This is a genomic window from Ferrovibrio terrae, assembly GCF_007197755.1.
Classification (GTDB): domain Bacteria; phylum Pseudomonadota; class Alphaproteobacteria; order Ferrovibrionales; family Ferrovibrionaceae; genus Ferrovibrio; species Ferrovibrio terrae.
On record NZ_CP041636.1, the window covers coordinates 2,355,260 to 2,466,318 of the forward strand.

The following is a 111,059-nucleotide window of genomic DNA, read 5'->3' on the forward strand; positions in this document are numbered from 1 at the left end:
AAACGGCGCTTTTTTGCCCAGGCAGAACGGTGGAAAGCTGAATGGCCCGGGCGAGGGAATGTGCCCAGCAGGCATAGCCGAGATCGTTCATGTGCAGGCCGTCGGGGGTGACCATATCGCCCATCTGCAGGCCGCCGCGCAGCCAGTACCGCATGATGGCAAAACGGCGGAACAGCGCGACGCGCTGCTCGACCGCCAGATCGGCGAGGATTTTCTGCATGGCGATATGATCACGATCCTGCAGCACTTTCGGCGCATATTGCAGGTCGATCAGCACGACGTCGATGCCGGCCGCCTGCAGCAGGGCGATGCCACGCTGGATATGGGCGCGATAGACCTCGACGCCCTGCGAGCGCAGTACATCGTTGGTGCCGAGCTGCCACAGCACCAGATCAGGCCTGATCTCCACCGCATCGGCTTGCAGCCGTTCGTTCATCTGCAGGATGTCCTGCCCGTTTATGCCGCGGTTGTGCACTTCGACCTGGCCGCCGACCAGCTGTGGCCAGAGCGTGGCAAGCTGCGACGGATAGCTGAATTCCGGCGCGCTGGCGCCGGCCCCGCCGGTCGAGGACGAACCGATGGCAACAACACTGACGGTTTCGTTGCGCGCCAGTCGCGCCGCCACACGTGGCAGCGGTTGACCCAGATCGAGCAGGCCCATCGGGGCGGCACACCGCTCGGCCATCATGGCTCCGGCGGCCTGCGGCAGGGTCGCCAGCAGGGCCAGCAGCAGCGAAGTGGCCGCGAAAACGCGCGTCATGGTTTGGCTTTTTTCACGGCGGCGGCGATCATGTCGGCCATCTGGCTCGCCAGGCAGCGGTTCTGCGCCTCGGCCTCGCGCATCTGCATCGCAAGATCGGTGGTGCGGACATCGAAGCGGTCTTGCTCTGACCAGTGGCGCATGATCTCGAACCGCGGGAACAGCACGATATCCAGCGCCGAGGCGATCCGTTCCATCACGTCGTTATAGGGCTCGACATCCACCATCATCGACAGCCGCATGCGGTATTGCGGCGCCACCAGCAGAATGTCGGCACCATAGCTCTGCAGGTGCTCCAGCCCGGCCTTCAGCGCGTCCGAGAAGCTGTTGATGTCGGCCTTCTGGGCGGCATCGACATTACCGGTCTGCCAGATCACCAGGTCGGGTTGCAGGGCCGGCAGGCGCTGGGCAATGGCGGCGGCCATCTGTGTCGCCGTCATCGTGCGCTCCGACAGATTCTCGATCTGCAGGTTGGCGCCGTTCAGGCGGCTGGCCAGCGCGTCGGGCAAGCCGGCCGCATAGGAGCGCGGCAAGCCCTTGGAGGTCTGCAGCGACGACGAACTGCCGAGCACGACGATGCGCAGCGGCTGGCTGGCGGCAAGTTTGCGCGCCACGCGCGGCATCGCCTGTTCGGTATACAGCATGTCGTCGGGCACCGCGCAGCGCGGCTCGTCTGCGGCCCGGGCGGCATGACTGCAGGCCGCCCAGAGCAGGAGTGCGGCAATGATGGACAGACTCCGGCGGGACATCATGCTTTCACCTCGCCGGTTCGACGGCCGTTTTCGACCGCCTTGTACCACGTCATCAAAGCCGCCAGCCCAACCAGCAAGACGATTCCGGCCATGCTGACCGCAAGCTGCGCCACCAGTCCGGGCGCGACTTCGCTGAGCACGAAATGGCCGGCGAACGACAGGAAGATGCCGGCGCAGAAAACATGCAGGGAATGCTGGCCACACAGGATTAGCAGGCCGCTGAGGGGCCAGCGCAGGAATTTCGCATCGGGCGATACCAGCAGCACGACCAGCCAGGCCAGCGCCAGGAAATGCAGCAGCCGCCAGGTGTCCATCTCGGTCTTGTCGATCGGATAAAGCAGACGCTCGATCACATCCGGCACGCGACTGGCCCATTCGGGCCGCAGCCAGCTCAGCACGATGACGGCGGAGAAGATCACGTAGAGGACTGCTGCGGCGGTGACCGCTTTCGCCGGCAGTCGGCGCCATGGCGCGTGCTGGCGATGCATGGCGCACCAGGCGCCCAGCACAAACAGGAACTGCCAGGCCAGAGGATTGAAATACCAGCGCCCATCCGGATAGGCCGGCAGGTTCCAGTGCGTGAACTGCACGACAAACCACAGCGCGAAGGAGGCGGCCAGCACCATATGCGGGCGGCGCTGCATCAGCCACATCACCGGCGGGAAAGCGCCCATCAGCGCGATATACATCGGCAGTACGTCCATGTTGACCGGCCGGAATTTCAGCAGCAGGGCCTGCAGCATCAGGATATGCGGCTCTTCGAACAGCGAGCCGATATTCATTTCCTCGGCGAGGTCGAGATTGTAGCGCGCGGCGAGCCAGGCGATCTGGGCGATGAAGATGATGAACAGGAAAACATGCGCGGTGTAGATCTGCCAGACGCGGCGCCAGATCCGCGCCGTGCCGATCACGAAACCCTGGCTGCGCATGGCGGCGCCATAGGCCAGCAGCACCGAATAGCCCGAGATGAAGACGAAGGTCTCGGTGGCGTCGGAAAAGCCGTAATTCCGGTTGGACAGCCAGCTAACCGCGTTGTTGGGGATGTGGTTCAGGAAGATGAACAGCAGTGCCAGCCCGCGAAAGAAATCCAGCCGCAGGTCGCGCGCCTTGGCGGCCGGCTTGCTGGCAGCTGAAATCTGGTCCGACGCAGTCATCTCTGGGGCTATCCTCCTGTTCCCCATTATCGGGAGCCGCTAGGATCTGGGCAATCCCTCCAACGCCGCCAGAGCGATCATGTCCCGTTTCCGACGCCTCTTTCCTGTTGCCGGCCTTGTCTTCGGACTCTTGGCCGGCCCGGCCCTGGCCCAGGATGCCCGATCGCTCTCGGGCGCCAGCATCCTGATGTACCACCGCTTCGGCGAGAATACGGTGCCGAGCACGAATATCCGGCTCGAGCAGTTCGATGCCCATATCGCCGAGCTGAAGTCCGGGCCCTATCATGTGATGAGCCTGCCTGAGATCGTGGCGAAGCTGAAATCCGGCGAGAAGCTGCCTGATCGCGCCGTGGCCATCACCGCTGACGACGCCTATATCTCGGCCTTCACCGAAGGCTGGCCGCGGCTGAAAAAGGCCGGCATCCCTTTCACGCTGTTTGTCGCCACCGAGCCGGTCACCAGCAAGCTGAAGGGCTATCTGACCTGGGACCAGATTCGCCAGATGAAGGCGGAGGGCGTCACCATCGGCGCGCACAGCCATCGTCATCCCTCACTGCCCGCGCTCGGTCCTGACAAGGCGCGTGAGGATCTCGAAACCTCAATGGCGCTATTCGAGAAGGAGCTGGGCGAGAAGCCCTCTCTGTTCGCCTGGCCCTTCGGTGAGTGGGATGCGCATACACTCAAGCTGGTGAAGCAGATCGGCTACAGCGTGGCGTTTGGCCAGCATTCCGGCGTGGCGCACAGCCAGCATGACATGTTCTGGCTGCCGCGCTTTCCGATGAATGAGCATTTCGGCTCGGTCGAGCGCGTGCGCCAGGCGCTCAACTCCCTGCCGCTGCCGGTGACCGATGTCGAACCGGCCGATGTGCTGGTGAAGCTGGGTCAGACACAGAACCCACCAATCCTGCGCTTCACGGTTGCGCCGGGCATCGAGCGGCTGAACCAGATGGTCTGCTATACCGGGGAGGGCAAGCAACTGACGCCGAAGCTGATCGGCGAGCGCCGCTATGAGATGCACGCGCCAGACGCGCTGAAGCCGCCGCGCGACCGCATTTCCTGCTCGGTGCCCTCCAGCCAGCAGAGCCGCTTCCGTTGGTTCGGCATCCAGTTCACGGTGATGAAGTAGGGCTGCATGACGCCGCGTCAACGCAGCTTCCGCATCAACGGTTACGATCTCTCCTGTCTCGAAGCCGGCGAAGCCAGCGCCATTCCGCTGCTGCTGGTGCATGGCTCGCTCTGCGACCAGCGCATCTGGACCGCGCAGATGGCGGCCTTTGCCGGGCATTACCGCGTGCTGGCGCTCAGTCTGCGCCATTTCTGGCCCGAGCAGTGGGACGGCAGCGGCGACGGCTATGAAATCCGGCAACATGCGGAGGATATCGCGGCGCTGATCCGGTATCTCGATGTCGGCCCGGTGCATCTGCTCGGCCATTCGCGCGGCGGCCATGTCTGCTTCCGCGTCGCGCAGCATCATCCGGAAACAATCCGTGCGCTCATTTTGGCCGAACCGGGCGGCCAGCTCGATCCGGCGCTGGCCGATCTCGGCGCGCCGGTGCCGGGTGCCGATCTCGGCCAGATGTTCGAAGATTCTGCCAATCTGATCGCGCGCGGCGAGACCGAAGCCGGGCTCGAGCTGTTCGTGACCGCGGTCGGCGGTCCGAAGGCCTGGAAATATGCCGGCGAAGGCTTCAAGGCGATGGCGCGCGACAATGCCGCCACCATTATCGGTCAGGCGCGCGAGGCACGACTCACCTTCATGAAGGCGGAGATCGAAAGCATCGATCTGCCGGTGCTGCTGATCGGCGGCGCGCTCACCCGCGGCCATTTTCCCAAGGTGATGGATGCGATGCAGCGCCTGATGCCCGATGCCGAGCGCGTCACCATCGAAGGCGCAGGCCATCCGATGTACGAACAGCGCCCAGCGCCGTTCAACGACGCGGTGCTGGGGTTTCTCGCGCTGCGCTAGCTGCGCGTGACATGCGCAGCGACGCAGAGCCAGCGGCCGCTCGGCTGCCTCATCCAGATATCGGTATAGCGGCCCCCGCCGCGCTGGCCGTCGGCTTTGGTATAGGCCGTGCGGGCATGGATCAGCGCAGTGTCGTTGAGGATGCGGATCTGCACATCCTCGCAGGCGAGGTCCGGTACCGTGGTCGGTCTGGCGATCTGCGCCAGAAAGCCGGCGCGGTCGACCAGCGAGCCGTCCGGGTTACTGTTCAGGAAATCGGCCGAGAGATTTCCGTCGAACCAGCCTGTATCCGACTCCCGGACGGCGCGGATGTAATTCTCGTTCAGGGTTTCGAGTGCGGCATGGTCAGGCGTTGTCATGGCGTGCTCTCTGGTGTCCTACAGGTAATCTCCGCAGGGTTTCGCAAGATTTATCAAATCGGCCCATGCTAGCTTTCTCTGTGTCAGAAACAGACAGTATCGCGACCCGAAATGACCGATATCAGCAGCACCGATTCCGCCAGCCAGGCGAGTTACCTGCGCCGTTTCACGCGCGTGATTGAATATATCTATGCCCATCTGGACGAGTCACCTGATCTTAACACGCTGGCCGAGGTGGCCGCATTGTCGCCGTATCATTGGCACCGCACCTGGCAGGCGGTCTACGGCGAGTCTGTCGTCAACACCGTCAAGCGCCTGCGGCTGCAGCGTGCCGCTGCCGATCTGGCGCACAGCGAGATGCCGCTGGAGGCGATCGGCTCGCGCGCCGGCTATGGCAGCCTCGCCGCCTTCAGCCGCGGCTTCAAGGACTCCTATGGCATGACGCCGAGCGACTATCGCAAGGCCGGCAGCCACGCGCATTTCAAATCGACGCAAAATGCAAAGGAGGGCGCCGCCATGCCCGAAGTGACCATCCGCCATGTTCCGGCTGCGAAAATGGCCGTGGTGCCGCATCGCGGCTCGTATATGGAGATCGGCAAGGCCTTCGAGACGCTGTTCGGCACGCTCGGTGCGCGCGGGCTGCTGCGGCCGGGCCTGTGCATGAAGGGCATCTATTATTCCGATCCGACGTCGGTGCCTGAAGCCGAGTTGCGGTCTGCCGCCGGCATCCTGCTGCCTGACGATGATTTTCCCGTGGCGCCGCCGCTGGAGCGCGCCGAGCTGCGCGGCGGCGACTATGCCGTGCTGCGCCACAAGGGGCCGTATACCGACATGCGGCCGGCCTATGACTGGCTCTATGGCGAATGGCTGGTGCAGTCGGGCCGCGAAGCTGCCGATGCGCCCTGTTTCGAGGATTACCTGAACAATCCGCGTGAAGTCGCGCCCAGCGAATTGCTCACCGATATCTGTTTGCCCCTGAAGTAATTTAAGCTGGCCGCTCCGGGCTTGACCCGGGGTCCCATTTAAAATGGGATGCCGCACTGCTCGTCAGCACGAGGATGCATCCATGTCTGCTGAATTCCGCACTGCTACAGAGCTGGTCGCCGCCTTGCGGTCCCGGCAGGTTTCCTCGGTCGAGCTGACGGACGCCGCGATTGCCGCCATCGAGGCCGGCGACGGCGCGCTGAATGCCGTGGTCGTGCGTGATTTTGAACGTGGGCGCGCAGCGGCGAAAGCTGCCGATGCGGCGCTGGCGAAGGGTCAGGAGACGGCGGCGCTGCTCGGCCTGCCGGTCACGGTGAAGGAAAGCTTCAACGTCGCCGGCCTGCCCACCACTTGGGGTATTCCGAAAACCGAAAAGATTCCTGTGACACAGGATGCCGTGACCGTGGCGCGGCTGAAGGCGGCCGGCGCGGTTGTGCTCGGCAAGACGAATATTTCCTACCTGCTGGCCGACTGGCAGTCCTTCAACGATGTCTATGGCACCAGCAACAATCCGTGGAGCGCGGCGCATACGCCCGGCGGGTCGTCGGGCGGATCGGCAGCGGCGTTGGCCGCCGGTTTCGTCTCGCTCGAACTGGGCTCTGATCTGGCGGGCTCCCTGCGAGTGCCGGCTCATTTCTGCGGTATCTATGCGCATAAGCCCAGCAGCGACATTATTCCCCGGCGCGGCCAGACCCCTCCGGGCGTGCCGGTGCTGTCGCTGGCGCCACGGCTCGATCTCGCCACCTGCGGTCCGATGGCGCGTTCGGCGCAGGACCTGATGCTCGGGCTCGATGTTCTGGCCGGACCTGATGACCACGAGGGCACGGCCTGGCAGCTGCAATTGCCGGTACCGCGTCATGCCTCGCTGAAGGACTACCGCGTCCTGGTGATCGACCAGCATCCGCTGACCCCGACAGACGCCTCGGTGCGCGCGCCGCTGAACGATCTGGCCGAGCGACTGGCTGCTGCGGGCTGCAAGGTCGGGCGCAGCAGCGATGTTGTGCCCGATCTCGCGCTGATCGGTCGCATGTATCTGCAGGCGTTGATGGCCTTTATCGGCAGCAACATGCCGTCCGCCGATTACGATGCGGCCACCGGCCGTGCAGCCGCCCTGCCGGCGGAGACTGACGATCTGCGCAGTCTGGTGCAGCGCGGGCTGGTCATGAGCCATCGCGACTGGGTGCAGGCCGATTTCATCCGCACCGGCGTCCTTGATCGCTGGCGCCGCTTTTTCCGCGACTGGGACATTCTGGTCTGCCCGGTGATGCCGACGCCGGCATTGGCGCATGATCATCGCCCTGTGGCGGAACGCACCGTGATGGTCGATGGCCGCGCCATGCCCTATGGCGACCTGCCGCTGTGGTCCAGCCTCGCCACCCTGTCTGGCTTGCCATCGACGGCGTTTCCAGTCGGGATCAGCGCGCAGGGCCTGCCGGTCGGTGCGCAGGCCATAGGGCCTTTCCTGGAGGACCGCACGACCATCGCCTTCGCCGATCTGGTTGCCCAGGCTTTCGGCGGCTTCAAACCGCCACCGCTATGAAAGCCGGCACCAGCTGGGCTGACAAGCTGCGTGACGGCAAGCAGCATCAGGTGAAGGTCGTGCCGATCAATATCGCCGGCATGAAGAAGGGCCAGATGATGCTGGTGCCCTCGGCGCGGATCGTGGACGCTTTCATCCGCCGCCTGCCGGAGGGGCGGCTGCTGGATACGCGGGAATTGCGGGCGCGGCTGGCGCGCAAATACCACACCGAGGTGACCTGCCCGATCACCATGGGTTTCATCCTGCGCATCGTGGCCGAAGCCGCCTGGGAAGCGCGGCAGGCTGGCGCCGCAAAGGGCGATATCACGCCGGTCTGGCGCGTGCTGGACGAAGACAGTCTGACGCTGAAGAAACTGCCGAAAGCCGCGGCGGCGTTCTTCCACACGCGAAGGGCGGAAGAGGCGGCATAAAAATTCCGGTTGACCGATGGACGATCTGCCCTTACCGTCCGCGTCACCATGCAGAGCATTATTCTCACCGTAGCTACCATTAAGGTTACCGCCGTCGGCGGTGCCCTGGGTCGTTGCGCGTGATCGGATAAACGCAAAGCAGAACACCCAGAGGCCCCGCCGGCGACGGACGGGGCCTTGGTGTTTCCGGGGCTTCGTTCATCGCCGGTCGCTTCGCAGACCGGAGAGCGACATGAACAGTTTCAGTCCCAGATTCAACATGGATACGGATGTTTACGACCATCGCGTGCTGGGCACGCGGCTGGATCTCTTCCACCAGCAGGAGGAAGGGCCGGGCATGGTCTTCTGGCATCCGCGCGGCTTTGCACTGTACCGCGTGATCGAGGATTACGTGCGCCGTCGCATGCGCGAGGTCGGCTTCGCGGAAATCCGCACGCCGCAGCTGCTGTCCTACAGCCTGTGGGAACAGAGCGGCCATGCCGACAAGTTCGCCAACGAGATGTACCGGCTCGACAGCCGCTCGTCGGGCGGCAACCGCAGCTTTGCGCTCAAGCCGATGAGCTGCCCCTGCCATGTGCAGGTCTATTCGAAGTCGCTGCGCTCGGTGCATGACCTGCCGCTGCGCTACTGCGAATTCGGTGCCTGCCATCGCGACGAACCTTCGGGCGCGCTGCAGGGCCTGATGCGTACCAAGAGCTTCACGCAGGATGATGCGCACATCTTCTGCACGGAGGCCCAGGTCGAAGGAGAGGTGCAGCGCTTCTGTGAGCTGCTGCGCAGCATCTACAGCGATTTCGGCTTCGGCGCACCGCTGGTGTTCTTCTCCACGCGGCCGGCGAAGCGCGCTGGCGACGATGCGACCTGGGATCGCGCGGAGGCGGCGCTGGCGATGGCGGCGCGCCGCGCCGGGATCGATTTCGGCATCAAGAGCGGCGATGGTGCCTTCTACGGCCCGAAGCTGGAATTCCATCTGCGCGACAGCCATGGCCGGGCCTGGCAATGCGGCACGATTCAGCTGGATTTCGTGCTGCCCGAACGGCTGGGCGCCGATTACGTGGCCAGCGACGGCAGCCGCCAGCGGCCGGTGATGATCCATCATGCCGTGCTGGGCAGCATGGAGCGCTTCATCGGCATGCTGCTGGAGCATCACAAGGGCCAGCTGCCGCTCTGGCTGGCACCGGAACAGATCACGGTGGCGAGCGTGACCAGCGCGCAGGAGGCCTATGCCCGCAAGGCGGCGGCCGCGTTGGGCCGTGAAGGCTACCGCGTTGCCGTCGACGGCCGGCCCGAGCGGATCGGTCGCAAGATCGCCGAGGCGCATGAACAGGGCCTGCCGCTGCTGGGGATTGCCGGCGAGCGCGAGATGGAGCGCGGCACGCTCACCTTCCGCCGCCGCGATGGCCGGCAGGAGGAGCTGACGCTGGCCGATGCGGCGCGGCGCTACCGCGAGGAGGCGTTTCGGTGATCGAGCCGACCCTTCATCTCGTCTGCGGCAAGATCGCGGCCGGCAAATCCACGCTCTCAGCCGAGCTGGGTGCCGCGCCGGGTACCGTCACGCTCGCCGAGGATGCCTGGCTGGCGCAGCTCTATCCCGGCGAGATCCTGACCGTGGCGGATTATGTGCGCTGTGCTGCCCGGCTGCGCGAGGCCGTCACGCCGCATGTCGAAAGCCTGCTGCGGGCCGGCCTGTCGGTGGTGCTGGATTTTCCGGCCAATACGCGGGCCAATCGCGCCTGGATGCGCGGCATCATCGACCGGACCGGGGCGAAACACCGGCTCTACTGGCTCGACGTCCCCGACGAGGTCTGCCGCGCGCGCCTGCGACAACGCAATGCGGCCGGTATGCATGACTTCGCCGCCAGCGATGCCGAATACGATGCGATCACCGCGTATTTCACGGCGCCGCAGGTCGATGAGAACTTCGAGGTTGTGCATCGCCGCATGGCATGAGCGGGGCTCGGTTCCGATGTTCCGCGATGTTCTCCCGGAATCGCAGAAGATCGCCATAAATGCATCTGCGTTCAGTTGCGTCGCTGGACGTCGCGCCCTATTTATCGAGGATACGATAATTTTATTCTAGGGGAGACCCCGCCGGGATGCCGCATCACACGCCGCTGATTGCCATGATTGTCATGGGGCTCGTGCTCGCTTTCGCCTTTGGTGCCATTGCCAATCGTCTGCGAATCTCGCCTCTGGTGGGCTATCTGCTGGCGGGCGTGCTGGTCGGTCCGTTCACGCCGGGCTTTGTCGGCGACCAGAATCTGGCCAATGAACTGGCTGAAATCGGCGTCATCCTGCTGATGTTTGGCGTCGGCTTGCATTTCTCACTGAAAGACCTGATGTCGGTGAAGGCCATCGCCATCCCCGGCGCCGTGGCGCAGATCGCGCTCGCCACCATTCTGGGCATGGGTCTGTCCTGGTGGTTGGGCTGGTCGATCGCTGCCGGCCTGGTCTTCGGTCTCGCGCTGTCTGTTGCATCGACCGTTGTGCTGCTGCGCGCCATGCAGGAGCGGCGGCTCATCGAGACTGAACGCGGTCGCATCGCGGTCGGCTGGCTGATCGTCGAGGATCTGGCCATGGTGCTGGCGCTGGTGCTGTTGCCGGCCCTGGCCGGTATCATGGGGGATGGCGCCAGCGAATCCGGCAAGGCCAGCATGCCGACCCAGGACATTCTCATGGCGCTGGGCCTGACGCTCGGTAAGGTGGTTGCCTTCGTGGTGCTGATGCTGGTGGTCGGCCGCCGGCTGATTCCCTGGATTCTGCATTACGTCGTTCATACCGGCTCCCGCGAACTCTTCCGTCTTGCGGTGCTGGCGATTGCACTGGGCGTTGCCTTTGGCGCGGCCAAGCTGTTCGGCGTTTCCTTCGCGCTCGGTGCCTTCTTTGCCGGCATGATCATGAGCGAGTCAGCGCTGAGCCATGAAGCTGCCAACGAGACTCTTCCGTTGCGAGATGCTTTTGCCGTGCTGTTCTTCGTTTCGGTCGGCATGCTGGTCGATCCGCGAATCATCATCGAAAATCCGCTGCCGGTTTTTGCCACTCTCTTCATCATCGTGATCGGCAAGTCGCTCGCCGCCTTCGTGATCGTATTGCTGTTCCGCCATCCGGTGGGCACTGCGCTGCTGATTTCGGCATCGCTGGCGCAGATTGGCGAGTTCTCTTTCATTCTGGTGGCGCTCGGCACAGACCTGAAACTGTTGCCGGCCGAGGGCCGCGACCTGGTCCTGGCCGGCGCAATCCTGTCGATCATGCTCAATCCACTCGTATTCATCGGCGCCGACCGGGCCAGGCCCTGGTTCGAACGGCACTTCGACAAGAGGCGAGGCATCTCATCGGGGCCGACGATCCCGACACCCGAGGCTTCGGTCAGCGCTGCAGTGCCCGACAATGAAGTCATTCCGCAGCCCACGACGCTGACAGGCCATGTCGTGCTGGTCGGCTATGGCAGGGTCGGCAGCCTGGTCGGCGCGGCTCTGCGCGAGCGCGGCATGCCATTCCTGGTCATCGAGGATGTCGACAAGCGTGTTGCCGAATTGCGCAGCCAGGGTATCGAGGTGATTGCCGGCAACGCGACCCATGGCGGCGTGCTGGCTGCGGCGAAGCCGGGCGAGGCGCGTCAGCTGATCATCGCGATACCAAATGTGTTCGAGGCCGGTGTTATTCTTGATCTCGCACGCAAGGCCAATCTAGGACTTGAGATCATTGCCCGTGCTCATGCCGATGCCGAGGTCGACCATCTGATGACTCACGGGGCCACGACGGTGATCATGGGCGAGCGCGAAATCGCCCGCGCGATGATCGAGCGATTCCCGCAGGCGCCAGCCGCGTCGGTCGCCTGATCAGTAGCTGTAGCTGAAGACCATCTGGCCGAGCCAGGTGGTTTTGTCGGTGGCGTCATCCGTGCCAAGCGACTGGCGCAGGCCACGACCGGCGCGCGCCGCCCCCAGCACGGCGGCAATCTCCAGCCCCGGTAGCGGCGTGGCCCACACGGCATAGACGTTCACTTCGTCCTGCAGGCGATCCGAGGTCACGCCATTGGCGGTATCAGGCTTGTCGTAGCTGTGGCGATAGAAAACGGCACCCAGGGTGAGGTCTGCCTCAGGCTGCAGCTTCAGATGCACCATATGGCTGTTCAGGTTTGAATTGCTGCCAACGTAGCGGGCATAGATTTCCCCGAGATCCCAGCTGCCGTAGCCGCGCGGCCCGCCTGCCGTGAACAGCGGGTCCCAGCCGCGGCTGATGCTGTCGCCGGTGTTGCTGTCGCCGCTGAAATGCATGTAGCGGTAGGAGAGGCGCGGCTGCCAGGGCAGGGCAGAGAAGGTGTATTGCGGCTCGACATACCAGGCTTCGGCGCGCAGCTGCCGGCCGGCCGTGTCGTTGCGCTGGCGGGCAAACTCGCTGTAGAGCGCGGCATCCTGCCACCCGTCGCCCCACGCGCTGAGCAAAGCACCACCGCTGCGGACTGCATAGACATTCATGCCGTCACGCGCCGGGCTGATGTCTTCGTCGGCGTCGGTGATGGTCAGTACGGTGGCGCCGAGATACCACTGGCGCGCCTCATATTCACGGCGGCCTTCATCCTGCGAGGCAGAGGTAAACCATTCGACATTGGCGCCATGCAGTGCGGTGGCGGCGCTGTCCTTGCCACGCATGAAATGCTGGTCGGTATTGCTTTCAAGGCGGAACAGGTCGGCGCGCACCGGCGCGGTATTCAGGCGCAGGATGGCGGTGCGGTCGAAGGCTTCGCGCGGGCCGACCACATAATTGTTGCGGCGGAAGCTGTCCAGCGTGCCGTCGGCGATCAGGAATCCGTCGCCGATCAGGAAACCCTGCCGGCCGACAGAGGCGTCGATGGCGTCTTCGCCGAATGCTGCAAAACTCTGTCCGGATTTCCAGCCGAGATAGGCCTCGCTCAGGGAGAGCGACTCGGGACGCATGTCGGTGACGGCATTGCGCTGCGCCTCGCCATCGCCGCGGGTGATGCTGGCGGCTGCGCGCAGGCCGCCATACAGCGTGCTGTTGTTCAGTTGATACTCGGCCTCCAGGCCGGGCGCGACGTAACCCTCGGCCCAACGGCGGCCGCCCTGGCGCACGCCATGGGAGGAAAGACTGCCCAAACCATTCTGTGCATTGGTCACGCCGAACAGGCCAAGTCCGGCATCCAGCGTCAGGCCAAGCTCCAGGTCGCCGAAGTTCAGGCGTTGTCCGGGCTTTTCGCGCTCGTCCTCGCCGGCAAACGCAGCTGGCGTGGCAAGACAAAGGGCAGTGAGAAGGCGAAGCGGACGGCGCATGGGACCCCCACCCGCAGGCGGCCGGTTGCTGGTCCGGTCATTCACCTTGGGGTATCCTGCCGGTGTATTCCATCGCCGGTGCCAGTCAAGCGCGTGTCTTGTGGGGTATCCGGTTTTCAACTAGAAAAGCCGCTGCTTTTCAGACTTATTCGCGAGGATTAGCCATGCGCCCGAGTGGCCGCAAACCCGACCAGTTGCGCCCGATCCGTCTTGAGCCGGGTTTTGCCAAATATGCCGAGGGCTCCTGCCTGATCAAGTTCGGCGAGACCCATGTGCTCTGCGCCGCAACCGTCGAGGAAAAGGTGCCGCCCTTCCTGCGCAACACCGGCCGCGGCTGGGTGACAGCGGAATACGGCATGCTGCCGCGCTCGACTCATACCCGCACCGATCGCGAAGCCTCGCGTGGCAAGCAGTCGGGCCGCACCCAGGAAATCCAGCGCCTGGTCGGCCGTTCCCTGCGCGCCGTCACGGACCTCACCGGTTTTGGCGAGCGCCAGATCCGCCTCGACTGCGATGTGCTGCAGGCCGACGGCGGCACGCGCACTGCCGCCATCACCGGCAGCTGGGTGGCGCTGCATCTCGCCTTTGCCAAACTGCTGAAGGATGGTGCCATTGCCAAGATTCCGCTGATCGGCCAGGTCGGCGCGGTCAGCTGCGGCCTGTGCGATGGCGTTGCCGTGCTCGATCTCGATTATCCGGAAGACAGTACGGCGCAGGCCGATGCCAATTTCGTGCTGACCGATACCGGCGCCATCGTCGAAGTGCAGGGCACTGCCGAGAAAGAGCCGTTCTCGGAAGCACAGTTCGCCGCCATGCTAGGCCTCGCCAAGCTGGGCGTGAAGGAACTGATGATCGAGCAGCGCAAGGCGGTAGGGCTGTAACGATGGTGCGGCGTCGCTTCACCGGCGACACGCTGGTCATTGCCAGCCACAATGCCGGCAAGGTGCGCGAGATCGGCGACCTGATCGCGCCATTCAAGGTGCGCGCGATTTCGGCTGGCGAACTCGACCTGCCCGAACCGGAAGAAACCGGGATGACCTTTATCGCCAATGCCGAACTGAAGGCGCTGGCGGCGGCGCAGACCGCCAATCTGCCTGCTCTGGCGGATGACTCCGGCATGAGCGTCGATGCGCTCGATGGCGCGCCGGGAATATACTCCGCGCGCTGGGCCGGTCCGTCGAAGGACTTCGGCAAGGCGATGCAGAAGGTCTGGACCGCCGTGGAAGAGAAGGGAGCCGAACCGCCCTTTGGCGCGCAGTTCGTCTGCGCACTCAGCCTCGCCTGGCCCGATGGCCATGTCGAAAGCTTCGAGGGCATCATCCAGGGCAAACTGGTCTGGCCGCCGCGTGGTTTGCACGGTTTTGGCTACGATCCGATGTTCCAGCCGGTGGAAAATAACGAGATGCGCACGTTCGGCGAGATGCCGGCCGCCGAGAAGCATGCGATCAGCCATCGTGCGCTGGCCTTCCGGCAACTGATCGATGCCTGCTTTGGCTGACAGCGAAGCGGTTCCGCGACGCGGCTTCGGCCTCTATGTGCACTGGCCCTTCTGCGTCTCGAAATGCCCTTACTGCGACTTCAACAGCCACGTGCGCGAGCGCGTCGATGCCGCGCGTTGGCAGCGCGCTTATCTGCGTGAGATGAAGCAGTATGCCGAGGCCGGTGTGGGACGGGGTGAAACCGTCACCTCGGTCTTCTTCGGCGGCGGCACACCCTCGCTGATGCCGCCCGATACGGCCGCTGCGATTCTGGAGGCGGCGCGGACATACTGGCGTTTCAGCGACGATGTCGAGATCACGCTGGAAGCCAATCCTAATTCGGCTGAAGCCGGCAAGTTTGCCGCCTTCGCGCAGGCCGGCATCAACCGGCTGTCGATCGGCGTGCAGAGCTTCGAGGCCGATGTGCTGAAATTCCTCGGCCGTGCCCATGATGCTGGCGAGGCGCGCGCCGCCATCGCGGCTGCCGCCAAGGCTGTGCCGCGCTACAGCTTCGACCTGATCTATGCCCGACCGGAGCAGAGCGCCGAGCAATGGCGTGCCGAACTGCGCGAGGCGCTGGCGCTCGCCGGCGATCATCTGTCGCTCTACACGCTGACCATCGAGCCGAACACCGGCTTTGCCGGCGCCGTCACCCGGGGCGCGCTGCATCCGATGCCGTCCGACGACCAGGCCGCGCTCTATGATCTGACGCAGGAGATTCTCGATCAGGCCGGGCTACCGGCTTACGAAATCTCGAACCATGCGAGGCCGGGCGGTGAAAGCCGGCACAATCTGATTTACTGGCGCAGCGGAGGGTATCTCGGTCTCGGCCCCGGCGCGCATGGCCGCATCCTGCGGGGCGATGCCTGGCAGGCGACGCAGAACCGGCGCAAGCCGGAAGTCTGGCTAGAACAGGTCGAAGCCCAAGGTCCATTGGGGGGCCACGGCCGCGAGAGCGAGACGCCGGTGGCGTCGACCGAGCGCGCCGAGGAAGCCCTGATGATGGGCCTGCGGCTGGCCGAGGGTGTCTATGCCGCGAATTTCCGCGCCACCACCGGCATCGACCTCGATGTTTTCGTGCCGCGCGCGCGCAGCGCGCCGCTGGAGGGCGCCGGCCTATTGTATCGGGACAATGTGCGGATCGCCGCCACCCGCGACGGTCGCGCTGTGCTGGACGGGTTGCTCGCTCGCCTGCTGGCATAGCACTTTTCCCTCGTGACCGGCCCCGGTATGCTGGGCAAAATCTTTTGAGGAAATCCGAGAAAATCCGATGTCTGAATCCGTTTTCCCCGGCCTGTCCCTTGGCGTGCAGGAACTGCGCGCCTCTGAAATCCGCGAACTGCTGAAGCTGATCGCCCGGCCGGAAATCATTTCCTTCGCCGGCGGCATTCCCGACCCCGCGATTTTCCCGCTGGAGGCCATCGGCGCATCGTATCAGCGCGTGTTGGCCGATCCGGCGCAGGCAAAAGAGGCCTTCCAGTATTCGATCAGCGAGGGCTATGTGCCGTTGCGCGAATGGATCGCCGGCTATCTGAAGACGCATGGCATCGAGACTGGCATCGAGCGCATCCTGATCACCTCGGGTGCGCAGCAGGCCATCGACTTCCTCGGTCGCGCGCTGATCAATCCTGGCGACAGCGTCGTGGTGACCTCACCGAGCTATCTCGGCGCCATCCAGGTCTTCAACACCTACCAGCCGAAATTCCTCTCGGTGCCGATGGACAATGAAGGCGTGCTGCTCGACCAGCTGGAAGCTGCCTTCAAGCAGAAGCCGAAATTCTTCTATCTCACGCCCGACTTCTGCAATCCGGCCGGCATCACCACGTCGCTGGCGCGCCGCGAGGCGATCCTCGAGCTGGCGCATCAGTATGGCGTCGCCATCCTGGAGGATTCGCCCTACGAAGAGCTGCGCTACGAGAATCAACGCATCCCGAGCTTCGCCGCGCTCGAGCAGCGGTATCTCGCCGGGCCGGATAGCGATGGCAGGCGGCTGGTGGTCTATATCGGCAGCCTGTCGAAGGTACTGACGCCGGCGTTGCGCATCGGCTGGATCAACGCCGATCCGTCGTTGATCAACAAGCTGGTACTGCTTAAGCAGGCGTCCGACCTGCATTGCAGCACGATCAACCAGATGGTCGCCTGCGACATTGCCAAGGCGTCGCATGCCGGTCAGGTGCAGAAGCTGCGCAAGGCCTACAAGGAACGCCGCGATGTGATGCTGGAGGCACTGGAGCGCTGCCTGCCCAAGGAAGTGAGCTTCACGCGCCCCGATGGCGGCATGTTCATCTGGCTGGAATTTCCCGAGGGCATCGATGGCGCCGAACTGCTGGCCGAAGCGGTGAAGGATACGCATGTGGCCTTCGTGCCCGGTTCGGCCTTCTATGCCACCGATGCGAAGCGCAACACGGCGCGGCTCAGTTTCTCGCTGGGCGAACCGGCGCGCATCCGCGAAGGCATCGAGCGGCTGGCTGCCCTGCTGCAGAACAAGCTGCGCTCTAACCGCGCGGCTTAGTCGACAGCGCGCGTAGCACCAGCGTCAGCAGCCCGGCGACTGGCAGCAGCCAGAAAGTCGGCGTCTTCATGGTCCATAGCGTGGCGCCATCAATGGCGCACCATATCAGCGGCAGCACCAGCAGCAGCCAGTGCGCGCGCAAGGCCAGAAGAAGCCCGAGTGTGGCCACCACGGTTGGCCCCGGCATCAGGGCAAAGACCTCGCCCTGCTGCCACGGCCTGTCGAGCATCCAGGGCAGCAGTGGCTGCAGGAACAGCGCGCAGACCACCAGCATGAAACCCGCGGCGCGGCTGCGTCCCTCGGCGGGCCGCAACTCGCGGTCGAAGGCGAAAAACCACAACAGCAGGCCCTGCAGGGCAAAGCCGTAGGCGAGCCATTCTGCTGACCAGTTGATCGTGAAATAACGCTCGTATTGCCAGAGCCACGCCGTCAGCAGCCAGGCGGCGCCGGCGAACAGCAGCGCCAGCGGCTGGCCGGTCAGCGCCAGCATGGCAATCCCGGCGATCACGGCGGCGACCTGCCAGGGCCAGAGTGTCTCGTTATGCAGTTCGAACAGCCGGAAATAGGTTGCGGGCGAGAACAGCAGGAAATCCGACAGGCGATAGCTCCACCATTCTGACATCACAGGCCCTCAACGTGGCTGACGATGCGTCGGCGCAAATTTGCATCCGGCAGCGTGCCATGGCCAGCGCCCATATTCTCGGCCAGATGCTGCGTGCGTGTGGTAGCCGGGATCACGCAGGTCACTTCGGGCTGCGCGATGATGAATTTCAGCAGCAGCTGGGCCCAGTTTTGAGCGCCGATCTCGGCGGCCCAGCCGGGCAGGGGATGACGCTCGACAGCCTGGATCAGGTCGCCCTGGCGGAATGGCCGGTTGACGATCACGCCGATCTTTCGTTCGCGCGCCAGCGGCAGGATGCGCTGTTCGATCTCGCGGTCGAGCACATTGTAGCTGACCTGGATGAAATCGATCGGCTGGCTGCGCATGATGCGCTCGATCTCCTCATGGCGGCGGCCTTCGGAAGTCGTGATCCCGATATAGCGCACGCGGCCCTCGGCCTTCATCACACGCAATGTGTCGAGATGCGCCTCCCAGCCCAGCAGGTTATGCACCTGCAGCAGATCAAACTTCTCCACGCCCCAGTGCTGGCGCGTGGCCTCGATCTGCGGCGGGCCGCCGCGGCCCGACGAGGTCCAGACCTTTTCCGCCGAGAAGACTTGTTGCTTCGCGTCCAGCGACTTGAGGCCTTCTCCGATCACGCCCTGCGACGAGCCGTACATCGGCGAGGAATCCACCATGCGTCCGCCGGCGCGGAAGAACTCGCGCATCACGGCAATGCTGGCGGCACGGCCGCGCGGATCGTTGCCGACATTGAAGGTGATCCAGCTGCCCAATCCTATGACAGGCAGCTTTTCCCCGCTGGAGGGGATTTCGCGCGTGACGCCGGCTGTCTGGCAAAAAGCCGGCAGGGTTGCCATCGCCGCCGTGCCGGTCAATCCGGCCAGCACGGTGCGTCGCGAAACCGGATTGCCGTACAGGTCTAGTCCCACAGGCTCAGGACATGGCCTTCATTGGGGGCCACGCCGCCGGACAGCAAGGCGCGATAGGCCGCTTCGGTGGCGCTGCGGCCATTGCCGCGGATCACCTTGATCCAGCCCTGCAGCACTGGCACGAAGTCGGTCCAGGCAGAATTCAGACGCGTTTCCACGCCACCGCGGCCCCAGTCTTTGCTGCGCTTCACGATGCGGTCCGGGGCGAAGAAGAAGATCGGCTTCGGCCCCGGCAGGCCCTTGCCCGGCGGGCTCATCTCGCCATGCGCCAGGCCGACGGCGCAGCTGTATTTCAGGCTGTCACCGTAGTGCGTGTGGATCGCGCGCCGCACCTCAGTGCTGCCGGCGAAATCGACATAGACGGCATCTTCCACCGGCTGCTTGCCGATCTCGTCATAGGTCACCACGCGGTCGTAGCAGCCCAGACCTTCGACGAAGGCGCGATTGGAAGGCGAGGTGAGGCCCACCACCGTGGCCACTTTATGCTGGTGCAGCAGACGTGCCAGCCCGAAGGCAGTTTTCGACGAGGCGCTGGACAGGATCACAGTCTGCGCGCCGAAGAACTTCTCATCCACCAGGAAGTCGTCGAGCAGAAATGACGTGATGAATAGCGGGCGCAGCAGCGCCTGGTAAGCCTCGAAGTCTTCCGAGAAGGCCGGGTCGGTGGTGATGCGCAGGTAGCTGTTATAGGCCGGCGGCAGTTTGGCGCGATGCGGTGCGGCCTCGATGAAGTTGCTGTCGGTGAGTTTGCCAGGCGTCATCACCAGATGGGTCGCCATCGGGAAATAGCCGAAAATGCGTTCGTCCACTGCAATGGTCGGATGGCGCGAGGCAATCACATCGGCAAAGCCCCAGACCGGGATGATGCCCCATTTGTCGGCATCGGTTGGAAAGAAGCCCCAGTAGGACATCATGTCACCCAGCTGGGCATAGGTGATGTTGTTGGCGGTCAACGCGAAGCTGTCGACCTTGACCAGAATTTGGTCCGCCTGCAGGTCGTCGGCATGCAGGGTGACGTCTGCGAAGCGGGTCTTGTTCAGGTCGTTCTTGTGTACCTGGAACTGCGCGCCGGCCAGATCGGATTTGGCGGTGGCGGTGAGTATCTGCGACATTGAAACCTCCAGGTGCGGCGGCTGTGCTGTTCGTCAGTCTTATATAGCGCTCAATCTAGAACGCAGATCATAGCTGCAATGTGACAAGGATCAGACAAAAACTGCGGAAAATTGCCGTGAATGGCGGAACTATTCGCCCGGCTGACGAAGCGTGGGCTCACCATGGGGCGTCGGCTCAGCATGGGCTTGGGCCGACGCACCGCGCAGTTTGCGGCTGGCCCAGACGCCCAGATCATCCAGATAGGTGAAGATCACCGGTGTAACGATCAGCGTCAGCAGGGTAGACGAAATCAGGCCGCCGATCACCGCATGGGCCATGCCCGCGGTCTGCTTGGCGCCTTCGCCGACTGCCATGGCCAGCGGCAGCATGCCGAAGATCATGGCGAGCGTGGTCATCAAGATCGGGCGCAGGCGGATCTCGCCGGCTTCCAGAATGGCCTCGCTGCGCGACATGCCGTCGCGCCGGGCATGGTTGACGAAGTCGATCAGCAGGATGGCGTTCTTGGTCACCAGGCCCATCAGCATGATGAAGCCGATCACGGCAAACATGCTGAAGGTGGATCCCCAGGCCCAGAGCCCGACCACGACGCCGAACAGCGACAGCGGCAGGGAGGCCATGATGGCGATGGGCTGCAGGAAGCTGGCGAATTGCGAGGCCAGGATCAGGTAAATCAGGATCACTGCCAGCAGCAAAGCTGCGGCAGCGTAACCCGCGGATTCCTTCATGTCCTTCGAGGCGCCACCGAACCAGAAGCGGTAACCTGGCGGCAGTTTCATCTGTTCCAGCCTGGCTTGGATGGCGCGGCTGACTTCACCGACGGGACGCCCGTCGGTGGTGGCGGTCAGCAGTACTTCGCGGGCGAGATCACGGCGGTTGATCTGGGTCGAGCCGGTGGAGGGCTGAATCTTCACCACCTGCGCCAGCGCCACCATTTTCGGATTGCCCTCGGCATTCATCTGGTTGGACGCCACATAAATGCGTTCCAGGTCGGGCATGCCAGTGCGATCGTCGCGCGGCAGGCGCACGAACACATCGTAATCCTCGGAATCCGGCGCCTTCCAGGTGCCGGCCTCTTCGCCGGCCAGCAGCGGCCGCAGCGTGTTGGCAATGGCGGTGGTGCTGACGCCGAGATCGGCGGCGAGCTGGCGGTCGACCTCCAGTGCCACGGTCGGCTTGTTGGCCTTCAGGCTCGATTCCAGATCGACCACGCCGGGCACGGTGCGCATGATCTCCATGGCGTCCTGCGACAGCTTGTCGAGCTGGGCGATGTCCTGACCTTTCAACGCAATCATGATCGGCTTGTTCAGGCCGCCGCCCAGGTTGGCCTGGCCGATATTGATATTGTCGATGCCGGCGATATGACCGATGCGGTCACGGAAGAACACCGCCATCTGCTGCGGCGAATACTTGCGCTCGCCAATCGGCACGAACCGCACATACAGCGTGCCGACATTGCGACGCGAAAAACCGCCGGCATTGATCGAAGCGAAGGAATAATCGACTTCGGGGAATTCCTTCAGGGCGTCCTGCACCTGACGGATCTTGGCCTCGGTATAGTCGATCGAGGAGCCGGACGGCGTGGTGACCTCAACCAGGATTTCCGACAGGTCCGGTTCAGGCAGGAATTCGGAGCCGATCTTGCCCGATGCCAGGATGCCGATGGTGCCGACGAAGCTCAGCACCGCCATCAGCAGCACCAGCCAGCGGAACCGCAGGCTCCAGGCCAGGACGCGGCGATAGACGCGGCCGAGCCATTCCATGCCCTTGTCGACCAGACCGACCGTGCGGCCGACGGGCCCGCGTTTGGCGTTGGGCAGGCTGTCCGGATCATGCCAGACGCTGGACAGCATCGGGTCGAGCGTGAACGACACGAACAGTGAGATCAGCACGGCCACCGTGACGGTGATGCCGAACTGCAGGAAGAAGCGCCCGATGATGCCGTCCATGAAGGCGACCGGCAGGAAGACGGCGACAATGCAGAAAGTGGTGGCCAGCACGGCCAGACCGATCTCGTTGGTGCCGTCCAGCGAGGCCTGGCGATGGCTTTTGCCCATCGCGACGTGGCGCGTGATATTTTCCCGGACAACAATCGCGTCGTCGATCAGGATGCCGATGGCCAGCGACAGCGCCATCAGGGTCAGCTTGTTCAGTGTGAATCCGGCCGCGTGAACTGCTGCCAGCGTGCCGATCACGGCAATCGGCAATGTTAAGCCCGTGATCACCGTGCTGCGCCAGGAATTCAGGAACAGGAAGACGATGATCACGGTGAGGATCGCACCCTCGATCAGGGTGCGTTGCACGCCATTCACCGAGGACAGGATCGCACGGCTGTCGTCGCGCATGAACTGCAGCGAGACGTCGGAGGGCAGGTCGGGCTGCAGTTCCTTCACCGCCTGCTTCAAGCCGGTGATCACTTCAAGCGTATTCGAGCCCTGCACCTTGACGAAGCTGATCGCCAGCTGGCGGTCGCCATTGAACAGCGCGACGGCTTCCTTTTCCTCCGAGCCATCCTCCACGGTGGCGATGTCGCCGACCGTGACCGAGGTGTTGCCGCGACGCGCCACCACCAGTTCGCCCAGACGACGGGGATCGATCACCCGGCCCTCGATCTGGACGACGAACTCGGTCTGCGGCCGGGTCAGGGTGCCGAGCGGGATCTGCTGGTTCTCGGCTTTCAAGATGTTGACCAGCTGGTCCATGCCCACGCCATAGGCCTGCATCTTCTCAGGATTGGGCAGCACGTTGATGCGGCGTTTCAGGCCGCCGACGATATAGGCCTGGCCGACGCCCCGCACGGTCTGCAGACGTTTCAGGATCACCTGATCGGCCATGGTGGTCAGCTCGCGCAGATCGCGGCGCTCGCTGCGTACGGTGATCGAGGCGACTGGCTGGTTGTCAGGCGAGAAGCGGCTGATTTCCGGCTGTTTGACCTCGTCGCGGAAGCGCGGCGTCACCTGGGCGATCTTTTCACGCACGTCCTGCACGGCGGCGATGGCATTCACCGTCAGTTCGAATTCGATGATGACGGTGGAGCGGCCTTCCAGTGAGCGCGAGGTGAGGGTCCGCACGCCGCTGATCGTGTTGACGGCATCTTCCACCGGACGGGTGACTTCGCTCTCCACGCTTTCCGGCGTGGCGCCCGGATAGGCGGTGCTGACCACCACGATCGGGAACTCGACATCGGGGAACTGCTCGACGCTCAGCTTGAAGTAGGCGAACAGGCCGACCACCAGCAGCGATGCCATCATCATGGTGGCGAAGACCGGATTGTTGACGCTGATGCGGGTCAGCCACATGGCGCAGGCTCCCCTTGCTGATCAGCGGCCGGCGATGCGCGCGGCCAGCCCGTCGCTGAGCCGCAGGCCGGGCGTGGCGATAACAGTTTCACCGTCATTCACGCCGATGGCGATGCCGACGCGGCCATCGACGCTGCCTTCCAGTGCCACTTGCACGGCGCGGCGTTCCAGTCTGCCGTTGTTCAGCACATAGACGGCACGACTGCCGGTTTCGTTGCGCAGCGCTTCAGCCGGGATGGCAACCACGCCGCGCTGTTCAGCCAGGATGGCTTCGCCAGTGCCGAACATGCCGCCGCGCAGCAGGTGTTCCGGATTCTGCAGCAGGATATACACCGGAATCGAGCGCGACCCGCTCTGCGCCGTCGGGTTGATGCGTTCAATGGTGCCGTCGAAGCTGCGTTCGGCAAAGCCTTCCACATGCAGCAGCACCTTCTGACCCACACGCAGCTGCGGCACGTCGCGCGCCGGCACCAGCGTTTCCACTTCGATCGTGTCGAGATCGGCGATGGTGAACAGACGCGCATCGATCGCGACGCGTTCGCCCGGATTGATGAAGCGTTCGGCCACCAGGCCGTCGATGGGCGCATAGATGGCGGCATCGTTTACGGCCTTGCGCGCCATGGTGATCTGCTGCTCCATGGCCGAGACATTGGCGCGGGCCGTGCGCCAGGCATTCTCGGCCTCATCCAGTGCAGTCTGCGATTTGACGCCGCGCTGGGTCAGCGTGACGGCTTTCTCGCGATTGATTTCGGCAAGTTTCAGCGCCGAGCGCGCGCTGTCGAGATTGCTCTGACGCTCGCGCAGGCGTGCGGAAACATCGGCAGTATCGAGACGGGCCAGCAACTGGCCTTTCCTGACGCGCTCACCGCGTCGCACGGAAATCTCGGTGACGACGGCGGCGACATCGGAGCGCACCTGGCTCTGGTTCAGCGGCTGCAGCGTGCCGCTCAGCCGTACCACCTGGCGCAGATCGGCGCGTACGGCCTTGATCAGGTCGGCGGGCGAGAATTCAATGCCGTCGAATTTCGCGGTCTCGGCCGTGGCGACCGCCTTGGCGGGCTGGCGGCCCTTTAGGGCATAGAGTCCGCCGCCGGCCAGTACGACCAGCACCGCAACGGACAGACCGATCTTCACCACACGCTTCATGACAGTCCCCCACCGGCGGCCGCGGCCTGCCGGGTCGCGCCGTATATATAAGGACGCACGAAACCCGTCCATCCTGCGAGTGTTACCCCTAGGTAACTGTGATTTTCGTCACAAGGCCTGCGCGGACAGCTGTCTGCACCAGTGGAGCAGGCGGTCTTTCAGCAGCCGCTCGCGCACATAGCTCAGCTCTTCCTCCTCGATCCGCTCCAGCTCCTCGAACTGGAAAGCCTCCGGGCCGTGGGTATTCCACGCCGTCTGCAGATCGCGATGGGTGTGACCGTTCTGGCGCAGGCTGAACCAGACCCGATTCTGGATTTTGCTCAGGTCCGGCGCGCGGCCGGCCCAGCGCTGGCCGGTCGGGCGACAGAGCAGGGCGTAGATGCCAGCTGCGGTCTTGCGTTCCTTGTAGGCGGCCAGCGCGGCCTTGCGGTCTTCGGTTTTCATGGATTTATCCTTGGTGGTGGAGCTAATATCATCCGGGTGATATTGACGCAAGTATTTTATCCGGGTAAATATAGGGTATGGCCGACCAGATCCTCTATACTGCCTTTGCAGGCGTGGACCGCCTCGCTGCCGGCGCGCTACCCGATGTGGCCGTGGCGGTCAGGGGCGCGCTGACTGCCGCCCCGACCTTGCCGGTGCTGGTTTTCAATGACGCCACAGGTGCGGTGATCGACCTCGATCTGCGTGGCAGCGATACGGAGATTCGCGCACGTCTGGAGCCGGCGGCCGAGATTGATCAGCCGGTGCGCGGCCGTGGCCGGCCCAGGCTTGGCGTGGTGGCGCGCGAGGTGACGCTGTTGCCCCGTCACTGGGACTGGCTGGCGGCGCAGCCGGGCGGGGCGAGCCAGGCGCTGCGCCGGCTGATCGACCAGGCACGCCGGGCGGATGAGGGACGAACGGAAGCCCGGTTGCGGCAGGAAGCAGCCTATCGCTTCCTCTCCGTGCTGGCTGGCAATCTTCCCGGCTTCGAGGAGGCGGCGCGCGCGCTGTTCGCCAATGACCAGGTACGCTTTGCCGAACAGACTGCCGCCTGGCCGCTCGATGTCTGCGCCCATGCGCAGAAACTGGCCTGGGCCGCAGCATGATGGCGATATTCACCATCGGGCATTCCAACCAGACGGCAGAGCAGTTCGTTGGCCTGCTGCAGACGTATGGCGTGCGCCTGCTGGCTGATGTGCGGTCTTCGCCGGCCTCGCGGTTCGCACCGCAATTCAACCGCGACGCATTGGCACGCAGTCTTCAGGATGCCGGGATCGGTTATCGCTGGTTCGGCCGGGCGCTCGGCGGTAAACCGCGCGCGCCCGAGCCGGTTTTCAGCGCTGGCATTGCCGACCTGCTGCAGGCGGCGGAGACGCAATCCACGGCGGTCATGTGTGCAGAGCGAGATCCTCGCATGTGCCATCGCACACATCTGGTGACGCCGGCGCTGCTGAAAAACGGTGCAATCGTCAAGCATATCCTTGGTGACGGGACACTGCTAGCTCATGACGCGCTGCAGCAACCGCTGAAACAACCCGACCTGTTCGGTTGATCTTTGCTTGACCTGACGGCGGCGTATACGCAGACTTTCCTCCCATAAAAACCTAACGGGAGGAACGTCATGCGCTATCGCGCCATTGCCAGTATCGGAATTCTCGCCGCCAGCGTCGCGGCTTTTGCAGGCGCGGATGCGCAGGCGCAAACCTACAAGCTGATGACCGGCCCGCAGGGCGGCGTCTGGGTGCCGCTGGGCGGCACGCTGAAGGCCATGTTCGAGAAAACCCTGGCGGGCGCCAATGTGCAGACCCTGCCGGGCGCCGGCATCGCCAATGTGAAGGGTGTCGAGGAAGGCAAGGCCGATTTCGGCTTCGGCAATTCCACCTCCACCGTCGATGCCATCGAAGGCCGCGCGCCCTTCGACAAGAAGGCGACCAACGTCTGCCAGATCGCCAATCTCTATCCGCAGTATTTCCAGATCGTCGCACTGGCCGATGCCAAGGTCGGTAAGGTTGCGGATATGAAAGGCAAGACAATCGCGGTGCAGACCCGTGGCAATACCGCCGAGGCGATCTCCGCCGATATCCTGAAGGCTAACAGCCTGGCCTATACCGACATGGGCAAGGTCAACTTCATGGCGTCGTACAACGATGCCGCCGCCCTGCTGCAGGACGGCCATGCCCAGGTCTTCACGCTCGGCACCACCATCCCGGCCTCGTCGGTGATGGATCTGGCCTCCTCGCGCGGCATCACGATGGTGCCGGTCTCGGATGCCGAAGTGGCGGCGATGAAGAAGATCAATGCTGGCTACGTGAAGGGCACCATCCCGGCTGGCACTTATCCGAAGCAGGACAAGGATGTGCCGGCGATCGCCTATTCGGCGCATTTCATCGCCAGCTGCAAGCTGCCGGAAGACAAGGTCTATGCCGTGACCAAGGCCATGGCGACGCAGATCGCCGATATGGCGGCGATCAACAAGGCGATGGCCAAGATGACACCGAAGGATATGGCCGAAGATATCGGCGTGCCCTTCCATCCGGGTGCGGCGAAGTATTACCGCGAAGTCGGCGCTCTGAAGTAAGCGCCAGCGTGATCAGTTGAGGCGACTGGCCGGCGTCGTCTGCCGCAGAAGCGGGCGACGCCGGTGTTTTTTAGAGTACGGGGGAGCGTGACATGGACGGCAGGACCCTGATCGGGCGGATCGCAATGCCCATCGGCGTGGCAATGGCGTTGTACCATATGTGGGTCATCGCCGTGGGCCCGCCGCAGGCGTTGATCTTCCGTGGTACGCATCTGGCGTTTGCCCTGGCGCTGATCTACCTGCTGTATCCCTTTGCGACGACCGGCGATGGCCGTCGCCGCTTCATCTGGCTGGATGCTCTGTTCGTTGCCGGTGCGGCGCTTGCGCTCGGCCATATGTTCATCGACTACGACTACTTCATCAACCGCATCATCTATATCGACGATCTGAAACCGCTGGATATCGTGGCCAGCGTCGCGATCATTGTGGTGGTTCTGGATGCCACGCGGCGCGTGATTGGCTGGGCGCTGCCGATCACGGCACTACTCTTCATGGGCTGGGCATTGGCAGTGACCCGGGTCGATCCGATGACCCTGCTTGACCAGCTCTACATGACCACCGAGGGCATCTTCGGCTCGACGCTGGGCGTCTCGGCGGCCTATGTCACCATCTTCGTCGTGTTCGGCAGCGTGATGGAGCGCACCGGCACCGGCAAGCTGTTCATGGATTTCGCGCTTGCCCTGACCGGCCGCCAGGCCGGCGGCCCAGGCAAGGTTTCGGTAGTGTCATCGTCGCTGTTCGGCACGATCTCGGGCTCTGCCGTCGCCAATGTGATGGTGGATGGCCCGATCACCATTCCGCTGATGAAGCGCACGGGCTTCACCAAGCATTTTGCCGCCGGCGTGGAAGCTGTTGCTTCCACCGGTGGCCAGATCATGCCGCCGATCATGGGCGCAGCCGCCTTTGTCATGGCGGAGTTCCTGGCTGTGCCCTATCTGCAGGTTGTCGCCTGGGCCCTGATCCCCAGCGTCCTGTATTACGTCGCCTGCTTTGGTGCCGTGCATTTCGAGGCCAAGCGGATGGGGCTGGTCGGCCTGCCCGCGCATGAAGTGCCGCGCCTGCTGACTGTGCTGAAGGAGCGCGGGCACCTGTTCATTCCTGTCGCCATCATTCTCGGCGGCATGATGATGGGGTACTCGGCGCCCTATTGCGCGCTGGCCGGCACGCTGGCCTGCTTCCCGGTGGCGTTGCTGCGCGCCAGCACGCGGGAAGGTCTGCATTGGGGCCTGGTTCCGGAAGCACTGGAAGACGGTGCGCGCAACACGCTGGCGGTGGCGCTCGCCTGCGCCTGTGCCGGCCTGGTGATCGGTTCGATCACCCTGACCGGCCTGGGCATCAGCTTCACAAACTGGATCATCGGTCTCTCACAGAGCAGCCTCATACTGGCCCTGGTGCTGACCGCGGTGGCTGGCATCATTCTCGGCATGGGCATGCCGACCACGCCGGCCTATATCGTCATGGTGTCGCTGATGGTGCCGGCGATCATGAAGCTGGGCGTGATCGAACCCGCCGCGCATATGTTCGCCTTCTATTTCGCCATCCTGTCGGCGATCACGCCGCCGGTGGCATTGGCGGTCTACGCTGCGGCCAGTCTGGCCAAGGCCGATCTATGGAAATCGGGCTGGGCGGCGGTGAAGATCGGCGCCGCCGGCTTCATCGTGCCCTTCATGTTCGTGTTCCAGCCGGCACTGCTGATGATCGGCGACTGGCCTGAAATTGCACATGCCACCGTTTCGGCCTGCATCGGCATCGGCATGCTGGCCGCCGGCCTGCACGGCTTCCTGCGCTTCCACCTGCGCAGTTACGAGCGCGCCATGCTGATCGGCGGTGCGCTGGCGATGACGCTGGTGCCGGGCTGGATCGGCGACGGCGTCGGCATCCTGTTGCTGATTCTGGTGCTGCTCGGGCAGAAGCTGATGCCGAACCAGGCCAGTCAGGTATCAGGTCAGACCACGTTGTAGACCAGCTTCATCACGCCACGGGTCAGCGTCTCGCTCTCATGCAGGGCGAGACGCACGTCCTGCGATTTGGGCAGCAGCGGCATGCCCTGGCCGAGCAGGGTCGGGATGACATAAAGCTCGAAGCGGTCGACAGCGCCGGCCGACAGGAAACCGGCCCAGAGCTGCGCGCCGCCGAACAGCCAGACATCGCCTTGCGTGGTCTGGCGCAGGTCCTGCGCCAGGGCGGCGAAGTCGGCCGGATGCGTGCGCACGCCGGCGGGCAAATCTGATAATGCCTGCGAAGTGACCACCGTGCAGGGCTTGCCGGCATAGTGCCAGTCAGGGCCGAAGCCGCGCGCCTGCTCGTAGCTGGCGCGCCCCATCACGATATGGCCAAGCCCGGCATAGAAATCGTTATAGCCGAAGTCTACCGGATCGTAGTCGTGCAGCCAGTCGACGCTGCCGTCAGTTCGCGCGATGTAACCATCGGCACTGACTGCCATATACGCACGGAACAGCGGCATGGCGTTTACGGCCAGACTACTTTGCCCGGATTGAGAATATTGTCGGGGTCGAAGGCGCGCTTGATCTTGCGCATCATCTCGATCTCGACCGGCGACTTGTAATGCACGATCTCGTCGATCTTCATGCGGCCGACGCCATGCTCGGCCGAAATCGAACCCTGCATGTCATAGGTGATGTCATGCACGATCTGGTGCACGGCATCCCAGTGTTTGAGGAAGTCGAGGCGGTCCCAGCCGACCGGCTGCGAGCAGTTGAAATGCACGTTGCCGTCGCCGATATGGCCGAATGCCACGACGCGGATGCCGGGCAGGTAGGCCTCCACCGCCTTGCTGGCCTGCTCGATGAAGTCCGGCATCTTCGACACCGGCACCGAGATATCACATTTGATCGAGCCACCCTCGGGCTTCTGCGAACTGGACAGCAACTCGCGGATCTTCCAGAAAGCGGCGCGCTGGGTGTCGGATTGCGCGATAGCGGCGTCCAGCACGAGACCCTTCTCGAAGCCCTCGGCCAGCACGGCTTCCATCGTCTCGCCGATATTGCCGTCGTCGCGACCCGAGCTGAATTCCATCAGCACATACCAGGGGTGCGGCTCGGCCACGGGGTCGTTGGTGCCGGGATTGTGCTTGAGCGCGAATTCGAGTGATAGGCGCGAGATGATTTCAAAGCCGGTCACCTGTCCGCCGGTCGCCGCCTTGGCGGTGGCCAACAGCTCAATGGCGGCGGACGGATTCGGGATTGCGGTGAATGCCGTCGCCATCGCGCGCGGCATCGGGTGAAGTTTCATCACGGCCGCCGTAATGATGCCCAGCGTGCCTTCGCCGCCGATGAACAGGTCGCGCAGGTCGTAGCCGGTATTGTCCTTGCGCAGGCCGCGCAGGCCATTCCAGACCTGGCCATCGGGCAGCACGACTTCGAGACCCAGTGCCAGGTCGCGGGTATTGCCATAGCGCAGCACGGCATTGCCGCCGGCATTGGTGGAAAGGTTGCCGCCGATGGTGCAACTGCCTTCCGACCCGATGGAGAGCGGGAAGAGGCGATCGGCTTCACGGGCCGCCTGCTGCACCTGCTGCAGGATGCAGCCGGCTTCCACCGTGATCGTGTCGTTCAGCGGGTCGATCGCGCGGATCTTGTTCATGCGCTGCAGCGACAGGATGATCTCGTCGTTGCCCATGAAGGGGATGTTGCCGCCGACCAGACCCGTGTTGCCGCCCTGCGGTACCAGCTTGGTCCGGGTTTCGCGGGCCAGCTTGATGATGGCGACCACTTCCTCGGTATTGGCGGGGCGCAGCAACATCGGCGAGGCGCCGACATAAAGATCGCGCTGTTCGCGCAGATGCGGCGCCAGCACGTCAGGATCGGTGACCCAGCCCTTGGGGCCGACCAGATCCTTGAAGCGGTCGAGCAGGGCGGTGGGAAGCGGGGTGGCGAGCGGTGCGTTCATGGCGGTGATTGTAGCTCTCTGGTCGCGAACGTCCACGCTTAGCGATCGCCAAGTCAGCGACCGCGGGCGGCGCGGGTCAAACGGTCGTTGATCGCAACACCGAGGCCCTGCTGTGGAATCGGCATCACGGCAATGCCATCAAGCCCGGGCATCTGGTCCAGCGCGTGCAGGCCGGCGTAAAGGCGTGCCGCCGCCTCGGCGAGATCACCGCTTTCGCTCAAGGGATAAACCGTGGCGAAACCTGACAGCGGCCTGCCAAAGCTGAGCAGGCCCTCGCGTCCCTGCGGTGCCGCAGCATCGAGCCGCACCGGCAGGCGTGGGGCGTAATGCTTCAGCAGCATGCCCGGTGATTGCAGTTTCCGGTCGGTAGGCTGCACGAGCGCTTCGCCGAGCACGGCCTCGATACCTTCAGCGGCGATGCCGCCTGGCCGCAGCAGAGCAGGTCGTTCGCCGGTCAGCCCGATCACGGTGGATTCCAGCCCCACCTTGCAGGCGCCGCCATCCAGCACCGCAATCTCAGGCCCCAGGCTGTCACGCACATGCTGCGCGGTGCTGGGCGAGACATGGCCCGACCGGTTGGCCGAGGGCGCCGCCACCGGCCGGCCGACGCGGGCCAGCAATTCGCGGGCAATGGGATGTGCGGGCATGCGCAGCGCCAGCGAGGGCAGCCCGGCCGAGACCGCCGGCGCCACCGGACAGCCGGGCAGGCGCGGCAGCACCAGGGTCAGTGCGCCCGGCCAGAAGGCCTCGGCCAGCCGGCGCGCACGTGCGTCCAGGGTCACCAGCGCTTCGAGCTGGGCGAAATCGGCGACATGGCTGATCAGCGGGTTGAAATCCGGCCGGCCCTTGGCGGCGAAAATCTTTGCCACTGCCGACGCATTGGTGGCATCGGCGGCCAGGCCATAGACCGTCTCGGTCGGGATGGCCACCACTTCGCCGCGCAGCAGGCGATCAGCCGCTTCTGAAATCGTTACGTCAACCATAGCGTTCTGAGTCTTAGCCTGCGGGCCTTGGCCTTGCTAGGCGTCCCGGACCATAATATCCCTGCGCCCAAGAAGAGCTTTCAGGTCAGGGAGACCGAGATGGAATACGTCGCCCCCGTCAAGGATATGCGTTTCACGCTGGAGCATGTTGCCGGCCTGGCCGACCTGGCCCGGCTGCCCGGCCTGGAGAATGCGGAAGCGGAAACCGTCGCTGCTGTTCTCGAAGAGGCGGCCAAATTTGCCGCCGGCGTGCTTTCGCCGCTGAATCGTGGTGGCGACCAGCATGGCGCCAAGGCCGAAAACGGCGTGGTGCGTACCGCGCCGGGCTTTGCCGATGCCTACAAGAAATTCGTCGAAGGTGGTTGGAACGGCATGCCGTTTCCGGAAGTGCTCGGCGGCGGGTCGATGCCCTGGGCAGTCACGATGGCGGCACAGGAGATGGTGCAGTCCGCCAATCTGTCATTTTCGCTCTGCCCGCTGCTGACCCAGGGCGCCATCGACGCGATCATCGCGCATGGCACCGACGAGCAGAAGGCGATGTATCTGCCCAAGATGGTGTCGGGCGAATGGACCGGTTCGATGAATCTGACGGAACCACAGGCGGGATCTGACGTGGGCGCGCTGAAGTCGAAGGCCGTGCCGGTGGGCGATGGCACCTACAGGATCAGCGGCAGCAAGATTTTCATCACCTACGGCGAACACGACATGGCGGAGAATATCATCCACCTCGTGCTCGCCCGCCTGCCCGATGCGCCGCCAGGCACCAAAGGCATTTCGCTGTTCATCGTGCCGAAGGTGCTGGTCAACAAGGACGGCTCACCCGGCAAGCGCAACGACCTGCGCGTGGTGTCGCTGGAGCACAAGCTCGGCATCCATGCCAGCCCGACCTGCGTGATGAGCTACGGCGACAATGGCGACTGCATCGGCTATCTGCTCGGTGCGGAAAACCAGGGTATGCGCTGCATGTTCACCATGATGAACAATGCACGGCTCTCGGTCGGTTGCCAGGGCCTGGCGATTGCCGAACGCGCCTACCAGCAGGCGCTGGACTATGCCGAGCAGCGCAGGCAGGGCCGCCATCCCGGCATGAATGCCGAACAGCATGTGTCGATCATCGAACATGCCGATGTGCGCCGCACCCTGATGCTGATGCGCAGCCTGACCGAAGCCTGCCGCGGCCTGATCTATCTGAATGCCGCCGCGATCGACCGCTCGCATCATCATCCTGATGAGGCCGAGCGCAAGGCGTCGAAGGCGCTGGTCGAGCTGCTGACGCCGCTGTCGAAATCCTGGTCTACCGATATTGGCTGCGAAGTGGCTTCCATGGGCGTGCAGATCCATGGCGGCATGGGCTTCATCGAGGAAACCGGCGCGGCCCAGCATTACCGCGATGCCCGCATCCTGCCGATCTATGAAGGCACCAACGGCATCCAGGCCATCGACCTGGTCACGCGCAAACTGCCGCTGAATGGTGGCGAGACGGTTAAGGCGCTGTTCGCGCAGATCGCCGGTGTCGTGGCCGAAACCGCGACGGCGGACGAGGGCTTCACCACTATTCATGCCAATCTGGATGCGGCGCTGAAAAGCTTGAGCAAGGCAAGTCAGTGGATCGGTGGCCAGCTCGCCAGGAACCCTGAAACCGCCCTTGCCGGCGCCACGCCTTACTTGCGCGCCTTCGCCACCACGGTCGGCGGCTGGTTGCTGGCCAAACAGGCGCTGGCGGCGAAGGCGGAAATCACCAAGGGGGGCACCGATCCGTATTTCACCGCGAAAATCGTGTCGGCGCGGCTGTTTGCCGATCAGGTGCTGACCAGCGTGGACGGCCTGTGCCGCTCCGCCACCGATGGCAGCGCCAGCCTGGCCGACGTCACGCCCGAACTGCTGCGCGCATAAGTCGCAGTCGAGCAGCGATCTGTCCGGCATTGACGTAACGTCAGTGCTGGACTTCGCTTGTTTGTGGCTTAGCTAAGCGTCAGACTGTGACGAAATAGCCCCCGACAACATAATCAGGACCAGACCAGTGTCCGATGCGCCCGCATCACAGGATTTAGCTGCCCAGACCAAAGACGTGCCCGGCATCGATGGCACGCCGGTGTCTGATCAGGGCAGCCTGACCTATCCTTTTGACGGTCGACCCGGCGATGGCGAAGTGATGCAGATGCGGCCCGGCGTGCTGTGGCTGCGCATGCCGCTGCCGATCCCGGGGCTGGATTTCATTAATCTCTGGCTCATCGAAGAGGCCGGGGGCTGGACCTTGGTGGATACCGGCGTCAAATCCTCGAAGCTGCAGAAGATCTGGGACGAGGTGGTTGCGCGCCATCTCAAGGGTAAGCCGATCACCCGCATTCTCTGCACGCATTTCCATCCTGATCACATTGGTCTGGCCGGCTGGCTGCAGCAGAAGTTCGATGCGCCGCTGTGGATGACGCTGGGCGAGTGGACCTTCGGCCGCATGCTGGCGCTCGAGGAAACACCCGATGTGCCGGACGAGGTGATCAGCTTTTATCAGCGGATCGGCTTCAATGAAGACCTGATCGCCGCCCTCAAGGCGCGCGGCTATGGCAATTTCTCCAAAGCCGTGACGCCGATCCCGCGGCATTTTCATCGCATCAGCGAAGGCGATGTGATCCGCATCGGCGGCCATGACTGGCGTGTGATTGTCGGCAACGGCCATTCGCCCGAGCATGCCTGCCTGTTCAATGCCGAGCTCAATCTGCTGATCTCAGGCGATCAGGTGCTGCCGCGTATCTCGCCGCATATCGGTGTCTATCCGGGCGAACCGGAAGCCAGGCCGCTGACGCAGTATCTCGACTCCTTTGCCAAATTCGCCGACCTGCCGGCCGATGTGCTGGTGCTGCCGGCGCATGGCGATCCGTTCATCGGCCTGCATGTGCGCGTCGCCATGCTGCAGCGCCATCACGAGACGCGGCTGGATGCGATCGTGGCCGCGCTTCAGCAGCGGCCGCACACGGTGATCGAAACGCTGCCATTGCTGTTCCGCCGTGACATCAAGGATCATATGACGCTCGCCGCCGGCGAGGCGCTGGCGCATCTGCACCACCTGATGCATCAGGGGCGCGTGGTCCGGCACCGCAACGCGGCCGGCGTCTTCGAGTTCAGCCACGGCAACGCTGAGGCCCAGGCAGCGCAGTAACCGGCAGCGCAGTAATCTCTGCGGGCGCCTCACAATAACCGCAATCCCTCTGCAGGTTGATCGTGGTCACGGCGCGTTGTGCCGGGGCGATGCTTTTTCCAGACGACGGGATATTTCATGAAATCCGTTTTCATCCTGGCCGCTTTCGGGCTGGGCTTTGCCGTATGGGGTATGCCCTCCACCGGTACTGCACAGGCCTGCAAGCAGACGCTGGATATGACATCTGCGGGCGGGCCGAAGGTGGTGCAGTGCCACGAAGTGACCGATATGCCGCAGAGTACGATCAACGCCATGTGTCGGCCGGCCGGCGCGCAGACCCGCACGGTCCCTGAGCGGCTGGAGAAATGCCCGGCAACCTATGTCGGGCTCTGCACGACGCCGCTGCGCACCATCCAGTCCAATCTGCGTCGCCTGCAGGGGTTACCGGACGAGCCGGACCCGAATGTGCCGGAAACGGCGACGATCAAAGCCTACTTCTATGAAGGCATGCCGCCCAACGCACCCGAGACCTGCGCGCGCAGCGGCGGCAAGTGGGCGACAGCGCAGAAGGCGCCGGCGAAAAAGCGCCAGTAGCCCCCCATCCTTCCCCTTGGTGCTTTTTCTTCGCCAGCGCTAAACTGGCGCAAAGCGAAGGGGAGGATACCAAATGGCCGAAGTCATCAAGACGGGCTCGCTCAAAGGCAAGACGCTGTTCATCACCGGCGCCAGCCGGGGTATCGGACTGGCGATCGGCCTGCGTGCCGCGAAAGACGGCGCCAATGTCGTGATCGCCGCCAAGACCACCGAACCGCATCCCAAGCTGGCCGGCACCATCTACACGGCGGCCGAGGCTATCGAGAAAGCCGGCGGCAAGGCGCTGCCGCTGGTAGTGGATGTGCGCGACGAGGCCGTGGTCGAGGAGGCGGTCAACAAGGCAGTCGAGTCCTTTGGCGGTATCGACATTCTGGTCAACAACGCCTCTGCCATTTCGCTCAGCGGCACGCTGGAAACGCCGATGAAACGCTACGACCTGATGCACCAGATCAATACGCGCGGCACGTATCTGTGCAGCCAGAAATGCCTGCCGCACCTGATGAAGGCCGAGAATCCGCATATCCTCAACCTGTCGCCGCCGCTGAACATGAAGGAGCACTGGTTTGCGCCCCACGTGGCCTACACGATGGCGAAATTCGGCATGAGCATGTGCGTGTTGGGCATGGCCGGCGAGTTCAAAAGGAAAGGTATCGGCGTCAATGCGCTGTGGCCGCGCACCGCCATCGATACCGATGCGATGAACGTGATCACCGGGCCCGAACTGCGCAAGAAATGCCGCAAGGTCGAGATCATGTCCGATGCGGCGCATGTGATCCTGACCCGTCCGGCGAAAGAAACCACCGGAAACTTCTTCATCGACGACGAGGTGCTGCGCACCGCAGGCCTGACGCATTTCGAGCGCTATCGCCATCCCGGTACCGCCGAAACTGATCTCATCCCCGATTTCTTCGTTTGAGCAGCCGCGTCACGAGTCGCTGATTTCAATACCCGGCTGAAATCTGTGAAAGCGGTGTGAGATTTCTGGGGTGGAACGTGGCGCAAGCCCGATTTTCCACGCCTTTCCGGGCCTTTCGCACCTGCCACGCAAGCGTGGCCGTGGAACCTAAGCCTTCCCAACCCGTTGGTTACGCACAAGTGCAGAGCGGTGTGCGAATGCGGGCCGGTCTGCCGAACCGAAGCCATCCGGGCTTCAAGGAGGCGACCATGAACCATGTTGCGAAGAACCGTCTGATGGCCGCAGCTGCGGCCGTTGCTCTGATCGCTGCCAGTGCCTCGCTGGGTGCCTGCGGCCAGTCGAAATCTGACCGTGCGATATCGGGTGGCGCCATCGGCGCCGGTGTTGGCGCCGTGGGCGGGGCCCTGACCGGTAATGCCCTGGGCGGCGCCGTGATCGGCGGCGCGGCCGGTGCGGCCACTGGCGCACTGACTGACGAAGACCAAATCAACCTTGGCAAGCCTGCCTGGCGCTAACACGCGCAGGAGCTGCTGGGGACGCTACGACCGCGGACGACTTGATTAAGTCGTCCGCGGGCTAACCAACCACAGAAGACCAACCCACGTACAAAAGGACGATGTCATGTTGACCCTCTCCCAGTTCTCCCGCAGCCTTGCCGTTGTCGCCATGCTGGGCGGCGCTGTCGCGGTTACCGCCTGCAGTTCCACCACCAAGCAGGAATCGACCGGCGAATATGTCGACTCTGCCGCCATCACCACCAAGGTGAAGGCCGAGCTGATCAAGGATCCGGTTACCAAGGCCGGCCAGATCAGCGTCGAAACCTTCAAGGACACCGTGCAGCTGAGCGGCTTCGTCGACACGGCGGCGTCCAAGAGCCGCGCCGAGCAGATTGCCCGCAACGTGCAGGGCGTGCGCTCGGTCAAAAATGACCTCGTCGTGAAGTAAGGAACACGCCATGCCGATGGGACGCGTGTTGGGCGTGATCGCGCTGGTTGCCGGCGCAATCCTGCTCTACTTCGGCCTCAATGCCTCGGATGCTCCGATGGAGCAGCTGAACGAAACCTTCACGGGCAGCTACAGCGACCGCACAATGTGGTACCTGGTCGGTGGCGCTGCGACTGCCTGCGGCGGCCTCGTGCTGCTGCTGCTGGGCCGCAAGGCCTGATCTCCCGGCGCTGGGGCATCGCCCCAGCGCCATACTTCTCTAGCCTGCCGTCATCCCGCTATCCGACTGGAGGCCACAATGGGCATCGGTACGATTCTGCTTATTATTCTGATCATCCTGCTGATCGGCGCGGTGCCGAGCTGGCCGTATAGCACCGGCTGGGGCTATTACCCCAGCGGCGGCATCGGCATCATCCTGATCGTCGTGATTGTCTTGCTTCTGATGGGACGCATCTAGCGGCCTGATCAGGGAGCCTGAAACAGCGTCCGGTCGCGAGACCGGGCGTTTTTTCATGTCTTGTTACCCTGCGTCTCGCTGGCAATGGCCTCGTGATGCCGGATCACCTCCTTGACGATGAAGGCGAGGAATTTCTCGGCGAAATCCGGGTCCAGCTTTGCGGCTTCAGCCAGCTGGCGCAGGCGGGCGATCTGGCGGCCTTCGCGTGCAGGATCGGCGGGCGGCAGCTTCTCGGTGGCCTTGAGGCGCCCGACCTGCTGTGTGCATTTGAACCGTTCGGCCAGCAGATGAATCAGGGCAGCATCGATATTGTCGATGCTGTCGCGCAGGCGCAGCAGTTCTGGATGCACGGTCGGGGTTGTGTCGGAAGCCATGGATCATCCTGACGGGCGGGAAATCAAAATCGGGCGCCCATGATGCTGGGGCTGAGGCAGGGGTCAAGTGCCCCGCAGCTCACTGCAGATGCAGGTCGACCTTGTAGCGTTCGTGGCCGTCTTCATCGGCGCGCTCGATGCCGATCACGCCGACGTCGTTACGCGTGGCCAGTGCCGGCAGCTGGGTGAGCAGATTGGCATGGGCGTGAACCGCGTTGGCTACCCCGTCGAAAGCGATGCCGATCGCCGTCATGTGGCAATCGAAGCAATAGCCGGCCTTCAGGTAGTCATGCGCCGAGGCCAGGTCGTGGAACAGGATGCCGGCAGTCTTCTCGATGGCGGACTGGCGAATCTGTGCCGTCGTCATGTCCTGCCCGTCGATCCGGAACGAACGCCGGTAGGCCTGGAAAAACGTCCAGGCCAGCAGCAGGGCGGCCTTGGTTTTGCCGCCGCCGGCCGGGCCGGAGATGAACAGGAAATGCGGCCGCGCGAGGCGGGCCTGAAGCTGCCGCACCTGGTCGAAACTGAAACCGAAATCGGGGAGGGACTGGAAATTGCGCTGAGACATCCTGAACCCAAAACTGGGGAGCAGCGCTTAGTACTATCAGGGGTAGTCTTTACAGGAGTTTAAATCTGGTAACCCCCGGCCGGACCGATCCAGCCGGTCAGGCGGCCTGGCGACGCAGCCCCAGGCGTTGCCAGACGTCCAGCAGGGCATTGGTCAGGGCCTGCATCATCGCATCGGTGTGTACCGGGGTCGGCGTGATGCGCAGCCGTTCGGTGCCGCGCGGCACCGTCGGGTAGTTGATTGGCTGGATGTAGATGCCGTGATCGGCCAGCAGCATGTCGGACGCGGCTTTGCACAAAGCGGCATCGCCGACCATGACCGGCACGATATGGCTCTGGTTGACCAACACCGGCAGGCCGGCAGCCAGCAGCATGCGGCGCAGGGTGGCGGCGCGCTCCTGATGGCGGGCGCGCTCGACCTGGCTGCGCTTGAGATAGCGCACGCTGGCGGCGGCGGCGGCGGCGATGGCCGGTGGCATGGCGGTGGAGAAGATAAAGCCCGGCGCATAGGAGCGCACAGCATCGATCATCTTGGCGCTGCCGGCGATATAGCCGCCGACAACGCCAAAGGCCTTGCCGAGCGTGCCCTGGATGATGTGGATGCGCTGCATCGCGTCGTCCCGGTCGGCAATGCCGCCGCCCCGATTGCCATACAGGCCGACGGCATGCACTTCATCGAGATAGGTCATGGCGTCGTATTTGTCGGCGAGGTCGCAGATCGCATGGATCGGCGCGATGTCGCCATCCATCGAATAGACGCTCTCGAAGGCGATCAGCTTCGGCCGGTCGGCCGGAATCGCCTGCAGCAGTTCTTCCAGATGCGCGACGTCGTTATGCCGCCAGATCTGCCGCTCGCAGCCGGCCTGGCGGATACCCTCGATCATCGAATTGTGGTTGTCGGCATCCGACAGGATCACACAGCCCGGCATCAGCTTGGCAATCGTCGACAGGGATGTCTGGTTGGCGATGTAGCCCGACATGAAAGCGAGCGCGGCCTGCTTGCCATGCAGGTCGGCCAGTTCGCGCTCGAGTTCGACGATCGCGTGGCTGTTGCCGGAAATGTTGCGAGTACCGCCGGCACCGGCACCGAACTCCTTCGCCGCCTGCTGCAGGGCCTCGATCACCACAGGATTCTGGCCCATGGCGAGATAGTCATTCGAGCACCACATGGTGATCTTCGCCGGGCCGATGCCGCTGTGGTTATCGGCCACGGGGAAGCTGCCGCAATTCCGGGCGAGTTCGGTGAACACCCGGTAGCGCTTTTCGCTGTGCAGCCTGTCGACTGCCTGGCTGAAGAGGGCTTCGTAATCCATGGGGCTTTACGCTGCGTCCTTGCTGGTGGCCGGATATTAGGCCCGGGCGAACCGGCTGGCTAGGCCCTCTGCCCGGGTCCGGGCGCGGCGAGGGGTCGCAGGCTGCAGTCTCATGCAAATGCGACTGCAGCGCACAAAAAACGTCAGCCCGGACGGTTCATGCGGAACATCGTCTCGGGCGTGGCCTCGAAGTAATCCGCCATATAGCCCGAGCGCATGATGGGCCGCGCTGCAGCCGCATCGAACAGGCCATTGCTGATATAGGCCCGGTTGATATGCACGCCGACCACCTGGCCGATGATCATCCAGCCGTCCAGCCTGTTGCCATCCAGATCCTGCAGTTGCAGCACCTGCAGCAGCCTGCATTCCAGTGCGGTGGGGCTTTCGGCCACGCGCGGCACCTTCACCTGCCGGCAGGGTGCCGGCGTCAGGCCTGCGAGGGTAAATTCATCGACCTCATGCGGCACGGTGGCGGCGGTCTTGTTCATCGCCTCGGCCAGCGGTTTGGTGACCAGGTTGGCGACGAATTCGCCGGTGGCTTCGATATTGCTGACGCTATCCTTGTTGCTGGTGCGGTTCTTCCAGCCGGCGCTGCCGAAGGCGATGATCGGCGGTTTGTCGAAAAAGGCGTTGAAGAAGCTGTAGGGCGCGAGATTAACCCGGCCCTGTGCGTCGCGCGACGAAATCCAGCCGATGGGGCGCGGCCCGACAATCGCCTTGAACGGATCATGCGCAAGGCCATGGCCCTTGGCCGGCTCGTAGAAGTGAAAATCGTCGCTGGCAATCGGCGTGTTCGACATTCTGAATCTCTTGGCTGGATTTCGCTGGCGGCCCGGCTGCCGGTCGCAGCCTGAATATATTGGTGATAAAGTGGTCCAAACTGGAGCCGCCGTCCACCGGCGCAGATCACAATCCCCGGAGCTTGGCCCGAGCGGGCGCCTGATGCCTTACGATCTCAATCGGCTGAACCTGCTTGTCGTGGAGCCCGATGCGGATGTCGCATCGACCTGGCGCCGGCTGTCGGCCACGTTGCGCATCAAGACGCCCAATATCGTGCCGGACACCGCGCAGGCCTGGACCCTGCTGAAAGGTGCTCCACAGGCGAATGGCAGCGTGTCGGGCCTGCGCGTCGATGCTGTCATCGTCCGCTGGGAACTGGCCGGCGAGGATGGGCTGAACCTCGTCACCCGCCTGCGGCGCGACCCGGACTCGCCAGCGCCCTTCCTGCCCACAGTCATCGTTACAGGTACGGTGACGCGCGAGCGTATCCGTCGCGCGCTGGATGCCGGGGTCAACGAAGTGCTGGCGTTGCCGCTGGCGCCGAAGGCAGTGGAAAACCGGCTGCGCGAGATGGTGGAACGGCCGCGCAAATTCATTCGGGAGGGCGGCTATTTCGGGCCGGACCGGCGGCGGCAGGTGCGCGCCGATTATGCCGGGCCGTTTCGCCGCGCGGCAGACCGAGCGGCCGAGTGATCGCCGGGTTTAAGCGAAACTGCGTTCGGCCACGCCCTTGAGGGCGTCGATGATCTCGCGGCCGAGTTCGCCTGCGGGGCCCTGGATGCGGTTGTCGACCACCGTGCGCAGGGCCTCGACATGGGCGTCGATCACGGCGCGATCCACCTTTTTGCGCTCGATGGCCCGCTCGATATAGCGGCAGAGCAACTGGCCGATATCGGTGATCAGGTGGTAGCCGAAGGTGCTGCCCTGGCCCTTGATGTCATGGGCGACGCCGTAGACCTCGCGGAGGGCTTCGGAATTGTTGCCGTCGGTGATGCCGGCGATGGCGGCATCCAGGCGCTTCAGGTCGTCATTGACCCAGCCGATGTACTTGTCTGCCAGCCCGGCCACCGCCGCCTGGGCGCTGGCCACAGCAACCCCGAACTCCTTGTCGGACTCCGCGTCAGAAGGCTTGCCGTTACGTTGCGTCATGGTCGGCCGGACATCGTTTTAAGAATGATTAGCTGGCCGGCTATAAGGGAGTGCCCGGGCTCCCGAAGTCTAGGTTATCAACTGGTAACCTGTCCCTTCGAACAGGTACCCCACAGAAGGTAGCCCGGACGGTTATTCTGCCGGCTCGGCCTTGCCGGCCTCGACGTCCGGGGTCTTTTCCAGCTCGCTCAGCTTGCGGGCGATGAAGCCGGCCGGCTTGGTGAAGCGGGCCAGCAGCAGATACAGCACCGGCACCACGAACAGGCTGAGCAGGGTGGCGAAGGTCATGCCGCCGACGATCACCCAGCCCAGCGCCGATCTCGATTCGGCGCCGGCGCCGCTGGCGAAGGCCAGGGGGATGGCGCCGAAGACGGTGGCAATGGTGGTCATCAGAATCGGCCGCAGGCGGGCGATCGAGGCGGTGACCACGGCATCGTAGATGCTCTGGCCCTCGTCGCGCAGCTGATTGGCGAATTCCACGATCAGGATGCCGTTCTTGGCGATCAGGCCGACCAGCATGATAATGCCGATCTGGCTGTAGACGTTCAGCGTCTGGCCCGCCAGCAGCAGGCCGGCCAGCGCGCCGGTCACCGCCAGCGGCACCGACAGGATGATGATGATGGGGTGGATCCAGCTCTCGAACTGGCCCGCCAGCACCAGGAACACCACGATCAGCGCGAGGCCGAAGGTGATGAAGATGGCTGCAGACGAGTCTTTGTATTCGCGGCTTTGGCCGGAATAGGAGATGCGAACTTCCGGCGGCAGCACTTCCGCAGCCACGCCGTCGAGATAGTCGAGTGCCTGACCAAGCGTATAGCCCGGTGCCATCGAGGCTTCGATCATCACAGACCGCAGACGGTCGGTGCGGATCAGTTCGCGCGCATTGGCGCCTTCCTGGATGGTAACCAGGCTGGCCAGCGGCACCAGCTTGCCGCCGGTATTGGCGCCGCGCACATAGATATTGTTCAAATCATTCGGCGTGACGCGCTGGTCCACCGGCGCCTGCACCAGCACCTTGTACTGCTTGCCATCGCGCTGGAAGTTGGTGACTTCGCGCGACCCCAGCATGGTTTCCAGCGTGCGGCCGATGGTCTCGACATTGACGCCAAGATCGGCGGCGCGGTCGCGGTCGATCTGCACGCGGATTTCGGGGCGGGTCGGCTGGTAGTTCTTTTTCACACCGAGCAGGTTCGGATTTTCCTGTGCCTTGATCATGATGCGATCCGACCATTCGTCGAGCTGCGCATAGGTCGAGCCGCCGAGGATAAAGCGGACTGGCGACTGTGCGCCCGGCAGGCCGAGGCTGGGCGGATTGACGACGATGGCGCGCACGCCGGTCAGAGCCTGCATTTCGCGGAAGACCTGGCGGGCGATTTCCTGCTGCTTGACGTTGCGCTTGTCCCAGTCAGCCATGCGCACGACGATCATGCCGGAATTGACCGGCGAGGGGCGGCCGCCCCAGGCTGGGGCCACGTTCGACATCGCCACGGTCACGGCGCCGGACTTGATGTGCTTCTCCAGCACCTGCTCCATCATGATGATGTTTTTGCGGGTGTAGTCGTAAGACGAGCCTTCCGGCCCCTCTACAATCACGAAGAAGGCGCCGCGGTCTTCGGTCGGCGCGAATTCACGCGGCAGGGCCTGGAACATCAGGACGGCGGCCACGGACACCACGGCACCCAGCGCCAGGACCACGACTGGCGCGCCCAGCGAGCTGCGCAGCAGGCGGCCATAGCCATTGCCCATGCCGACGAAGAATTTCTCGGTCACATGGTAGAACCGGCCTTCTTCCTTGGCTTCATGCAACAGCTTGGAACACATCATCGGTGTCAGCGTCAGCGCGACGAAACCCGAGAACAGCACGGCTGCCGCCACTGACATGCCGAATTCGCGGAACAGGCGGCCGGTATTGCCCTCCATCAATGAGATCGGGACGAAGACGGCGATCAGCACCACGGTGGTGGCGATGACGGCAAAGCCGATCTGGCGCGCGCCGCGCAGACTTGCCAGCAGCGGCGGTTCGCCCAGTTCGATGCGGCGGTGGATGTTTTCCAGCACCACGATGGCGTCGTCGACCACCAGACCGATGGCCAGCACCAGCGCCAGCAGGGTCAGCACGTTGATCGAATAGCCGAGCGAGCCGATGACGATGAACGAGCCGATCACCGAGACCGGGATGGCGACGGCGGGAATCAGGGTGGCGCGCCAGGAGCGCAGGAACAGGAAGATCACGCCGATCACCAGCGACAGCGCGACGGTCAGCGCATGAAACACTTCGTAGATCGACTGGCTGATGAACTTCGACTGGTCGTAGGTCACTTCCATGCGCACGCCGGTCGGCAGGCTGTCCTTCAGCCGTTCGACGGTGGCCGCGACGCCGGTGGAGATTTCCATGGCATTGGCCTTGGACTGGCGGATGATGCCGAGGCCAATGGCGGTCACGCCGTTGATGCGCTGTTCGGTGCGTTCGTCTTCAGCGCCGAGTTCCACCTTGGCGACTTCGCCCAGGCGCAGCAGATAGCCGTCCTGTTCGCGCAGTACGACATTGCGGAATTGCGCGGCGGTGCGCAGGCCGGATTCGGCGCGCACGGTGAACTCGCGCATGTTGCTTTCGACGCGGCCCGACGGTAGCTCGACATTCTGGCGGCGGATCGCTTCTTCCACGTCCTGCACGGTGACGTTGCGGGCGGCCATTGCCATGCGGTCGAGATAGACGCGCATGGAGTAGCGGCGGGCACCGTAGATGTTCACGGAAGCCACGCCGTCGATGATCGACATCTGGTCGACCAGGTAACGGTCGGCATAGTCGGTGAGTTCGAGCAGGCTGAGGCGGTCGCTGAACAGCGAGATGTAGATGATCGGCCGGGCATCGGCCTCGGTCTTGGCGATGATCGGCTGGTCGGCTTCATCCGGCAGCTTCGACAGGATACGGCTGACCTTGTCGCGCACGTCGTTGGCGGCGGCATCGACATTGCGGCTCAGGTTGAACTCGATGCTGATCGCGCTGGATTCCTCGCGGCTCGCCGAGGTGATGGTGCGGATGCCTTCGATGCCGGCGACCGAGTCTTCGATCACTTGGGTGATCTTGCTCTCGATGATTTCGGCCGAGGCACCGCGGTAGATCGTGCTGACGTTGACCGCCGGCGGATCGATATCGGGATATTCGCGCACCGCCATGCCGCGCAGCGCAAACAGGCCGAAAATGATCAGCACCAGCGAAATGACCGTGGCAAAGACCGGGCGCTTGATCGAAATGTCCGAGAGAACCATGACGCTGCCTGTCGCCGTTACGGCCTAGCTGGAAGATTTCTGGTTGGGGGCCCCCGACATCGGCGGCGTGCCCTGGGCATTGGTCTGACGCACGCGCGAACCGTCGCGCAACTGCTGCAGGCCGGTGATGGCCACCTGCTCGTCGGGATGCAGGCCGTTGGTGATCTGCGCCAGACCCGGCAGGCGCTGGCCGACGGTGACGCGGGTGCGGGTGGCGCGCCCATCGCGGATCACGAAGACAAACTGTTCGCCGCCCTGCGCCAGCAGCGATTCTTCCGGCACCATCATGGCGTCCGGCACCTTGCCGACACTGAGTGCTACCGTCATGAACATGCCGGGCTTGAGCGCGTCGTCATTGTTCGGAATCTGGGCGCGGATGCGCACGGCCCGCGTGGTCGGATCGATGCGGCTGTCGATGGTGGTGACCACGCCGTCGAACTTGCGGTCCGGCATCGACGTGGCCTTGGCGCTCACGGTGTTGCCGATCTTCACGCCGCCCAGCACGGTTTCCGGCACTTCGAACTCCAGCTTGATCACCGACGTGTCGTCGAGCGTGGTGATCACGTCGCCCGGCCGCACCAGTGCGCCGAGACTGACCTTGCGCAGGCCGAGCTTGCCGTTGAACGGCGCGCGGATCACGCTGTCGGAAAACTTCGCCTGTTCGGCACGCAGCCGCGCTTCGGCGGCTTCATAGGCCTTGGACACCTCATCGAGGCGGGCCTGCGCCACAACCTTGCTTTCGATCAGCTGCTTGGCGCGGTCATAAGACATCCTGGCGGCATCGCGCGCGGCCCGCAGCGCACCGATATTGGCCGAGCTTTCGGCGGCCTCGAGTTCAACCAGGATGACGCCGGTCTTCACCACCTGGCTGTCCTGGAAGTTCAGCCGCTCGACGATGCCAGTGGCTTTGGCCGTAATGGTGACGGCTTCGTTGGCCTGCGCGGTGCCGACGGCTTCGATAGTGCGCGTGATTTCCATGCGGCGCACCGGCACGGCTTCGATCGGCAATGTGGGCGCGCCGCCCGCAACGGGGCGGGTTTCCGCCTGCTTGCCGCCAATGAACGGCAGGCTGTCGCGGAAAATGAACGCACCTGCAGCGCTGGCGGCAATCACGCCGACAACCAGAACCTGACTCCAGACTTTCATTCTGTCCTCTACCACCCAGTAAAAGGTCCCAGCCGACCCTTCGGCGTCTTCCCCCGGACGCGGCGCCAATGGCCTCATTGCAGCGAGGTTGCTGATTTCGGCGCCCGCCTGATCTATTGTATACGTCCTATTCAGCAAGGTCCTGCGTTTTCTCGGCAAAGCAGGCCCGTCCGGCAGACGCCAACGGCTTTGTGAAGGGCCGCGAGGGGAAGCGAAATGGTTCGGAATGGTTAAGGAGCGCGGATGGTAACCGGCCTGTACAGCCATTCGGCCTGCCTCGCCCATGACACGGGAGAAGGTCATCCCGAATGCGCGGATAGGCTGCGGGCCATCCTGGCCCGGCTGGAGGGGGAAGAGTTTCTCTACCTGGACCGCCGGGAGGCCCCCCGCGCCACGCCGGCACAGATCAGCCGGGTCCATCCCGGGGCTTATCTGGACCGCCTGATGGCGGCGATTCCACCGCGCGGGCTGAACTACATTGATGGCGATACTGTCGTTTCGTCCGGATCGGGTGAAGCGGCGTTGCGCGCGGCTGGCGCAGTCTGCGCCGCCGTGGATGCCGTGATGGGGGGCGAGCTGCGCAATGCCTTCTGCGCCGTGCGGCCGCCCGGCCACCATGCCGAGCCCGATCAGGCGATGGGATTCTGCCTGTTCAACAACGTCGCCATCGGCGCGGCGCATGCGCGCGACCGCTGGGGCATCCAGCGCGTGGCGGTGGTCGATTTCGACGTGCATCACGGCAATGGCACGCAGGCCGCGTTTGAGTCCGATGCCGGACTTTTCTACACCTCCACCCATCAGATGCCGCTCTATCCGGGCACCGGCGCGGCGGGCGAACATGGCGTCGCCAGCAACATCGTGAATGTGCCGCTGCGGCCCTATGCCGGGTCGGCGGAATTCCGTGCAGCCTGCGAGCGCGCGCTGCTGCCCAAGCTTGAGCAGTTCGCGCCCGAGCTGCTGATCATCTCGGCCGGTTTCGATGCCCATGTCGCCGATCCGCTGGCGCAGTTGCAGTTCACTGATCAGGATTATTACTGGATCACCGAAAAGCTGCTGCAGGTGGCCGACCGGACGGCGCAGGGCCGGGTGGTGTCGGCGCTGGAAGGCGGCTACGACCTGCAGGCGCTGGCCAGCGCCACCGCGGCGCATGTCAGGGCCCTGATGCTGGCGTAAACAGGCCCATTTCTGTACAACTCGGCCGGATTTTAGGCTTCCAACGCCCGGAGCGGAAAATGGCGTCGTATCAGTACATTTACGTGATGAAGGACCTGGCCAAGACCTATCCGGGTGGCAAGCAGGTTCTGAAGGGCATCTGGCTCAGCTTCCTGCCGGGCGCCAAGATTGGCGTGCTGGGCTCGAACGGCGCCGGCAAATCGACCCTGCTCAAGATCATGGCCGGCCTCGACAAGGAATTCACTGGTGAGGCCTGGGCCGCCGATGGCGTGAAGGTCGGTTACCTGCCGCAGGAACCGCATCTGAACGAGACCAAGGACGTGCTTGGCAACGTGATGGAAGGCGTCGCCGAGACCAAGGCGCTGCTCGATCGTTTCGAGGAAGTCTCGATGAAGTTCGGTGACGTCACCGACGACGACGAGATGAATGCGCTGATCGCGGAACAGGCCGATCTGCAGGAAAAGATCGACGCCGCGAATGCCTGGGACCTGCAGCGCAGTGTCGAAATCGCCATGGACGCGCTGCGCTGCCCGCCGGGCGATGCCGACGTGACTAAGCTGTCGGGCGGTGAAAAGCGCCGCGTGGCCTTGTGCCGCCTGCTGCTGTCCAAGCCCGACATGCTGCTGCTCGACGAACCGACCAACCATCTGGACGCGGAATCGGTCGCCTGGCTCGAGCGCTTCCTGCACGAATACGAAGGCACGGTCGTGGCCATCACCCACGATCGCTATTTCCTCGACAATGTCGCCGGCTGGATCCTCGAACTCGACCGTGGCTCGGGTATTCCGTGGGAGGGCAACTACTCCTCCTGGCTGGAGCAGAAGGAAAAGCGCCTCGCCCAGGAAGGCAAGGAAGAGGACAGCCGTCGCAAGTCGCTGGCGCAGGAACTGGAATGGGTGCGCCAGAGCCCGCGTGCGCGCCAGGCCAAATCGAAGGCCCGCCTCAAGGCCTATGAGGAAATGCTGCAGCAGCAGAATGAAAAGGCTGGCGATAACGTCACCATCACCATCCCGCCGGGCCCGCGCCTGGGCAATGTGGTGATTGAGGCGGAAGGCCTGAGCAAGGGCTTCGGCGACCGGCTGCTGATCGACAATCTCGACTTCAAGCTGCCGCCAGGCGGCATCGTCGGCATCATCGGCCCGAACGGCGCCGGCAAGACCACGCTGTTCCGCATGCTCACCGGCGGCGAGAAGCCCGACCAGGGCAGCTTACGCGTCGGCGACAGCGTGCAACTCGGCTATGTCGACCAGAGCCGCGACAGCCTGAACGACAAGAAGACCGTCTGGGAAGAGGTCTCCGAAGGCAACGACATGATCACGCTGGGCAAGCGCGATGTGCCGAGCCGCGCCTATTGCTCATGGTTCAACTTCAAGGGTGCCGACCAGCAGAAGAAGGTCGGCATGCTGTCGGGCGGTGAGCGCAACCGCCTGCACCTGGCCAAGATGCTGAAGACCGGCGCCAATGTCCTGCTGCTCGACGAACCGACCAACGATCTCGACGTCGATACGCTGCGCGCACTGGAAGAGGCGCTGGAAAACTTCGCCGGCTGCGCCATCGTTATCAGCCATGATCGCTGGTTCCTCGATCGCCTCGCCACCCATATCATGGCTTTCGAGGGCGACAGCCATGTCGAGTGGTTCGAGGGCAACTACCAGGATTACGAGGCCGACAAGAAGCGCCGTCTCGGCGCTGATGCCGACCAGCCGCACCGCATCAAGTACAAGCCGCTCGAGCGGCGCTAACTGCCAGCGGCCGGCATGAACCGCAAAGAGCGGCGCGCACAGAAGAAAAGCGGTGGCGGCGGCGGACCTGTCCGCCAAGTGCCGGCTGCACGATCTAACGCCAGCGCGATCAGCGACATGCTGCTCGGCCTCGGTGGCGTGCAGAAGGTCGTCCCTGCGGAAACGCCGGTTGCTGCCGCGGTTGATCCGGTTCACAGCGCGCTGGCGCAACTGCGCCTCGGGGAAACCCTGGCGACGAAGCTGGATCGCCTGCAGGTCTCGCTGGCGACGACGCCGAATTCGGAAAGCCTGCTGTATCAGGTGGCGCGCCTGCAGGTGCGGCTGGATCGTCGCGCCGATGCACTGATCACCTACCGCCGTATGTTGGCGCTCGATCCCGGCCATGCCGAGGCGCGCCATATGGTGGCTGTGCTGGCCGGCGAAGTCCCCGAGAAAGCCAACGAGGCCTATGTCGCGGCCCTGTTCGATGCCTTCGCCGACAGTTTCGATGAAAAGCTGGTCGGCTGGCTCGACTACTGCGCGCCACAGCATGTAGCCGTCGCCGTGCGTGCCGCGCTGGGCGAGGGCAAGGTTGCTGCGCGCGGAATCGACCTCGGCTGCGGCACCGGCCTGCTGGCGCCTGAACTGCGCGGGCTGGTGAAGCACCTCGATGGTGTCGACCTGTCGCCGAAGATGGTGGAGAAAGCCCGCGCGCGAAAAATGTATGACGCGCTGACAGTCGGCGAGATCGTGGCCGAACTGGGCAAACATCACGGCGGTTACGACCTCGTCGCTGCCGCCGATGTGCTGTCTTACTTCGGCGATCTGCGCGCATTGTTTGATGCTGTAAGGGCTGCGCTGCCCGATGACGGATTGTTCGTCGCCACAGTGGAGAAGGGCGTCGGCGCCCGCTACCAGGCGGGCAAGAGCGGACGCTATCAGCATGGCGAAGCCTATTTGCGCAAACGCGCCGCCGAGGCCGGCTTTGTCGTGCTGAGCCTTGAAGAAATCGAACTGCGCAAGGAAGAGAACAGGCCCGTCGTGGGCTATGTATTTGCCCTGCGCGCACAGGAAACGCCGGAATCACAGTCGGCCAAACTGTCCGCCACCTCGCTTGACGATCTGGTGGCTGGTCTCACGGCGCCGCAGGCCGCAGCCGTGGCGGCCGCGGCGCAGCGCATGATCGGCAAGGGCTTCAGCATCGGCTGGGCCATTGATCTGGGCGGCTGCCTGGCGCCGCAGGCCGCCGATCTGCGCACCCTCGCCCAGCATCTTGATATGGTATCGGAAGACCCGGCGCGCAGCCGTCGCGCGTTTGAGACCGGGCTGTACGATGATTGCGACAGCGACGCCGTGATAGCGTTCCTTGAGAATCGCCCGGATCACTACGATCTGATCATGTCCGCCGATCCAGCCATCGTTCGGGCCGATCCTGCCGCCTTCTTCTCGGCCGTGAAGATCGCGCTGGCGCTGGCCGGTGTGTTCATCGGTGTTTTCGGCGGCAATGCCGACGCACTGGGCGAGGCCGCCAAGGCCGAGGGCCTGTTCCTGCTGGCCACCGAGCCTTTGCCCGATGGCAGCGTCTGCCTCATCGCGGAAAGCTGAGCCGAAAGCCGATCAGGCCGCAGGCGGTGCGGGCGTCGACCAGCGCGTCAGCACCAGGCCGGCAATCACGATCGCTGCGCCGATCAGCTGCGCCAGCGAGACATGCTCGCCGAGGAAGGCGATGGCGCTGACCATCGCAAAGACCGGGATCAGGTAGGAATAGATCACCGAGCGTGCGATGCCTAAACGGCTGATGCCTTCATACCAGAGCAGGTAACCGAGCGCGCCGGCAAGGATGGCGGTGTACAGGAAGCTGGCCCAGTGGCCGGCCTGCATCGCCTCCCATGGCGTGTCATTCCAGCCCCAGAAAATGAATGGCGACAGCAGTAGCGCGCCAAACAGCATCGACCAGCCGGAGACATAGAGCGTGCCCAGGCGCGCGAGATAGGGCGGCGACAGCACCGAGAACAGCGCCCAGCAGAAGGCGACCGTCAGGAACAGCAGGTCGCCGAGGATATGCCCGCCGCCCACCGTGATCGCGGTCAGACTGTTGTTGATCACCAGGAAGACGCCGCCAAACGACAGCAGTACGCCGCCCCATGCGATGGCCGACAGGCGCTGGCCGCGCAAGCGGCCCAGGATCAGCGCCCAGATCGGCGAGGTGGCGATCAGGATCGAGCCCTTCGAGGCGGTGCTGATGGACAGCGCATTGGCCCAGAGCAGCTGCATCAGAGTGATGCCGAGAAAGCCGAAGCCGATCAGCGGCAGCAGGTCGCGCCGCTGCGGCAGTTTCAGGCCCCCGCGCCAGATCAGGACGGCCATCAGCGTGGCGGCAGCCAGCAGGTAGCGCGTCGAGGAAAACACGGTCGGCGGCATGACGCCGAGTACGTATTTCGCTGTCGGAAAAGTATTTCCCCAGATGAAAACGGTCAGCAGCAGATAGGCGTCACCACGATCGATCTTCATGCCGTGGCCATCCTGCGTTCGGCGGCGCGCAGGCCGAGCGCCAGGAGCAGACCGATACTGCCGGCCACCATCAGCAGCCAGCGACCATCGGCCCAGCCGCCGAAATGCGCGACCAGCGCGGCCAGTGCCGGCGGGCCCACGAAAGATCCGATATTGAGCAGCTGCACCACCACGCCGTTCACGGTGGCGATTTCAGACGGGTCGCGCGTCTGCACCGGCACGCCGGCAAGCACGGCGGCCGGCAGCATGCCGCCAAAACCGCTGGCGGCCATGGCAAAGCCGATCTTGGCCAGCACGGGAATGTCCGGTGCGAAAGACGCCGTGCCGAGCGCGCCCATGCTCAGGCTGACGACAGCGATGATCAGCCATCGCGGCGTGCCGCGATGCATGACGGCGGCGGAAACAGTCGTGCCGACGGCGTTCACCAGCGCGACGGCGGCCACGCCCAGCGCCAGCAGCGTTTCGTTCTCCAGCCCGCTGTCCTTCAGATAGGTGGGTATCCAGGTGACGATGCAGAACCATTGCGTGGTGTAGCAGGCGAAGCAGCCGGCGAGCAGCCATGGGCCGGGACGGCGCAGCACGGCGGCATTGAACTTGCGGAGCGGCGCCACCGGCACGCGGGCGGTCAGGCGCGGCAGCAGCAGGGCGGCGGCAAACGGCAGCAGCGCCAGCACCAGCCATAACCCGCGCCAGTCGAGCAGGCCGTGATTGACGGCGAGCGCCCCCAGCATGCCAAGGGTGACGCCGAGCGGCATGTAGCTGCTCCACAGGCCAAGTGCGAGGCTGCGCTGCGCCGGCTGTGCCGCCATGGCCACCAGGCTGGGACCGCAGACGACAGTGATGACGAACCCCAGTCCTTCCACCAGGCGCGCGGCGAGCAGGAATGCTGTGTCATGAGCGAAGGCGCCGGCCAGCGAGCCGGCGGCGTTGATCAGCAGGCCAGACATGAGGGCGCGCCGGCCGCCGATGCGGTCGCCGGCAAAGCCGGCCATGATGCCGCAGAGTCCGCCGATCAGGCTGATCGAGGAGGCAACCAGGCCGCCCAGAACCAGGTCGAGGCCGAATTCGGCGCGCAGCTGGCCGAGCAGCGGCGGCAGCTTGCCGACCTGCATCGATACGATGACCCCGGCGGCAATGACGGCGAAAACCGCCTGCCAGTCTGTGTGTTGGCGCGATGTGTTCATTGTTGTGGCGGACGGCTGGGGTAAGCGGGCACGGGTAAGTGGGCAGATGAAACCGGAGCACAAAAAAAGCGGCGGGGATTTCCCCGCCGCTTCCTTGTATCAGCTTTTCAGCAGCTGATCACTGCATCATGCGGTCGGCCTTCGGCGGCAGGAAACCTTCCTCGAACAGGTCGGTGGCCTTCGGGGCCTTGTCCAGGCCGATGGCCGCGGCGACCGCGTCCGAAGAACGCTGCAGGCGGGCCATGTCGACGCCGCCGAAGCCGTTTTCCTTGACATACTTGGTCACCACGTTGCGCTCGATCGACATCTTCAGGCGCTTCATTTCCAGCGTCTCGTCGGTCAGGCCGTCGCGGGTCTTGGTGGCCTTGATGCCGACATCCGGATTGGCGACGATTTCCTTCCACGCCTTGACGGTGGCTGCCACGAAGGCCTTCACCGCAGCCGGGTTTTCCTTGATGAACTTCGGCGAGGCCACAACGGCGTTGCCATAGAAGTCCATGCCGGCATCGGCATAGGGGAAGGCGATCACATCTTCCTGCTTCACGCCGATCTTCTCGAGATCGAGGATCGAGGAGAAGTAGTGGCCGCTGATGAAGTCGACGCTGCCATTCTTCAGGCTCGGCTCACGCAGCGGCGGGGTCAGGTTGATGTAGGTGACCTTACTCTTGTCGATACCGACCTTGGCGGCGAAGGCCGGGAACAGCTTGAACGAGGCGTCGAAGACCGGCGCACCCAGCTTCCTGCCTTCCAGGTCCTTCGGCGTCTTGATGCCCGAGGACTTCAGCGCATAGACGCCGAACGGCGGCGCGTCATAACCCATCATCACGGCTTTCACCGGCGCATCCGGGTTCTTGGCGTTGTATTCGATCAGCGCGTTGATGTCGGCGAAGCCCATTTCATAGGCGCCGGTGGCAACACGCTGCAGCGCGCCGGCCGAGCCCTGGCCGGCATCGATGGTCGGTTCAAGGCCGGCGGCCTTGTAGTAGCCCTTCTGCTCTGCGACCAGGAAGGCCGAGGTCGGACCCTGGAAAGCCCAGTCGAGGGTGAATTTCATCTTGGTCTGCGCATCGGCAGCGCCTGCGGCGCCAAGGCCGAGCGCGAGCGTGACGCCAGCCGCGGCAAAGGTCAGTGAACGTGCGAAAGTCATAATTGGTCTCCCCGGTGAACGCCAATCCTGGCCGTTTATCTTCGAGTCGGTTGTGGCTCAGGCCCGGCAGTCTATGCCGGCCCCAAAGCACCCGCCAAGAGCGAATCGCGCGCAGGTCCGGGGCGTAACGTATGCAATTCTGAGTCCAGCCTTTCAGGTGCGGCCGGCACAGCAAAAGCACCGTATTTCCGGGGCTATGGCGGGGCGTTGCCTATGCCCGCGTCCGGCTGCCTGCTTTTGCGGCAAAACATTGTCTCGGCGACAAGTTGATATGTTGCACCGCCCAAGAGGCGGACGTATGGTTCGCCCGCCTTATTTTCCCCTCCGCTCGCGCCTAGGAGTCGCAAAAAGTCATGGCCTTCCTGTCCGAAGCTCTCGGTCGCATCAAGCCGTCTGCCACCATTGCCGCCACCCAGAAGGCCCGCGCGCTCAAGGCCGCCGGCCGCGACGTGATCGGCCTCGGCGCGGGCGAGCCCGATTTCGAGACCCCGGCCAATATCCGTGAAGCCGCCAAGGCGGCGATCGATCGCGGCGACACCCGCTATACGGATGTGGACGGCACTGCGGCGCTGAAGCAGGCGATCATCGCCAAGTTCAAGCGCGAGAACGGCCTGGACTACAAACCCGAGCAGATTTCGGTCGGCACCGGCGGCAAGCAGGTGCTGTTCAACGCGCTGCTCGCCACCGTCAATCCGGGCGATGAAGTGATCATCCCGGCGCCCTACTGGGTCAGCTATCCGGATATCGTGAATTTCGCCGGCGGTACGCCGGTCTTCGTCACCGGTACGGCGGAAGACGGCTTCAAGCTGCGTGCCGAGGCGCTGGAGAAGGCGATCACCCCGAAGACCAAATGGGTGATCATGAACTCGCCGTCCAATCCCTCGGGCGCCGCCTATACGCGCGACGAGCTGAAGGCGCTGACCGATGTGCTGGTCCGGCATCCGCATGTCTGGATCCTGACCGACGACATGTACGAGCATCTGGTCTACGACAATTTCGTCTTCACCACGCCGGCGCAGATCGAGCCGGCGCTGTATGAGCGCACGTTGACCATGAACGGCGTGTCGAAGGCCTATTGCATGACCGGCTGGCGCATCGGCTATGCCGGTGGCCCGCAGCCGCTGATCAAGGCGATGGGCAACCTGCAGTCGCAGTCGACCTCGAACCCGTCGTCGATCAGCCAGGCCGCCGCCGTCGAGGCGCTGAACGGCCCGCAGGACTTCATCCCCAAGAACAACCTGGTGTTCAAGCAGCGCCGCGACCTGGTGGTCAGCATGCTGAACCAGGCCAAGGGCATCCACTGCCCGAAGCCGGAAGGTGCCTTCTACGTCTATCCGAGCTGCGCCGGCACCATCGGCAAGACTTCGAAGGCCGGCGTGAAGATCAACACCGACCTCGACTTCTGCAATGCGCTGCTCGAGGAGCGCGGCGTTGCGGTGGTGTTTGGCGAGGCCTTCGGCCTGGCCCCGCATTTCCGCATCTCTTACGCCACCTCGACGGAAGCCCTGAAGGACGCCTGCACGCGGATTCAGGAATTCTGTGCCGACCTGACCTGATTTCTGGCAGGTAACTCGTGATGGCCGTCACGCTGACCGGAGAGGCTGTCTTGGCCCGGAAATCTGCCAATGCTAAGCAGCCTCTGTCGCGGCCGCCCGGCCGGACAGGTCACGCATGCCGACCACGGTAAAGAAACGCTCCGTGGTGGTCGGCGGCCACCGCACCAGCATCTCCCTAGAACAGGCGTTCTGGGAGGCGCTGCAGCAGATGGCCGCAGCCGAGGGTAAGACCATCAACCAGATGGTCAGCGATATTGACGCTGCACGTTCGGGCAACCTCTCCAGCGCGATCCGGGTATGGATCCTGGATCGTGCCATCGAGGGGCTGCTGCAGCCAACGGGAACCGCCGCCAGAGCGGGCCCGCCGGCAGGGAAGCAAGAACAGTAGCGTACGGCGTTCGGGGGAATTCAGGTCATTGCGTTAAGCGCTCCCGCGCGGCCGTGTGCAGAACAGGGCGGCTATGCGTATGACCCGGACTTCACTCTCCATTGCTGCGATTGCCGGCTCGCTGCTGGTGTTGGCGGGCTGCGAACGCGCAGCACCTGCGCCCGAGCCGATCCGCCCGGTTCGCGTCACCACCGTCGCGCCACAGGTACATGAAAGCCGCTCCAGCTATACCGGCGAAGTGCGTGCCCGTTACGAGACCAACCTGGCCTTCCGGGTTGGCGGCAAGATCGTTGCCCGCTATGTCGAGATCGGCTCCGAGGTGAAGAAAGGCGCGGCGCTTGCCCGCCTCGATCCTGAAGACACCCGGCTTGCCACACAGAATGCCCGCGCGCAGCTCAGCGCCGCCCAGGCGAATTTCAACCAGGCGCAGACCGAACTCAGCCGCTACAGAAAGCTGTTCGACAGCCGCGTGATCAGCCAGGCCGAACTCGACCGCCGGCAGAACACCTACAACACCGCCGAGGCCCAGCTCGACAGCGCGCGGTCGCAGCTGCGTTCGGCGCAGAATCAGATGGACTATACCGAACTGCATGCCGATGCCGATGGCGTCGTCACGGCGATCGGCGTCGAAACCGGCCAGGTGGTGTCGGCCGGCCAGACGGTGATGAAACTGGCGCGGCCGGAAGAGAAGGAAGTGGTGTTCAACGTCGCCGAGAACCGCCTCGACGAACTGCGCAGCGCCACCGCCATCGCGATCAGCCTGTGGGCGCAGCCCGACAAGGAATACACCGGCGTGGTGCGCGAGATCGCGCCGGGCGCGGATCCGGCCACCCGCACCTACGCCGTGAAGGTGAGCGTGCAGAATGCACCGGCCGGCATGCGGCTCGGCATGACGTCCACCGTGTCGATCGTGCGGCGTTCGGAGGCCTCGATGGTCGCGCTGCCGTTGTCGGCGCTGTACCAGCAGGGCGCGGAACCGGCGGTCTGGATCTATACCGGCCCCGTGGAAGGTGGCGAGGGCAAGGTGGAGCTGCGGCCGGTGAAGATCGCCGCCTTCATCGAGCGCGCCGTGCTGATCGCCGATGGCCTGAAGGATGGCGAGAAGGTTGTCACTGCCGGCGTCCACAAGCTGATCCCCGGCCAGGCCGTGCGCCTGCTGCCTGAAGTACAGTCTGCTTCGGCGGGGAAGAAGTAATGAGCCAGAATTCGCCGGCACCTGCCGATGCCGATGGCATCGGCCGCTTTAACCTGTCTGCCTGGTCGCTGCGGCATCGTTCGCTGATCGGCTTTTTGATGGTACTGCTGCTCGCGGCCGGCGCCATGTCCTACATGCAGCTCGGCCGCGCCGAAGATCCGGATTTCACCTTCAAGGTGATGATCGTGCGCACCAACTGGCCCGGCGCCACCGCGCGCGAGGTCGAGCAGCTGGTCACCGACAAGATCGAAAAGAAGCTGCAGGAGACGCCGTATCTCGACAACGTGCGCAGCTATTCCAAGGCGGCCGAGTCCACCATTTTTATCGCCCTGCGCGACAGCACGCCGCCCAAAGCGGTGTCGGGCGTATGGTACGAAGTGCGCAAGAAGGTTGGCGATATCCGCCACACCCTGCCGGCTGGCGTGCAGGGGCCGTTCTTCAACGATGAATTCGGCGATACCTTCGGCACCATCTATGCCTTCACCGCCGACGGCTTCACGCATCGCGAGTTGAAGGACTATGTCGAGGACGTGCGCGAAGAACTGCTGCGTATCAAGGATGTCGGCAAGGCCGACCTGCTGGGCGTGCAGCCCGAGCGCGTCTTCATCGAATTCTCCAACAAGAAACTCGCCAATCTGGGCATCAGCCCGCAGCAGGTCATCGACGTCATCCAGGCGCAGAATGCCCAGACCGCGTCAGGCGTGGTGCAGACCTCGTCCGACCGCATCGCTACCCGCGTCAGCGGCGAGATCGAAGGCCGGGCGCTGGGCGAATTGTCGATCCAGGCCAACGGGCGGCTGATCCGGCTCGGCGACATCGCCGACATCAAGCGCGACTATGCCGATCCGCCCAGTCCGCGCCTGCGCTACAATGGTCAGGATTCCATCGGGCTGGCCGTCTCCATGGCGAAGGGCGGCAATATGATCGAGCTGGGCAAGCAGCTCGACGCCACCATGAAGCGGCTCAAGGCCGACATGCCGATCGGCATCGAGGTGCTTCAGGTCGCCGACCAGCCCACAGTCGTGCAGCGCTCGATTTCTGAATTCATGCAGGTGCTGCTCGAGGCCGTGGTCATCGTGCTGGGCGTCAGCTTCCTCAGCCTTGGCCTGCGCAGCGGCATGGTGGTGATGCTCTGCATCCCGCTGGTGCTGGCCATTACCTTTGTGTGCATGCAGATATTCGGCATTGACTTCCACCGTATCTCTCTCGGCGCGCTGATCATCTCGCTTGGACTCCTGGTCGACGACGCGATCATCGCGGTCGAGATGATGCAGGTAAAAATGGAGCAGGGCTTCGACCGCTTCAGGGCGGCAAGTTTCGCCTATACCTCGACCGCCTTCCCGATGCTGACCGGCACGCTGATCACGGCGGCCGGTTTCGTGCCGGTCGGCTTCGCCAAGAGTTCAGCCGGCGAATACACCTTCTCGATCTTCGCCGTGGTCACCATCTCACTGCTGGTGTCGTGGATCGTGGCCGTCATCTTCACGCCCTTCATCGGCTATACCATCCTGCCAACTCCCAAGGCCGGGCATGGCCATGGCGAGGATGTCTATCATCGCGGCATCTACCGCTATGTGCGGCCGGTGGTGGAATGGTGCGTGCGCCGGCGCTGGATCGTGATCGCCAGCACCATCGTCATCTTCGTGGCGAGCGTTGGTGGTTTCGGCCTGGTGCAGCAGCAGTTCTTCCCGTCGTCCAACCGGCCCGAGCTCATGGTCGACCTGCGCCTGCCGCAGGGCGCCTCGATCCAGGCCACCGAGCAGGAGGCGCTCAAGCTGGAGGCGCTGCTCAAGGACGACAAGGATATCGTCAGCTACACGACCTATGTCGGTGCCGGTGCGCCGCGTTTCTACCTGCCGCTGGATATCCAGCTGCCGAACGACAATTTCGCGCAGGTCGTTGTCCTCACCAAGGGCGATGCCGAGCGTGAGCGTGTGCGCGAAAAGCTGGTGAAAGCCTTCCAGGACGATTTCATCCTGCTGCGCGGCCGCGTCAACCGGCTCGAAAATGGCCCGCCGGTCGGCTTCCCGGTGCAGTTCCGCGTCAGCGGCCCGGACCCGATGGAGGTGCGTCGCATCGCCTTCCAGGTCGCCGATGTGATGCGCACCAATCCCAACACGCGCGACGTCAATCTCGATTGGAACGAGCTTAGCAAGGTGGTGAAGCTGGATGTCGACCAGGCCAAGGCGCGCCTGCTCGGCATTTCCTCGCAGGACTTGGCGACGATGCTCAATTCCATCGTCTCGGGCGTCACCGTCACGCAGTATCGCGAAGGCCGCGAGCTGATCGACGTGGTGGCGCGCGCCGAAGCTTCCGAGCGCCTCAGCCTGACCGGCATCCGCGATCTGAATGTGGCCGGTGCGGAAAGCAGCCGCGCGGTGCCGCTCGGTCAGGTGGCGGAAGTCAGCTACGAACTGGAAGAGGGCATCATCTGGCGGCGTGACCGCCAGCCGGTGATCACCGTGCGCGCCGATATCATCGACGGCATCCAGGCGCCGGTGGTGTCGATGCAGATCGAGCCCAAACTGGATGAGCTGCGCAAGCGCCTGCCGCCGAACTACCGCGTCGTGCTGGGCGGCGCCATCGAGGAAAGCGCCAAGGCCAATGCCTCGATCGGGGCTGTCGTGCCGGTGATGATCATGATCATGGTCACGCTGCTGATGGTGCAGCTGCAGTCGGTGTCGCGCATGCTGCTGGTGCTGCTGACCGCGCCGCTCGGCCTGATTGGCGTCACTGTGGGCTTGCTGGTGTTCAACGTGCCCTTCGGCTTTGTCGCCATGCTGGGCGCGATTGCGCTGGCCGGCATGATCATGCGCAACTCGGTGATCCTGGTCGACCAGATCGAGCAGGATATCGCCGGCGGCGAAGCCGTCTGGGATGCCATCGTGAACGCCACGCTGCGGCGTTTCCGGCCGATCATCCTGACCGCGCTGGCCGCGATCCTCGGCATGATCCCGCTCTCGACCAGCAACTTCTGGGGCCCGATGGCTTACACCATCATCGGCGGCCTGCTGGTGGCGACGCTGCTGACCGTGCTGTTCCTGCCGGCGCTCTATGCCGCCTGGTTCCGCGTGAAGCGTCCGGCTGCGGCGTAAAGCTCAGAGCGTCGATTCGAGCTTCACCTTGTCGGCCTTCACCTTGCTCGGCGAGGTGACGGGCTGATCGGTCCAGTCATCGCCGCCGGTGACGACGCAGGAGCGGCCATCGGCGCTGGTGATCAGGATCGTCCAGGAGCCGGTCTGCGAGACCAGCAGCTCGACGATGCGGTCGCCGACGATGCCGCCGGCCTGCGGCTGCTCGCCGAAGCGCTGGTCCAGCATCGTGCCCATGTCGTCGCGCAGACCGCAGAGCGTGGCCTGCTGCTGTGCCTGGGCAGCTGGGGTAAATCCGGCAATGGCAACGAGCGAAACGGTGGTAAACGCACTGGCTAAGATGGCCTTGCGCATGGCTGGCCTCCTTCGGTGTGCGCGTCCGCGTCCGGCGAACGCTTCCTGTCACACCAAACTGGATTTCGCCGTTCCGAGTTCCGTTTTTCGCCGTTTAGGGCCGTTACAAGGCTGTGATCGAATCGTAGCTAAAATCGATTCAGCCAACAATCTCAGCTGGTAACTATGCCGCGTCGTTCAGATGGCAGGCCGACAGCCGACCGGGCGCAATCTCTTTCAGTGCAGGCACTTCGGCCTTGCAGCGGGCAAAAGCCCTGGGGCAGCGCGGGTGGAAATGGCAGCCCGGCGGCGGATTGAGCGGTGACGGGATTTCGCCCTTGATCGGCAGATAGTCGCGCCGTTCGGCCACCAGCTTGGGCGCTTCCGCCAGCAGGGCCTGCGTATAGGGATGGTTCGGCGCGGCAAACAGCTGCTCGGTCGGGGCGCTTTCCACCACGCGGCCAAGATACATGATCACCACGCGGTCGGAGATATGCTCCACCACCGACAGATTGTGGCTGATGAACAGGTAAGTCAGGCCCAGCTGTTCGCGCAGGTCCATGAACAGGTTCAGCACCTGCGCCTGGATCGACACGTCGAGCGCGGCCACCGCCTCGTCGCAGACGATGAACTGCGGCTTCACCGCCAGGGCGCGGGCAATGCCGATACGCTGGCGCTGGCCGCCGGAGAACTGGTGCGGATAGCGCTTGCGATAGCGCGGGTCGAGGCCGACCTGCAGCATGATCTTCTCGACATAGTCGGCCATTTCGTGGCGCTTGATCATGCCATGCGCCACCGGCGCCTCGCCGATGATCTCTTCCACCCGCATGCGCGGATTGAGCGAGGCATACGGGTCCTGGAAGATCATCTGCACGCCAAGCTGATAGGCGCGCTGCTCCGCGCTGCTGCGGTCGGCAATGACCTTGCCGCGATACTGGATCGTGCCTTCGGTGGCATCCATGATGCCGGCGACGATGCGCCCGAGCGTGGATTTGCCGCAGCCGCTTTCACCCACCAGGCCGACCACTTCGCCTTCCTGGATGGTCAGGTCAACATGGTTCACGGCATGCACGGCGCGTTCCTTGATGCCGGCGCCGAACAGGTTGGCGATATGGGCGGCGATATCCAGGCGCCAGACGAAGCGCTTGGATACGCCCTTCAGTTCGAGAATGGGGCCGGTCACGAAACAACCTCCGCCGGGCTCAGCGGCTTTGCGTCAAACGGATGATGGCAGCGGGCGCGATGGCCCGGATTGAGTTCGACCAGCTCGGGCATGGTGTCGCAAACCGAGTCGGCACGGCTGCAGCGCGCCTTGAAGCGGCAGCCCGGCGGCAGGTTCAGCGGCGCAGGCGCCATGCCGGGAATCTGGAACAGGCGCTTGCCGCGCGGCATCGCGCCGGGCACCGAACCGATCAGGCCGCGGGTATAGGGATGCTGCGGCCGCTCGATCACGGTGTCGATGGCGCCGGTTTCCACGATCTTGCCGGCATACATCACCATGATGCGGTCGGCCAGGCCGGCCACCACGGAGAGATCGTGGGTAATCCAGATCATCGCCGTGCCGGTGTCGCGACACAGCTTGCGCATCTCATACAGGATCTGGCCCTGAATGGTGACATCGAGCGCGGTGGTCGGCTCGTCGGCGATGATCAGGTCGGGCTTGTGCAGCAAAGCCGTGGCGATGGCGATGCGCTGGCGCATGCCGCCCGAGAACTGGTGCGGGTAGGATTTCAGCCGGTCTTCAGGTGCGGCGATGCCCACGGACTGCAGCGTCTCGATGCAGCGGGCGCGGGCGGCTTTCTCGCTGACCTTTTCATGGGCCTGCACCGTCTCGATCATCTGGGTGTCGACGCGCAGCACCGGGTTCAGCGTCATCATCGGATCCTGGAAGATCATCGCGATGCGCGAGCCGCGTAAGGACCGGAGCCGTTCCGGGCTGGCGGTGGTCAGTTCCTCGCCCTTGAACTTGACACTGCCATTGGCGATGCGGCCAGGCGGGTCGATCAGGCCCAGGATGGTGAAGCCGGTGATCGACTTGCCCGAACCGGACTCGCCGACAAGACCGAGGATTTCACCAGCCTCGATGGAGAAGCTGACACCGTCGACGGCACGCACGATGCCGTCGCGGGTGGGGAACTGGGTTTCGAGATTCTCAACCTGGAGCGTGGCGGTCATGGGGCTGCTGGCTTTAACGCTTGAGGCGGGGATTGAGGACATCGCGCAACTGATCGCCGACCAGATTGATGGCGATGATCACCACGGTGAGGACGATACCGGGGAACAGCGAGATCCAGTAGACGCCGCTGAGCAGGTAGTCGAAGCCGTTGGAGATCAGCATGCCCAGCGAGGGCTCGGTGACCGGTACGCCGAGGCCGAGGAAGCTGAGCGTGGCCTCCAGTGTGATGGCGCGGGCGATGTTGATGGTGGCGATCACGATCAGCGGCGGCAGGCAGTTGGGCAGCAGATGCTTGAGCAGCATGCGCATCCGGCTGATGCCCAGGCAGCGCGCCGCCTCGATATATTCCTTGTTGCGTTCCACCAGAGCGGCACCGTGCGCGGCGCGGGCGAAATAGGCCCATTGCACGGCGACCAGCGCGAAGATCACCTTGTCAACGCCATTGCCCAGCACCGCCAGCAGGATCAGTGCGATCAGGATGGCGGGGAAAGACAGCTGGATATCGACGAAGCGCATGATCAGCGCATCGACCTTGCCGCCGCTATAGGCCGCCAGCAACCCGGCGATCGAGCCGATGGCCAGCGCGACCACCACCGAGACCACGCCGACCATCAGAGAAATGCGCAGGCCATACAGCATGGCGCTCAGCATGTCGCGGCCCTGGCCGTCGCTGCCGAGCAGGAAGGCGAAACCTTCGCCCGACATTTCACCGGGCGGCAGGCGCGCGTCCATGATGTCGAGCTTGGCCAGGTCGTAGGGGTCCTGCGGCGAGATGAAGGATGCGATCAGCGATGCGCCGATCATCAGCACCAGCAGCACAAGGCCGAGCATGGCCAGCTTGCTTTCGGCGAACTCGGCGACGATGCGCTTCCACGGCGCCTCGGTCTTGGCGAGCGGCGCGCCTGTCACGGCAGTCTGGGTGGCGCCAATGGAGACTGGGGTCTGACTCATTTCGCCTCTCCCAGACGCACGCGCGGATCAAGCACGGAATAAAGGATGTCGACGATCAGGCTGATGATCACCAGCAGGAAGACGACAACGAGCAGGTAGGCCACCACGACCGGGCGGTCGAGATGCACGATGGAATCGATCAGCAGCTTGCCCATGCCGGGCCAGGAGAAGATCGTTTCGGTGATGACGGCAAAGGCGATCAGGCTGCCCAGCTCAAGACCGGTCACGGTGGTGATCGGCACCATGATGTTCTTCAGGATATGCACGCCGATCACGCGCTTTTCGCTCAGGCCCTTGGCGCGGGCGAATTTCACGTAATCCATCAGCATCACTTCGCGCGCGGTGGCGCGGGCCAGGCGGATGATCAGGGCGCATTTCGACAGGCCCAGCGTCAGCGCGGGCAGTGCCAGATATTTCCAGCCGGCCAGCGACAGGAAGCTGACATGGATGCCGAGCACTTCCATCGTCGGGCCGCGGCCAGAGGCCGGCAGCCAGCCGAGCTGTACGGCGAAGACCATGATCAGCATCAGGCCGACCCAGAAATTCGGCAGCGAGAAGCCGAGCACCGAGCCGGCCATGATGGCGCGGGCGGTGACGGTCTCGTGGCGCAGGCCGGCATACAGCCCGAGCGGCACGCCGATGACGACCGACGAGATGGTGGCAATCAGCGCCAGTTCCAGCGTCGCCGGCATGCGTTCGAGGATCAGGTTGATCGCCGGCTGGCCGAAGACGAAAGACTTGCCGAAGTTGCCCTGCAGCGCCGAGGTGACGAAGGTGAAATACTGTTCCCACATCGGCCGGTCGAGGCCGAGCGACTTTGCGATGGCTTCGCGGTCGAGTTCGGTCGCTTCCGGGCTGACCAGGATCGCGAGTGGATCACCAATCATGTAGATGCCGACGAAAACCAGCACCGACATAACCGCCATGACCAACGCCGCCTGCATCAGGCGTCTGATGATAAAAACGAGCATGACTTAGAAACGCCCCGCGACCTGTTTCTGCCGGCACCATTCTGCACGATGGTTCATACCGGCGGTTCCCGAAGCAATAACCGAAACGACATGCAGTGCCTAGGTTTTCTTAGAGAATGACCTGATAACCCGGCGGTATGGCTTTTTGCACCGCAGAAAAGCATGCGGCAGTCAGAGCGAGAGTGGGGATCTCGCGCGGGGTTGTATATCTGGAGCCGGACCACCAATCCCATTGGTCCGCAAACAAAAGCGCCGCCGGTGATCAGACCGGCGGCGCCAATGATGTCAGACGTAACTGCCCAGAAGCTCTCTTGGCAGGCTCCGCTGGTAGTTGCGATCAGTTCTCGCTGTCGCCGGCAGGTTCGGCGGCCGGTGCTTCAGCCGGAGCGGTTTCGGCGCGTGACACAGCGCGGGCTTCGCGCGCATCGCGCTTTTCCTTGTTCTGCTTGCGCTTGGCAGCGAGCAGCAGCACGCGGTCGAGTTCCATCTGGCTGCAGATGCCGAGATAGACCGGATCGCGCGGCTTGATGTTGGCGTGATTGGGATGCGTGTGGTTCTTCACGCGATCGATGGTCGCCTTGGTGGTGCCGAGCAGCTTCTGGATCTGCGCGGTCTGCACTTCCGGATGATACTTCAGCAGCCAGGCGATGGCGTCGGGACGATCCTGGCGCTTGGAGACTGGCGTGTACTTGGCGCCCTTGGTCTTGTGGCGCTGCAGTGGCACGGTCGGCGCCAGCAGCTTCAGATCGCCGCTCGGGTCCTTTTCGCAGCGCTCGATCTCGTTCGGGCCGAGCTGGCCGTTGGCAACCGGGTCGAGACCGACAATGCCGATGGCCACTTCGCCGTCAGCAATGCCCTTCACTTCCAGCACATGCAGGCCGCAGAAGCGGGCAATCTGGTCGAAGGTCAGCTTGGTATTATCGATCAGCCACACGGCAGTGGCTTTGGGCATCAACGGCAATGCCATTGGTAATATCCTTCTCAGGCGGCCGGCCGGGCTCATCGGCCGCCCGCGGGGGCGAATTCGCGCGACAATATAGTGCATCGGACCGGGGGTGCAACCGCCCCCGGGGTGCTAAGTCATTGTATTTATATCAGATCACCAGCAAAACTTTGCCGACATGGTCGCCGTGGTCGATCCGGGCATGGGCCTGGGCGGCTTCGGCCAGGGGGAAGCGGCTGTCGATGATGGCCTTGAGCCGGCCATCGGCAAAAGCCGGCCAGACCCTGGCTTCCAGCGCCCGGGCGATCTCGCCCTTGAAGGCAATCGGGCGGGGCCGCAGCGTCGAGCCGGTCACGGTCAGGCGCTTGCGCATCACCAGGCTGAGGTCGCCTTCGCCCTTCGGCCCGCCCTGCACGGCGATGATCACCAGCCGGCCTTCCTCGGCAAGGGCTTTGATGTTCGGCGTCAGGTATTTGCCGCCCACCATGTCGAGAATGACATCCACGCCCTTGCCGTCGGTGAGCTCGGCGATCCGCGCGGCGAAATCCTCGGTCTTGTAGTTGATCGCCTTTTCGGCGCCGAGGCTTTCGCAGAAGCGGCATTTCTCCTCGGTGCCCGCCGTGGCGAAGATGCGCTTCGCGCCCAGCAGCTTGGCGAGCTGGATCGCGGCGACGCCGATGCCCGAGGCGCCGCCATGGATCAGTATGCTTTCACCGGCCTGCAACTGGCCGCGATCCGCGATGTTAGTCCACACGGTGAACCAGTTTTCCGGCAGCGCTGCGGCTTCGGCCATGTCGAGACCGGCGGGTACCGGCAGGCATTGTTCGGCCGGCGCCGTGCAGTAGGTGGCGTAGCCACCACCGGCTACCAGCGCGCAGACCTTGTCGCCGATCTTCCAGCGCGACACGTCCTTGCCGAGGGCAACAACTTCGCCGGCCACTTCCAGGCCCGGCGTGTCCGGTGCGCCCGGCGGCGGCGGATACATGCCAGAGCGTTGCAGCACGTCCGGGCGGTTCACGCCGGCCGCATGCACCTTGATCAGCACTTCGCCCTCGGCGGGCTGCACCATGGGGCGTTCGGCGGATTTCAGCACCTCGGGCCCGCCGGGCTGGCTGATCTCGATCACGGTCATGGTTTCTGGCATGGTCTGCGGCAGCATGCGCGTCTCCTCAGGGGTCGGTCAGTGATCTAACGGGCCAGCTTCGTTACGGCAAGTCGGGCCGCCACGGCAAGCCGGCAGGTTTCGCTTTATCCGGCTTTCCGGCATTGGGTAGTATGTGGTCCAGATTGGATCAGGGAGGCCGGAATGGACTGGGACGAAGCCGAAAGGCGCAAGCCGGTGCTGCCGAAATTCGAAACCATGTCGATCGAGGACCTGCAGGATCGCATCCTGGCGCTCGAGTCCGAAATCGCCACCATCCGCGATGTCATCAAGGCCAAACAGATGGCGCGTGGCTCGGCCGACACCTTCTTCAAGAAATAGAGCTCTGCGCGGCGGCGCGCAGCCAGCCTTGCAGCGCGACGATCTCGGGCTGCTGCGCGCGCTCCGGCAGAGTGACCAGGTGGTAGCCATCGCCCTGCAGCACGGGGCCGAAGGGCTGCACCAGCGCGCCGCTCGCCAGTTCAGTGGTGACCAGCGGCAAACCGAGCAGCGCAACGCCCTGGCCGGCAATGGCCGCCTGGATGGCATGGCTCTCGTCGCTGAAACGAAGCCCACCCGCGATATCCAATCCCTTGATACCGGCCTGCTCGGCCCAGCATTTCCAGATCGGCGTGTCGCGCCGCCGCTGGCGCCAATCGAAATGCAGCAGGGTCTGTCGCTTCAGATCGGCCGGACGGCGTAAGGCAAGCCGTGGGCTCGCCACAGGCGCGAACGGGCTCGGCAGCAATTTCTCAGTGTGCAGGTCCGGCCAATCACCGCGGCCGTAGCGGATCGCGACATCGGCGCTGCCACCGCTGAGATTTACCGGCTGTTCGGAAGCATGCAGATGCAGATCGATATCGGGATGGCGCGCCTGCCAGTCGCCCAGGCGCGGCAGCAGCCATTTGGCGACGAAGGCCGGCGTGGCTGACAACGTCAGCCGCCGGCGCTGCGGCCCCGCGCGCAGCCGTTCGAGGGCGAATGCAAATGAGTCGAGACCGTCGCGCAACACCGGATAGAGCGCGTCGCCGGCCGGCGTCAGCGTTACCTTGCGGATATGCCGCACGAACAGGCGCTGGCGGATGCTGTCTTCCAGCAGGCGCAGCTGATGGCTGATCGCGGTCGGGGTCACGCCAAGTTCGTCAGCGGCGGTTTTGAAGCTGAGATGTCTCGCAGCGGCTTCGAAAGCGCGCAAGGCGCCGAGCGGCGGCAGTTTTCGCGTCTGGGTCATACGGCTGAATCTAGGTCAGCCATCGGCCTGAGCAATTCGCATTTGTCCGGCCGTGTCGCATTGCTTACGTGGTCTGCGTCACATCTGGCGAATTTTTCTCATCTCATGGAGACCCGCATGACCACGCTTTTGGTTCTCGATGCCAGCGCCCGGCCGCAGAGTTCGGCCACGCACCGCTTCGGCTCGCATACCCGTCGGCTGACGGCACGCTTCCTGTCACACTGGCGCGCTGCGCGGCCGCAGGATGCGGTTGTGCAGCGCGATCTGGGGCAGGCCCCACCGCCACCAGTCAGCGGCGACTGGATCCACGCCGCTTTCACCGCGCCGGAGCAGCGCGCGCCGTGGATGCGCGAAACATTGGCGCTGAGCGACCGGCTGGTGGATGAAGTGATCGCCGCTGACATCATCGTCGCCGGTCTGCCAATGTACAATTTCGGACCACCGGCGCAGTTCAAGGCCTGGATCGACAACATCGTGCGCGTCGGCCGCACCTTCGGTTTCGATCGCACGCGTCAAGGCGAACCGTATTGGCCATTGCTGACCGCGCAGAACAAGACGCTGGTGCTGCTCGGTTCGCGCGGCGACTACGGTTACGACGCCGGCGGGCGGATTGCGGCGATGAATCATGTCGAAGCCAGCACGCGTACGGCCTTTGCCTATATCGGCATCACCGATGTCGAAGCTGTTGCGGTGGAATACGACGAGTTCGCCGATGAAAGACTGGCGGCGTCGATCGCAAAGGCAGAGCAGGGCGTTGATGAGATCGTGCAGCGGCTGCTGCGCCGTCGTGGGCTCGCGGCAGCGGCCTAGCGCAGCGCCTGCTGGCCGATGCGGGTATGGGCGGGAACCAGGTCTTCCGTCGACGCGCTGGCCGGCCGCAGCGCCACGCGGCAACTGGTGAGGCCCGGTTCGGCCTGGCTCCGCAGCACCACGAACTGCCCGCCGGCAGCAGCTGCAACGACGCGGTCGTATTCCATCATGCGCCAGCAGGCCGCGGTATCTCCGGTACCCCGGAGAGGGCAGGGCGTCTCGATCCGTGCAAAGACGGTATCGGCCGTGACAGCCTCGATCGGCACCCGTTTCGGGCTGGGGAAGCCCTGCTGCCAGGCCGTGCCGAGGTCAGAAATTTGTCTGCTGACCTGACAAATTTTTCGCCGGCGGATGGTCGTCCGGGCCAGCCAGTGCGACCAGGCCCGACTGACCGGCCAGAAGGCAGGGCGTCTTGCCAGGGCGGCCGAGATGGCCAGCAGGATGGCCATGCCCTGGCGAATTGCAATTTTCTGCAGTGGGCTCATAAATAAAGACATATGACAAAAAATGTCATATGTCAAAACCGTTCAGCGTGCCCGAACAGTTCTCAGGATCATGTCGACGGCGGCCAAAGCCCTGTCCTGCCAGACATTTCTGTCCAGATCGGTGGCCAGGCGGGGATCGTGGAAGCGGCTCATCAGGTCGTCGATGGCCAGCGCCAGCTTCTCGGCCGGTTCACTGCGGAAAGCGCCGGCCGTGCTGCCCTCGGCCAGCAGGCCGGTCAGGTGGCGGCGGATATGGTTGCGGTGCTGGCGCAGCAGGCCGGCGAGGTTCTTCATCACCTCGTCCAGTACCTCGACCAGGCAGGGATCGGACAGGTAACGCCTTGTATTTTCAGCGTCCGCCAGCAAAAACGCCTGCAGCCGGGCGGCCGGGCTGCGGCCGGTATCGCGGGCAATCGTGGCCAGGCGGGTCTCGTCCTCGGCCAGCCAGCGGCTCGCCAGCGAGGCCACGATGGCGCGTTTGTTCTGGTAATGCCGGTAGACCGCGGTGCGGGCGATGCCGGCCTCGGCGGCGATATCCTCGATCCGGGTGCGTTTGGCGCCCAGCCGGCGGAAACAGGCCAGCGCCGCATCCAGCAGCCGGTCCTGCAGCGGGCCGGGCAGGGCCTCGGCGGGCACGTCCGGCGCGTCCTGTGACACGGTAGCCAGTTTTGTCATGCCATCGACCATACAGGATCGGCGCCACTTCACGAAATCTTAAGTGCGGCCGGGGATACTGGCCCCGTTACAAGATTTGGTTTGGTCATAGTTTCCTCCCTGTTGATTTTGACTTTCAGGCCGCCGGCCGCTTACCGGCGGCCTTTTTTTATGTCCCGACAATAACTTGCCCCCGCGTGACGGCCGCAGCCGCGGCATGCTACCCATCCGGTCTGAAAAAGATTCCCGGGAGGGCCGTCATGCTGGAACCCAAATTCTTCCGTTTCGACACGCTGAGCCTGCATGCGGGCCAGCAGCCCGATCCGGCCACCGGCGCGCGCGCCGTGCCGATCTACCAGACGACATCTTACGTCTTCCGCGATGCCGACCATGCCGCCGCGCTGTTCAATCTCGAACGCGGCGGCCATATCTATTCGCGCATTTCCAATCCCACCGTCGCGGTGCTGGAAGAGCGGCTTGCGGCACTCGAGGGCGGCGTCGGCGCGGTCTGCACGGCCTCGGGCCAGGCGGCGATGCATCTCGCCATCTGCACGCTGATGGGGCAGGGCGGCCATATCGTCGCCTCGCGGAATATCTATGGCGGCAGCTACAACATCCTCGTGCATACGCTGCCGCGCTTTGGCATCACCACCACCTTCGTCGATCCGCGCGACCATGCAGCATGGAAGGCGGCGATCAAGCCGGAGACGCGGCTGGTGTTCGGCGAGATTCTCGGCAACCCGGGCCTCGAAGTGCTGGATGTGCCCAGCGTTGCCAAAATCGCGCATGACGCCGGCATTCCGCTGATGCTCGATTGCACCTTTGCCACGCCGTATCTGTTCAGGGGCTTCGAGCATGGCGCCGATCTCGTCATGCATTCGGCCACCAAGTTCCTCGGCGGCCATGGCGTCGCCATTGGCGGCGCGCTGATCGATTCCGGCCGCTTCGACTGGGAAGCTTCGGGCAAATTCCCGACCATCACCGAGCCTTACGCGGGCTATCACGGCCTCGACTTCGCCGAGGAGTTCGGCCCCGGTGCCTTCATCATGCGTGCGCGTGCCGAAGGCCTGCGCGACTTCGGCGCCTGCATGTCGCCGACAAATGCCTTCCATCTGCTGCAGGGCGTGGAAACGCTGCCCCTGCGCATGGCGCGGCATGTCGAGAACAGCCGCAAGGTGGTCGCTTTTCTGAAATCACATCCGGCGGTGGCCTGGGTGTCCTATCCTGAACTGGAAGAGCATCCCGATCATGCGCTGGCGAAAAAGCTGCTGCCGAAAGGTTGCGGCGCGGTGTTCAGTTTCGGCGTGAAGGGTGGCCGCGCGGCCGGTCGCGTGCTGATTGAGGCGCTGCAGGTGTTTTCGCATCTGGCCAATGTCGGCGATGCGAAATCGCTCGTGATCCATCCGGCCAGCACCACGCACCAGCAGATGAGCGCTGCCGAACTGAAAGCCGCCGGTATCGGCGAGGAACTGGTTCGCCTTTCCGTGGGCCTGGAAGACAGCCAGGACCTGATCGACGACCTGAACCAGGCGCTGCGCGCGTCGCAGAAGGCCGTCAAGGCCGCAGCCGAATAAGGACAGGGAGAACGCGAAGATGTGGCTCGACGTCGCGGGCAAGAAAGTGTTTGCCGCCACTGGCGGCAAGGACTTCGACAAGACCAAACCCTGCGTGGTCTTCATTCATGGCAATGCCTGTGACCATACGGTCTGGGCGATGCAGACGCGCTGGTTCGCCTATCACGGCTATTCGGTGCTGGCGCTCGACCTGCCGGGCAATGGCCGCTCCGAAGGCCCGATGCCTGAAAGCGTCGAGGCCTTCGCCGACTGGATGCCGAAGCTGCTCGATGCGGCCGGCGTGCAGCAGGCGGCGCTGGTCGGCCATTCCATGGGCGCGCTGATCGCGCTGGAAACCGCGCAGCGGCATCCGTCGCGCGTGAAGAAGATTTCGCTGCTCGGCTTCGCCTATCCGATGGCGGTGAACCCGGAACTGCAGGCACTGGCCGACAGTGGCGCCTATACCGTGGTCGAGCTGATGAACGACTGGATGATCGCCAAGAAGAACCAGATCGGCAGCAACCGCGTGCCGGGCGCGCATCTGCTGAATGGCAGCATCCGCCTGATCGATCGCGCGCCGCGCGCCGTGCTGGCGACCGGCTTCCGCGTCTGCAGCAGCTACCAGAATGGCAAGCAGGCGGTGGCAGCCATCACCCTGCCGGCGCAGATCCTAGCTGGCGAGCGCGACCAGATGACGCCGCTGCGTGCCGCACGCGGCTGGGCCAGGGAATTCCAGAACGGCCGCATCGATGTGCTGCCGGGCTGCGGCCATATGATGATGGGCGAGCGGCCCGACGAGACGCTCGACGCCCTCAAAGATTTCATTGCCGGTTGACGAGATGAGCAAGAATCCAGAGCAACGCCTTTACCTGATCACTCCGCCGGCAATCGAGCCCGCGGCCTTCACCGAAGAGCTGAAGAAAGCGCTCGGCGCCGGCGATGTCGCCTGCCTGCAGCTGCGCCTGAAAGATGGCGAGCAGACCGCATCCGACAACACCTTCCGCCGTGCGACCGAAGCGCTGCTGCCGGTCTGTCATGAGCATGACGTCGCGCTGCTGATCAACGACCGGCCCGATCTTGCGATCAAGTTCGGCGCCGATGGTGTGCATGTCGGCCAGGACGATGTGCCTTACGAAGAGGCGCGCCGTATCCTGGGGCCGGATCGCATTGTTGGCGTCACCTGCCATGACTCCCGGCATCTGGCGATGGAGGCGGCCGAGGCTGGCGCGGATTACGTCGCGTTCGGCGCCTTCTTCGCGACCGAAACCAAGCGGCCGAAGACAAAAGCGGAACCCGAGCTGATCGAATGGTGGGCCGACCTGATGGAGGTGCCCTGTGTCGCCATCGGCGGGATTACCGTTGAGAACTGCCCGCCGCTGATCGCCGCCGGGGCGGATTTCCTGGCGGTTTCCGCCGGCGTCTGGCGCCATCCGGAAGGCCCTGCCGCGGCCGTGAAAGCCTTTAATGGAGCGATTGCCAAGCATGGGAACCGCTGATAGGTTCCGCGGCCTTTCCCAAACAAGCATCCGTCCCCAACTTCTGGTCCCCCAATGGCCCTGCGTTCGGCTTTGATCAATGCGATGGCAAACGCGGCGCGTAAAGCGCAGCGCAGCCTGATCCGCGACTTCAACGAGGTTGAGCACCTGCAGGTCTCGAAGAAGGGCCCGGCTGACTTCGTGTCCGCTGCCGACCGCAAGGCCGAGAAAATCCTGCAGCAGGAACTCGTCAAGCTGCGTCCGGATTTCGGCTTCATCATGGAAGAGGGTGGCCGTATCGAGGCGAAGGACGGCAAGACCTACTGGATCATCGATCCGCTCGACGGCACCACCAATTTCCTGCACGGCATTCCGCATTTCGCTATTTCCATCGGCGTGCAGCGCGAGGATGAACTGATCGCCGGAATCGTGCTCGACGTCGTGCGCGATGAACTGTTCTGGGCCGAGAAGGGCGTCGGCGCCTATGTCAACGAGCGCCGCATCCGCGTGTCGGCCCGGCGCAAGCTGCCCGAGGCCGTGTTCGGCACCGGCATCCCCTTCCATGGCAAGTCGGGCCACGAAGCCTTCCTGAAGGAAGTCACCAAGGTGATGACCGAAGTGGCTGGTATCCGCCGTCTGGGCGCTGCGGCGCTCGATCTGGCTTACGTTGCGGCCGGGCGTTTCGACGGCTTCTGGGAAACCGGCTTGCAACCGTGGGATATCGCGGCCGGCATCGTGCTGGTGCGGGAAGCCGGCGGCACGGTCACGGATCTGGCCGGTGGCGACAAGATGCTGGAAACCGGTGGCATCATCGCAGCGAACGACGTGCTGCACGCACCGCTGACCAAGCTGATCAAATCCTGATCCAAGTTTGGTTCTTGGGCTTGGGTTCCGGGCGCCATTCGCACTGCACAAGTCGTTGATTTCCTGCTTCTGACGGCTGCTTGCCGGGTTGTCGGGTCCGGCTGGCTCCGCTATCGTTCGCGCCGTAGTCGGGGTTCGGGGGATTTTTCGATGGCTGCCAGGCCGGTTCCGCATTCGCTTGCCGCCTTATCGCTGGCGTTCGGCCTTGGCGTCGTCGCTGCACCGGCGCTGGCGCAGAATTACATCGGCACCGGCAATGTTCAGGTCAACATGCAGGCGCTCGACCAGTTGGGCGGCGCACGATCTGCCAGCCTCGCCACGCCGCAGCTTCCGTTGATTGGATCGACCGGCAAGGCGCCGAAGCAGGCCGCTGTTCCGGCGGCCGCCCAGCCGACTGGCCCGCAGGCGCTGCTGGGTGAAACCGGTCAGGCCGCAAATACTGTGAAGCTGCGCCGGCCCGGGTCTTCCACGGCGACCCGCAAGGCTTCCGCATCTGCCCCGAAGGCATCGGCCAAAACCGAAGCTGCACCTGCCGCTGCGCCGCCGGCCGTCGCCGCTGCGCCGGCTCCCGCTGCGTCAGCTCCGACGCCTGCGCCGGCGATAACTCCGGCACCGGCCCCGCAGGCAGGCGCCCCGACCCAGGTGGTTCCTGCACCGCCCGCTCCGGCGGTAGCCGCCGCCCCATCGGCGCCCGCGCCGGCACCAACTCCGGCTCCGGCGCCTCCCGTGGCCGCCGCGCCGGCACCAACTCCGGCTCCGGCTCCGGCGCCTGCGCCGGCTGCCGCTGCGGCACCCCAGGCTTCAGTTCCGGCTACCCCCGCACCCGCGCCCCAGGCAACGCCCCGGGCGGTGCCTGCTCCGCAAGTGGCTGCCGCGCCGACACCGCCGCGTGCGGTGCCTGCGCCCGGGCCTGGGCCCGGCGGCCTCGTCACGCTGGCTTTCGCCGGCGGACAGGGTGATCTGCCGTCGGGTGGCGATCTGGCCGCCCTCGATGCGCTGGCCACGCAGCATGCCAATGGCGAAGACCGCCTGCAGATTCGCGCCTATGCCGCCAGCACCGTCAGCGATGGCGGCAGCGGCGCCCGGCGCCTCTCGCTCACCCGCGCGCTGGCCGTGCGGCAGTATCTGATCGACAAGGGCATCCGTTCGACGCGGATCGACGTTCGCGCACTCGGCGCCCCAACTGATGGCAGTGCCGCCGACCGTGTCGAAGTCGCTCCGGTCGGCCGCTGACGTCAGAACATACCCCCGGCTGACATCGTTTCGTCGCATATCCGGGGTTGATCCGGTTCGCCGCCCCGGGCGATCATTCAGGGGTTCGCATCTTGATTCGCCAAGCTGATTCACCTGGGCGAATTCCCAGTCGCCTGCGGGTCGCCCCGGCCCCAGTCTCGTCAACTGGTCGCCAGCCGGCGGCAGGTGCCGTGAAATTGCCGTATTCGCTCCGTAACGCAGAAGCGGAAGGATGGATTGCATGACCAAGCCTGGCCGTTTTCTGTTGCGCATGGTGCTGTTCCTCGCCGGTGTCGGCGTTGTGGTCGCCGTGCTGCATAACACCCTGCTGCGTGCCTTCATGGCCAATGTGGCGCTCAACAGCCTGATCGGCGCCGTTCTGCTGATCGGCATCCTCTATACCTTCCGCCAGGTCTGGGAGATCGGCCGCGAGGCGAGCTGGGTCGAGGCCTGGCAAAAGGCCCAGCGCAGCGGCGGTGGCGGCAATATCGGCGAACCCTCCAGCCTGCTGGCGCCGCTGGCGCGCATGCTGGCCAATCGCAGCCCGCGCGGCTCGCTGCATGCCACGGCGACCCGGGCCCTGCTGGACTCGGTCGGCTCGCGGCTGGATGAAGGCCGGGAAATCTCGCGCTATTTCATCGGCCTGATGGTCTTCCTCGGCCTGCTGGGCACGTTCTGGGGCCTGCTGGAAACCATCAATGCCGTTGCCGACACCATCAACGGCCTGTCGCTGAATGCGAATGAAGACATCAATGCGCTGTTCAACAAGCTGAAGGGCGGTCTGGAAACGCCGCTCACCGGCATGGGGCTGGCTTTCTCCGCGTCGATGATGGGGCTTGCCGGCTCGCTGATCGTCGGCTTCCTCGACCTGCAGGCGGGCCAGGCGCAGAACCGCTTCTACAACGACCTGGAAGAATGGCTTGCCGGCTTCACCCGCGTCGGCGGCAGCACCGTGACCGAGGGCGAACAGTCGGTGCCGGCCTATGTGCAGGCGCTGCTGGAGCAGACGGCTGACAGCCTGGACAACCTGCAGCGCACCATGGCGCGCGGCGAGGACAGCCGCACGCAGACCGGCGCGGCGCTGCTGCAGCTCAACGAAAAGCTCAGCCTGCTCACCGAGCAGATGCGCGCCGAACAGGGGCTGCTGCTCAAACTGACGGAACATCAGATCGAGATGCGGCCGATCATGGCCAAGCTGGCGCAAAGCGCCGACGGCGGCAACTTCGATGCCGCCAGCCGCGGCCACCTGCGCAACATCGACGTCCTGCTGACCCGCATGCTGGACGATGCGGCGCAGGGCCGCGCCAAGCTGATCGATGACATGCGTGCCGAAATCAAGCTGCTGTCGCGCACCATCGCGGCATCTGCTGACAACCAGCGCCGGTAAACGCCGATGGCTTTGAGCCGCAGGCGCAACGACCATATGGGGGCCAACGCATGGCCCGGCTATGTGGATGTCCTCTCCACATTGCTGATGGTCATCGTCTTCGTGCTGGCGGTGTTCATGCTGGTGCAGTTTTTCCTCGCCAACGCGATCTCGGGTCGCGACAAGGCCATCGAGGGATTGCGCAGCGAACTGGCCGGGCTGGTCGAGCAGCTCGGGCTGGAAAAACGCAACAACGCCGCATTGCGTCTCGACATTACCAACCTGCAGGCCACGCTGAGCAGCGCCAATGCCGAACGCGATCAGCTGGCTGCCGTGCTGGCCGACAGCCAGGTCCGCGCCGACGAGGCCGAGAAGAAACTCACCGAACAGCAGCAGATCGTGGTGGATCTGCAAGGCAAGCTGGTTTCGAGCACGGGCCAGCTGGATCAGGAAAAGCGCCTGACGACGGAAGCGCGCAGCCAGGTCGATCTGCTGAATCGCCAGATCCTGGCGCTACGCGAGCAGATGGCGCAGATCGAGCGCATCCTGAAAGAGAGCGAAGAGAAGGACAAGAGCAACCAGGCGCAGGTCAGCGATCTTGGCCGCCGGTTGAATGCCGCGCTGGCGCGCAAGGTCGACGAGCTGACCAATTATCGTTCCGAGTTCTTCGGCCGGCTGCGACAGGCGCTGGGCAACCGGCGCGACATCCAGGTGGTGGGCGACCGCTTCGTGTTCCAGTCCGAGGTTCTGTTCGATTCTGCCTCCGCCGAGCTGAAGCCCGAAGGCCGCGAGCAGATCGGCAAGCTGGCCAAGACGCTGATCGAGATCAGCGACAAGATTCCGAAGGAATTGCCGTGGGTGCTGCGCGTCGACGGTCATACCGACAAGCTGCCGATTGCCACGGCGCAGTTCCCTTCGAACTGGGAGCTGTCATCCGCGCGCGCCATTTCGGTGGTGAAGTTCCTCGCCAGCCAGGGCGTGCCGGTCGAACGCCTGGCGGCCACCGGTTTCGGTGAATTCCAGCCGCTGGATGCGCGCGAGGACCAGACCGCCTTCCGCCGCAACCGCCGTATCGAGCTCAAGCTGACCGAACGCTGAGCGGGAGGCATGGCGACCATGTTCGAGGAAGCGTTTCTCAAGGTCGGTGAACGGCTGGGTGCCCTGCAGGCCAAGGTGGTGCTGGCGCTCGCCGGCGGCATGATCGCGCTGGCGATCGTCGCGGCGGCGGGCGTCTATATCTGGCTCAACCCGCTGCTGCATTGCCGCCAGCAGAGTGCGCTGCTGTTTTTCGGCACGGCGGTCCGGCATGGCGAGCATGTGCGCCATCTGGACGGCAGCGAGTGGCATGGCTTTGTCGAATCCGCCATCGTGCCGCGTCTGCCGGACGGCTTCACGGTTCTGGAAGGACAAGGCTTCTCCCGCTCGGTCGCCGACGGCGCGGCGATGCGCGAGAACACCTATATCCTGATGGTGGCGCATCGCAACGATACCGAGATCAATGCCAAGCTCGCCAGCATCGTCGAGGATTACAAGTCGCGTTTCCAGCAGGAGAGCGTGCTGCGTCTCGACCAGTGCGGGGCCTATAAATTCTAGCGGGCAGGTTCTAGCTGTCGCTGGCGCGCAGCTTGGTCCCGTCGATCAGGCAGTCCAGCACAGTCGGCTGGAACACGGAGCCGATCAGCAGCCGGCCCTGCCGATAGAGGCCGACACTCGCTCCTGAGATCAATGTGCCCGGATCGCCGAAGGCCTCTTCGGTATGCACCACGCCGCGGCTGTCGCGCGCCAGACGCAGGATCATGCTCGGGCTTTCCTTCTCCGCATCCATGGCATGGCCGATGAAGGCGAAGGCATTGGGATGCGCTGCCACCCAGAGATCGCCATTGGCATCGCGACGGATATTGTCGGCGCCGCCGGGCAGCGACAGGCTGCCGCTGCGCAGCAGCATGCCGGTCTGCGGCTCGCGCGTGAAGGCCAGCAGCATGCGCCATTGCGTCGAACCGACCAGCACGGTGCCGCCATCGGCGCTGATCTCGATGCCGTTGGCAAACGCGATGTCTTCCGCCACCACGCGCGCGCCGCGGCCATCGTGATAGACCACGGTGGAGCGCGACAGCTGCAGCAGGTTTTCGACCATGTGCATCCAGCGCGGGCCGGGTCCGCGGTCGTTGGTCAGGTAGAAAGACTCCGGCCCGGCCGCGGCAATACCGTTGGGATGCACGAACAGATCGCTCGACACACTGCCGCGATGCCGCAGCACCGGCAGCGGCATGCCGGCCGTACGCTGCACCGTGAAGATCTCGACGGTATGGCGCTCAGTGCTGCGATGATTGATCACGTGCAGGAACATCTGGCCGGTATCGGCTGCCGTGAACAGGCTGATGCCATGCGGATGCAGCACCAGGCTGGCCGGCAGCTCAAGCTTGGTGAAGCTGCCCGGGCGGCTGCTCATGTCGTAGAAATACAGGCCGCCCGGCGCGTCGCGGTTGCGGCGATCCTGGCTTGAGACGATCGCGCCTGGTGCGAGGCCCGGAATCGAACTGGCGCCATCGGGCAGCAGCGCCATGTCTTCCGGTCCGGGCGGCGCGGGCACGGCCTCGCATTGCCCGGCTGTGAAAGCCTCGGTGCTCCGATAGGCGCCGCCGAGCCAGATCGTGTAACCGACAAAGAAGACGAGGGCGATGGCAAGGAAGCGCCACCAGAAGCGCATCAGCCGTCGCTGCAGCGGCTTTTCCTCGCGGCGCTTACGCGGCATCGGCCTCGGCCTTGCCGGACATGAACTGCAGACGCGCGAGGCGCGCGTAGAGCCCGTCTTCCGCCATCAGGCTGTCGTGACGGCCCGACGCTATGATGCGGCCCTGGTCCATCACCACGATGCGGTCGGCCTTCTGCACGGTGGCGAGGCGATGCGCGATCACCAGCGTGGTGCGGCCCTGCATCAGGCGTTCCAGCGCGGCCTGCAATTTGCGTTCCGACTCTGCATCGAGAGAGGAAGTGGCCTCGTCGAGCAGCAGCACCGGCGGATCGCGCAGCAGGGCGCGCGCAATCGCGATGCGCTGGCGCTGGCCGCCGGACAGCCGCACGCCGCGTTCGCCCAGATAGGTGTCGTAACCCTGCGGCAGCACCTGGATGAAACCATGCGCAGCCGCTGCTTCGGCCGCGGCCTGCACTTCGATGTCGGACGCCTCAGGGCGGCCGTAGCGGATATTCTCGGCCACGGTGGCGCCGAAGATCACCGGTTCCTGCGCGACCAGGCCGATATGCTGGCGTAAGGCGACCGGATCGAGTTTGGCGATGTCGATGCCGTCGAAGCGGATGCGACCCGATTCAGGATCGTAGAAACGCAGCAGCAGCTGGAACAGCGTGGTCTTGCCGGCACCGGACGGTCCGACAATGGCGACGGTCTCGCCGGCCGCAATATCGAGGCTGAGGCCATCCAGCGCTGCCGTCTGCGGCCGCGCCGGATAGTGGAAGCGCACATCCTCGAACTGCAGGCGGCCGGTCGGCTGCGCGGGCAACTGCAGAGGCTCGGCCGGCGCGCGGATCGCCGGATCGGTCGCCAGCAGCTGCATCAGGCGTTCGGCGGCACCGGACGCGCGCTGCACATCGCCCCAAGTTTCCGACAGCGAGCCGACAGCGGAGGCGCCGATGATGGCGTAGAACACGAAGGCGCTGAGTTCACCGGCCGACATCTCGCCGGCGAAGACGGCCTTGCCGCCGATCCACATCACGGCATTTACCGCGCCGAACACCAGCAGCATCACCAGCGCGGTCAGCCAGGCCCGCGCCCGGATGCGACGCACAGCGGTGCCGAAGGCGTCTTCGGCATGGCGGCCGAAACGCTCGCCCTCGCGGGACTCATAGGTGTAGGCCTGCACCGTGGTGATCGCGTTCAGCGTTTCGCCGGCGCGCGCCGACAGATCGGCGATACGGTCCTGGCTTTCGCGCGACAGCTTGCGCAGGCGGCGGCCCAGCACGATGATCGGCAGCACGACGAGCGGAATCACCAGCGCGACCAGCAGCGTCAGCCGCGGCGAGGTGACGATCAGCAGCCCGGCGCTGCCGACGAACAGCAGGATGTTGCGCAACGCCACCGAGATCGACGAGCCGACCAATGTCTGGATCAGTTCGGTATCGGTGGTCAGCCGCGACAGCACTTCGCCGCTGCGGGTGGTTTCGAAAAAGGCCGGGCTCAGCTTCATCACATGGCTGTAGACGGCCTTGCGGATATCGGCGACCACGCGCTCGCCGATCCAGGTGACGCAGTAGAAGCGGGCAAAGGTGCCAAAGGCCAGAATCACCACGACACCGAACAGCGCGCCGAAATAAAGGTCGAGGTACGCCCCGTTGCCGGCGCCGAAGCCGGCATCGATCACGCGGCGAATCGCCTGGCCGATCATCAGCATGGCGCCCGAGGTGACAACGAGGGCAACCGCTGCCCCGGCCGCCATCCAGCGATAGGGAGCGACGAAACGGAAGACATGCTTCAGCGCCGAGATCGGCGGGCGCTTGGGATCGGTGGTGTCGACTGATGGCATCTGGATGTCTTGCTGAAAACTCAGGTGGTTATACCGACCGCAGCCCGGAGGGACAACGCAACCACCGCTCCCTGCGCGCTCCGGCCGCGGCCGCGGCGCGCATGCGACTGTATGCTTCTGCTGTCAACCCGAAGATTTCACTTTATGTTCCGATATTACCATTATAGATACATGAAAATTCCCAATCTCTCCTCTCAAGAGAGTTTTCGATGCTTGTCCTGCCGCCCCGCCTCTTGGCGCTTGCCCTGGTTGCCACGATTTCCGCCTGCGTCACGCCGGCCTCGCCGCCGCCGATCGCGGCCCGGCCGGTGCAACTGGCCGACGGCAGCACCGTGCAGCCCGGCGCGCAGTCCGGCCTCGATGGCCGCTCGGTCGAACTGGCGCGCGTGCAGATCGACATTCCGCGCGGCACCGAGATTGGCCGGTTGCAGGGCCAGTTCGGCAACAAATGCCGCGGCGTGCGGCTCGGACCGATCCATCAGGAGCAGCCGCGCACGCCGGCGCGCAGCAACGAATGGAATGACACCTTCTATCGCGTGATGAGCGGCCATGGTTTCCGGGTCGCCGGTAATCCGAATCAGCTGTTCGACACGGCGCAGCAGGAGGAAGGCGACCTCCAGTTCGGCCTGACCATCAGCGAGATGAAGCTGGAAATGCGGGCCGTCTGCGACTTTTTCAGCGAGAACGCGGTGGGCATGCGGGGCAATGCCAAGGTTGCCATGGAGTGGCAGGTATTCGATCCGGTGCGGCGGCAGGTGATCCTGAAGCAGCGCGGCGAAGGCGGCTTTGAAGCGACCGAGACCGTTGCGCTTGATCCTCTCGTGATCCTGCAGCTTGCTTTCGCCGATGCCGCCAACCAGCTCGCGGTTTCGCCGGAACTGCGCAGGATGATGACGGAACGCGCGCCGTTGCCGCAGCCGGGGGCGCGGCCGGCGGCGGAAGATCGCGCGCGCATCCCCCTGCGACGCGTGGCCTTGTCGCAGCAGCCGATCAACAGTCATATCGACCGCCTGCGCAGCGCCACCGTGCTGATCGACACCGGCGACAGTCACGGCTCCGGCTTCATCGTCTCCGAAGATGGCTTGATGATAACCAACAAGCATGTTGTCGGCGGCCAGCGCTTTGTCCGTGTCGTCCTGGTATCTGGCCGCACGGTGGTTGGCGAGGTTTTGCGGCAGCATGAATTGCGTGATGTCGCCTTGGTCAAACTCGAAGGCAGCGGCTATCCTGCCATGACGATCCGAGAAACGCCGGTGACGGTGACTGAGGAGGTCTACGTCATCGGTGCACCGAGGTTTAAGCAGTTGGCTTGGACCGTGACTCGCGGTGTGGTCAGTGCGTGGCGGCCGGCTCGTCTGCCCGGCCAACCTTTCGATCTGATCCAGGCCGATGTGGCCGTCCATGGCGGCAACAGCGGCGGGCCGATGCTGGACCGGCACGGCAATCTTGTCGGCATCACGGTGGCCGGCTACGCCATGGGTGAAAACAAGTCGAATGCCAGTTTGAATCTGTTCATCCCCATCCTCGACGGGCTGGAAAAACTGGGGGTGGATCTGGTCGACCCGGCCGAATTCCAGCGTCGCCGAAACCTGGCCGCCAGCCAGTAGTTAACGAGTTGATTTGGCGCAGCTATCGGCAGCCCCCGGTTCGGGGTTGCAGGGGGAGGAGCTTCTGGCTATAACGCCCCCTCAATTTGCGGCTCCCCCCGACCATCATGACGATAAGCGCCATGAGTTGGGGGCAGGCCCAGGAGAACTGTCATGAAGGCCGATATCCATCCCGATTACCACGAGATCAAGGTGCAGATGACGGACGGTACCGTCTACACCACCCGTTCGACCTGGGGTAAGCCCGGCGACACCATGATGCTCGACATCGACTCGACCTCGCATCCGGCCTGGACCGGCGGTCCGGCCCGTCTGAACGAAGCGGGCGGCCAGGTGGCCAAGTTCAAGAAGCGCTTCGGCAGCTTCGGTCTGAAGAAGTAATCGACCGTATTCGGATTATGTCGGGGCAGCAGCCCCGGCAGACAAAAGGCGGCCCGGCATTCCCGGCCGCCTTTTTTGTTGCTTCGGAAGGCATCTCCGGGCGGCAAAGTTTTCAGTGATATGACACACGGCGACGTTTCATTAACCACAGATGCCGTACCCCTTTAGCCTGACCGCGCGTTACGAGGCTTACAAACGCAGCCATGGCTCAGGTTTATCAATCCGCGTCCATCAAACTGGCAGACGAGATCATCACGGTGATCTACGTCTCCTATTCCGCCATCGCCACCGACGAGATGGCGGGGCGTTCGCTCGCGGCGATGAAGCCGCTGTTCAAGAGCTCCACCGTGGTGCTGGCCGCTCAGGGCGTGAACCTGGCGCCGGAATTCGTCGGCCCGAAACATGTGGTCGATATCCTGCGTGGCCGGGCGCTGCATGATTTCAAGTGGTACCCCATTTCCATCGGCTGAGGCCGCCTGCGACGTGAGTCGCGGATTCGCGCGAATTTTTCTGAAATCGCTCCCCTCTTGAAGCCCGCTTTTCGGCTTCCTATCTCAATCGCAAGCCGGATGCTCAATGGTGAGGTCCGGCGGTCACGGCGGCCCGGCTCAGAGAGAGCGGGAAACGTCTCCTGCCTCTATCAATGGCGGGCCGCGCACACGACTCATCGCTTGAAGGAGGATGACTCTATGCGTGCTTTCGATCTTTCCCCCCTGCTGCGCTCCAGCGTCGGTTTCGATCATGTGAACCGGCTGTTTGAACTGGCCAATCGCGTCGACGAGACCGCGACCAGCTATCCCCCGTACAACATCGAGAAACGCGGCGAAGACGCCTACCGCCTCACCATGGCGGTGGCCGGCTTCGACCAGAGCGAACTCGACGTGACGGTGAAGGAAAACAGCCTGATCATCACCGGCAAGGCGGCCGAGCAGACCGTGCCGCAGGATGGCGAGCAGGTCTCGTATCTCCACCGCGGCATCGCGCGACGCGCCTTCGAGCGCCGGTTTGAGCTGGCCGATACCGTGAAGGTGGTCGGCGCCGAACTGAAGGACGGCCTGCTGCATGTCGCGCTGAAGCGCGAGGTGCCGGAAGCCAAGAAGCCGCGCCAGATCCAGATCAGCACGGTTGCCAATAGTGGCACGGTGATCGAGGCTCAGCCCAAGGCAGCGTAACGGTCATATGACGCGCTAAAAAGAAAAACGGCCCCGGTCGCGAGACCGGGGCCGTTCCGCTTCAGAGATCGAAGATCGCTTACGCGGCCTTGAATTCGCTTTCCAGCTTGGCGTCGTACTTGCCCAGCGCGGCCATGCCGTTGAGTTTGGCGCGGTGCAGGTAGCCCTTCTGCGCATTCGCCACATTGGCGGCCTTGCCGCCCCACAGCTTCAGCGGCAGGGCCTGCAGGGCACGACCGTAGGAGAAGGTCAGGGCCCAGGGCAGGTTGGGATGGCGGGCATTCATGGCGCCGAGATGCGCCGAGGCCAGTTCGTCCGACTGGCCGCCGGACAGGAAGGCGATGCCCGGCACGGCCGACGGCACACAGCGCTTGAGCACCTGCACGGTGGCATCGGCCACCTCGTCGATGCTGGCGGCCTTCTTGCAGCTTTCGCCCTGGATCACCATGCCCGGCTTCAGGATCATGCCTTCCAGCACGACGTTGTGCAGCGCCAGCTGTTCAAACACGGCATGCAGCGTACGCTCGGTGGCGGCGAAGCTGGTGGCCAGGTCATGGTCGCCGTCCATCAGGATTTCCGGCTCGACGATCGGCACGATGTTGTTGGCCTGGCAGATGCCGGCATAGCGCGCCAGCGCTTCGGCATTGGCGACGATGGCCTGGCGGCTCGGCTTGCCGTTGGCGATGTTCAGCACCGCGCGCCATTTGGCGAAGCGGGCGCCGAGCTGATGGTATTCGGCCATGCGCTTGCCCAGACCATCCAGACCTTCCGTGATCTTCTCGCCATCGGTGCCCTGCAGGGGCTGGATGCCCTTGTCGACCTTGATGCCCGGAATGATGCCGCGCTTGTTCAGGATATCGACCAGCTGAGTGCCGTCCTTGGCCTTCTGGCGCAGCGTCTCGTCATAGAGGATCACGCCGGAGATGTACTTCTCCGAGCCATCGGCGGTGAACAGCATCTCGCGATAGTCGCGGCGGTTCTCCTCGGTCGAGGCCACGTTGATGCTGGTAAGGCGCTTCTCGATCGTGCTGGTGCTTTCGTCGGCGGCGAGAATACCCTTGCCCGGCGCGACCATACCCTTGGCGATCTTGTTGAGTTCTTTGACGTCCATTTCAGTCAGCTCCCGATAGTCCGAATTCAGTCCGTTGATAACGAAAATCCGGCCCCCCTGTTTCAGGACCGGATTTTATCACGCATTCACTTGGCTGCTACTGCAGCCGGGGCGGCCAGTGCGGCCACGCCCGGCAGTTCCTTGCCTTCCAGCCATTCCAGGAAGGCACCGCCGGCGGTGGAAACATAGGAAAATTCCTCTGCCACGCCGGCATGGCGGAGTGCCGCCACCGTATCGCCGCCACCAGCCACGCTGAGCAGGCGGCCGGATGCGGTCAGCGCCGCCGCAGTGCGGGCGACCGTCACGGTGCCGGCATCGAAGGGCGGCGTCTCGAAGGCGCCCAGGGGGCCATTCCAGACCAAAGTCTTGCAATCTGCGAGGATGGTGCCCAGACGGGCCGCCGCCACCGGGCCGATATCCAGGATCATCTGGTCGGCCGGCACGCGCTCGGCCGGCACCACCTTGCTGGGGGCGCCCTGCCTGAACTCGCGGGCCACCACCACGTCATCGGGCAGGATGATGGCGCAGCCGCGCGTGACGGCATCGCGCAGGATGTCGCGGGCGGTATCGGCCAGGTTCTTCTCGCACAGGCTCTTGCCCACTTCGCGCCCTTGCGCGAACAGGAAGGTGTTCGCCATGCCGCCGCCGATGATGATCTTGTCGACCTTGTCGATCAGGTTGCCGAGCAGTTCCAGCTTGGTCGAAACCTTGGCGCCGCCGATCACGGCTGCGACGGGTTTCTCCGGCTTTTCCAGCGCGGCCTGCAGATGCTTCAGCTCCACTTCCATGTTGCGGCCGGCATAGGCCGGCAGCAGATGCGCCAGCGCCTCGGTCGAGACATGGGCGCGATGGGCGCAGGAGAAGGCGTCGTTGACATAGATATCGCCCAGCTCCGCCATGCGTTTGGCGAAGGCGAGGTCGTTCTTCTCTTCCTCGGCGTGGAAGCGGGTGTTTTCCAGCAGCACGACGCCGCCGCCCCGCAGCTTGTCGATTGCCGACTGGGCGGGCTCGCCCACGCAGTCTTCGGCAAACGGAATCGAGGAGCCCAGCGCGGTGGCGAGCGCGGCCGCCACCGGCTTGAGCGACATTTCCGGCACCGGCTTGCCGTCCGGGCGACTGAAATGCGACAGGACCACAACCTTGGCGCCCTTGCGCGACAGTTCGTGCAGGGTGGGCAGGATGCGGCTGATGCGCAGATCATCGGTGATCCGGCCATCCTTCATCGGGACATTCAGATCGACACGCACCAGCACCGTCTTGCCGGCGACGTTGACGTCATCGAGGGTACGGAAACCGGCCATGTCGGCGATGCTCCCTTGCCCTTAGAGTTTGGCCATCGCCACCGCAGTGTCGGACATGCGGTTGGAGAAGCCCCACTCGTTGTCGTACCAAGACACCACGCGCACCAGATTGCCGTCCATCACCTGGGTCTGCTTCAGGTCGAAGGTCGAGCTGGCCGGATTGTGGTTGAAGTCGCTGGAGACCAGCGGCTGGTCGTTGACGTCGAGAATGCCCTTCAGCTGGTTGGCTGCGGCGCGCTTGATCGCCTCGTTCACTTCTTCCGCCGTGGTGTTCTTCTTGGCGATGAACTTGAAATCGATCAGCGACACATTCGGCGTCGGCACGCGGATCGACGAACCATCCAGCTTGCCCTTCAGGTTCGGCAGCACCAGGCCGACGGCCTTGGCGGCGCCCGTGGTGGTCGGGATCATCGACAGCGCCGCAGCGCGGCCGCGGTAGAGATCCTTGTGCATGGTGTCCAGCGTCGGCTGATCGCCGGTATAGGCGTGGATCGTGGTCATGTAGCCCTTTTCGATACCGATGGCGGCATCGAGCACGAAGGCGACAGGGGCCAGACAGTTGGTGGTGCACGACGCGTTCGACACGACGGTATGCTCGGCCTTGAGCTGGTCGTGGTTCACGCCGTAGACGACGGTGAGATCGGCGTTGTTGGCCGGGGCCGACACCAGCACCTTGCGGGCGCCGGCGGTCAGGTGCAGCGCGGCCTTCTCCTTGTCGGTGAAGATGCCGGTGCATTCCATCGCGATGTCGACCTTCAGTTCCTTCCAGGGAAGCTTGGCCGGATCGCGCTCGGCGGTCACCTTGATCGGGCCGCGGCCCACATCGATGCTGTCGCCCTTGGTGGTGACGGTGCCGTTGAAGCGGCCATGCACGCTGTCATAGCGGAACAGGTGGGCGTTGGTCTCGACCGGGCCCAGATCGTTGATGCCGACAACTTCGATATCCGTGCGGCCGCTTTCGATGATGGCGCGCAGCACATTGCGGCCAATGCGGCCGAAACCGTTAATCGCAACCCGAACCGTCATTTTTTTGGTCTCCGATGGGATGGCGTGGCGAGCGGAAAGCAGGCGGCGTAAACCGCCCATAACCGTCCTTTTTCGGGGCTGGGTTTAGCCCCTTTGTGGGTGAGTCGCAAGACGAGCACGGCGATATCACGGCCTCCATTCAGGCCCCCTGCATCAGCCCGTAAGGGAAGGGGGTCCACCAGCCGGCTTTCAGGCCGGCGGCGCGCAATCCGGCGCCGACCCACTCGTTGCAGGTGCGAAACGGGCTGTATCTCCCGGTTGCCTCGAAAAATGCATCATCCAGGCCGAATCCCGGCTCGGTCAGGGGCTGCGGCCGGCCGCTGCCGCCGGGGGCAAAGCCGGTTTGGATATACGCGGCCAGGGCGTGGTATTGCAGGGCATCCACCTCCAGGCGCCGGGTTTTCAGCTCAGAACCGGTCAAAGCGGCTTCCGGCACCCGCATGACATGCATGGCGGCGGGCCCGCGGCCCAGCAGGGCGGCCAGCGCCAGATCGGGGCGGAAATCGACCGGACGACGGGTATTCAGGTAAAAATCCCGGTCGCCCCAGCCGAAAGCGACATAGTCATCCTCGGCAAGACGTTCGGCCAGGCTGCTCCCGGCCAGCCAGGCGCCCCAGTCCGTTTCGTCCCGTTCCGTGCGTGCCGGCAGGGCGACCCAGACATGCCAGCCGTTGGAAATCAGGTAGACCGGCAAGGTCGGCTGGCCTTGCGTCGGCGGGCGGTGCGGAGCCGGCAGCAGGCCCAAGGCGAGTGCCGCGGTGCCGTACAGGACCGGCAGCGCCAGCACGGTCAGGCAAAGGATCAGCAGGAGGCGTCGCAGGCGGGACATGGGCGGCCCTGATGCCGCAGAAATGTGGCAAGAATGAAGCGTCAGGCCTGTGAAAGCAGCCGACTCGGCGGATAACCCCTTGGCGCAGCAGCATATCCCTGGCTAATATTCGGCCGGACAAAATCTGGGTGGGAACAGGATCGGCCCAGCCGGCCTGCAGAGTGGGGGATTACGATGCGTTTCCGTTTGCTGTCCGGCTGCGTCGCGGCCGTTGTCGCCTGTGTGCTTTTTGCTGCGGCTCCGGCCGCGCTAGCCCAGGAAAAGGACGATCCGGCCTTCCTGACCGTTGCCGCCGGCTATCACGACATCGCCGATGACCACGATGCCTTCGAGGGCCGCCTCGAATACCGCTTCGGCAACAAGTTCTGGATCTTCAAGCCGATGGTTGGCGTGCTCGCCACCAGCGACACTGCGGTGATGGGCTATGCCGGCGTTCTGGTCGATATCTATTTCGGCCGCCGCTGGGTGCTGACGCCGTCCTTCGCGCCGGGCCTGTATCGCGAGGGCGACGGCAAGGACCTCGGCGGCACGATCGAATTCAAGTCGCAGCTTGAACTCAGCTACCGCTTCGACGACCGCTCGCGGGTCGGTATCGGGATCAGCCATATCTCGAATGCCAGCATCTACGACAGCAATCCGGGCACCGAGACGGTCTTCCTGACCTATTCGCTGCCGCTTGGGAAGTAAGGCCGGTCAATCTCTTTCATCACGTCGCCGCATAACGGCGGCTGGGGTGTTCCGGCTATGCATGCTGGGCTGTGCGCTGCTGGCTATGTGGCTTGCCGGTGTCGCGCACGATGCCCGGGCAGAAGAAAAAGTCCTGTGGCTCAAGACCGACTGGCCGCCGGTCTTCATGCAGAACCGCCAGGGTTTCGGCGATGCGGCGCTGGCCTGGCTGATGGCCCGGCTGCCATCGGACTACACGCATGAAATCCGTTCGCTGCCGTTGCCGCGGCTGCTGCGACTGATGGAAGACCCGCAAGCCACCGTATGTACCAGTAACCTGCTGCGCACGCCGACACGCGAGGCGCAGTATCTGATCAGCCGCGACATCATGCGCATGCCGGCGCTCGGCCTCGTGGTGCGCAGCGCTGATGCCAGTGAATTCCTGCCGATACAAGATGCCAGGGGCATGGTGGAATTCCGCCGCCTGCTGCAGCAGGCGGCGCTGGATGGTGCGGTCAACCAGAACCGCTCCTATGGCCCGGTGCTGGACGGCCTGCTGCGCGATGCAGCGCCCGATGCGCCGGTGACCCGCCTGCCCAAGACCGGAAATATGGTTTCGATGCTGGCCGCAAAGCGGCTCGACTGGATCCTGCTCTATCCGTTTGAGGCGATCTGGCAGGCGCGGCAGGAGCAGACCGCGCCGGTGCTGTCTGTGCTGCCGATCGCTGAAATCCCGACGGTCAATCTGGGTGGCATCACCTGCAATCGCACGCCAACATCAGAGCGGCTGGTGCCGGCAATCGACGTCATCCTCGCGGCCCATCCCGATGAGCCCTGGCTGCAGCCGATGTATGCCTGGCTCGATCCGGACACGCGTCAGCGGGTCAGTCCACGCCACTGACTCATTTTTGGAAAGCGGCAGGGTCCAGTCCAGCCTGCTGCCACACTGCGGCAGGTGTGCGGCCGGCAGCGCGCAGGTCGCGCAAGGATGGCGCGTTCTTGCGCTTGGCCAGCCGTTCGCCGGTGTCGTCCAGCAGCAGCGGATGATGCGCGTAAGCCGGCACCGGCCAGCCGAACAAGGCCTGCAGCAGACGGTGCAGATGCGTGGCCGCGAACAGGTCGCTGCCGCGCGTGACCAGGGTGATGCCCTGCAAGGCGTCATCATGCGTGACGCATAAGTGATAGCTCGCCGGGATCTCCTTGCGCGCCAGAACCACGTCACCAAAACCCTGGGCCAGCAACTCTGGCGTCACCGTCTGCTGCCCGGCGTCTTCATCATGCCAGTGCAGCGGCCATTTTTCGCGGCCGGTATGCCGGCAGGCGGCTTCGATATCCAGCCGCAGCGCATAGGCCTCGCCGGCGGCCAGGCGCCGCGTGCGTTCACCCGCGGGCATGTAACGGCAGGTACCGGGATAGACCGCGCCTTCGAAGCCATGCGGTGCATGGCCGGCGGCCGCGATCTCGGCCTGGATCTGCTTGCGGGTGCAGAAGCAGGGATACAGCAGGCCGCGCTGCTGCAGGTTGTCGAGCGCCGCGGCGTAATCGGAGAAATGCTGTGATTGCCGGCGTACCGGTTCTTCCCAGCTTAAGCCCAGCCAGTGCAGGTCATCGAAGATCGCCTGGGTGAAGTCCGGCCGGCAGCGCGTGGTGTCGATATCCTCGATGCGCAGCAGGAAACGCCCACCGGGTTCCTCCCGGGCCCGCAGGGCCGCGAGTCCAGCCGCATAGGCATGGCCGAGATGAAGATAGCCGGTCGGGCTTGGCGCACAGCGCGTAACGATGTCAGACTGCATGGGCGAGTCTCATACAGCAGCCATGGCAAACCTACCACCCACCGCAAAGCACGACACCCGCAAGCGCACGAAAGTGGCGCTGGGGCAGCTTTGCGAGCGCGAACCGAAATTCGCCGAGGCTTTTGCCGCCGTCGGCTACATTTCCGACCGCCGCCGCCCGGCCGATTTCGCCAGTTTGTGCCGCATCGTGATCGAGCAGCAGATTTCGGTGGCCGCCGCCGCCACCATCTGGGGCCGGCTGGAAGCCGCCGTACAGGGCCGGGCCGATGGCGTGTTCAGCCCCGAGCGCCTGCTGAAGCTGACCGAGGCGCGGCTGCGCGCCTGCGGCCTGAGCGGCCCGAAGGTGCGTTACGTGCGCAACATGGCGCAGGCGGCGAAAAGCGGCGCCATCGATTTCGATCTGCTGCCGAAACTGGAAGACCATGCCGCCATCGCGATGCTGACCGAGGTGAAGGGCATCGGGCGCTGGACGGCGGAAATCTTTTTGATGTTCGCGCTCGATCGCGAGGATATCTGGCCGGCGCATGACGTGGCGCTGCAGGAGGCCGCGAAGCGTTTATTCGGCCTGAAGGCGCGCCCGGATGTGAAGAAGATGGACAAGATGGCCGAGAAATGGCGGCCGCATCGCGGCGTCGCCGCGCGGCTGCTGTGGCGCTATTACGCGGTGACGGCGAAGCGCGTGACCACGGATATCGCTGCCGAAAAGGAGATTGCCGCATGAATGCTGCGATAGATGGCCCGCGTCTGGCGCCGGCCAGCGGCACGGCGCGCAAGCTGGTGGTGCTGATCCACGGCTATGGCGCCGATGGCAACGACCTGATCGAACTGGGCGGGCAATGGCGCAATCGGCTGCCCGATGCAGCTTTCGTGGCGCCGCACGCGCCGGGCCGCATTCCGGGCTTTCCGCCCGGCATGATGGGCGGACGGCAATGGTTTGCGCTCGATGCCTATGATCCAAACCTGCTGCGTCGCGACCCGCACCAGACGGCGGCAGTCTATGCCACGATGCAGCGCGCCGCCGAACAGGCCGCGCCGGCACTGGAGCAGTTCATCGCCGATGAACTGGCGCGCAACAAACTCGGCCCCGCCGATTTCGCGCTGGTCGGCTTCAGCCAGGGCACAATGATGGCGTTGCATGTCGGATTGCGACGCGACCCGGCGCCCGCCGGCATCCTGGGCTATTCCGGCGCGCTGCTGGGCAGCGCGGGGCTGGAGAAACAGATTCGCAGCCGGCCGCCGATCCTGCTGATCCATGGCGATGCCGACGAGGTTGTGCCGATCGAAGCGATGCACGCCGCCCTCCATGCGCTGAACGCTGCCGGAGCGCCGGCACGCTTTCATGTCAGCCGTGGCCTGGGCCATGGCATCGACGGGCAGGGATTGTCGCTCGGCGGCGCTTTCCTCGCCGAATGCTTTGCCCGCGCTAGATGATGAGGGCGGCTGTGGTGTGGATAACCCGGCAGTCTTACAAAATAAGGTAGTTGTCATGATGCGGTAACCCCGCATATGGTAAGGCATTACGGCGTTTCGGAACTGGGGAAGCAATGAACCCTGAGAGTTGCCCGGCGTTGGTTTTGAATGCGGATTACCAGCCGCTGTCCTATTTCCCGCTTTCGGTCTGGCCGTGGCAGGAAGTGGTCAAGGCGGTCTGTATGGACCGCGTCACGATTCTCTCCGAATACGACCAGGAAATTCATTCGCCCAGCATGCGCATGCGGCTGCCCAGCGTGGTGGCGCTCAAGCGTTATATCGCGCCGGCGCGGCGGCCGGCCTTCACGCGGTTCAACCTGTTCCTGCGCGACCGCTTCTCCTGCCAGTATTGCGGCAGCCGGCATGAACTCACCTTCGATCATGTCGTCCCCCGTTCGCGCGGTGGGCTTACGCGCTGGGATAATGTGGTGGCGGCCTGCGCGCCCTGCAATCTCACCAAGGGCGGCCGTATGCCGCACGATTGCCACATGCATCCGCGCATTCGCCCACATATGCCGACCGTGCAGGAGCTGCAGCGCAATGGGCGGGCTTTTCCGCCCAATTTTTTGCACGAAAGCTGGCGCGACTTCCTGTACTGGGACAGCGAACTGGAGCCGTAAGGCTTCTGATCAGACTCTTTCAGAGAGCCAGATGGCGCCGCGCGTGATCGCTTTCACCCCGCGCGACAGCAGGCCATAGCCCGGCGCCTCGGCGGCGCCCTCGGCACGCGCCGTGTCGCGGTGTTCGATTTCCTCGGCGCGGAATTTCTCGATGGTCGCGCGTAGCTCGGGCTCGGACTCGCCCAGTTTCTCGACCTGTCTGGCGTAATGCGCGTCGATCACTTCCTCGACCGCCTCGGTGCAGGCCATGGCGGCCTTTTCGCCCAGCAGCGCGGTGGCGGCGCCGAGCGCGAAGCCGCCGACATGCCACAGCGGTGTCAGCAGGGTGGGACGCACGCGGCGCTGCGGCAGCAGGCGGTCGAAGGCATCAAGATGCACCAGCTCCTGTTTCAGCATGTGGCGGATCGTTGGCGTCGACGGCGCGGTCTTCAGCACCGACAGCTGGCCTTCATAGATGCGTTTGGCGCCATACTCGCCGGCATGGTCGACGCGCAGGATGCGCTCCAGCAGCGCGCGCGGATCGGGATCGCCGGCCAGACGCCTTTTCTGCGGCGTGGGCTTCTGCATCACATGGCCTCCCGTGCGGCGCGACGGGTGGCGAGGACGGCGAAAATCGCCAGCACTGCCGCCCACAGCGCGTTCCAGCCGGCCATGGAGAGGCCAAGTACGCGGATCGCGGCCTCGTCACAGCGCACCACCGGCGCGGCCATGATCTGGGCGCGCAGGTCTTCCAGCGAGGTGGCGGTAGATGTGCCGCCGCAGCTGGTGAGGCCCTGCCACCATTTCCATTCCACACCGGCATGGAACACGCCGATGCCGCCGGTGATCGCGAAGCTCAAAGCCGCGAGCCCCAGCAGCTGCACGCGCCAGCGCGGCAGTACCAGTGCGCCGAGGCCAAAGATCAGCGCGGCGATATAGGGCCAGCGCTGCCAGTGACACATTTCACAGGGCGGCAGGCCGAAGCCGTATTGTGCGATCAGCACCAGCGCCAGCGTGCCGGCTGCCGCCAGGGCGACGAGCAGGCCGGAACGATTGGGCTTATACAGGCTGTGGATCATGGTTCAGAAAAGATAGCGCACGGCGATGAAGCCGCCAATCAGCGCGACGAGAAACACGATGCCAAGGACATTGAGTCGCTTCTCGATGAAGTCGCGGATCGGTTCGCCATAGGCGCGCAACAGGCCGGCGACCAGGAAAAAGCGCACGCCGCGGGTGGTTACCGAGGCGAGGATGAAGACGACAAGGCTGAAATGCGCCGCGCCGCTGGCGATGGTGACGATCTTGTAGGGGATCGGCGTCAGGCCCTTGATCAGGATGATCCAGACGCCCCATTCGGCGTAAGCCTCCTCGAAGGCCTGCCATTTCTCGGCATAGCCATAGAGGTCGATCACCCAGCGACCGAGTGTTTCAAGCAGGAAATAGCCGATGGCATAGCCGAAGAGGCCACCGATCACCGAGGCGGCGGTGCAGACGGCCGCGTAGTAATAGGCCCGGCTGCGGTCGGCCAGGCACATCGGAACCAGCATCACATCGGGCGGGATCGGAAAGACCGAGCTTTCCAGGAAGGACACCACGGCCAAAGCGCGGTCGGCGCGGGGCCGGGCGGCCTGACGCATGGTCCAGTCGTAAAGCGGGCGGAACACCGAGGCAGATCTCCGAAAGCCGGGAAGGCCGCAAGCTGTATGCCGGAGGCCGCAGGGCTTGTCCATGCGCCGCCCGGTCGCAGGGCATGACAAAGCAGTGTTTATCCGCCATTTCCTGAGAGACGCCGGGGCAGGGCTGGCCGTTGATTCAGCGCTGGTGTTGGGTAATATCCGCCCGCCGCAAACTCTCGGCGATACGGCCGGGCCCCAGTGGTGAAATTGGTAGACGCGACAGACTCAAAATCTGTTATCCGCAAGGGTGTGCTGGTTCAAGTCCGGCCTGGGGCACCACCATCGATGTAGCGACACGAAAAAAGCCGGAGTGCCCATTGGGCCTCCGGCTTTTCGCATTTAGCGTGATGTGGACGCTTAGTGCTTCTTCACGGCGTCACGCACCGCATCCTTGGCGCCACCCACTGCATTCTGGATTTTGCCTTCGGCCTTGTCGGCCTTGCCTTCGGCTTTCAACTTGGCGTCGCCCGTCAGGTGACCAGCGGCTTCCTTGATGCTGCCCTTGGCCTGCTTGGCAGTGCCTTCGATCCGATCCTTGTCCATTCCTGCTCTCCTTTGCGTTGTGCCCAGACTCAACACAGCTGAGGCACAATCGTTCCTCCCGGCACGGACGGAACAAAGCGATGTCACGGAGTGTTTCTGTAACAGCCAAGCGTAAGCAGAGGAGGCTGATGTGACCGATCATAAAACCCAGTTGGAAAAGGACGGAAAATCGCCGCGTCCCCAGGATGCGCACCTGCATGAACGCCGCGACGACCAGTCACGCCGCGCCAAGGCAGAGCAGGCCCAGAACAGCCGCAATGCCGGGCAGACCGGCAATATCCGGCAAAATACGCATAATCAGGGCTATCAGCAGGATCGGTAAAAAAGCATGCAGAAACCCTTGCAGCTGGTTTTTCGCGACATGAAGACATCGCTCGCGCTGGAAACCTTCATTCGTGACCGTGTGGCGCGGCTGGAACAGCATCATCAACGCATCATCGGATGCCGAGTGGTGGCCGCCATGCCGCATCGCAGTTCGGCCGGCGCGCGGTCGTCGCCCAAGGCGGAACTGGCGCTGACCGTGGAGGTGGAAATCGCCGGCCGCCCGCTGGTGGTCGTGAAAGACGCCGAGGCGCGACGGGAAGCCAAGGACGATCAGTTGGCTGTCGTCACTCATGTCTTCGAAGCGGTGGAACGCCGGTTGCGTGAGGCTTGGCGTGACCGCAACAAAGGATCGACCCGGCAGATCACCGAAGATGGCACGGTGACTGTCGGTTAGCTTAAATCGTCGCTGGCGCTGAGCGGTCTGGCCACGTCTTCCAGTGGCCGCCGCTCAGCCGCCACGCCCCAGATTGCCTGCACTATCCCTGCGAATACCATCAGCGCGGCACCGAACAGGTATCCCGCGAACACGCTGCTGCGCGAGCCGGTTTCGATCAGCGCGCCGAAGACGAATGGCGCCGCCACGCCGCCAATGCCGGTTCCGATCGCGTAAAACGCGGCGATGGCCAGGGCGCGGATCTCCAGCGGGAAAGTTTCGCTGACCGTCAGATAGGCCGAACTGGCCGCTGCGGACGCGAAGAAGAAGACCACCGTCCATGCCATGGTCTGTGTCTGGCTGGTTAGCAGGCCTTGGTGGAACAGCCAGCCGCTGATGACCAGTAATACTCCCGAGACAATGAACGTGCCGGCGATCATCGGCCGGCGGCCCACCGCATCGAACAGGCGGCCGAGCAGCAGCGGCCCGAGCACATTACCCAATGCAAATGGCAGGATGTACCAGCCGACACTGGCGGCCGGCACGGCGTAGAAGTCCGTCAGTACCAGGGCATATGTGAAGAAGATGGTATTGTAGAAGAAGGCCTGCGCCGCCATCAGTGTCAGGCCCACCAGGGAACGCCGGCGGTGCAGATGAAACAGCGTATGCGCCACCTCACGCAGGCTCACATGGGCGCGGCGGCGGATACGCAATGAGGTGGTCGGCGCATCAGCGTCGATCCGGCCCTGCTGTTCGATGTTGCGCACCACGGCTTCGGCTTCGGTGATGCGGCCATGCGTGATCAGCCAGCGCGGGCTTTCCGGAATCCAGATGCGCATGGCCAGGATGGGCAGAGCCAGCACCGCACCGATCAGGAAGCAGATACGCCAGCCCCAGTCGGCGCCAAAAGCGGCCGCATCCAGCAGTACGATTGAGCCTGCCGCACCCATCGCGGCACCGATCCAGAAGGTGCCGTTGATGGCAAGATCGCTCCAGCCGCGATAGCGCGCCGGGATCAGTTCCTGGATCGTCGAGTTGATCGCCGTGTATTCGCCGCCGATGCCGGCGCCGGTGAGGAAACGGAACAGCGCAAAGCTCCAGATATCCCAGCTAAGTGCGGTGCCGGCGGTGGCCAGCGCATAGACTGCCAGCGTGACGAAGAAGAGCAGGCGACGGCCCAGCCGATCGGTCAGCCAGCCGAACAGCAGCGCGCCCAGCACCGCACCGGCCAGATAGGCGCTGCTGGCCAGGCCGATTTCCAGATTGCTGAATTGCAGGCTGGGGCTTTCCTTCAGCGCACCGGCCACGGCACCGGCGAGCGTCACTTCCAGCCCGTCCAGAATCCAGGTGATGCCCAGCGCAACCACGACCAGACTGTGGAAGCGGCTCCAGCGCTGGCGGTCCAGGCGACAGGGGATGTCGGTATGGATTTCCGCGCCGAGTCCGGCGGCCTGACGGGTCATGCCGGCCTCGAAAAAACGCGGATTTGCGTGCACGATTCTGTCATCTTGCCATCCCGGCAGAAATCGTTATGCTTCATAACAATTATAGGCCAAGCAAAAATAAAGATATCCAACATGCGTCTCGACCCTGCCGACCGTCTCGCCCAGAACGCCACGGGGGCTAACCTCGGTCTTCCTGCCACGCTGTCGGTCAGCCTGGACGGCGACGTCGCCGTGCTGAAACTGCAGCGCGCGGCCAAACGTAACGCCCTGGACAACACGACGGTTCTCGGCCTGCAGGCGTTTTTCCTGAATCCACCGGCTGGGGTGAAGGTGGTGGTGCTGGATGGCGAGGGCGAGCATTTCTCGGCCGGCCTCGATCTCACTGACACCAAGGAACTGTCGTCCACCGACGGCGTGTTCCATTCGCGCATGTGGCATGAGAGCTTCCGCCATATCCAGTTCGGCAAGGTGCCGGTGATCTCGGTGCTGCATGGCGCGGTGATCGGCGGCGGGCTTGAACTGGCGGCGTCGACGCATGTGCGCGTCGCCGAAAGCTCCACCTTCTACGCCCTGCCCGAAGGCCAGCGCGGCATTTTCGTTGGCGGTGGCGGCTCGGTGCGCATCCCGAAGCTGATCGGCACGGCCCGCATGATGGACATGATGCTGACTGGCCGCGTCTACAATGCCGAAGAGGGCCATGCCCTCGGCCTGTCGCAGTATCTGGTCGGTCCGGGCGAGGGCATGACCAAGGCGATGGAACTGGCGAAAAAGATCGCCAGCAATGCGCCGATGACCAATTTTGCCGTCATGCATGCCCTGCCGCGCATCGCTGACAGCTCGCCCGAAGCCGGCTACATGATGGAAGCGATGATTTCGTCGATCACCCAGGCCGATTCAGAAGCGAAGTCGCGCATCCGCGACTTCCTCGAGAAGCGCGCGGGCAAGGTCGGCAAGTAACGACCCAATAGGGCAGTACTGGCGGCCTGATCGCGACAACGCGGCGGCCGAGCCCCAGCGAAAAGCGGGCTGAGGACTTGGGAGGAGTTGACGCGTATGAGTAGCCATCCGCATCGTCAGGTCAATTACGGCCGCGCCGATACCGAACTGACCCGGCTGCAGGACGGCACGATCCTGATGCGCTCGCCCGAGCCGCTGGATGCCTATCCCGAAAAACTGACGGAAAAGATCGACCACTGGGGCAAGGCCGCACCGGAACGCACTTTCATGGCACAACGCGATGCCAAGAGCGAGTGGCGCCGGCTCAGCTATGCCGATCTGCAGCGCCAGGTGCGCGCCATCGGTCAGGCCCTGCTGGACCGCAAATTGTCCGCCGAGCGCCCCATCGCGATCCTGTCCGACAACGATCTTGAACATGTGCTGCTGGCGCTGGCCGCGCAGTATGTCGGCGTGCCCTCTGCGGCGATCTCTCCGGCCTATTCACTTGTCTCAAGCGATCATGCCAAACTGAAGCATGTACTCGGCCTGCTGAATCCCGGCCTGGTCTTTGCCGCCGATGGGGCGCGCTATGCCACTGCTATCAATGCCGCCGTGCCAGTCGATACGGAAGTGGTGGTGACGGCCAATCCGCTGGCAGGTCGTGCCGCAACCGCATTTGATGCGCTGCTCAAGGTGGCGGTGACTGCCGACGTGGATCGCGCCCATGCGGCGATCACGCCCGATACGGTGGCGAAATTCCTGTTCACCTCGGGCTCTACCGGCATGCCCAAGGGCGTGATCAACACCCAGCGCATGCTGTGCAGCAACCAGCAGATGATCCTGCAGTCGCTGCCGGTGTTTGGCGAGGAGCCGCCGGTCTTCATCGACTGGCTGCCCTGGAACCACACCTTTGGCGGCAACCACAATATCGGGATTACGCTCTACAATGGCGGCTCGCTCTATATCGATGATGGCAAGCCGGTGCCGGCCTTGGTCGAACGCACGGTGCGGAACCTGCGCGAGATCGCGCCGACCGTATATTTCAATGTGCCCAAGGGCTTCGAGATGCTGGTGCCATACCTGCGCGAAGACAAAGCCCTGCGCGAGACCTTTTTCAGCAAGCTGAAGATGATCTTCTTCTCGGGCGCCGCCCTGCCGCAGCATGTCTGGACCGCGCTGGAAGAGCTGGCGGTCGAAACCATCGGCGTGCGCATCCCGATCGTCAGCGGGCTGGGTGCCACCGAGACCGCGCCCTTTGCACTCTGCGCCAATTGGCCGGTCGACCGTTCCGGCATCATCGGCTTGCCGGTGCCGGGTCAGGAACTGAAGCTGGTGCCGAATGGCGGCAAGCTGGAAGTGCGCGTGCGCGGGCCGAATATCACACCGGGCTACTGGCGCATGCCAGAGATCAGCGCCAAGTCGTTTGACGATGAGGGCTATTACAAAATGGGTGATGCTGCCCGCTTCATCGATCCGGACAGACCCGAGAAGGGCCTGATGTTCGATGGCCGCATCTCGGAGGATTTCAAACTGACCAGCGGCACCTGGGTCAGCGTTGGGCCGCTGCGGGCCAGGTTCATCGCGCATTTCGCGCCCTATGTGCGCGATGTGGTGATTGCCGGCCATGACCGCTCGGACCTCGCTGGCCTGGTCATTGTCGATCTCGACAATTGCCGCGCGCTCTGCCCGGATCTGGCGCCGGATGCCGGTATCGCGCAGATCGTGCACGACAGCCGCGTGCGTGCCCGATTTAAGGAACTGGTCGAAAGCTACAGCCAGCAGGCGACCGGCAGTTCGACCCGGATCGAGCGCATCGTGCTGCTGGACGAAATGCCCTCGCTGGATGTCGGCGAAGTGACCGACAAGGGTTCGATCAACCAGCGCGCCGTGCTGGATCATCGCGCGGCGCTGGTCGAAGACCTTTATGCCGCCACACCTTCCTCCCGAGTGATCACTGCAAAAGAAAGCATCGCCCATGTCGCGTAATTCCGGTCTGGCCCAGGACTACAAGGATATCTGGCTGCTCGATGGCGTTCGTACGCCGTTTGCCGATTACAACGGCGCGCTGGCCGATATTTCGCCGATCGATCTCGGCATCAAGGTGGCGAAGGATGTGCTGAAGAAAGCCGAAATGCCGGCGGAAGACATCGGCACCGTGATTGCCGGCAACATGGCGCAGGCGTCTTACGATGCCTATATGCTGCCGCGCCATGTCGGGCTCTATGCCGGCGTACCGCTGGAGGTGCCGGCGCATCTGGTGCAGCGCGTCTGCGGCACCGGCATCGAGGCGATCATGCAGGCGGCCGGCCAGATCCAGATGGGCCAGACCGATGCGGGCCTGGTGGTGGGCGCGGAATCGATGAGCCGCAATCCGGTGGCCTCCTACACGCATCGTAACGGTTTCCGCATGGGCCAGGTCGAGTTCAAGGATTTCCTGTGGGAAGCCCTGATCGATCCCGCGCCCGGCATCATGATGGGCGATACGGCCGAGAACCTGGCGCGCGAATACCAGATCACCCGCGACGAGGTGGATGCCTATGCCGCCGAAAGTTTCGACCGTGCGGTGAAGGCCAAGGCCGATGGCTATTTCGCCGGTGAACTGACCAGGGTGACCAGCGAAGAATTCAAGCTGGAGGGCTACAACAGTCGCGGCATCAAGATGAACCGCAAGGCGCCGGAACTGGCCGAGGATACGCATGTGCGGCCCTCGCCGATTGAGGCGCTGGCCAAGATCCGCGCAGCTTTTGGCGGCGTGCAGACCGGCGGCAATTCCTCCGGCGTCGTGGATGGTGCTGCCGCCGCCATCGTCGTGTCGGGTGAGTATCTGCGGTCGAAGGGCCGCACGGCGCTCGGCCGTGTGGTGGCTGGCGCCAGCGTCGGGGTGAAGCCGGAAGTGATGGGCATCGGCCCGGTGCCGGCGATCCAGGCGCTGTGCGCCAAGGCAGGCATCACGGTGGATCAGATCGACCGCTTCGAGATCAACGAGGCTTTCGGCGCCCAGGTCATGGCCTGTATGCGCGCGCTGAACATCCCGCGCGAGAAGCTGAACGTGAATGGCGGCGCGATTGCCATCGGACATCCGCTTGGGGCTACAGGTGTGCGTCTTTCAGTAACAGTTGCGCGCGAGCTGAAGCGGTCAGGTCTGCGCTATGGTGTGGCCTCGGCCTGCATCGGCGGTGGTCAGGGCATTGCCCTGCTGATCGAGAATCCGGACGCAAAAAAGCATTAAGCGAGCGCCGTCAGCTTCTCGAGCAGGCCGAGAAGCTGCTGCTTGTCGGCGCTGCCCAGCACGGTCTCGACGCGCTTTTCATGCTGCACCACAAGGTGGCGGTAGGCGTCCTTCAGGAAGCCTTCGCCTTTCGGGGTCAGGAACAGTGCATTGGAGCGGCGATCACCCGGCGCTGGGGCGCGGCGGGCCAGCTTGCGCTGTTCCAGCTCATCCAGCAGCGCGACGAAGTTGGCGCGGTTGATGCCGAGCGCCTCGCTGACGCGCGACTGCTTCAGGCCCGGATTGGCGGCGATGATCGCCAGCACCGAGAACTGCGCCGGCCGCAGGTCAAAATCCTTCATCACGATCAGGAAGTCCTGGAACACCGATAGCTGGGCGCGGCGCAGCCGGTAGCCGAGCAGGTTGTCGAGCAGACCAAGGCTGACCGGCTGGCGGTCGTCGGCGGTTGCGGTGTCGGTGGTTTCGGCCTTGCGGCGGGGTGCGGGCATGAATCCGGTTTAGACGGTCTGCGCCGCCCTGACAATCGACATGGCGAAATCCCGATAATCGTGCGGCAGAATTGTTATATTTTATAACAAATTCACCGGCCCGCTTGACCGGGCCGTTCTGGCAGGCACTATCAGGACAAATTAGTTGGGAGGCCAACCATTATGAAAACCCATATCCATCGCCTGCACGTCGAATGGGGCGATGCGGATCCGGCGCGCATCGTGTTCTACCCGCGCTATTTCGCCTGGTTCGACGCCGGCACCCGGCATCTGTGGGAAAGCGTCGGAATCGACATGCGCACGATCTTCGACCAGCACGGCGTAGTCGGCATCCCCATCGCCGAGGCGAATGCGAAATTCCTCAGCCCGTCGAAATTCGGCGACGTGATCGAAATACACAGCAGCATCCCGGAATGGGGCGAGAAGCATTTTCTCGTCACCCATAAGGTGTTCAATGCCGGCGTGCAGGCGGTGGAAGGTTATGAGCGCCGCGTCTGGGCGGCCGAGCGGCCGGACAAGCCGGGCCGGCTGAAAGCCCTGCCGGTGCCGGACGAGATCCGTAAGCTGTTCGAATGATCAGGCCAGCGCCATGCGGATGCCTTCGGCGGCATAGAGCAGCGGCGACAGATAGCGCTGCTGCATGTCCTCCGCCGTGATGCGGCTGGCATGGCCGCTGACATTCATCGCCGCCAGCACGCGGCCGGCCTGGTTGCGGATCGGCACGGCAATCGAGCGCAGGCCGATTTCCAGCTCCTGATCAACCATGGCATAGCCATCGCGCCGCGCTTCGCCGACCTTTTCGCGCAGCCTGGCTGGATCGACGACGGTATGCGGCGTCAGCGGCTTGAAGCTGCCGTCGCTGAAGAACTGGTCGAGTTCGCTGGGGCGTAAGTCAGCCAGCAGCACGCGGCCCATCGAGGTGCAGAAGGCGGGCAGGCGGGTGCCGATGCCGAGTGCCACCGACATGATGCGCTTGGTCGGCACACGCGCGACATAGACGATGTCGCTGCCTTCCAGCACAGAGATCGAGCAGGATTCGTTCACCTGTTCAGTGAGGCGTTCCATGAAGGGCTGCGCGCGTTCCCAGATATGCATCGAGGTCAGGAAGGCGAAGCCGAGTTCCAGCACGCGCGGAGTGAGGCGGAAGTATTTGCCGTCGCCGGTGACGTAGCCGAGCTCGCACAGCGTCAGCAGGTAGCGACGCGCGGCGGCGCGCGTCATGTCGGCGCGGCGCGCCACTTCGCTCAACGTCATTTCATCGTTGTCGCGATCGAAAGCGGTGATCACGCGCAGGCCGCGGGCGAGCGAGGTCGAAAAATCCCGGGCGTTGATGGTGGTGGTTGACAAGGGCGCGCGCCCTCCCTGTAATGTTTGTTTATGAAACTATTGTGCGTTATGCGCACAATAAGTCAAGGAAATGTCGGATTTCTTGACGCAGATCAGCGCAAGCCGGCCCGCCTCAGCCTATAGTGGCGGTACGAATACGGAGGAAACCAGCAATGTCAGATGTGATCGGCTATAAACGGCCGGCAGCCGGCACCCAGCCGAACTACCTGCACGCCCCCTATCAATCCTCGATCAAGCGCGCGCCGAACAAGCCCCTGATCAGGATGCCGCAGACGCTGACCGAGCTGACCGGGCCGGTTTATGGCCATGACCGCGTCGGCCCGCTCGACAATGACCTGACCAAGCAGCATGCCGGCGAACCGCTGGGCGAGCGCATGATCCTGTCGGGTCGCCTGCTGGATGAAAATGGCAGGCCGATACCGCATTCGCTGGTCGAAATCTGGCAGGCCAATGCCTGTGGCCGTTACCCGCATCCGGGCGACCAGCATGATGCGCCGCTGGATCCGAATTTCACCGGCTATGGCCGCACCGTCACCGATGCCGAAGGCCGCTACCGCTTCGTCACCATCAAGCCGGGCGCCTATCCGTGGCGCAACCATCACAATGCCTGGCGCCCGCAGCATATCCATTTCTCGCTGTTCGGGCCGAGCTTCATGACCCGTCTGGTGACGCAGATGTATTTCCCGGGCGATCCGCTGTTGCCGTTCGACCCGATCTTCAACTGCGTAACCGACCAGCGCGCCCGCGACAGCATGGTTTCGAAATTCGATTTCGAAACCACGATCCCGGAATTCGCGCTGGGCTATCACTGGGACATCGTGCTGCGCGGCCGCGATGCCACGCCGATGGAAAACAAGAAGTAAGACGGCCGGAGACTTTCAAGATGACACTTGTTCCCACTGCTTCCTCCACCGTCGGTCCCTATCTGCATATCGGCCTCACGCCGCTGCAGGTGCACGACATCGCCAAGGATGCCTCGAAGGGCGAAAAGATCGTGATCAGCGGTCGCGTCTTTGATGGCGAAGGCCAGCCGGTGCCCGATGCGCTGATCGAATTCTGGCAGGCCAATGCCGATGGCAAATACGCCACGCCGGAAGACAGCCAGGACAAGCCGCTGGACGGCAAGTTCACTGGCTTCGGCCGCATCCCGACCGACAAGGAAGGCCGCTACAGCTTCAGCACCGTGAAGCCTGGCGCTGTGCCGGGTCCGGGCAACACGCTGCAGGCGCCGCATATCCTGGTCTGCGTGTTCATGCGTGGCATGCTCAGGCACCTCTACACCCGGATCTACTTCTCCGACGAGACTGCCGCCAATGCCAATGACCCGGTGCTGGGTCTGGTCGAGGATGCCGGCCGCAAGCCGACCCTGATCGGCGAGCGGGCAGCGGGCAAGGCGGAGTATCGCTGGGATATCCGCATGCAGGGCGAAGGCGAAACCGTCTTTTTCGATTGCTGACCGGCTCTCGGCCCAGCAACATGCCTGCATGACGACTCAGGACAATACTGGCGGCCTGTTTGGCCCGCTGTTCCACGGTTCGGCCATCGGCGCGGTCTTCACTGACCGCGCCCATCTGCAGGGCATGCTCGATTTCGAAGCCGCGCTGGCGCGAGCCGAGGCCAAGACCGGCGTGATCCCGGCTGAGGCCGCCGGGCCGATCGCGGCGCAGTGCGATGCTGCGCTCTACGATCTCGCGGCACTCGCCGAGGGCGCAACCCGCGGCGGCAACACCGCGATCCCGCTGGTCAAGGCGCTGACGGCCAAGGTGGCGGCCAGGGACAAGGCCGCCGCCGGTTTCGTGCATTGGGGCGCCACCAGCCAGGATGCGATGGATACCGGCCTTGTGCTGCAGCTGCGCGCAGCAGTGGCGCTGATCGAGGCCGATCTCGCAAAACTCTCAGGCAATCTTGCGACACTGGCGCAGAAGCATCGCCAGACGCCGATGGTGGGCCGCACCTGGCTGCAGCATGCCCTGCCAATCACCTTCGGGCTGAAGGTGGCCGGATGGCTCGATGCGGTCGAGCGCCATCGCGCGCGGATCATCGAGCTGAAGCCGCGCCTGCTGGTGCTGCAATTCGGTGGTGCCGCCGGCACGCTGGCAGCGCTCGGCGATAAAGGCCTCGTGGTGGCGGAGGCGCTTGCCGCGGACCTGAAACTCGCACTGCCGGCCACGTCCTGGCATGGCGCGCGCGACCGCGTGGTGGAATTCGGCACGGTGCTGGCGCTGCTGACCGGTACCCTGGGCAAGATGGCGCGCGATATCGCGCTGCTGATGCAGACCGAAGCGGGCGAGGCTTACGAGCCGGCCGGCGAAGGCAAGGGCGGGTCCTCCACCATGCCGCACAAGCGGAATCCGGTGGCTGCGGCCGCTGCGCTGGCGGCGGCGACGCGCGTGCCGCATCTGGCTGGCAGCCTTCTGTCGGGCATGGTGCAGGAGCATGAGCGCGGCCTGGGCGGCTGGCATGCCGAATGGCAGGTGCTGCCCGAGCTGGTGCAGCTCAGCGCCGGCGCGCTGGCGCAGATGACGGAAGTGACTGGTGGTTTGGAAGTCCAGCGCGATCAGATGCGCGCCAATCTGGATGCCACCAACGGCCTGATCATGGCCGAGGCGGTGGCGATGGCGCTCGGCGCCAAGCTCGGCAAGCAGGAGGCGCATCACCTGATCGAGGCGGCGTCTAAGCGTGCCATCTCGGAGCAGCGCCATCTGCGCGATGTGCTGGCCGAGGACAAGACCGTTCTGCTGCATCTCGACCGCGCCACGCTGGACAAGCTGTTCGATCCGCTCGGCTATACCGGTGTCGCTGCCGCCCTGATCGACCGGGTGCTGGCGGCGCGCCGCACCTGACACCAGATACAACAAGCAGATTGGCCGGAGGAAACATGCCGTATCTCGCCACCGACGATGGCGTCTCCCTGCATTACCGCCTGGATGGCCCGGAAACTGCGCCTGTGCTGGTGCTGTCGAATTCGCTCGGCACCAACCTGGATATGTGGGGGCCGCAGATGCCAGCGCTGATCCAGCGCTATCGCGTGCTGCGCTATGACACCCGCGGCCACGGCCAGTCCAGCCTGCCACCGGCGCCTTATCAGGTCGATCGCCTGGGCAAGGATGTGCTGGCGCTGCTGGATGGCCTGAATATCCCCAAGGCGATGTTCTGCGGCCTCTCCATGGGTGGCATGACCGGGATGTGGCTTGGCGTGAATGCGCCACAGCACTTCACGCGGCTGGTTCTGTGCAACACGGCCGCCAAGATCGGCACGGCCGAAGTGTGGAACACGCGGATCGCCGCCGTGGAAAAGGGCGGTACTGCCGCCGTGGTGCCGGGCGTGATCCAGCGCTGGTTCACCGAAGGCTTCATCAAGGCACAGCCTGCCGTGGTCGATGGCATTGCCGCCATGCTGCTGGCCACGCCGGCAGCCGGCTATAATGCTGCTTGTGGCGCGGTGCGCGACATGGACCAGCGCGAAAGCATCGCTGCGATCCGCCTGCCCACGCTGGTGATTGCCGGCACGCATGACCTGTCGACCTCGGCGGCGGACGGCAAGCTGGTGGCCGATACGATCCCCGGCGCGGCCTATGCCGAATTCCCGGCCGCGCATCTGTCGAATGTCGAGGTTCCGGGCGATTTCACCAAGGCGCTGACCGGCTTCCTCGCCGGCTAGGAGAACAGAGATGGATGACAAGGATCGTTATGACGCCGGCATGAAGGTGCGGCGTGGCGTGCTGGGCGATGCCCATGTTGATCGCTCGCTGACCAAGATCAGCGACTTCAACGGAGATTTCCAGAATTTCATCACCCGCTATGCCTGGGGCGAGGTCTGGACCGACACCACGCTGGACCGCAAGACGCGTAGCTGCATGGTGCTGTCGACCATGATCGCGCTGAACCGTATCGACGAGTTCAAGCTGCATGTGAAGGCGGCCTTCAATAACGGCCTGACCAAGGATGATATCCGCGCCGTGATCAAGCAGGCGGCCGTCTATTGCGGCGTGCCGGCGGGCAACAGCGCCACGCACTGGGCCGAGGAAGTCTTCGCCCAGATGGAAAAGGACGGCCACAAATTCTGAGCACGGCTCTTTCGCGGCGGCAGAAATGAAAACGGCGCCTTGCGGCGCCGTTTTTTTTATTCAGTACGGGAAATCAGTGAACGCTGCCGCGCTGGCCGCCGTCACGATTACCGCTGGGGCGCTGGCCCTGCGGCTTGCCGAACCGGCGACCACCGGCCGGCTTCTGGCCCGGCTTCGCGCCCTGCGGCTGGCCGCCACGGCTTTCACTGCGATGACCGCCGTTGCTGTCGCCGCGTCGATTCTCGCTACGCTGGCCACCACGATTCTGGCCATGGCCGTGCGGACGCGGCTGCTGCGGACGGTTCTCGCCGCGCGGCTCGGCAGCGGTGGCAGCCGCCAGTTTCTCGTCGCCGCGACGGTCGGTCGAAGGGATGCGCTGGCGCGTCACCTTCTCGATGTCGCGCAGGTAAGCGCGCTCGTCCTGCGCGCAGAGCGAAATCGCCATCCCGTCCTTGCCGGCGCGCGCGGTGCGGCCGATGCGGTGCACGTAGCTTTCCGGGACATTCGGCAGTTCGAAATTCACCACATGGCTGACGCCGGTGACGTCGATGCCGCGGGCAGCGATGTCGGTGGCGACCAGCACGCGGATGCGGCCAGCCTTGAAGTCGGCCAGGGCACGCTCGCGCTGGCTTTGCGATTTGTTGCCATGGATCGCGGCGGCCGGCACGTTGCCGGTGCCGAGATGGCGGGCAACCTTGTCGGCACCATGCTTGGTGCGGGTGAAGACCAGAGCGCGGGTGATGGTCGGGTCGGCCATGATCTCAAGCAGCAACGCGCGCTTGCGCTCGGCTTCGATGAAGACCACCTGCTGATCGATACGCTCGACCGTGGTGGCGGCCGGGGTCACTTCCACGCGCACCGGATCCTTCAGGAAGCCGGCAGCCAACTGCGCGATGTTCTGCGGCATGGTGGCCGAGAAGAACAGGCTCTGGCGCTGCTTGGGCAGGGCCTGCGAGATGCGCTTGATCGCATGTACGAAGCCGAGATCCAGCATCTGGTCGGCTTCATCCAGCACGACGGTCTCGACGGCGTCGAGGCGCAGCGTGCCCTGCTGCATATGGTCCATCAGGCGGCCGGGGGTGGCGACCAGAACGTCGACGCCGCGGGCCAGCGCCTGCACCTGCGGGTTCATGCCGACGCCGCCGAAGACGGTGGCGACGCTCAGCTTGGAGTCATGGCCATAGGCGCGGAACTTCTCGGCGATCTGCGAGGCCAGTTCGCGGGTCGGGCTCAGGATCAGCGCGCGGCAGGTCTTGGGCGCCGGGCGGCGATTGCCGGCCGCGAGGCGATGCAGGATCGGCAGGGCGAAGGCGGCGGTCTTGCCGGTGCCGGTCTGGGCGATGCCGAGCAGGTCGCGGCCCTGAAGCACCGGCGGGATTGCCTGGGCCTGGATCGGGGTGGGCTGGGTGTATTTGCCCGCCGTGATGGCGGTGAGCAGGGCCGGGTTGAGGCCAAGATCATTAAAGCTGGTCAAAACAGAATCCTTAAAACAAAGCATACGACGGCGCGGGCGTGAATCGCCTACAGCGCAACGGTCGGACGCGGGGACCGATGAAACGCCCCGCGTGACCTGGGTCGTAATGAAAAGAGGCTGAAGGCGCTGGGCAGGACGAAAGAGCGGTTGGAGTGCTCCTCGTTCACGCGGCCCGGCGCGCAAGGTCATCGCAACAGGATGTGCAATGACAGGCGCTATATGGAGACTGCAGCGTCCGCCGTCAAGCGAAATAGCCGGTAATGCGTCAGAAACCGTACAATTCTGACGGATTATCTACGAAAATCTTCTTCCGGTCGGCCTCGTTCGGCGCCCAGTCGAGCAGCAGGTCGAGCAGTTGCGACTCGTCCGGATAGCCGAACTTGTCAGCCTGGGCATGCGGGAAATTGGTCGCCCAGATCATGCGTTCGGGCGCGTGCTTCACCAGCGCCCTGGCCAGCGCGCCGACATCTTCGTAGTTCGGCTTGCCGTTCAGCGAGGTCTCGTACCAGCCAGCCAGCTTGACCCAGACATTGCCGGTATCGATCAGACGCAGCAGGCACCGGAAGGACGGGTGGTCGACGGGCACCGGATCGATGAACTTGCCGACATGGTCGATGATGATCCTGACCGGCAGGCGTTTGATCATCGCCTCATGCTCGGGCAGTTCGCGGCCATTCAGCTGCAGCAGCATGCTCCAGTTGTAGGGTTTGATGCGGGCGGCCATTTCTTCGGCGACATCCAGCTTCAGTGTACCGCCCAGCAGGTTCATCACGCGCAGACCTCGCGCGCCGGCCTTGGTCAGGCGGTCGAGCTCGGCATCCGTTACGCCGGGCTTCACCACCACCACGGCGCGGGCTTTGTCATGGCCCAGCGCAGCCGTCGAATCCATCACCAGCCGGTTGTCGTCACCATAGGCATTGGCCTGCACGACGATGACGCGCCCGATGCCGAGCCAGTCCATCACCTGCCTGTATTCGGCAACACCGACGGCCGGCGGTGTTGGCGTGTTGGGCAGGGTCTGATAGCGATCGTCATAGAAATGGATATGCGTATCGCAGGCGCCCTTGGGCAGTTGCAGCTTCGGCTTCGGGCCGGTGAAAACGCGGGTGTAGCTCATGACGATCCTCCAGATATTTTTTTTCAGGCGACGCGATAGCGCCGCAACGTCTCTTCGTCAGGTTTGAAGCCGATGCCCGGGGTATCGGGAATTGCGATGCGGCCATCCTGCGGCAGCGGGATATCGTGGCCGCAATACGCCTCGGGCTTCACATACATGTATTCGAACAGACCCACCGCGGGCAGATGGGCGGCGAGTTGCAAGGTGGCCCAGTAGCCGGGGCCGAAATAGGGCGAATGCGGCATGACAGTGCGGCCCAGCGCGGCGGCGTGGGTCGTTGCCTTGATGAACTCGCTGATGCCGCCGACCTTGATCACGCTGGGCTGCGGGAAGGTCAGCGCGGCCGACAGCCGGGTGAACTCTACTGCCGTGCAGGCATTCTCGCCGGCCGAGAGCGCGACGCCGAAACGGCTCAGCGCCGTATGGGTGTCGTAATCTTCGGGCGGGAAAGTCGGTTCCTCCACCCAGTAGAGATCGAGCGCCTTCATCTTCGGCAGCATCGCCTCGGCCTCGGCCAGGCTCCAGGCGCAGTTCACATCGGTGGTCAGCCGCACATCAGGGCCTATCGCTGCGCGCGCCGCGGCGATCGGTTCGTAGGCGATTTCGTGCAGCTTGATGTCGCGGAAGCCTTCCGCCACTGCGCGTTTCGTCATCGCCGCGATCGGCTCGGCGCCGCCGTAGCGCACCAGGCTGGCATAAGCCGTGATCCCTTTACGCACCCGGCCGCCCAGATGCGTCGCCAGATTCCTGCCGGCGGCTTTCGCCGCCAGATCCCACAGCGCGATATCGACACCCGAGATGGCAAAGATGGTGATGCCGTAGCGGCCCCAGATATGCAGGTCGTGCTGCAGCTTCAGCGTGAACGCGGCGACATCGCTGATCTCCTGCCCGGTCACCAGCGGTGCGACGGTATCGCGGATCAGGGCGCCGACGGCAGAGGCGCAGCCATAGGCGAAAGCCTCGCCCCAGCCGACCAGACCTTCCTCGGT

113 protein-coding genes and 1 tRNA gene (2 of these 114 running past the window's edge) are annotated in these 111,059 nt (G+C 64.2%); 63 read left to right on the forward strand and 51 right to left on the reverse strand.

Going from position 1 to position 111,059, the window contains the following annotated elements; translation table 11 throughout:
- The 3 genes in view from FNB15_RS11465 to FNB15_RS11475 are tightly spaced (each overlapping or abutting the next) and all read right to left on the reverse strand, a layout consistent with a single transcriptional unit that may run on beyond the window.
- Positions 1-760, reverse strand: the 5' portion of a protein-coding gene (locus FNB15_RS11465; RefSeq protein WP_144068827.1) for an SGNH/GDSL hydrolase family protein. It extends 14 nt beyond the left edge of the window; 760 of the gene's 774 nt are visible here — the first part of the coding sequence; it begins with the start codon at positions 758-760; its stop codon lies beyond the left edge, outside the window.
- Positions 757-1,512, reverse strand: a complete 756-nt coding sequence (locus tag FNB15_RS11470) for an SGNH/GDSL hydrolase family protein (RefSeq protein WP_144068828.1) — start codon at positions 1,510-1,512, stop codon at positions 757-759. The genes FNB15_RS11465 and FNB15_RS11470 overlap by 4 nt, the downstream gene beginning before the upstream one ends.
- Entirely contained in the window at positions 1,509-2,666 is a 1,158-nt protein-coding gene (locus tag FNB15_RS11475) for an OpgC family protein (RefSeq protein ID WP_144068829.1), read from the reverse strand. The genes FNB15_RS11470 and FNB15_RS11475 overlap by 4 nt, the downstream gene beginning before the upstream one ends.
- A gap of 79 nt (positions 2,667-2,745) precedes the next feature.
- Here FNB15_RS11475 and FNB15_RS11480 point away from each other — a divergent pair, with 79 nt between their 5' ends.
- The gene (locus tag FNB15_RS11480) at positions 2,746-3,792 is read left to right on the forward strand and encodes a polysaccharide deacetylase family protein (RefSeq protein WP_144068830.1); all 1,047 of its coding nucleotides are present in this window, start codon (positions 2,746-2,748) and stop codon (positions 3,790-3,792) included.
- A 6-nt stretch (positions 3,793-3,798) separates the two neighbouring features.
- Positions 3,799-4,632 (forward strand): alpha/beta fold hydrolase, encoded by an 834-nt coding sequence (locus tag FNB15_RS11485; RefSeq protein WP_144068831.1) that lies wholly within the window; start codon positions 3,799-3,801, stop codon positions 4,630-4,632.
- Here the strand turns inward: FNB15_RS11485 and FNB15_RS11490 are convergent.
- On the reverse strand, positions 4,629-4,991 hold the full coding sequence (locus FNB15_RS11490) for a nuclear transport factor 2 family protein (RefSeq protein WP_144068832.1): 363 nt from the start codon (positions 4,989-4,991) through the stop codon (positions 4,629-4,631). The two genes, FNB15_RS11485 and FNB15_RS11490, sit on opposite strands and share 4 nt — an antisense overlap.
- A 111-nt stretch (positions 4,992-5,102) precedes the next feature.
- Here FNB15_RS11490 and FNB15_RS11495 point away from each other — a divergent pair, with 111 nt between their 5' ends.
- From FNB15_RS11495 to ybaL, 6 genes are all read left to right on the forward strand, one after another.
- Entirely contained in the window at positions 5,103-5,975 is an 873-nt protein-coding gene (locus FNB15_RS11495) for an AraC family transcriptional regulator (protein ID WP_144068833.1), read from the forward strand.
- Between the two features lie 82 nt (positions 5,976-6,057).
- Positions 6,058-7,515, forward strand: a complete 1,458-nt coding sequence (locus FNB15_RS11500; RefSeq protein ID WP_144068834.1) for an amidase — start codon at positions 6,058-6,060, stop codon at positions 7,513-7,515.
- A complete protein-coding gene (locus FNB15_RS11505; protein WP_144068835.1) occupies positions 7,512-7,925 on the forward strand; it encodes a hypothetical protein in 414 nt (137 codons plus the stop codon). The genes FNB15_RS11500 and FNB15_RS11505 overlap by 4 nt, the downstream gene beginning before the upstream one ends.
- Positions 7,926-8,157: 232 nt before the next feature.
- Positions 8,158-9,390 carry a threonine--tRNA ligase gene (gene thrS / locus FNB15_RS11510; protein WP_221932638.1) on the forward strand — a complete coding sequence of 411 codons (1,233 nt, stop codon included), beginning with the start codon at positions 8,158-8,160 and terminating at the stop codon, positions 9,388-9,390.
- Entirely contained in the window at positions 9,387-9,875 is a 489-nt protein-coding gene (locus tag FNB15_RS11515) for a P-loop nucleotide/nucleoside kinase family protein (RefSeq protein ID WP_144068836.1), read from the forward strand. The genes thrS and FNB15_RS11515 overlap by 4 nt, the downstream gene beginning before the upstream one ends.
- Before the next feature lie 146 nt (positions 9,876-10,021).
- On the forward strand, positions 10,022-11,764 hold the full coding sequence (gene ybaL / locus FNB15_RS11520) for a YbaL family putative K(+) efflux transporter (protein WP_144068837.1): 1,743 nt from the start codon (positions 10,022-10,024) through the stop codon (positions 11,762-11,764).
- On the opposite strand, the gene FNB15_RS11525 is transcribed toward ybaL, so the two are convergent.
- A complete protein-coding gene (locus tag FNB15_RS11525) occupies positions 11,765-13,216 on the reverse strand; it encodes an alginate export family protein (RefSeq protein ID WP_144068838.1) in 1,452 nt (483 codons plus the stop codon).
- A gap of 164 nt (positions 13,217-13,380) precedes the next feature.
- Between FNB15_RS11525 and rph the strand changes: the two genes are divergently transcribed.
- From rph to FNB15_RS11545, 4 genes are all read left to right on the forward strand, one after another.
- Complete coding sequence (rph, locus tag FNB15_RS11530; RefSeq protein ID WP_144068839.1) at positions 13,381-14,097, forward strand: ribonuclease PH; 717 nt, start codon at positions 13,381-13,383, stop codon at positions 14,095-14,097.
- A gap of 2 nt (positions 14,098-14,099) precedes the next feature.
- A complete protein-coding gene (gene rdgB / locus FNB15_RS11535) occupies positions 14,100-14,714 on the forward strand; it encodes an RdgB/HAM1 family non-canonical purine NTP pyrophosphatase (RefSeq protein WP_144068840.1) in 615 nt (204 codons plus the stop codon).
- A complete protein-coding gene (hemW, locus tag FNB15_RS11540; protein WP_144068841.1) occupies positions 14,698-15,897 on the forward strand; it encodes a radical SAM family heme chaperone HemW in 1,200 nt (399 codons plus the stop codon). Before rdgB ends, hemW begins: the two co-directional genes overlap by 17 nt.
- 67 nt (positions 15,898-15,964) lie before the next feature.
- On the forward strand, positions 15,965-17,206 hold the full coding sequence (locus FNB15_RS11545; RefSeq protein WP_144068842.1) for an aminotransferase-like domain-containing protein: 1,242 nt from the start codon (positions 15,965-15,967) through the stop codon (positions 17,204-17,206).
- Here FNB15_RS11545 and FNB15_RS11550 read toward each other — a convergent pair.
- From FNB15_RS11550 to FNB15_RS11575, 6 genes are all read right to left on the reverse strand, one after another.
- Positions 17,190-17,828: a DUF6064 family protein gene (locus FNB15_RS11550; RefSeq protein WP_144068843.1), complete on the reverse strand. Its 639-nt coding sequence runs from the start codon at positions 17,826-17,828 to the stop codon at positions 17,190-17,192. The two genes, FNB15_RS11545 and FNB15_RS11550, sit on opposite strands and share 17 nt — an antisense overlap.
- Entirely contained in the window at positions 17,828-18,757 is a 930-nt protein-coding gene (locus FNB15_RS11555; RefSeq protein ID WP_246068666.1) for an aldo/keto reductase, read from the reverse strand. Before FNB15_RS11555 ends, FNB15_RS11550 begins: the two co-directional genes overlap by 1 nt.
- A complete protein-coding gene (locus FNB15_RS11560) occupies positions 18,748-19,869 on the reverse strand; it encodes a DUF2855 family protein (RefSeq protein WP_144068844.1) in 1,122 nt (373 codons plus the stop codon). Before FNB15_RS11560 ends, FNB15_RS11555 begins: the two co-directional genes overlap by 10 nt.
- 129 nt (positions 19,870-19,998) lie before the next feature.
- The gene (locus FNB15_RS11565; RefSeq protein ID WP_144068845.1) at positions 19,999-23,166 is read right to left on the reverse strand and encodes an efflux RND transporter permease subunit; all 3,168 of its coding nucleotides are present in this window, start codon (positions 23,164-23,166) and stop codon (positions 19,999-20,001) included.
- A 21-nt stretch (positions 23,167-23,187) separates the two neighbouring features.
- A complete protein-coding gene (locus FNB15_RS11570; protein WP_185973529.1) occupies positions 23,188-24,312 on the reverse strand; it encodes an efflux RND transporter periplasmic adaptor subunit in 1,125 nt (374 codons plus the stop codon).
- Positions 24,313-24,420: 108 nt separating this feature from the next.
- Positions 24,421-24,756 (reverse strand): GIY-YIG nuclease family protein, encoded by a 336-nt coding sequence (locus tag FNB15_RS11575; RefSeq protein WP_144068847.1) that lies wholly within the window; start codon positions 24,754-24,756, stop codon positions 24,421-24,423.
- A 77-nt stretch (positions 24,757-24,833) separates the two neighbouring features.
- Between FNB15_RS11575 and FNB15_RS11580 the strand changes: the two genes are divergently transcribed.
- From FNB15_RS11580 to FNB15_RS11595, 4 genes are all read left to right on the forward strand, one after another.
- Complete coding sequence (locus FNB15_RS11580) at positions 24,834-25,400, forward strand: DUF2239 family protein (RefSeq protein ID WP_144068848.1); 567 nt, start codon at positions 24,834-24,836, stop codon at positions 25,398-25,400.
- The gene (locus tag FNB15_RS11585) at positions 25,397-25,846 is read left to right on the forward strand and encodes a DUF488 domain-containing protein (protein WP_144068849.1); all 450 of its coding nucleotides are present in this window, start codon (positions 25,397-25,399) and stop codon (positions 25,844-25,846) included. Before FNB15_RS11580 ends, FNB15_RS11585 begins: the two co-directional genes overlap by 4 nt.
- A gap of 69 nt (positions 25,847-25,915) precedes the next feature.
- Positions 25,916-26,872 carry a TAXI family TRAP transporter solute-binding subunit gene (locus FNB15_RS11590; RefSeq protein ID WP_144068850.1) on the forward strand — a complete coding sequence of 319 codons (957 nt, stop codon included), beginning with the start codon at positions 25,916-25,918 and terminating at the stop codon, positions 26,870-26,872.
- A gap of 92 nt (positions 26,873-26,964) precedes the next feature.
- A complete protein-coding gene (locus FNB15_RS11595; RefSeq protein WP_144068851.1) occupies positions 26,965-28,833 on the forward strand; it encodes a TRAP transporter permease in 1,869 nt (622 codons plus the stop codon).
- Here the strand turns inward: FNB15_RS11595 and FNB15_RS11600 are convergent.
- Genes FNB15_RS11600 through FNB15_RS11610 form a run of 3 tightly spaced genes read right to left on the reverse strand, consistent with a single transcriptional unit; the run spans position 28,818 to position 31,764 of the window.
- On the reverse strand, positions 28,818-29,336 hold the full coding sequence (locus tag FNB15_RS11600; protein ID WP_144068852.1) for a dihydrofolate reductase family protein: 519 nt from the start codon (positions 29,334-29,336) through the stop codon (positions 28,818-28,820). The two genes, FNB15_RS11595 and FNB15_RS11600, sit on opposite strands and share 16 nt — an antisense overlap.
- 5 nt (positions 29,337-29,341) lie before the next feature.
- The gene (locus FNB15_RS11605) at positions 29,342-30,781 is read right to left on the reverse strand and encodes an FAD-binding oxidoreductase (protein ID WP_144258737.1); all 1,440 of its coding nucleotides are present in this window, start codon (positions 30,779-30,781) and stop codon (positions 29,342-29,344) included.
- Positions 30,782-30,834: 53 nt separating this feature from the next.
- A complete protein-coding gene (locus tag FNB15_RS11610) occupies positions 30,835-31,764 on the reverse strand; it encodes an L-threonylcarbamoyladenylate synthase (RefSeq protein ID WP_144068853.1) in 930 nt (309 codons plus the stop codon).
- Positions 31,765-31,863: 99 nt separating this feature from the next.
- Here FNB15_RS11610 and FNB15_RS11615 point away from each other — a divergent pair, with 99 nt between their 5' ends.
- The 8 genes from FNB15_RS11615 to FNB15_RS11650 all read left to right on the forward strand — a co-directional run bounded on the left by FNB15_RS11615 (position 31,864) and on the right by FNB15_RS11650 (position 37,809).
- On the forward strand, positions 31,864-33,657 hold the full coding sequence (locus FNB15_RS11615) for an acyl-CoA dehydrogenase (RefSeq protein ID WP_144068854.1): 1,794 nt from the start codon (positions 31,864-31,866) through the stop codon (positions 33,655-33,657).
- Between the two features lie 127 nt (positions 33,658-33,784).
- Positions 33,785-34,918 (forward strand): MBL fold metallo-hydrolase, encoded by a 1,134-nt coding sequence (locus FNB15_RS11620; protein ID WP_246068667.1) that lies wholly within the window; start codon positions 33,785-33,787, stop codon positions 34,916-34,918.
- Between the two features lie 117 nt (positions 34,919-35,035).
- Positions 35,036-35,491, forward strand: a complete 456-nt coding sequence (locus FNB15_RS11625; RefSeq protein ID WP_144068855.1) for a hypothetical protein — start codon at positions 35,036-35,038, stop codon at positions 35,489-35,491.
- A gap of 73 nt (positions 35,492-35,564) precedes the next feature.
- Positions 35,565-36,407 (forward strand): SDR family oxidoreductase, encoded by an 843-nt coding sequence (locus tag FNB15_RS11630; RefSeq protein WP_144068856.1) that lies wholly within the window; start codon positions 35,565-35,567, stop codon positions 36,405-36,407.
- A gap of 248 nt (positions 36,408-36,655) precedes the next feature.
- Positions 36,656-36,922, forward strand: a complete 267-nt coding sequence (locus tag FNB15_RS11635; protein WP_144068857.1) for a YMGG-like glycine zipper-containing protein — start codon at positions 36,656-36,658, stop codon at positions 36,920-36,922.
- 106 nt (positions 36,923-37,028) lie between these two features.
- Positions 37,029-37,352: a BON domain-containing protein gene (locus FNB15_RS11640; RefSeq protein ID WP_246068668.1), complete on the forward strand. Its 324-nt coding sequence runs from the start codon at positions 37,029-37,031 to the stop codon at positions 37,350-37,352.
- A gap of 10 nt (positions 37,353-37,362) precedes the next feature.
- Positions 37,363-37,572: a DUF3185 family protein gene (locus tag FNB15_RS11645; protein ID WP_144068858.1), complete on the forward strand. Its 210-nt coding sequence runs from the start codon at positions 37,363-37,365 to the stop codon at positions 37,570-37,572.
- A 78-nt stretch (positions 37,573-37,650) separates the two neighbouring features.
- Positions 37,651-37,809 (forward strand): DUF3309 family protein, encoded by a 159-nt coding sequence (locus FNB15_RS11650; RefSeq protein WP_144068859.1) that lies wholly within the window; start codon positions 37,651-37,653, stop codon positions 37,807-37,809.
- A gap of 53 nt (positions 37,810-37,862) precedes the next feature.
- Here the strand turns inward: FNB15_RS11650 and FNB15_RS11655 are convergent, their stop codons facing one another.
- The 4 genes from FNB15_RS11655 to FNB15_RS11670 all read right to left on the reverse strand — a co-directional run bounded on the left by FNB15_RS11655 (position 37,863) and on the right by FNB15_RS11670 (position 40,863).
- Positions 37,863-38,183 carry a chorismate mutase gene (locus FNB15_RS11655; RefSeq protein ID WP_144068860.1) on the reverse strand — a complete coding sequence of 107 codons (321 nt, stop codon included), beginning with the start codon at positions 38,181-38,183 and terminating at the stop codon, positions 37,863-37,865.
- Positions 38,184-38,262: 79 nt separating this feature from the next.
- Entirely contained in the window at positions 38,263-38,751 is a 489-nt protein-coding gene (locus tag FNB15_RS11660; RefSeq protein ID WP_144068861.1) for a hypothetical protein, read from the reverse strand.
- Between the two features lie 97 nt (positions 38,752-38,848).
- Positions 38,849-40,063 carry a 5-aminolevulinate synthase gene (gene hemA / locus FNB15_RS11665; protein ID WP_144068862.1) on the reverse strand — a complete coding sequence of 405 codons (1,215 nt, stop codon included), beginning with the start codon at positions 40,061-40,063 and terminating at the stop codon, positions 38,849-38,851.
- 143 nt (positions 40,064-40,206) lie between these two features.
- On the reverse strand, positions 40,207-40,863 hold the full coding sequence (locus tag FNB15_RS11670; RefSeq protein WP_144068863.1) for a flavin reductase family protein: 657 nt from the start codon (positions 40,861-40,863) through the stop codon (positions 40,207-40,209).
- Positions 40,864-41,005: 142 nt separating this feature from the next.
- On the opposite strand from FNB15_RS11670, the gene FNB15_RS11675 reads away from it, so the two are divergent.
- Entirely contained in the window at positions 41,006-41,536 is a 531-nt protein-coding gene (locus tag FNB15_RS11675) for a response regulator (RefSeq protein WP_144068864.1), read from the forward strand.
- Positions 41,537-41,545: 9 nt separating this feature from the next.
- On the opposite strand, the gene FNB15_RS11680 is transcribed toward FNB15_RS11675, so the two are convergent.
- The 3 genes from FNB15_RS11680 to FNB15_RS11690 form a co-directional block, all read right to left on the reverse strand.
- Entirely contained in the window at positions 41,546-41,992 is a 447-nt protein-coding gene (locus FNB15_RS11680) for an Hpt domain-containing protein (protein WP_144068865.1), read from the reverse strand.
- A 132-nt stretch (positions 41,993-42,124) separates the two neighbouring features.
- Positions 42,125-45,262, reverse strand: coding sequence for an efflux RND transporter permease subunit (locus FNB15_RS11685; protein ID WP_144068866.1), 3,138 nt, complete (start codon positions 45,260-45,262; stop codon positions 42,125-42,127).
- Between the two features lie 24 nt (positions 45,263-45,286).
- Positions 45,287-46,408: an efflux RND transporter periplasmic adaptor subunit gene (locus FNB15_RS11690; RefSeq protein WP_185973530.1), complete on the reverse strand. Its 1,122-nt coding sequence runs from the start codon at positions 46,406-46,408 to the stop codon at positions 45,287-45,289.
- Between the two features lie 243 nt (positions 46,409-46,651).
- Between FNB15_RS11690 and FNB15_RS11695 the strand changes: the two genes are divergently transcribed.
- Genes FNB15_RS11695 through FNB15_RS11705 form a run of 3 tightly spaced genes read left to right on the forward strand, consistent with a single transcriptional unit; the run spans position 46,652 to position 50,907 of the window.
- A complete protein-coding gene (locus tag FNB15_RS11695; protein WP_144068868.1) occupies positions 46,652-47,581 on the forward strand; it encodes a histone deacetylase family protein in 930 nt (309 codons plus the stop codon).
- Positions 47,582-47,640: 59 nt separating this feature from the next.
- A complete protein-coding gene (ettA, locus tag FNB15_RS11700; RefSeq protein ID WP_144068869.1) occupies positions 47,641-49,323 on the forward strand; it encodes an energy-dependent translational throttle protein EttA in 1,683 nt (560 codons plus the stop codon).
- A gap of 15 nt (positions 49,324-49,338) precedes the next feature.
- On the forward strand, positions 49,339-50,907 hold the full coding sequence (locus tag FNB15_RS11705; RefSeq protein ID WP_144068870.1) for a class I SAM-dependent DNA methyltransferase: 1,569 nt from the start codon (positions 49,339-49,341) through the stop codon (positions 50,905-50,907).
- A 12-nt stretch (positions 50,908-50,919) separates the two neighbouring features.
- Here the strand turns inward: FNB15_RS11705 and FNB15_RS11710 are convergent, their stop codons facing one another.
- The 3 genes from FNB15_RS11710 to FNB15_RS11720 form a co-directional block, all read right to left on the reverse strand.
- A complete protein-coding gene (locus tag FNB15_RS11710; protein WP_144068871.1) occupies positions 50,920-51,813 on the reverse strand; it encodes a DMT family transporter in 894 nt (297 codons plus the stop codon).
- A complete protein-coding gene (locus tag FNB15_RS11715; protein WP_144068872.1) occupies positions 51,810-52,997 on the reverse strand; it encodes an MFS transporter in 1,188 nt (395 codons plus the stop codon). The genes FNB15_RS11710 and FNB15_RS11715 overlap by 4 nt, the downstream gene beginning before the upstream one ends.
- A 118-nt stretch (positions 52,998-53,115) precedes the next feature.
- Entirely contained in the window at positions 53,116-54,144 is a 1,029-nt protein-coding gene (locus tag FNB15_RS11720) for an ABC transporter substrate-binding protein (RefSeq protein WP_144068873.1), read from the reverse strand.
- 353 nt (positions 54,145-54,497) lie between these two features.
- On the opposite strand from FNB15_RS11720, the gene FNB15_RS11725 reads away from it, so the two are divergent.
- The 4 genes from FNB15_RS11725 (at position 54,498) to FNB15_RS11740 (ending at position 60,378) form a co-directional block, all read left to right on the forward strand.
- Positions 54,498-55,700 (forward strand): pyridoxal phosphate-dependent aminotransferase, encoded by a 1,203-nt coding sequence (locus tag FNB15_RS11725; RefSeq protein ID WP_144068874.1) that lies wholly within the window; start codon positions 54,498-54,500, stop codon positions 55,698-55,700.
- A 115-nt stretch (positions 55,701-55,815) separates the two neighbouring features.
- Positions 55,816-56,088 (forward strand): ribbon-helix-helix domain-containing protein, encoded by a 273-nt coding sequence (locus FNB15_RS11730; protein ID WP_144068875.1) that lies wholly within the window; start codon positions 55,816-55,818, stop codon positions 56,086-56,088.
- A gap of 79 nt (positions 56,089-56,167) precedes the next feature.
- Entirely contained in the window at positions 56,168-57,283 is a 1,116-nt protein-coding gene (locus FNB15_RS11735) for an efflux RND transporter periplasmic adaptor subunit (protein WP_185973531.1), read from the forward strand.
- Complete coding sequence (locus FNB15_RS11740; RefSeq protein ID WP_144068877.1) at positions 57,283-60,378, forward strand: efflux RND transporter permease subunit; 3,096 nt, start codon at positions 57,283-57,285, stop codon at positions 60,376-60,378. The genes FNB15_RS11735 and FNB15_RS11740 overlap by 1 nt, the downstream gene beginning before the upstream one ends.
- Positions 60,379-60,381: 3 nt before the next feature.
- Here the strand turns inward: FNB15_RS11740 and FNB15_RS11745 are convergent, their stop codons facing one another.
- The 7 genes from FNB15_RS11745 to FNB15_RS11775 form a co-directional block, all read right to left on the reverse strand.
- Entirely contained in the window at positions 60,382-60,729 is a 348-nt protein-coding gene (locus FNB15_RS11745) for a hypothetical protein (protein ID WP_144068878.1), read from the reverse strand.
- A 163-nt stretch (positions 60,730-60,892) separates the two neighbouring features.
- Positions 60,893-61,891 (reverse strand): ABC transporter ATP-binding protein, encoded by a 999-nt coding sequence (locus FNB15_RS11750; RefSeq protein ID WP_144068879.1) that lies wholly within the window; start codon positions 61,889-61,891, stop codon positions 60,893-60,895.
- Positions 61,888-62,883 (reverse strand): ABC transporter ATP-binding protein, encoded by a 996-nt coding sequence (locus FNB15_RS11755; RefSeq protein ID WP_144068880.1) that lies wholly within the window; start codon positions 62,881-62,883, stop codon positions 61,888-61,890. Before FNB15_RS11755 ends, FNB15_RS11750 begins: the two co-directional genes overlap by 4 nt.
- A gap of 13 nt (positions 62,884-62,896) precedes the next feature.
- On the reverse strand, positions 62,897-63,835 hold the full coding sequence (locus FNB15_RS11760; protein ID WP_144068881.1) for an ABC transporter permease: 939 nt from the start codon (positions 63,833-63,835) through the stop codon (positions 62,897-62,899).
- On the reverse strand, positions 63,832-64,806 hold the full coding sequence (locus tag FNB15_RS11765) for an ABC transporter permease (protein WP_144068882.1): 975 nt from the start codon (positions 64,804-64,806) through the stop codon (positions 63,832-63,834). Before FNB15_RS11765 ends, FNB15_RS11760 begins: the two co-directional genes overlap by 4 nt.
- Positions 64,807-65,143: 337 nt before the next feature.
- Positions 65,144-65,773 (reverse strand): cell cycle transcriptional regulator TrcR, encoded by a 630-nt coding sequence (locus FNB15_RS11770; RefSeq protein ID WP_144068883.1) that lies wholly within the window; start codon positions 65,771-65,773, stop codon positions 65,144-65,146.
- A gap of 127 nt (positions 65,774-65,900) precedes the next feature.
- The gene (locus FNB15_RS11775; protein WP_246068669.1) at positions 65,901-66,908 is read right to left on the reverse strand and encodes an NAD(P)H-quinone oxidoreductase; all 1,008 of its coding nucleotides are present in this window, start codon (positions 66,906-66,908) and stop codon (positions 65,901-65,903) included.
- Between the two features lie 147 nt (positions 66,909-67,055).
- Between FNB15_RS11775 and FNB15_RS11780 the strand changes: the two genes are divergently transcribed.
- Positions 67,056-67,232: a DUF1192 domain-containing protein gene (locus FNB15_RS11780; RefSeq protein ID WP_144068884.1), complete on the forward strand. Its 177-nt coding sequence runs from the start codon at positions 67,056-67,058 to the stop codon at positions 67,230-67,232.
- On the opposite strand, the gene gcvA is transcribed toward FNB15_RS11780, so the two are convergent.
- On the reverse strand, positions 67,222-68,121 hold the full coding sequence (gene gcvA, locus FNB15_RS11785) for a transcriptional regulator GcvA (protein WP_144068885.1): 900 nt from the start codon (positions 68,119-68,121) through the stop codon (positions 67,222-67,224). The genes FNB15_RS11780 and gcvA overlap by 11 nt on opposite strands.
- A gap of 117 nt (positions 68,122-68,238) precedes the next feature.
- Here gcvA and FNB15_RS11790 point away from each other — a divergent pair, with 117 nt between their 5' ends.
- Positions 68,239-68,931: an FMN-dependent NADH-azoreductase gene (locus tag FNB15_RS11790; RefSeq protein ID WP_144068886.1), complete on the forward strand. Its 693-nt coding sequence runs from the start codon at positions 68,239-68,241 to the stop codon at positions 68,929-68,931.
- On the opposite strand, the gene FNB15_RS11795 is transcribed toward FNB15_RS11790, so the two are convergent.
- Together FNB15_RS11795 and FNB15_RS11800 are read right to left on the reverse strand one after the other, a co-directional pair.
- Positions 68,928-69,380 (reverse strand): hypothetical protein, encoded by a 453-nt coding sequence (locus FNB15_RS11795; protein WP_144068887.1) that lies wholly within the window; start codon positions 69,378-69,380, stop codon positions 68,928-68,930. The genes FNB15_RS11790 and FNB15_RS11795 overlap by 4 nt on opposite strands.
- Before the next feature lie 78 nt (positions 69,381-69,458).
- On the reverse strand, positions 69,459-70,091 hold the full coding sequence (locus FNB15_RS11800; RefSeq protein ID WP_185973532.1) for a TetR/AcrR family transcriptional regulator: 633 nt from the start codon (positions 70,089-70,091) through the stop codon (positions 69,459-69,461).
- 239 nt (positions 70,092-70,330) lie between these two features.
- Here FNB15_RS11800 and FNB15_RS11805 point away from each other — a divergent pair, with 239 nt between their 5' ends.
- From FNB15_RS11805 to FNB15_RS11840, 8 genes are all read left to right on the forward strand, one after another.
- On the forward strand, positions 70,331-71,644 hold the full coding sequence (locus FNB15_RS11805) for an O-acetylhomoserine aminocarboxypropyltransferase (protein WP_144068889.1): 1,314 nt from the start codon (positions 70,331-70,333) through the stop codon (positions 71,642-71,644).
- A 19-nt stretch (positions 71,645-71,663) separates the two neighbouring features.
- Positions 71,664-72,458 carry an alpha/beta fold hydrolase gene (locus FNB15_RS11810; protein WP_144068890.1) on the forward strand — a complete coding sequence of 265 codons (795 nt, stop codon included), beginning with the start codon at positions 71,664-71,666 and terminating at the stop codon, positions 72,456-72,458.
- A 4-nt stretch (positions 72,459-72,462) separates the two neighbouring features.
- Positions 72,463-73,119: a thiamine phosphate synthase gene (thiE, locus tag FNB15_RS11815; RefSeq protein WP_144068891.1), complete on the forward strand. Its 657-nt coding sequence runs from the start codon at positions 72,463-72,465 to the stop codon at positions 73,117-73,119.
- A gap of 54 nt (positions 73,120-73,173) precedes the next feature.
- Positions 73,174-73,962 carry an inositol monophosphatase family protein gene (locus FNB15_RS11820; RefSeq protein WP_144068892.1) on the forward strand — a complete coding sequence of 263 codons (789 nt, stop codon included), beginning with the start codon at positions 73,174-73,176 and terminating at the stop codon, positions 73,960-73,962.
- 150 nt (positions 73,963-74,112) lie between these two features.
- Entirely contained in the window at positions 74,113-75,195 is a 1,083-nt protein-coding gene (locus tag FNB15_RS11825) for an OmpA family protein (RefSeq protein WP_144068893.1), read from the forward strand.
- A gap of 241 nt (positions 75,196-75,436) precedes the next feature.
- Positions 75,437-76,582, forward strand: a complete 1,146-nt coding sequence (locus FNB15_RS11830; RefSeq protein ID WP_144068894.1) for a flagellar motor protein MotA — start codon at positions 75,437-75,439, stop codon at positions 76,580-76,582.
- 6 nt (positions 76,583-76,588) lie between these two features.
- The gene (locus FNB15_RS11835; RefSeq protein WP_144068895.1) at positions 76,589-77,659 is read left to right on the forward strand and encodes a peptidoglycan -binding protein; all 1,071 of its coding nucleotides are present in this window, start codon (positions 76,589-76,591) and stop codon (positions 77,657-77,659) included.
- Between the two features lie 9 nt (positions 77,660-77,668).
- Entirely contained in the window at positions 77,669-78,154 is a 486-nt protein-coding gene (locus FNB15_RS11840; RefSeq protein ID WP_144068896.1) for a DUF3574 domain-containing protein, read from the forward strand.
- A gap of 10 nt (positions 78,155-78,164) precedes the next feature.
- On the opposite strand, the gene FNB15_RS11845 is transcribed toward FNB15_RS11840, so the two are convergent.
- On the reverse strand, positions 78,165-79,313 hold the full coding sequence (locus FNB15_RS11845; RefSeq protein ID WP_144068897.1) for a hypothetical protein: 1,149 nt from the start codon (positions 79,311-79,313) through the stop codon (positions 78,165-78,167).
- Positions 79,303-81,096: an ABC transporter transmembrane domain-containing protein gene (locus FNB15_RS11850; RefSeq protein WP_144068898.1), complete on the reverse strand. Its 1,794-nt coding sequence runs from the start codon at positions 81,094-81,096 to the stop codon at positions 79,303-79,305. Before FNB15_RS11850 ends, FNB15_RS11845 begins: the two co-directional genes overlap by 11 nt.
- A gap of 209 nt (positions 81,097-81,305) precedes the next feature.
- Here FNB15_RS11850 and FNB15_RS11855 point away from each other — a divergent pair, with 209 nt between their 5' ends.
- From FNB15_RS11855 to FNB15_RS11870, 4 genes are all read left to right on the forward strand, one after another.
- Positions 81,306-82,703 carry a S1C family serine protease gene (locus tag FNB15_RS11855; RefSeq protein WP_144068899.1) on the forward strand — a complete coding sequence of 466 codons (1,398 nt, stop codon included), beginning with the start codon at positions 81,306-81,308 and terminating at the stop codon, positions 82,701-82,703.
- A gap of 153 nt (positions 82,704-82,856) precedes the next feature.
- Positions 82,857-83,084 (forward strand): 50S ribosomal protein L31, encoded by a 228-nt coding sequence (rpmE, locus tag FNB15_RS11860; RefSeq protein ID WP_144068900.1) that lies wholly within the window; start codon positions 82,857-82,859, stop codon positions 83,082-83,084.
- Between the two features lie 203 nt (positions 83,085-83,287).
- Positions 83,288-83,554, forward strand: a complete 267-nt coding sequence (locus FNB15_RS11865) for a hypothetical protein (RefSeq protein ID WP_144068901.1) — start codon at positions 83,288-83,290, stop codon at positions 83,552-83,554.
- Positions 83,555-83,773: 219 nt separating this feature from the next.
- The gene (locus FNB15_RS11870) at positions 83,774-84,256 is read left to right on the forward strand and encodes an Hsp20 family protein (RefSeq protein WP_144068902.1); all 483 of its coding nucleotides are present in this window, start codon (positions 83,774-83,776) and stop codon (positions 84,254-84,256) included.
- 79 nt (positions 84,257-84,335) lie between these two features.
- On the opposite strand, the gene FNB15_RS11875 is transcribed toward FNB15_RS11870, so the two are convergent.
- The 4 genes from FNB15_RS11875 to FNB15_RS11890 all read right to left on the reverse strand — a co-directional run bounded on the left by FNB15_RS11875 (position 84,336) and on the right by FNB15_RS11890 (position 88,481).
- On the reverse strand, positions 84,336-85,367 hold the full coding sequence (locus tag FNB15_RS11875; protein WP_144068903.1) for a class I fructose-bisphosphate aldolase: 1,032 nt from the start codon (positions 85,365-85,367) through the stop codon (positions 84,336-84,338).
- Between the two features lie 86 nt (positions 85,368-85,453).
- Complete coding sequence (locus FNB15_RS11880) at positions 85,454-86,668, reverse strand: phosphoglycerate kinase (RefSeq protein WP_144068904.1); 1,215 nt, start codon at positions 86,666-86,668, stop codon at positions 85,454-85,456.
- A 21-nt stretch (positions 86,669-86,689) separates the two neighbouring features.
- Complete coding sequence (gene gap / locus FNB15_RS11885) at positions 86,690-87,694, reverse strand: type I glyceraldehyde-3-phosphate dehydrogenase (RefSeq protein ID WP_144068905.1); 1,005 nt, start codon at positions 87,692-87,694, stop codon at positions 86,690-86,692.
- Positions 87,695-87,833: 139 nt separating this feature from the next.
- Positions 87,834-88,481: a TIGR02117 family protein gene (locus FNB15_RS11890; protein WP_185973533.1), complete on the reverse strand. Its 648-nt coding sequence runs from the start codon at positions 88,479-88,481 to the stop codon at positions 87,834-87,836.
- A 216-nt stretch (positions 88,482-88,697) separates the two neighbouring features.
- Here FNB15_RS11890 and FNB15_RS11895 point away from each other — a divergent pair, with 216 nt between their 5' ends.
- Complete coding sequence (locus FNB15_RS11895) at positions 88,698-89,210, forward strand: acyloxyacyl hydrolase (RefSeq protein WP_144068907.1); 513 nt, start codon at positions 88,698-88,700, stop codon at positions 89,208-89,210.
- 61 nt (positions 89,211-89,271) lie between these two features.
- The gene (locus tag FNB15_RS11900; RefSeq protein WP_144068908.1) at positions 89,272-90,090 is read left to right on the forward strand and encodes a hypothetical protein; all 819 of its coding nucleotides are present in this window, start codon (positions 89,272-89,274) and stop codon (positions 90,088-90,090) included.
- A gap of 1 nt (position 90,091) precedes the next feature.
- Here the strand turns inward: FNB15_RS11900 and gluQRS are convergent, their stop codons facing one another.
- Positions 90,092-90,982, reverse strand: coding sequence for a tRNA glutamyl-Q(34) synthetase GluQRS (gene gluQRS, locus FNB15_RS11905; protein ID WP_144068909.1), 891 nt, complete (start codon positions 90,980-90,982; stop codon positions 90,092-90,094).
- Positions 90,983-91,004: 22 nt separating this feature from the next.
- Here gluQRS and FNB15_RS11910 point away from each other — a divergent pair, with 22 nt between their 5' ends.
- The 3 genes from FNB15_RS11910 to FNB15_RS11920 all read left to right on the forward strand — a co-directional run bounded on the left by FNB15_RS11910 (position 91,005) and on the right by FNB15_RS11920 (position 93,072).
- Complete coding sequence (locus FNB15_RS11910) at positions 91,005-91,703, forward strand: DNA-3-methyladenine glycosylase family protein (RefSeq protein WP_144068910.1); 699 nt, start codon at positions 91,005-91,007, stop codon at positions 91,701-91,703.
- Positions 91,700-92,413 carry an alpha/beta hydrolase gene (locus FNB15_RS11915; RefSeq protein ID WP_144068911.1) on the forward strand — a complete coding sequence of 238 codons (714 nt, stop codon included), beginning with the start codon at positions 91,700-91,702 and terminating at the stop codon, positions 92,411-92,413. Before FNB15_RS11910 ends, FNB15_RS11915 begins: the two co-directional genes overlap by 4 nt.
- 113 nt (positions 92,414-92,526) lie before the next feature.
- Positions 92,527-93,072 (forward strand): HNH endonuclease, encoded by a 546-nt coding sequence (locus FNB15_RS11920; protein WP_144068912.1) that lies wholly within the window; start codon positions 92,527-92,529, stop codon positions 93,070-93,072.
- Positions 93,073-93,081: 9 nt separating this feature from the next.
- Here the strand turns inward: FNB15_RS11920 and FNB15_RS11925 are convergent, their stop codons facing one another.
- The 3 genes from FNB15_RS11925 to FNB15_RS11935 are packed head-to-tail and all read right to left on the reverse strand — an operon-like array spanning position 93,082 to position 94,715.
- The gene (locus FNB15_RS11925; protein ID WP_144068913.1) at positions 93,082-93,639 is read right to left on the reverse strand and encodes a demethoxyubiquinone hydroxylase family protein; all 558 of its coding nucleotides are present in this window, start codon (positions 93,637-93,639) and stop codon (positions 93,082-93,084) included.
- A complete protein-coding gene (locus FNB15_RS11930; protein WP_144068914.1) occupies positions 93,639-94,130 on the reverse strand; it encodes a disulfide bond formation protein B in 492 nt (163 codons plus the stop codon). Before FNB15_RS11930 ends, FNB15_RS11925 begins: the two co-directional genes overlap by 1 nt.
- A 3-nt stretch (positions 94,131-94,133) precedes the next feature.
- On the reverse strand, positions 94,134-94,715 hold the full coding sequence (locus FNB15_RS11935; protein ID WP_185973534.1) for a YqaA family protein: 582 nt from the start codon (positions 94,713-94,715) through the stop codon (positions 94,134-94,136).
- Positions 94,716-94,919: 204 nt separating this feature from the next.
- Between FNB15_RS11935 and FNB15_RS11940 the strand changes: the two genes are divergently transcribed.
- Positions 94,920-95,006: transfer RNA gene (locus tag FNB15_RS11940), tRNA-Leu, on the forward strand.
- Between the two features lie 78 nt (positions 95,007-95,084).
- Here FNB15_RS11940 and FNB15_RS11945 read toward each other — a convergent pair.
- Positions 95,085-95,270: a CsbD family protein gene (locus FNB15_RS11945; RefSeq protein WP_144068915.1), complete on the reverse strand. Its 186-nt coding sequence runs from the start codon at positions 95,268-95,270 to the stop codon at positions 95,085-95,087.
- A 130-nt stretch (positions 95,271-95,400) separates the two neighbouring features.
- Between FNB15_RS11945 and FNB15_RS11950 the strand changes: the two genes are divergently transcribed.
- Both FNB15_RS11950 and FNB15_RS11955 read left to right on the forward strand, forming a co-directional pair.
- Positions 95,401-95,592: a hypothetical protein gene (locus FNB15_RS11950; protein WP_144068916.1), complete on the forward strand. Its 192-nt coding sequence runs from the start codon at positions 95,401-95,403 to the stop codon at positions 95,590-95,592.
- A 6-nt stretch (positions 95,593-95,598) separates the two neighbouring features.
- Positions 95,599-95,988 carry an HPF/RaiA family ribosome-associated protein gene (locus FNB15_RS11955; protein ID WP_144068917.1) on the forward strand — a complete coding sequence of 130 codons (390 nt, stop codon included), beginning with the start codon at positions 95,599-95,601 and terminating at the stop codon, positions 95,986-95,988.
- Here FNB15_RS11955 and FNB15_RS11960 read toward each other — a convergent pair.
- Positions 95,985-97,430 (reverse strand): MFS transporter, encoded by a 1,446-nt coding sequence (locus tag FNB15_RS11960; RefSeq protein WP_144068918.1) that lies wholly within the window; start codon positions 97,428-97,430, stop codon positions 95,985-95,987. The two genes, FNB15_RS11955 and FNB15_RS11960, sit on opposite strands and share 4 nt — an antisense overlap.
- Before the next feature lie 114 nt (positions 97,431-97,544).
- On the opposite strand from FNB15_RS11960, the gene FNB15_RS11965 reads away from it, so the two are divergent.
- The 3 genes from FNB15_RS11965 (at position 97,545) to FNB15_RS11975 (ending at position 101,577) form a co-directional block, all read left to right on the forward strand.
- A complete protein-coding gene (locus FNB15_RS11965; RefSeq protein ID WP_144068919.1) occupies positions 97,545-98,369 on the forward strand; it encodes a crotonase/enoyl-CoA hydratase family protein in 825 nt (274 codons plus the stop codon).
- Between the two features lie 96 nt (positions 98,370-98,465).
- Complete coding sequence (locus FNB15_RS11970; RefSeq protein ID WP_144068920.1) at positions 98,466-100,334, forward strand: feruloyl-CoA synthase; 1,869 nt, start codon at positions 98,466-98,468, stop codon at positions 100,332-100,334.
- Positions 100,324-101,577, forward strand: a complete 1,254-nt coding sequence (locus tag FNB15_RS11975; RefSeq protein WP_144068921.1) for a thiolase family protein — start codon at positions 100,324-100,326, stop codon at positions 101,575-101,577. The genes FNB15_RS11970 and FNB15_RS11975 overlap by 11 nt, the downstream gene beginning before the upstream one ends.
- Here the strand turns inward: FNB15_RS11975 and FNB15_RS11980 are convergent.
- Complete coding sequence (locus FNB15_RS11980) at positions 101,574-102,065, reverse strand: MarR family winged helix-turn-helix transcriptional regulator (RefSeq protein WP_144068922.1); 492 nt, start codon at positions 102,063-102,065, stop codon at positions 101,574-101,576. The two genes, FNB15_RS11975 and FNB15_RS11980, sit on opposite strands and share 4 nt — an antisense overlap.
- 162 nt (positions 102,066-102,227) lie before the next feature.
- On the opposite strand from FNB15_RS11980, the gene FNB15_RS11985 reads away from it, so the two are divergent.
- Positions 102,228-102,641, forward strand: a complete 414-nt coding sequence (locus FNB15_RS11985) for an acyl-CoA thioesterase (RefSeq protein ID WP_144068923.1) — start codon at positions 102,228-102,230, stop codon at positions 102,639-102,641.
- Here the strand turns inward: FNB15_RS11985 and FNB15_RS11990 are convergent, their stop codons facing one another.
- On the reverse strand, positions 102,642-103,412 hold the full coding sequence (locus tag FNB15_RS11990; RefSeq protein ID WP_144068924.1) for an IclR family transcriptional regulator: 771 nt from the start codon (positions 103,410-103,412) through the stop codon (positions 102,642-102,644). It lies immediately after the preceding gene.
- Positions 103,413-103,564: 152 nt separating this feature from the next.
- Between FNB15_RS11990 and pcaH the strand changes: the two genes are divergently transcribed.
- From pcaH to pcaC, 5 genes are read left to right on the forward strand one after another with little or no spacing between them, the layout of a single operon-like run.
- Positions 103,565-104,275: a protocatechuate 3,4-dioxygenase subunit beta gene (gene pcaH / locus FNB15_RS11995; RefSeq protein WP_144068925.1), complete on the forward strand. Its 711-nt coding sequence runs from the start codon at positions 103,565-103,567 to the stop codon at positions 104,273-104,275.
- A gap of 20 nt (positions 104,276-104,295) precedes the next feature.
- Positions 104,296-104,868, forward strand: coding sequence for a protocatechuate 3,4-dioxygenase subunit alpha (gene pcaG / locus FNB15_RS12000; RefSeq protein WP_144068926.1), 573 nt, complete (start codon positions 104,296-104,298; stop codon positions 104,866-104,868).
- Positions 104,869-104,896: 28 nt separating this feature from the next.
- On the forward strand, positions 104,897-106,255 hold the full coding sequence (locus FNB15_RS12005) for a 3-carboxy-cis,cis-muconate cycloisomerase (protein ID WP_144068927.1): 1,359 nt from the start codon (positions 104,897-104,899) through the stop codon (positions 106,253-106,255).
- Positions 106,256-106,290: 35 nt separating this feature from the next.
- A complete protein-coding gene (gene pcaD / locus FNB15_RS12010) occupies positions 106,291-107,073 on the forward strand; it encodes a 3-oxoadipate enol-lactonase (RefSeq protein WP_144068928.1) in 783 nt (260 codons plus the stop codon).
- A gap of 10 nt (positions 107,074-107,083) precedes the next feature.
- Entirely contained in the window at positions 107,084-107,479 is a 396-nt protein-coding gene (pcaC, locus tag FNB15_RS12015) for a 4-carboxymuconolactone decarboxylase (protein ID WP_144068929.1), read from the forward strand.
- A 73-nt stretch (positions 107,480-107,552) separates the two neighbouring features.
- Here pcaC and FNB15_RS12020 read toward each other — a convergent pair whose 3' ends face one another.
- The 3 genes from FNB15_RS12020 to FNB15_RS12030 form a co-directional block, all read right to left on the reverse strand.
- Positions 107,553-108,953: a DEAD/DEAH box helicase gene (locus tag FNB15_RS12020; RefSeq protein WP_144068930.1), complete on the reverse strand. Its 1,401-nt coding sequence runs from the start codon at positions 108,951-108,953 to the stop codon at positions 107,553-107,555.
- Positions 108,954-109,218: 265 nt separating this feature from the next.
- The gene (locus FNB15_RS12025; protein ID WP_144068931.1) at positions 109,219-110,070 is read right to left on the reverse strand and encodes an amidohydrolase family protein; all 852 of its coding nucleotides are present in this window, start codon (positions 110,068-110,070) and stop codon (positions 109,219-109,221) included.
- A gap of 23 nt (positions 110,071-110,093) precedes the next feature.
- A protein-coding gene (locus tag FNB15_RS12030) for a mandelate racemase/muconate lactonizing enzyme family protein (RefSeq protein WP_144068932.1) crosses the window boundary here: on the reverse strand, positions 110,094-111,059 show its 3' portion. 120 nt of this gene lie beyond the right edge of the window; only the last 966 of its 1,086 coding nucleotides appear in the window; the start codon falls outside the window, past its right edge; it ends in the stop codon at positions 110,094-110,096.

Coding starts and splice junctions, on each gene's coding strand:
- FNB15_RS11500 (WP_144068834.1), top strand. CDS start 6,058: ATGTCTGCTGAATTCCGCACTGCTACAGAGCTGGTCGCCGCCTTGCGG.
- FNB15_RS11485 (WP_144068831.1), top strand. CDS start 3,799: ATGACGCCGCGTCAACGCAGCTTCCGCATCAACGGTTACGATCTCTCC.
- FNB15_RS11685 (WP_144068866.1), bottom strand. CDS start 45,262: ATGGTTCTCTCGGACATTTCGATCAAGCGCCCGGTCTTTGCCACGGTC.
- FNB15_RS11655 (WP_144068860.1), bottom strand. CDS start 38,183: ATGGCTTCCGACACAACCCCGACCGTGCATCCAGAACTGCTGCGCCTG.
- FNB15_RS11720 (WP_144068873.1), bottom strand. CDS start 54,144: ATGACTTTCGCACGTTCACTGACCTTTGCCGCGGCTGGCGTCACGCTC.
- FNB15_RS11490 (WP_144068832.1), bottom strand. CDS start 4,991: ATGACAACGCCTGACCATGCCGCACTCGAAACCCTGAACGAGAATTAC.
- FNB15_RS11580 (WP_144068848.1), top strand. CDS start 24,834: ATGGCCGACCAGATCCTCTATACTGCCTTTGCAGGCGTGGACCGCCTC.
- FNB15_RS11895 (WP_144068907.1), top strand. CDS start 88,698: ATGCGTTTCCGTTTGCTGTCCGGCTGCGTCGCGGCCGTTGTCGCCTGT.
- ybaL (WP_144068837.1), top strand. CDS start 10,022: ATGCCGCATCACACGCCGCTGATTGCCATGATTGTCATGGGGCTCGTG.
- FNB15_RS11575 (WP_144068847.1), bottom strand. CDS start 24,756: ATGAAAACCGAAGACCGCAAGGCCGCGCTGGCCGCCTACAAGGAACGC.
- pcaG (WP_144068926.1), top strand. CDS start 104,296: ATGACACTTGTTCCCACTGCTTCCTCCACCGTCGGTCCCTATCTGCAT.
- FNB15_RS11695 (WP_144068868.1), top strand. CDS start 46,652: ATGGTAACCGGCCTGTACAGCCATTCGGCCTGCCTCGCCCATGACACG.
- hemW (WP_144068841.1), top strand. CDS start 14,698: ATGCCTGCTTTGGCTGACAGCGAAGCGGTTCCGCGACGCGGCTTCGGC.
- FNB15_RS11590 (WP_144068850.1), top strand. CDS start 25,916: ATGCGCTATCGCGCCATTGCCAGTATCGGAATTCTCGCCGCCAGCGTC.
- FNB15_RS11755 (WP_144068880.1), bottom strand. CDS start 62,883: ATGACCGCCACGCTCCAGGTTGAGAATCTCGAAACCCAGTTCCCCACC.
- FNB15_RS11830 (WP_144068894.1), top strand. CDS start 75,437: ATGACCAAGCCTGGCCGTTTTCTGTTGCGCATGGTGCTGTTCCTCGCC.
- FNB15_RS11610 (WP_144068853.1), bottom strand. CDS start 31,764: ATGGTTGACGTAACGATTTCAGAAGCGGCTGATCGCCTGCTGCGCGGC.
- FNB15_RS11505 (WP_144068835.1), top strand. CDS start 7,512: ATGAAAGCCGGCACCAGCTGGGCTGACAAGCTGCGTGACGGCAAGCAG.
- FNB15_RS11780 (WP_144068884.1), top strand. CDS start 67,056: ATGGACTGGGACGAAGCCGAAAGGCGCAAGCCGGTGCTGCCGAAATTC.
- pcaH (WP_144068925.1), top strand. CDS start 103,565: ATGTCAGATGTGATCGGCTATAAACGGCCGGCAGCCGGCACCCAGCCG.
- FNB15_RS11730 (WP_144068875.1), top strand. CDS start 55,816: ATGCCGACCACGGTAAAGAAACGCTCCGTGGTGGTCGGCGGCCACCGC.
- FNB15_RS11680 (WP_144068865.1), bottom strand. CDS start 41,992: ATGACGCAACGTAACGGCAAGCCTTCTGACGCGGAGTCCGACAAGGAG.
- FNB15_RS11800 (WP_185973532.1), bottom strand. CDS start 70,091: ATGACAAAACTGGCTACCGTGTCACAGGACGCGCCGGACGTGCCCGCC.
- FNB15_RS11855 (WP_144068899.1), top strand. CDS start 81,306: ATGCTTGTCCTGCCGCCCCGCCTCTTGGCGCTTGCCCTGGTTGCCACG.
- gap (WP_144068905.1), bottom strand. CDS start 87,694: ATGACGGTTCGGGTTGCGATTAACGGTTTCGGCCGCATTGGCCGCAAT.
- gluQRS (WP_144068909.1), bottom strand. CDS start 90,982: ATGCAGTCTGACATCGTTACGCGCTGTGCGCCAAGCCCGACCGGCTAT.
- FNB15_RS11865 (WP_144068901.1), top strand. CDS start 83,288: ATGGCTCAGGTTTATCAATCCGCGTCCATCAAACTGGCAGACGAGATC.
- FNB15_RS11795 (WP_144068887.1), bottom strand. CDS start 69,380: ATGGCCATCCTGCTGGCCATCTCGGCCGCCCTGGCAAGACGCCCTGCC.
- FNB15_RS11810 (WP_144068890.1), top strand. CDS start 71,664: ATGTGGCTCGACGTCGCGGGCAAGAAAGTGTTTGCCGCCACTGGCGGC.
- thiE (WP_144068891.1), top strand. CDS start 72,463: ATGAGCAAGAATCCAGAGCAACGCCTTTACCTGATCACTCCGCCGGCA.
- FNB15_RS11595 (WP_144068851.1), top strand. CDS start 26,965: ATGGACGGCAGGACCCTGATCGGGCGGATCGCAATGCCCATCGGCGTG.
- FNB15_RS11740 (WP_144068877.1), top strand. CDS start 57,283: ATGAGCCAGAATTCGCCGGCACCTGCCGATGCCGATGGCATCGGCCGC.
- FNB15_RS11710 (WP_144068871.1), bottom strand. CDS start 51,813: ATGAAGATCGATCGTGGTGACGCCTATCTGCTGCTGACCGTTTTCATC.
- gcvA (WP_144068885.1), bottom strand. CDS start 68,121: ATGACCCAGACGCGAAAACTGCCGCCGCTCGGCGCCTTGCGCGCTTTC.
- rdgB (WP_144068840.1), top strand. CDS start 14,100: ATGGTGCGGCGTCGCTTCACCGGCGACACGCTGGTCATTGCCAGCCAC.
- FNB15_RS11480 (WP_144068830.1), top strand. CDS start 2,746: ATGTCCCGTTTCCGACGCCTCTTTCCTGTTGCCGGCCTTGTCTTCGGA.
- FNB15_RS11745 (WP_144068878.1), bottom strand. CDS start 60,729: ATGCGCAAGGCCATCTTAGCCAGTGCGTTTACCACCGTTTCGCTCGTT.
- FNB15_RS11605 (WP_144258737.1), bottom strand. CDS start 30,781: ATGAACGCACCGCTCGCCACCCCGCTTCCCACCGCCCTGCTCGACCGC.
- FNB15_RS11975 (WP_144068921.1), top strand. CDS start 100,324: ATGTCGCGTAATTCCGGTCTGGCCCAGGACTACAAGGATATCTGGCTG.
- pcaD (WP_144068928.1), top strand. CDS start 106,291: ATGCCGTATCTCGCCACCGACGATGGCGTCTCCCTGCATTACCGCCTG.
- FNB15_RS11475 (WP_144068829.1), bottom strand. CDS start 2,666: ATGACTGCGTCGGACCAGATTTCAGCTGCCAGCAAGCCGGCCGCCAAG.
- FNB15_RS12025 (WP_144068931.1), bottom strand. CDS start 110,070: ATGAGCTACACCCGCGTTTTCACCGGCCCGAAGCCGAAGCTGCAACTG.
- FNB15_RS11840 (WP_144068896.1), top strand. CDS start 77,669: ATGGCGACCATGTTCGAGGAAGCGTTTCTCAAGGTCGGTGAACGGCTG.
- FNB15_RS11875 (WP_144068903.1), bottom strand. CDS start 85,367: ATGGACGTCAAAGAACTCAACAAGATCGCCAAGGGTATGGTCGCGCCG.
- FNB15_RS11645 (WP_144068858.1), top strand. CDS start 37,363: ATGCCGATGGGACGCGTGTTGGGCGTGATCGCGCTGGTTGCCGGCGCA.
- FNB15_RS11635 (WP_144068857.1), top strand. CDS start 36,656: ATGAACCATGTTGCGAAGAACCGTCTGATGGCCGCAGCTGCGGCCGTT.
- FNB15_RS11725 (WP_144068874.1), top strand. CDS start 54,498: ATGGCCTTCCTGTCCGAAGCTCTCGGTCGCATCAAGCCGTCTGCCACC.
- FNB15_RS11615 (WP_144068854.1), top strand. CDS start 31,864: ATGGAATACGTCGCCCCCGTCAAGGATATGCGTTTCACGCTGGAGCAT.
- FNB15_RS11970 (WP_144068920.1), top strand. CDS start 98,466: ATGAGTAGCCATCCGCATCGTCAGGTCAATTACGGCCGCGCCGATACC.
- FNB15_RS11825 (WP_144068893.1), top strand. CDS start 74,113: ATGGCTGCCAGGCCGGTTCCGCATTCGCTTGCCGCCTTATCGCTGGCG.
- hemA (WP_144068862.1), bottom strand. CDS start 40,063: ATGGATTACGAAGCCCTCTTCAGCCAGGCAGTCGACAGGCTGCACAGC.
- FNB15_RS11925 (WP_144068913.1), bottom strand. CDS start 93,639: ATGCAGAAGCCCACGCCGCAGAAAAGGCGTCTGGCCGGCGATCCCGAT.
- FNB15_RS11670 (WP_144068863.1), bottom strand. CDS start 40,863: ATGTCGAACACGCCGATTGCCAGCGACGATTTTCACTTCTACGAGCCG.
- FNB15_RS11585 (WP_144068849.1), top strand. CDS start 25,397: ATGATGGCGATATTCACCATCGGGCATTCCAACCAGACGGCAGAGCAG.
- FNB15_RS11525 (WP_144068838.1), bottom strand. CDS start 13,216: ATGCGCCGTCCGCTTCGCCTTCTCACTGCCCTTTGTCTTGCCACGCCA.
- FNB15_RS11570 (WP_185973529.1), bottom strand. CDS start 24,312: ATGAAGCGTGTGGTGAAGATCGGTCTGTCCGTTGCGGTGCTGGTCGTA.
- thrS (WP_221932638.1), top strand. CDS start 8,158: ATGAACAGTTTCAGTCCCAGATTCAACATGGATACGGATGTTTACGAC.
- rpmE (WP_144068900.1), top strand. CDS start 82,857: ATGAAGGCCGATATCCATCCCGATTACCACGAGATCAAGGTGCAGATG.
- FNB15_RS11660 (WP_144068861.1), bottom strand. CDS start 38,751: ATGTCTCAGCGCAATTTCCAGTCCCTCCCCGATTTCGGTTTCAGTTTC.
- FNB15_RS11565 (WP_144068845.1), bottom strand. CDS start 23,166: ATGTGGCTGACCCGCATCAGCGTCAACAATCCGGTCTTCGCCACCATG.
- FNB15_RS11560 (WP_144068844.1), bottom strand. CDS start 19,869: ATGTCGCAGATACTCACCGCCACCGCCAAATCCGATCTGGCCGGCGCG.
- FNB15_RS12005 (WP_144068927.1), top strand. CDS start 104,897: ATGACGACTCAGGACAATACTGGCGGCCTGTTTGGCCCGCTGTTCCAC.
- FNB15_RS11930 (WP_144068914.1), bottom strand. CDS start 94,130: ATGATCCACAGCCTGTATAAGCCCAATCGTTCCGGCCTGCTCGTCGCC.
- FNB15_RS11910 (WP_144068910.1), top strand. CDS start 91,005: ATGGCAAACCTACCACCCACCGCAAAGCACGACACCCGCAAGCGCACG.
- FNB15_RS11775 (WP_246068669.1), bottom strand. CDS start 66,908: ATGCTGCCGCAGACCATGCCAGAAACCATGACCGTGATCGAGATCAGC.
- FNB15_RS11770 (WP_144068883.1), bottom strand. CDS start 65,773: ATGGCATTGCCGTTGATGCCCAAAGCCACTGCCGTGTGGCTGATCGAT.
- FNB15_RS11470 (WP_144068828.1), bottom strand. CDS start 1,512: ATGATGTCCCGCCGGAGTCTGTCCATCATTGCCGCACTCCTGCTCTGG.
- FNB15_RS11630 (WP_144068856.1), top strand. CDS start 35,565: ATGGCCGAAGTCATCAAGACGGGCTCGCTCAAAGGCAAGACGCTGTTC.
- FNB15_RS11870 (WP_144068902.1), top strand. CDS start 83,774: ATGCGTGCTTTCGATCTTTCCCCCCTGCTGCGCTCCAGCGTCGGTTTC.
- FNB15_RS11845 (WP_144068897.1), bottom strand. CDS start 79,313: ATGCCGCGTAAGCGCCGCGAGGAAAAGCCGCTGCAGCGACGGCTGATG.
- FNB15_RS11735 (WP_185973531.1), top strand. CDS start 56,168: ATGACCCGGACTTCACTCTCCATTGCTGCGATTGCCGGCTCGCTGCTG.
- FNB15_RS11790 (WP_144068886.1), top strand. CDS start 68,239: ATGACCACGCTTTTGGTTCTCGATGCCAGCGCCCGGCCGCAGAGTTCG.
- FNB15_RS11980 (WP_144068922.1), bottom strand. CDS start 102,065: ATGCCCGCACCCCGCCGCAAGGCCGAAACCACCGACACCGCAACCGCC.
- FNB15_RS11650 (WP_144068859.1), top strand. CDS start 37,651: ATGGGCATCGGTACGATTCTGCTTATTATTCTGATCATCCTGCTGATC.
- FNB15_RS11705 (WP_144068870.1), top strand. CDS start 49,339: ATGAACCGCAAAGAGCGGCGCGCACAGAAGAAAAGCGGTGGCGGCGGC.
- FNB15_RS11955 (WP_144068917.1), top strand. CDS start 95,599: ATGCAGAAACCCTTGCAGCTGGTTTTTCGCGACATGAAGACATCGCTC.
- FNB15_RS11900 (WP_144068908.1), top strand. CDS start 89,272: ATGCTGGGCTGTGCGCTGCTGGCTATGTGGCTTGCCGGTGTCGCGCAC.
- FNB15_RS11765 (WP_144068882.1), bottom strand. CDS start 64,806: ATGCTCGTTTTTATCATCAGACGCCTGATGCAGGCGGCGTTGGTCATG.
- FNB15_RS11985 (WP_144068923.1), top strand. CDS start 102,228: ATGAAAACCCATATCCATCGCCTGCACGTCGAATGGGGCGATGCGGAT.
- FNB15_RS11945 (WP_144068915.1), bottom strand. CDS start 95,270: ATGGACAAGGATCGGATCGAAGGCACTGCCAAGCAGGCCAAGGGCAGC.
- FNB15_RS11715 (WP_144068872.1), bottom strand. CDS start 52,997: ATGAACACATCGCGCCAACACACAGACTGGCAGGCGGTTTTCGCCGTC.
- FNB15_RS11850 (WP_144068898.1), bottom strand. CDS start 81,096: ATGCCATCAGTCGACACCACCGATCCCAAGCGCCCGCCGATCTCGGCG.
- FNB15_RS11550 (WP_144068843.1), bottom strand. CDS start 17,828: ATGTCAGAATGGTGGAGCTATCGCCTGTCGGATTTCCTGCTGTTCTCG.
- pcaC (WP_144068929.1), top strand. CDS start 107,084: ATGGATGACAAGGATCGTTATGACGCCGGCATGAAGGTGCGGCGTGGC.
- FNB15_RS11920 (WP_144068912.1), top strand. CDS start 92,527: ATGAACCCTGAGAGTTGCCCGGCGTTGGTTTTGAATGCGGATTACCAG.
- FNB15_RS11880 (WP_144068904.1), bottom strand. CDS start 86,668: ATGGCCGGTTTCCGTACCCTCGATGACGTCAACGTCGCCGGCAAGACG.
- FNB15_RS11835 (WP_144068895.1), top strand. CDS start 76,589: ATGGCTTTGAGCCGCAGGCGCAACGACCATATGGGGGCCAACGCATGG.
- FNB15_RS11640 (WP_246068668.1), top strand. CDS start 37,029: ATGTTGACCCTCTCCCAGTTCTCCCGCAGCCTTGCCGTTGTCGCCATG.
- rph (WP_144068839.1), top strand. CDS start 13,381: ATGCGCCCGAGTGGCCGCAAACCCGACCAGTTGCGCCCGATCCGTCTT.
- FNB15_RS11915 (WP_144068911.1), top strand. CDS start 91,700: ATGAATGCTGCGATAGATGGCCCGCGTCTGGCGCCGGCCAGCGGCACG.
- FNB15_RS11820 (WP_144068892.1), top strand. CDS start 73,174: ATGGCCCTGCGTTCGGCTTTGATCAATGCGATGGCAAACGCGGCGCGT.
- FNB15_RS11760 (WP_144068881.1), bottom strand. CDS start 63,835: ATGAGTCAGACCCCAGTCTCCATTGGCGCCACCCAGACTGCCGTGACA.
- ettA (WP_144068869.1), top strand. CDS start 47,641: ATGGCGTCGTATCAGTACATTTACGTGATGAAGGACCTGGCCAAGACC.
- FNB15_RS11495 (WP_144068833.1), top strand. CDS start 5,103: ATGACCGATATCAGCAGCACCGATTCCGCCAGCCAGGCGAGTTACCTG.
- FNB15_RS11625 (WP_144068855.1), top strand. CDS start 35,036: ATGAAATCCGTTTTCATCCTGGCCGCTTTCGGGCTGGGCTTTGCCGTA.
- FNB15_RS11965 (WP_144068919.1), top strand. CDS start 97,545: ATGCGTCTCGACCCTGCCGACCGTCTCGCCCAGAACGCCACGGGGGCT.
- FNB15_RS11960 (WP_144068918.1), bottom strand. CDS start 97,430: ATGACCCGTCAGGCCGCCGGACTCGGCGCGGAAATCCATACCGACATC.
- FNB15_RS11600 (WP_144068852.1), bottom strand. CDS start 29,336: ATGCCGCTGTTCCGTGCGTATATGGCAGTCAGTGCCGATGGTTACATC.
- FNB15_RS11805 (WP_144068889.1), top strand. CDS start 70,331: ATGCTGGAACCCAAATTCTTCCGTTTCGACACGCTGAGCCTGCATGCG.
- FNB15_RS11690 (WP_185973530.1), bottom strand. CDS start 46,408: ATGAAAGTCTGGAGTCAGGTTCTGGTTGTCGGCGTGATTGCCGCCAGC.
- FNB15_RS11675 (WP_144068864.1), top strand. CDS start 41,006: ATGCCTTACGATCTCAATCGGCTGAACCTGCTTGTCGTGGAGCCCGAT.
- FNB15_RS11545 (WP_144068842.1), top strand. CDS start 15,965: ATGTCTGAATCCGTTTTCCCCGGCCTGTCCCTTGGCGTGCAGGAACTG.